This is a genomic window from Chitinophaga silvatica (assembly GCF_003419895.1).
GTDB classification, from domain to species: Bacteria; Bacteroidota; Bacteroidia; order Chitinophagales; family Chitinophagaceae; genus Chitinophaga; species Chitinophaga silvatica.
On record NZ_QPMM01000012.1, the window covers coordinates 1 to 115,343 of the forward strand.

The window sequence follows — 115,343 nt, forward strand, 5'->3', positions numbered from 1 at the left end:
TACAATAAGAGAAATGAGGTCTGGTTTTACTGACTTTTTCTGATTGGTAAATTTCTTTTACCGTTGGCTGGGCAGGGGCAAGCCCTGCCCCTACAGGGTTTCAGCGAATTACAGTTTCTATATTGTAGAATTATTTCTTTACAGAATCGAAATTAGTAGATCCACATTTAACATCAAATATATCTACCAGATGAAAATTTAGTTTCGCTGAAACCCTGTAGGGGCGGGGCTTGCCCCCGCCCAGCCTACGGTAAAGGAAATTTATTACTCACAAGAAAAACAATAAAATCAGGAACTATTTCCTTTAACATAATAACATTGTTCTTGCCCCCGCCCAGCCTACGGTAAACATAGTTTTACAAACAAATAGAAGTATAAATTTTCAGAAACAATACCTTTAACGCAGTAGAATCGGGCTTCTTTTATGAAAAACGTGTAATGCATTTTCGGAAATCTATAAAATAAAAAAGACCTGCCAGGAATACTGACAGGTCTGATTTTATCAATATAAAAACAATTAGGTAAATAAAAAGTAAGCTAATATTAAAGTGATAATCACATTAAAGGTTTGGGCAATCAGAAAGGCATAAACAGGCTTACGACTATCTACTGCTGCAAGATCTTTAAAATTGGTTTCCAAACCAATGCAGGTAAATGCAAGGGCAAACCAAAGACCCTGTAAATTCTTAAGTGGTGCTTTTACAGTTGTTCTTAATTCACTATCAATAAAGAAAGAAAATACCAGTGAAGCAATCATGAATCCGATTACAAACTTTGGAAAACGCTCCCAGATCACTTTTAAAGTTGGTTTAGTATCCGGATCATTTGCATTGGGGTTTTTAGTATAAGTCCAGTAAACAGATATTGCAAAAGCAGCTACTCCAAGCAGAACATTCTGACTAAATTTTACAATAGTACTAACTCGTAAAGCTGTTTCTCCCACCAATGATCCTGATGCCGCCACAGCTCCGGTAGTATCAATACTTCCTCCTAACCAGGCACCTGTTACCGCTTCGGGAAATTCAAAATAATTGGCAATCATCGGCATAAAAATCATCATAGGCACTGCTGTTATCAGTACCAGGGAAATCACGAGCGACAACTTCTTTGAATCGCCTTTAATCGCACCAGAAGTAGCTATTGCGGCAGATACCCCGCAAATAGATACAGCGCTCGACAACATCATCGTCAGTTCATTATCAATCTTCAGCTTTTTACAAACCCAATATGAAAAATACCAGACAGAAAATACTACCACCAGCGCCTGGATTAATCCCAGTTTTCCATCTTTCAGAATATCAGAAAAAATAACAGTGGTACCAAGAAGTACCAGTCCTATCTTCACAAAAAACTCTGAAGTAAGCGACTCTCTGAACCAGGTGGGAAGTTTAAAGGTATTTCCAACCAATAATCCGATGGCAAGGCTAAAAATAACGGCTTCCAATCCGTATTCATTCATCTTTGCATTACCTGCAATAATTAAGGCGATGGTAGTAAGTACAAAAACCAGTGGGAACACCAGTAACATATGTTTTACTGATTTGCCGGTCAACAAAGCTCCCAATACAGCCACTACTATTGAGAAACCAAGTAATACCAACATTTTAAACAAATTTGCTCCTGTCAACACCTTATCGAAAAGATCGGCAGAATTGGCCCATTTGTACTCAGGTACGGCTACTACTATTCCGGCCAGCGATAGGATAATAATGAGAAAACCGAGCGTAACGATAGCCCAGTCTTCCGGTAAATACGACTTTACTGTAGGCATAAAAAATCATTAAAGTATAACAAGTCAGAAAATGTCTTTAATCATTGCTTTGGCAGCATGATAACCACATAGGCCATGCACACCACCTCCCGGAGGTGTGGCTGATGAACAGATATAAATATTCCTGCCAGCGGTTTGGTATGGAGATAAGCTTAATGTTGGCCTGGTATAAAGTTGACGTAAATCGCTTATTCCTCCGTTAATATCTCCACCTACATAATTCGGATTATAGGCTTCCATCTGTTGGGCATTTAAAGTATGCTTAGCCAGTATCAGATCTCTAAATCCAGGTGCAAAACGTTCTATTTGTTTTTCAATTATGTCGGTCATATCTACATCACTTCCATTCGGAACATGACAATATGCCCATGCAGTATGCTTTCCATCCGGTGCTCTTTTATCTACGATGCTTTGTTGTGCCAGTAATACAAACGGAGCATCGCTATGTTTGCCACTTGCAGCCAGCTGCTCAGACAGCGCGATCTCTTCGTACGTGCCTCCCAGATGTACGGTAGCAGCACTCCTACATTCCTTTGCAGTAAAGGGTATAGGGCCATCCAATGCATAGTCTATTTTAAAAACCCCTGGTCCGTACCGGTATTGCGATAACTGCTTTCTATAGTTAGGAGAAAATTTATCTCCTGCAATTTTTAATATTTGCTTAGGTGTCAGATCAAAAGCAACAGCTTTATGCGGAGGCAATTGATCTAGAGAAGTAACGCGAAAATCTGTTTGTATTTCACCGCCTAAATGTTTGAAGTAGGCGGCCATTGCATCAGTGATAGCCTGAGATCCGCCAACGGGAACGGGCCAGCCAAAACGATGGCCTGCAGCCGATAATACCATTCCTATTGCGGCAGATGCCAGGTTGGTTAATGGTTGAATGGAATGAGCGGCCATACCAGCCCATAAGGCTTTAGCGGCCGGTGTTTTAAATCGCTTTGCTACAGCATCGGCAGACCTTAGCCCGTTTAGCCCAAAGCGAGCCATCACTAAAGGATGTTTTGGAATCGAAAACGGCCCCAAGGCATCTTCTGCAATGGCATTCCAGTTATCAGCAACCGGCTTTATCAATTTTGTATAGGAAACTCCGTCTTCTCCTAATGCGGCCGCAGTTTCTTCAACAGAACGGGCCAGAAATGCGGCAGTACCATTATCCAGTGGATGGGCAGCTTCATAGGCCGACCATACAAACTTCAACCCATAATCCTGTAAAGGGAGTTTCGACAGAAAAGGCGATCCCATCGCCATTGGATGTACCGCAGAACAGACGTCGTGATAGAAACCTGGTAAGGTAAGTTCCCTGGTGCGGGTTCCACCACCAATTGTACTTTCAGCCTCCAGAATCAATACCTTAATGCCGGCCTGCTGCAGGGTGATTCCCGCCGCCAGACCATTAGGTCCTGCTCCTACTACAATTACATCAAATTCGGTTGTTGCCATCTTTCTGTCTTACTGAAATCCTATTAGTCTACAAAACTAGTATACTATTCAGGAAATTCAAATTTATTTTTCAGAAAGATAGGTTTTTTGATTTACAAAGGTGGCATAGTAACACCAACGCGCAAGGCTTTTAATCCGGTAAGTCCCTGTAAATCCTCTAATTCAAGTTCTTCCAGCTCAGGAAGTAATACCCCGGTTTCCTGAAGATAATGGATAAATGGCAGGAAATCTTCTATATCCCTTCCATCGGAATAGATAAGTGCAATTTTACCAGGTTGGGTTAAACGTTCCTCCGTATTTCGGATATGTACTTTATCTATCCGCTTTTTAATCATCTGGTAGCGGATGTTATAGGCACCTTCCACATCAAAACGGCGCTCATCGGCCCTAAAGCTTATATCAATTGGTTGGTTATGTACAAAAATCAGTTGAGTGGTATACAATTCCCTCGGCATTTGAATAAGCAGCGAATGCGTAAGTTTGGCTATTGCTGCCATAGAAGATAATTGCCATAACCGCAGATCTTTCAGGTGAAAATGGCTAAAATCTTTTGCCGGGGTGATAGACTGACCAATATAAATATCATACTCGATACCATCAGTCCTGAATTTCTCGAAATAACATGGATAAGATTCCTGAAGTTTATGCTTATTAGCTTCAAAATAATCATTGATTGCATTATTAATCATCTGCATAGAGACTTCCAGTTCATTTTTATTCACATTGCTATCCAGATTTTCGAGGCAGTTGTTGATTAATTTTCTGGACTCAGGAATTTGCGACGCAACGTGTTGTAAATAAGCAGTAGCTTCTTCCTCCAGAAATTTATACATTTCATTTTCAACAGAGGAACTTAATTGTTCCTGCGTAATTACCTGCTGCCACTGCTGGCAATGGTAGATCATCTCCTTCAGAAGGTCGTTATGCAGAAATTCCTGTAAGCTATCTAATGTTGATGCCAACGTTTTAAGATGATTATCAATATCGGCAATGATTGCCTTATTTCTTTCGACCGTGGAGTTTCGTATGTCTATTGCCCCATATAATGGGTACACTTCTTCAAAAAGAATATTTCCCAATACCACAGGTAAATTCTTCTTGCTGTGATAAATGTAATTCCATGCAACCTCATTAAACTTCCATTGAACAGAAGGTTGTATGGATGTAAACTTTTCTTTAATTACCCTTTCTATTTCTAAATTAAAGCCATCCACGTAGATGCGTAACAGTTGCCCGATGGGTGAGATTGCCGGTTCCAGCAATGCCAGCACTTTTTCATCAAATGTATGTTCGCCCCAGGTATGCACGGCCATTACACCAACAGGTTCATGCAGGTGGAAAATTGGCATCAGCGCCAGAGATTTCACTCCCAGATGCCTGAAATGTTCAAGAAATGAGTATTCTTTTCTGGTTTCCAGAAATATATCTGAAGAAAAGAAGAACAATGGTTTAGCTGCAAATGCTGTGGCCTGCCGTCTGAACTCTTCGGCTGTTAGTCTGTGTTCTCCATATACTTCAAACAAAATACCGGTACCACCTTTCGCCATGCTAAATACAGGCACATCATTTACTTTAAGCAAAGGGAAAAGATCGAATTCTATTTCCCGATTCCGGACCAGTGATTTTAACGACTGAATTACTTTCTGATAGCTTTCTTCATCAGTTAAACCGGTACGGGTTAAACGAATTTTACGGATATTATTTACTGCCTCCTCAGCTGTCACATCAGTTACCGTCATGATGCAAATTCCTCTGAATTTAAACAGCGCCAACGGTAGCATTTCTTCCAGAATTTCAAAGCCTCCACCTTCACTTAAATGAGTATAGAGCTGCACGAAATCGATTACCGGCAAAGCAGATTTGGCACTAACATCTACAAAATCTGTATTAATGTCTACCATATAACATTGCATCAGGCCCGTTGTTTTATTTAGGCCAACATGATACTGGGCTTTCTTCACAGGAGCCTGAAAGTTATATAGCCGTTTCAATATAAAAGAATAAAGTAATTGCAACCTTTCTCTGTGGTATTCTTCAGGTGTACGTGTAACCTCGTAAGCATACCCTTCCATACGTTTAGAGAGTAATTCATACATCAGGTCGGTGCCATAAAAAGCAACTGGCAAAAATGGGAAACACAGGCCCCAGGCCAAACGGCCTTCTCCTTCACTGGCAGGCGATAAACAGGCATATACGTACTCTAACAGTGAGGCATAATTATGAATTTCCTTTATGGCAATATCTTTATCAGATAAGTTAGCTTTTGTAAATTGAGACAAAGCTTCAGCATATAAACCCGATTTAACTGTCCGTTCTTCCACCAACCTTTTCTCCAGGTATTGAATAAAAGGCTTAAAGGATATCGCTGCGTCAATGGCCAAGGGTTGCGACTTATTTCCCGAGACATCCAGAATCGTTGTTTGCATAAATTATGGGGGTATTCTTTCTATCTCAAAGGTATGCATTCCAACCTAATTGAATTAGCCAGCATAACATCTTTTAACGATTCGTTTTTATAAAAATCTTATCTTGTAAATGTCTTAAAAATTACCCCATTTTCTAACATTTCCTAAAAAACTTCTATGATGAAAAAAACACTTCTGTTACTGGCAGTTGTTGCCCTGTTTGCATCGCAAAACCTGATAGCACAGGATTCTGCTGCTATGATGAAAGCATGGACAGCCTATATGACCCCAGGACCTGAACAACAAAAACTAGCGCTTTTGGAAGGAGATTTTACTTGTGATATGACTTTTTGGGACAATCCGGATAAGCCCATGAAAAATACCGGAAACTGCACTAACAAAATGATAATGGGAGGCCGTTATCTCGAAAGCAGGTACTCAGGCAATATGATGGGTACGCAATTCGAAGGCCTCGGCACTCTCGGGTTTGATAACGCAATTAAGACTTTCATTGATACCTGGATCGATAATATGGGTACAGGCATTACGGTATTGGAAGGCCACATGATAGGTGCCGATATCCTTGAATTAAAAGGACAGGTTGTAGACCCCATGACAGGAAGAAGAAGAAATGTTCGTCAAACCCTCAAATGGGTTGATGCCAATCATCACACGCTGGAAATGTTTCATGAAATGAATGGCAAAGAAGTCAAAACAATGCAAATCAACCTTACAAGAAAATAAACTTTATAAAGGTAAAACACTGATATCATAATCAGGACATCCACCTGAATAAGTAGCAACCAGGGCACCCAGTGAATTTGCAATCTGCAAACATTCAATGGGTGCCTTTTTTAATCTATGAGCATGTAAAAATCCAGCCAGGAAAGCATCTCCACTTCCAATGGTATCAGCAACTTTTACAGAAACTCCATCTACCTTATATAACTGCTTTTCCTGAAGCAGCATTGCTCCATCTGCCCCACGTGTAAGCACAATCAAAGGAATTGAAAACCGGTTGGCCAGGTACTTTAATCCTTCCTCTGCACTATCAGCAACCCCATACCACGATTGAATCAGGCTTAATTCATCATCATTCAATTTTAGGATATCGCAATGTTGCAAAAGCCATTCGATATACTCCTGCGTATAATGCGGAGCCCTGAGATTAATATCCAGCACTCTTGTTCCCACATGAGCCAGTAACCGTTTCAATGTAGTTCTGGAAACCTGATCTCTGGTAGATAAACTTCCGAAAACCAAATATTTGTTGTCGGTTTCCAAAGAAGAAGGATATTCGATAAAATCCCAGGCTACGGGATGAACAATATCATATTTTACAGCATGCGGATCAGACATATCTGCATACACAATTCCGGTTTGATGTTCATTATCTATCTGAATTTGATCTACTGGCAAACCATAACCCGAAAGCAGGTTAATCAACTGTCGCCCTCTCTCATCATTCCCCACTCTGGATATTAATGCAACCGGGTTACCTAGCTTGTGCAGATGATAGGCAACATTCATTACTGCTCCACCAGGTAAAGCCTTACCGGGTAATATATCCCATAACATTTCTCCAAAACAGATCACAGTATTCTTAATCATCTATCAATAATTTATGTAACAAAATACAATAAACCAACTATATTTATCTACCTATTTAACTGAGATTTTATGCACAAGGAAGAACACCTGAAAAGTTCTGATTTTATCACAGATATGGTTATCGGAATGAGCGATGGCCTTACTGTACCATTTGCTTTGGCTGCAGGTTTAAGCGGAGCAGTTTCCAGTAACAGTATCATCCTTACAGCTGGTATTGCCGAAATAGTAGCCGGATGTATTGCGATGGGTCTTGGAGGTTATCTTGCCGGCAAAACTGAGATAGAACACTACGAAAGTGAGTTGAAACGAGAATATACAGAAGTAGACACTGTTCCTGAAATAGAAATGGAAGAAGTGAAGGAGGTTTTTGCTGAATATGGATTGAGTAAAGAAGCCCAGAATCTCATAGCACTGGAACTATCGAAAGATAAAACCAAATGGGTGAATTTCATGATGAAGTTTGAACTTGGCCTGGAAGCTCCGGACCCTAACAGGGCAAGAAAAAGTGCCCTCACTATTGGAGCCTCTTATTTTGTAGGTGGATTATTACCATTATCTGCCTATTTATTCACGAATACTCCGATGCAAGGACTGATTGGGTCTACAATTTTAACTGTTATTTGCCTTTTTGTTTTTGGGTATTTTAAAAGTAAGGTAACCGGACAGCCTCCACTTAAAGGAGCTTTAAAAGTTACTATGATTGGCTTGCTGGCTGCAGCAGCTGCATTTTTGATTGCCAAATTGGTATCCTAGCTTTTCAACAATTTATACGACATTTGTTACCCAAGTTTTTGATGACATGAAAGTTTGTATTGCTGAAAAACCAAGCGTAGCGAGAGATATTGCCGAAGTAATTGGCGCAAAACAGCGCAAGGATGGTTACTACGAGGGAAATGGGTTTCAGGTTACCTGGACTTTTGGCCACTTCTGTACCCTCAAGGAACCACATGATTATTATGAGCAGTGGAAGTTCTGGAGGTTGGAAGATTTGCCCATGATCCCATCCAGTTTTGGTATTAAACTCATTGAAAACAATGGGGTGCAAAAACAATTTCAGATCATAGAAACTCTGGTAAAACAATGCGAAGAAGTCATCAACTGCGGTGATGCCGGCCAGGAGGGAGAACTAATTCAGCGGTGGGTACTTTTAAAAGCAAAATGTACAGCACCCGTAAAACGCCTCTGGATTTCTTCACTAACAACAGAAGCAATTAAAGACGGATTTCAACAGCTAAAACCTGCCGAACAATATAATAACCTCTATGCTGCTGGTAGTGCCAGAGCCATTGGTGACTGGCTGCTGGGCATGAACGCAACCAGATTATTTACCAAAAAATTTGCTCAGGGAAAAGTGGTATTGTCGATCGGCCGGGTGCAAACTCCTACCCTGGCAATGATTGTACAAAGGCAGAAAGAAATCAACGCATTTGTATCAGAAGATTACTGGGAGTTAAAAACTATTTACAGGGAAACAGAATTCACTGCGGCAATAGACAGACTGAAAAATCCTGAAAAAGCTGCTAAAGGCCTGGCATATCTGAAAGAACATCCCTTTGAGATCACGTCTTTTGAGAAAAAGGACGGAAAAGAAGGAAACCCACGATTATTTGATCTGACCGGCCTACAGGTAGAAGCTAACAAGAAATTTGCCTTCACGGCAGATGATACACTGAAATATATCCAGAATCTTTACGAAAAGAAGTTAGTAACCTACCCCAGGGTAGATACAACCTATTTGTCTGAATATCTGCATCCTAAAATTGCTGGCATACTGCAGGACATGACTCCATATGCAGCACTGACAGCACCGCTACTTACCCAGCCAATTCCCAAACTGAAAACAGTATTCGATGATAAAAAAGTAACGGATCACCATGCGATAATCCCAACAGGCATGCATCCTGGCGGCTTACCCTTGGAAGAAAAACGAATCTACGATCTGGTGGCCCGCCGCTTCATTGCTGCGTTTTATCCGGAATGTAAAATCTCCAATACCACCGTATTGGGAAAAGTAGGTCAGGTGCCGTTTAAAGCCACTGGTAAACAGATTCTGGAACCTGGATGGAAGGAAGTATATGCCAATGATGTAAAAGAAAAAAAAGAAGGCGAGGAAGAAGAAAAAATATTACCGCTTTTCGAACCAGGTGAAAGTGGCCCACATACTCCAAGAATCCATCAGGGCAAAACCACTCCACCTAAAGCCTTTACAGAAGCGACCCTGTTGCGTGCAATGGAAACAGCCGGTAAACAGGTAGATGATGAAGAAATGAGGGAACTTCTGAAAGATAATGGCATCGGCAGACCATCGACCCGTGCAAACATCATTGAAACTCTCTTCAAAAGGAAGTACATCGAAAAAAGAAAAAAGAATATCTATGCCACTCAAACGGGTATGGACCTGATTGATACAATTCAATCCGAGCTGCTGAAAAGTGCCGAACTAACGGGCCAGTGGGAACGCAAGCTTCGCCTGATCGAGAAAGGGGAATATGCCTCAGATACTTTCAAAGATGAATTGATTCAGATGGTAGTAGACCTTACCAAAGAGGTAAAAACTGCCAGTTATAAAACAATTACAATCGCTCCTGAAGCGCCTCCTGCTCCGGAGAAACCAGTAAAGGAAAAAGCAAAGAAAGCCCCCAAACAGCCTGTGGTTGTTGAAGAAATACAATGTCCCAAGTGCAAGGCACATCCCCTCAAAAAAGGAAATACCGCCTGGGGATGCGGCAACTTTAATCAATGTGGCTTCAAGGTGCCCTTTATTATTGCCGGAAAAAAAATCAGCGACAAACAGCTTACCGACCTGATTACAAAAGGTAAAACAGGTAAAATAAAAGGACTGGAAATCCCTGGTTCTGCGGCCAAAGAAGGAAAGCTGGTGTTACAACCGGATTACAATATCGGGATTGAATAATCCCATTTATCCAAAATTCTCGAAATTCCTGAGCGAATCTACTATCTTGTTCAATTAATTCAATTGAATATGCATTCGCGATTCCAGTTATTGTTACTAGGTTGGCTATTGCTTTTTTCTACTGCCAATGCAGGCGAAATTTGCCGCCCAACTGCTCTCAAATGTGAGTACCTGATCACGCCGTTAGGTGTGGATGCCGCACATCCCCGTTTATCGTGGCAACAAGCCGATGAAAGAAAAAATGCGCGTCAGACTGCCTATCAGATCAGCGTGTCTGAAGATTTGGCCACTTTACAAACTAAACCATTGTGGACTACCGGAAAAATCAACGGCAGCACCAGACTTACTAATTACACAGGAAAAGCCCTGCAACCATTCACAAAATATTATTGGAGTATAGAAATCTGGGATCAGGATGGCAAGAAAACACCTGCCACCATTTCATGGTTTGAAACTGGTATGGTCAACTCAGCAAACTGGAAAGGTGCTTGGATCAGTGACAATACAGATATTGCCCTTAAACCCGCTGCACAGTTCAGAAAAACCTTTGCCGCAGAAAAGCAGATCAAATCGGCCCGGGCGTATATCGCAACAGGCGGACTTTATGAGCTTTATATCAATGGGCAAAGAGTTGGTAATCAGCGTCTCGACCCCATGTATACGCGTTTCGATCGTCGGTCGTTGTATGTAACCCATGATGTAACCAGCCTGCTGCAACAGGGCCAAAATGCCATAGGAGTAATATTGGGTAATGGATGGTATAATCACCAATCTACTGCCGTTTGGTTTTTTGATAAGGCACCATGGAGAAACAGACCCACTTTTTGTATGGACCTTCATATTACCTATACCGATGGCAGTAGCGCTATTGTTAGTAGTGGTAAAGATTGGAAAACAGCTTTAGGCCCAATTGTATTTAATAGTATCTATACAGCGGAACATTATGATGCCCGTAAGGAAATGCCAGGATGGAACACTGCAAATTTTGACGATAGCAAATGGCAATCTGTTATTTACAGGGCTGCTCCATCTATGAATATCGTATCACAACAATTACATCCGATCGAAAATGTAGAAGAAATTGCAGCTCAAAGTCTAAAGCAGTTAAACGATACCACCTGGTTATTTGATCTCGGCCGAAATATTTCAGGAGTAAGCAAACTTTCAGTACAAGGCGCACCTGGTACTGTTATCAGGCTTATTCATGCAGAGCAACTAAATAAACAGGGTTTTGCAGATCTTTCAAATATTGATGTGCATTACCGCCCAACCGATAATACTGATCCCTTTCAGACAGATATATTTACACTTAGTGGCAAAGGAACAGAAACCTTTATGCCTAAATTCAACTATAAGGGATTTCAGTATGTAGAAGTTTGCAGCAATAACCCCATAAAGCTAACAAGGGAATCGCTTGTTGGTTATTTTATGCATAGCAATGTTCCTGCTGTTGGAAATATTAATAGCTCGGATACTATTATAAACAAACTTTGGTGGGCAACTAACAATGCCTATCTCTCGAATTTATTCGGATACCCAACAGATTGTCCTCAACGTGAAAAAAATGGCTGGACAGGTGATGCTCAAATAGCTGTTGAAACCGGCTTATATAACTTTGATGGCATTACTATTTACGAAAAATGGCTGGCAGATCACAGAGATGAGCAACAGCCAAATGGGGTACTACCGAGCATTATACCAACAGGAGGCTGGGGTTATGAATGGGGTAACGGACCAGATTGGACCAGCACAATAGCTGTTATTCCCTGGAATATATACCTTTTCTATGGTGATACTGCTTTACTTGCAGCATCCTATGATCACATAAAAAAGTATGTTGATTATATAACCAGTATCAGTCCATCTGGTATAACCACCTGGGGGCTGGGTGACTGGGTACCTGTAAAATCGAAATCACCGGTTCCATTTACTTCTACAGCTTATTACTATGCAGATGCCTTGATTCTGGCTAAAACAGCGAAATTACTGGGTAAAAACAGCGATTACTTAACCTACAGTACGTTGGCTAATAAAATAAAGTCCGCTTTCAATAAAGAGTATTTAAACAGCAATACCGGCGTATATGCCGAAGGGTTACAAACAGAGCAGAGCGTTGCACTATACTGGGGTCTGGCACCTGATAATCTGAAGTCTAAAATAGCTAAAGTACTGGCGGAGAGTGTGGTAGCTAATAACTATCATTTGGATGTGGGTTTATTAGGTACCAAAAGCATTCTTAATGCCTTAAGTGAGAATGGATATCCTGAAGTGGCCTATAAATTGGCAGCACAGAAAACTTATCCATCCTGGGGTTATTGGATTGTAAGCGGGGCTACTACCCTTTTTGAAAACTGGGATATCAACCGGTCTTCAGATCTTTCCCGTAATCATATAATGTTTGGAGAGATCGGGGCATGGATGTATAAGGGAATCGGAGGAATTTATCCGGATGAATTGGCACCCGGATTTAAGAATGTCCGGTTGTCACCAAGTTTTCCGGAGGAGTTAACCCATTTCAGTGTAAGTCATGACGGCCCTTATGGCAAGATTTCTTCTTCCTGGCAAAAGGAAGGTAGCAAGATTATATATACGGTGAATATTCCGGCTAATAGTGGCGCTACCTTAAGTTTACCTGAAAAACTCCGAAGAAGTATATACGAAAATAATAAGCAGGTAATAGTACCTGCAACTGGATTACCACTCGGAGCGGGCATACATACATTAGAGATTAAAATCTAAAAAAATGAGGCCATCTCCTTGTGAGATGGCCTCGTACCGTAATTGATCCTCTATGAAAGACCGATGTCCAAAAAAACACTTTAGTTACCAGAAGGCTGAACGGCAGTAGCCGGAGTTATGTTTTACTACCGCTCTAAGGCCAATTTGGTATAGATGCCACTGAGTTGGAATTCAAGCTTGCCTTTTGATTTAACAACCCTTTTAGAGCATCCCTGTTTGAATATTTTAATTTTCAAATGCCGGAGCAGAAATAGTACCAATTGCAAGCGTACAATTCGGTTGTACAACAACTGGCACTACTGCCGGTGGGGCCACAACTACGACATCTTTCAATTCAATATTTTTATAGATATAAGCCATACTCACTAAAATGATGCAAAAACAAATCAGGAGATGGATATAGACTTTATTATTGTTTGAACCCATAAAAATTGGGAGTGATTTTTAAAGGATACCATGACAACTTTGGCGGCTTCAATGATTTTCTCAGCTTCATAGGTTAGGGTATCGGTTTCATTATCACAAAGGTAAGTATAGCTTTATCATTTATAAATAGCGGTTCCCCTGAATATGATGTAGTATTTATACTACAAAAAGCAGTGTAAATAATGTTTACCTTTGTTGTCTATTAATGAATGGAAGCCTCTATTACACAATGAATATCCTGATTGCCGACGATCATGCTATAGTTAGATATGGTCTTGCCAAAATAATCTCCGGAATTGATTTAGCAGCCAATACTATACTCGTTGATTCTTTCAATGCAGTAATACAGCATCTCGATACCCAACAAATTAAAATGTTAATACTGGACATTAATTTGCCAGGAGGGAATAGTATTCAGATGATTGATGCTATTAAGTTTAGGCAGCCGGATACACATATCCTTATTTTCTCGGCATATGATGAACGGCTATATGCACTTGATTACCTGCAGGCAGGAGCAGATGGATATCTGAGCAAAAGCGCTACAGAGGAGGAAACTAAATTAGCCATCCGGACCTTATTCAATGGTGAAAAATATATGAGTGCTGCTACCAGGCAAATGTTACTTCAAAAATTAAGTAAACATCAACCTAAAAGCAATTCGCCATTCGATACGCTCTCTGCAAGAGAAGTTGAGGTAATGAATATGCTTATCAAGGGTATTGCTTTAAATAAAATATCTGAATTATTAAACTTACAGGTATCAACTGTCAGTACCTATAAGACCCGCATTTTCCACAAATTGCAAGTAGAATCCTTAATAGGCTTATTAGATAAGATTAAATTATACGAAACAGTTATTCAATAACATCAATTGTTATTGTAACCAGAGCGCCATGTAGTCCGTTGGTGTTTACCTTCATACTTCCGTTTATTAGTGCCAGCAATTCAATTACCATTAACAAGCCTATACCAACGTGTACATCATTATACTTTTCTGAAGCGGAGGAATTAGCAATCCTATCCTGATTGATCCAGTTCATCACTGCCTGGGGCATACCTATACCAGTATCTGCAAAGATGAGAACAATCTTTTGGTTTTCCGTATAAGCTTCTAAAGTAATACTACCCGCAGGTGTATTCTTTACAGCATTATCAATAAGATTATGAATAATTATGGAAAGGAGTTGTTTGTTTACCAATACTTTAGTTCCGGGAATAGTGATATTATTGACAAGGATCTTTTTAGAGTTGGCTACTGGCCTGAAAATACTGGCTTTAAGTTCCAACTCATTATAAAGATCTACTACCTCCAACATTGAGTTATCATGCGCAAACTGTGACTTAATATATTGAATCAGGTTCTCCACCAGGTAATACATATTATGCAAACTATCATGAATAACCATTCTTTCTTCTTTTACAATAGGATAGCCTGTTGTACCAACTACCTGCATTAAATACTTCATTGGAGTTTTCAAATCATGAGAAATAGCAGCAATTATACGTTGCTGTACAAAGCTTTGTTTTCGTAGTTGTTGCTCGGATGCCTGCAGGTTCTTTAGTATTGATCTTAATTCATAAGTTCGTTCATCAACTAATAAGGATAATTGCTCATTTTTCCTTTCTATTCTTCTAACTCTTATCCGGAAGAAAACAAAAATGATAAAAGCCAGTGTTACCAGTAAAGCTATCCTGAAAATGGTAGTTTCGTAAAATGCTTTTTCAACTTTTAGTACCAGGATCAATTCCGCTTCATTATCACCCCCAAAACCATTCGGCTTTCGTATCCATAAATGATATGTACCCGAACTCATTGATGAGAATTCAATAATTCGTTCATTATTTACCGGTACCCATAATATTTCATCTTTATTACCTTCCTTTTCCAAAGAATAATAAAAATGAAGGTTATCAGGATCTCCAAAGTAGGGAGAGCTTATGCGAATCTTTGCATGATGAAAGTTGTGTGGAATGTCAATGACCTCATCCGGATTTATAACTGAAGTATCAATCTCGATCTGATCTACGAAAATACGTTTATCCGGAAGTTCAGGTATGATATTGCCGGGATTAAAATAAACAAGCCCATTTAAGGAAGGTAAGGAGATATCTCCGTTAGGAAGTTTTACAGCACATGGCTGGCATCCTCCATTAAACTCATTTGTATTGAAGCCTTGCTCTTTTCTGTAATAGAGATAATATAAATTTTTACTTTTTTTAGAAACAAAGGACAATGCATCATTTGTACTTACCTGAAATAATCCCTTATTGGTGGTGATCCAATTATATCCATTATTATCACGTATTACACAATGGGCCATTAAAAGAAACCTATGCTTATCTAATGGCAGGGCTGTTATTTCATTGTCTTTATAAATAAAAATTCCATGACTATAGGTAGTGATCCAAATTTCTCCTGTAGGAGCCGTAAATAAACTGCGAATGTATGAATCCTTTAATACATTGAACCCGCTAGTTTTTTTTGTTTTGACATCTACACTATATAAACCTGCTGCGGTGCCTACCCATAAGGTATGTTCATTAGCCTTGGTGAAATAGGTGCAATCATTAATGTCGGTACAGAATTGTTGAAGCTGAGGATGTTCTTCATCAGTTTGTATAGTATATAAGCCGGTGGTCTGAGTTCCAATCCAAAGCTTGTTTCCTCCATCAAAAAATAATTGGTTCACTTTTGAAGGGAAAACAGTATCCCACAAAATTGCTGAATAATCAGGGGTTAATTTATAAAGAACCCTCCCATCCTTATACCAATTATTCTCTTTATTATCTGTTGCTATCGAGTAATTATCCAGTCGGCCTATCTTTCTTAATAATGGTATCTCTTTCTTAGTTCCATCAGTCGTAAACATGAAACCACGGGGTACCACTAACGCATTATCACCGTGAAGTGCCTGTGCATAATAAACCTCATCATTTCCTTCTCCATCTCTTAAAACAGAAAATTGTTTGCATTTATATACAAATAATCCTTTTGTCAGACTTCCTATAAATAATCGCTGATATTTAGTGTCATAATAAATGCTTGTTATTCCTCCTTTAACCTGATCGAAATTATCGAGGAGAATAGTTGACTCTATGTTGTTATTCTTATCAATTTTTAAATAATACAGTAAATTATTGATAGACAGGAATAACTGCTGAGACCCTATATTCCAGTATACTTTATAGTTTTTGAGTTTTCCTATTGAATCGCCATGTAAGGATAAGGGGCGTGGAAATTTAGAATTAAGCTGAAAAAACTCTCCGTTATCTGTAATCTGATATAAATTCCCATTTAAGGCGAAAAGCTGTTCGGGCTTGAAGGCCGGGGCCTTCTGCAGGTAGAAATGCTGTTCATTATTTACGTACCATATACTGTCTTTGCTGGTTTTATAATAAGTAGTAGCATTAACAGGATATATAAAATAATGGCATGGAACTATATTTAAATAAAGATCAGGAAATCCTCTTACCGTGTATACATCAGAGGTATCCTCCTGGATGAAATAATTGTAAGCGGATATGTTGCTAACAGCGGCTTTGCCATTCTTTATTTCCAAAATATTTTCAACAGAAATAGCAGCCAGTCCTTCATTTGTGGATAAAAAACATAAAAAATGATTATCCTTAATTGGAAGAACAGTACTATTAAAATTTAAAAAGTGGTAGCCATCAAACCTAACTAATCCATCTTCTGTTGCCAACCATACAAAGCCATCTTTATCAGGTGTGATGTACTTGATACTATTTTGAGGTAATCCATCCTGGTCTGTAAAATGCCGAACTATGGCTGAATCAAAACGGGAATTAGCAGATACTGAATTCATTCCCATTAAGAAACATACCAGCAAAATAAGTCTCATCGAATAAACAGTCTAATATTGGCAGTTAGAAATTCGCATCAAAAGTAGCCATAAAAAAATTTATCATTGCAAATCAGCTAACAATTCATTAAAAAAATTGGTTTGCTAAATCAAACCAGATAAGGATTTCATGGAAATTCACTATCGTTCATTAATTGATCAAGTTGGATTATTTTTCGTATAGGCATCACATTTACATATATATACGAGATTATTTCAAGGGAAGATTTCATATTAGTACTATTAACATAATAATAATATTTAAAATACAAAAGCACCTCTTACAGAAGTGCTTTTGTAGAAATCGATTAGTATTATTATTAGATATTTGAGATAGTATACCTACCATTTTTTTGCGTTGCAAATACTAAAACTCCATCCTTATAATTGCTTTTCACTTGTTTTCCTGCCTGGTCTTTTACCACACAATTAGCAGGAAGATTTAATTTGCAGGTAACTCCGCTTTTTGATAAAACACTCACCTTATTCACTTGCCTGTTATTCCAGGAAAAATCAAGTTCAAAACCATTTACAGCACAAATCCCCTTAATAGAACCACTGGCAAATTGTTGATCTCCCGGTAAAGCTGGCAACAGACGGATTATGTTTTCGCTACCATGGCTTTGAAGGAACATTTCGGCGATTCCTGCAACTGCTCCAAAATTACCGTCGATCTGAAATGGTGGGTGCGCACAAAATAAATTGGAATAAGTACCTGCTCCGGAATTCATTTTTATTTCACTACCAGCAACTGCCGGTGCCCAAAGTTCTTTCAACATTTTAAAGGCATGATCTCCATCTCCGAGTCTCGACCAGAAAGCAATTTTCCAGGCCCTGGACCAACCAGTTCCGGCATCTCCCCTACGCTCCAGCGTTTTTCTGGCAGCAGCAGCCAATTCCGGTGTATCCCAGGGAGTAATCTCGTCGTAAGGATATAAACCATACAATGGAGACACATGGCGGTGGTGAGTATCTGCTTCCTTATAATCCTGTAACCATTCCTGGATACCTCCAAAAGATGGACTGATCTGATTCGGAGCCAGGCGTGCCAACACCGCTTTTAAACTGTCTGCCCAGGCCTTGTCTGCTTTCAATATTTCAGCAGCCGCAATGCCCGTACTCAGTATTTCCCTAGCAATCTGCATATCCATAGTTGGCCCCATACAGGTTTGTCCCTGCTGCCCATCCGGCAAAATATATGCATTCTCGGGAGAGTTGGAAGGAGCAGTTACCAACCAGTTATGAGCTGGTTCAGTAATTAAGATGTCTCTGAAAAAATCAGCTGATCCTTTCATTAACGGGTATACAGACTTTAAAAATGCCAGGTCATTGGTATACTGGTAATGCTTCCAGAGATGTGTACCTACCCATGCTCCACCTGTAGATGCAGAGCCCCAGTCGGCTCCTTCACCTGGTGCTGTAAAGCCCCATGGATTATAGATTACATGGGCCATCCACCCTCTTGCATTGTAATAGGTGCGTGCAGATTGCTCTCCGAATCGGGCCATTTGCTTCACCAGTGTAAATAAAGGCTGGTGACAGCTCGATAAATTAGTAACTTCTGCCGGCCAGTAATTCATTTGTATGTTAATATCCAGATGGTAGTCGCCATTCCAGGGAGTTTGATATTCTTCCGCCCATAGACCCTGCAAATTGGCCGGCATACCACCATTCCGGGAAGAACTGATCAAGAGATATCTGCCAAAGTTGAAATACAACGGAACCATGGCAGCATCTTTCTGTCCGGATTGCAAACGCTCAAGACGTTGCAGCACTGTCAGGTTTTCTACCTCTTTATAACTCTCATCATTCAACGTCAGTTTACAGCGTTGAAAGAGGGATTGAAAATCCTTTACATGTGCATTCAACATCCCTGCCCAGTTACCTGCTCCGGCTTTATTAGCATCATTAACTGTCAGTGGTAGCGGATCTGGCCCTGGTTTCTCTACATCCGGCCAGTTCATATTTGTGTGAGCTGCAATAATCAAGAGGCATTCATCTGCTCCACTAATTGTTATCTGGTTATTACTTTCTTTTTTAGTTCCGTTTTTATTGACAACCTTCAATACAGCGGCATATTTCATCCCCGGATCGTCATTCCCTCCGTTTAAGACACCTGTCATCTGAAGGGCTCCGTTCTTCAATTTTACCTCTGCTTTTTCCTTCCTGGATATTGCTGTAGTAAATGATAAAGCGCCTGGTTTACTGGCTGAAAGTCTGACTACTATTACCTGCTGAGGTGCTGATACTATTACTTCTTCTCTGAACGTAACACCATTGCGCTGCCAGGTGGTTCTGGCAATTGCGCTATCTAACTGGAGTAAACGTTGATAATTGGCAACCTGCGATGCTGTATCTGCCCATTGAATAGAAAGATCTCCCAGTGTTTGATAGCAACCGAATTTCACATTGGCACCGTTACCGTATCCTGAACCAGGCCCCTTACAAACAAAATATTGCTGCAACATTTTCTGAGCCTCAATATTTTTGCCGGCCAGTAATAATGATCTGATTTCAGGAAGATATTTTATTGCTTCCTTACTGTTTGCATCTTCCACCCCTCCGGACCATAACGAAATTTCATTCAGTACTATCCGTTCTGAATTAGGATTTCCAAAAACCATGGCCCCCATACGCCCATTGCCAACAGGGGCTGAAGCTGTAAAATGTTTTGCTGGCTCATTAAAACGGAGAGTAAGGTCTGATTGCGCTGATAACGATAAGGTGCTGGCTACCAATATCGATGGCAAAATGCTGTATTTCGTGAAATTCATGAAGGTCAAGATAGCTAAAAATGTGAATTTATGCCAATCGTTTCATTAGCTCTATACATGCCCTGGCATTATGATAGGGGCATTTCCAGAAACCAACCTTATATTCAGGCATCAAACTATAATCCTCATACACGCCCCAAAACCATTCTCCATTTCGGGAATCTATTAGATATTGCTCAATAAATCGCCAAACTCCTATTACAGCATGCCAATATTTACTATCTGGCTTTAATTGCCAGGCATTGACAAATCCTATCAGCGCTTCGGCCTGCGGCCACCAATGTTTTTCTTTCACCAGTTCATTTGTATCTGGCAGGTATTCATTCCACAATCCACCATCGGTAGCTATTCCTTCCCTAATGGTGGTATCGGCTATTAATAGCGCCAGAGAATTAAAGCGGGCAATCAGAGACATATCCCCCACTGCTTGGGCCGATTCCAATAATAGCCAGGCAGCTTCAATATCATGCCCATAAGAAATTGCGGTGCTTTTTAGATCCCAATGTTCATTAAAAAACAGATGCAGATGCCCGGTTAACGGATCTATTATGCTCTTTTCGAACCTTAACAGGAGTTTTTGTATCTGTTTTAGCAGTAACTCATCTTTCCAGCAACTATATAAATTAGTATATGCCTCAATAATATGCAGATGAGTATTCATTGTTTTCTTTTCGTTGGCATCTTTATCGCTCAACCGGAAATCGTCAGGACTTTTCCAATCTTCTGTGAATGCCTCAAAGTATCCGTCTTCTATATTATCATATCCATATTTTTCAATAACATTATATAGGTTGATGGCTGTTTCTTTTGCCAAAGAGTTGTTGGTTGCCTTATAATACTCGCTGCAGGCATATAATGCAAAGGCTATCGCATAAAGTTGTTTACGTTTATCAACCGGCTTGCCGTATTGGTTTACCGACCAATATACACCACCATAAACCGGATCAATGAACTTATTCAAGAGGTAATCCCAGGCCCGATGGGCTATATCGAGATGCGCGGAGTTAGCAGACAGATTATAAGCAGCGGAAAATGTCCATAAAATTCTTGCATTTAAAACTGCCCCTTTATCTGCTGTTGCTACTATGCTGTTGTCATTCCCAATTTCACCATAAAAGCCTCCATTCGCTTCATCTACCGTATACTTAGTCCAGTAATTAAGAATATCATTTAATGCTTTGCTGGCTTTATGATGTAGTTCCTGTTGTGTCATTTTCGTTTGGTTTGTAACTCTGCCGCAATACTATTAATTCTGGTCTCAGATAATGGATATACTCCCATTAATACAGCGGCAATAAATGCTCCTATGGCTGGCAAAAAGCTCATCATCAGAACGATTCCATTAATTGTGGCATCCGACTGCATAAGGTTGGCTTTAAACCCAAAGGCCCCCAGCAACCAGCCAGTCAATGATCCGCCTATGGTCCATCCAAACTTCTGAGACATAGAAGAAGAAGAGAAAATTAACCCGGTAGCCCTACGATCATTTTTCCACTCAGAATAATCAGCGATATCGGCATACATCGACCATAGCAATGGAAATACAATTCCGGCACATATACTGATCATAAACTGAAAAATAAAGATCAGAGCCAGTTGTTCCCTATTGAGCCAGTAAAATAAAATGCTCAATATTGTAGCGGTAAACATGGCAAGCAAATATATTTTCTTCTTCCCCAGCAGATTTCCTAAGGCAGCTGCTAATATTACACCTATGATATTTGCCAGTTGTCCGGTTACCAAATAGAGGGTAGACCAGGTGAGATGAATATTACCACATTCAATAGCTACAGATTGATGAATGAAGTATTTAAAATAGTAAAGCGTAGCGCCATCTCTAAGCGAATTGAAAACCAGGGTTGCAATTCCGGCACCCAGTAAAATCCACCAGGGCTTATTTTTCAGCAGGTCCTGCACATCACTTTTGAGGGATCCCGAAGGCTGTGCAGAGGTTTTTACTCTTTCCTTTACCCAGGCAAAACAAAGCAAAAACAGTACAGAACAAACTATTGCAATTATAGTTACAGCAACCTGCCATCCGAAGCGTGGGTTATGACCTTTACTGAAAAAATGCACCAGAGGCTCAATAGATGCCAATGCCAGCAAGCTACCAATAAATGCAAATGCCATTCTGAAAGATGCCAGGGTATTTCGCTCTTTTGCATCATCAGAGAGCACCCCCAGTAACGAAGCATAGGGAACATTAATGAGTGAATATACCATCATCATTAATGAATAGGTGATATAGGCATAGATCAAATTACCTTGTAAGGTAAATGGAGGCACTGAAAAGGTAAGTATGCCCACAATTCCGAAAGGAATAGCGGCAAATAGAATATAAGGCCTGAACTTTCCCCATTTGGAAGTGGTTCTGTCGGCCACTATACCCACCATTGGATCGAAGAAGGTATCCCAGATACGGGTGACCAGAAAAAGGGTTCCTACAGCTGCTGCCGCTAATCCGACGATTTCAGTATAAAAGAATAACAAATATGTTCCGAACAACTTCCAAAACATAGAAGATGCCATATCTCCAAAGCCATATCCAATCTTTTCTTTTAATGAAATTTTGTCGAACATAGGAGCAATAGTGATTACAATGCAATCCCTATAATAGTGATTTTTTCCATTAGTAGTATATATTCGGCTTTATTGCTCTACTGCATTATGTAATGTATACCTGGTAGCGTGAGGTAATGGTTCTATAGGTCTGTTGGTTCTGTCGCCCCATGCATAGGTAAAACAGGCTCCGAAATAGAATATTAATGAGGAGTAAAACATGAAAAGCAATAACAGCACCATAGATGCAGATGCTCCATAAATATTGTTAATACTACTGTAGGTAAGCATTAACTTAAGAACAACTTTACCTATATTAAATAGAATACTGGTTACAAAAGCTCCGGTCATATTTACCTTCCACTTTGGTCTTCCATCGGGAAGGAAACGGAAAACCAGGAAAAACCAGACAGTTACTATTACGATAGAAATAACATAGTTCAATGCACTATCATAATAATTTGCGATAGCCGGAAGATATAGGTCAACATACTGGCCCAGAAATGTTCTGATAGCTTCGGCAGCAATATCGATCAGAAACAATAATCCTGCAAAGATGATCACCAAAACCCCTCTAAGCCTTGAAATCAACAACTGTCCGAAGTTCTGTTTATTGCTGGGTCGTACTTTCCATAATTCATTCAGTGAACCCTTGATAATTTTGAATAATGTGGTGGCTACAAATAGCAGGAAAATAAATCCTCCAATTGCGATAATCCAGTTTTGGGCTATACTTCTAAATGCTTTGAGCGTATCCAGGATGGCCTCAGAGGTTTCTTCCCCAAAGTAGCTTTCCAACTGCACTGTCAGATGACGCCCCACATGATGCACTCTAAAAATGATCCTTAGCAGCTGAATAATTATTATAAGTATAGCAGGCAATGCGAAAGTGGTGAAAAAAGCGGTAGCACCTGCCATACGCAATGGGTCATTGGCCTGCAGGTTCTTAAAGGCGTCCTGAAACGACGATAACAACAACCGCCATCTTGGTGTAACTGTATGAGTTAGTTTGGTTTCCATCATTAAATCGCGCTCAAGTTACTGATTAATTTGTTTTTATCTGATGCAAACAATAAAGCAAATAAATCAGGGGAACCTAAACAGCGTTACAAAAAAATAGGGCAACAGTTGTAGCGATACTGTTGCCCATTTAATCATCCGAACCGTTCACACAAAACTCACCACTGGTGGCAGTGTATCAGATATCATGTTGTAGCGTTTTTGATACCGGAATACTTTCCACCGCAGTGAAATTCTTCTTACAGCTGAATTTTTTCTACAGGAGAAAAAATCATGTCTTCCACGCCACTAATTTTCAGTCCTATACGTGCAAAGACGTAGTTCTGAGTGGGGGTCATGGAAGGTACATCAGCTGTCAATGTAATATTATTTATATCTGCAATATCTCCACCATTGATTTCGGCGGTTTTGATATTGTTTTTCTTATCAACAAATTGTGTTTTATTCAGGTAAAGTACAACTTGATCTATCCCTCTTGCATTACCATCTTTTATGATCTGCTCCAATTTACAACTGGCAGAAACTTTACCATTAGCAAACTGTAGTTTAGGTGTTCTGATCATATAATAAGGCAATACTTCAATATCCAGTGATTGATTACCCGTAATATTCACCTGGATAGTATCTGAGTGGGTAGTTCCGTCTTCTTTGGTTTTCCATGGGCCTTGTGAAGCTGGGATGATCAATTTATACTGTGCAGGGAACAACATGGAAGAGAAGCTGCCATCCTGATTTACATTAACATTGATCGGAATTCTTTTATCCCATCCTGGTTCCCAGAGTTCGAAATATACATCCTGCTGGCTCACACCTATAGCTTCTCCATTATATACAATTCTTCCGTTAAAGGTGCAGGAGGGTGCAGGATAGTTATCCTTTTTACAAGCCCCCATTAATAAACCCAGCAAGAACAGATAATAAATTTTAAAACGCATAAAATAATTTTTTACTGGTTAGGATTTTTAACGATTAATGGGTTATTATTTCTGATATCATCTCCGATTCTGGAATAATAATTTCCAAACCTGAATTCATGCGGGTTAGTTACTTCTCCTGGTATTCTTTGTTTAAATACCCATTTACCGTTATTCGCATTTCCAGGATTATAAATTTTATAGGGGATAAGACCGAATACCCTGGTACTGGAAGCTGTAGCACTTGCAATGTTTGTTGTCAGATCGTCTGATGCTCCGTTCCAAACCTTGTGTGCAATTCTCCATCTTTTCATATCCCATAATTCGTGGCCTTCAAATGCCAGTTCCACTTTTCTTTCATGCACGATTCTGTCGAAGGTTATTTGAGCAGGCAGAAGCTGAGTGGTGAGACCTGCACGTTCTCTTACCTGGTTCATATAATTGGCAGCGGTAGGATTATCCTGCAGTTCGAATGCCGCTTCTGCAGCATTCAATAATACTTCTGCATAGCGGTAACGAATCCACCAAACTTCACTTTGAGTACCAATACGACCGGATCCGATAGCAGGGTCCTGATATTTACGTACATAAAAACCGGTTTGAGCGCTGAATTCGAGCTTATCGATCGGGCCATCGAATCCAACCACCTGCATGTCTATACCATTAACTGTGTTTCTTTTTCCGAACGCATCGCCAGAAACGATACTTCCATCAGCTAAAATTAATCCGCCCCAGATATCTACAGGCATATTTTTGAACTCACTTCCCGGAAGTATAATTGTACCGGCTAAACGAGCATCTCTGTTGGCAAAGATGTCTAATGGCGAAGTATAGTAAACATAATCGTTATTAGCCTGATTGGTAATATAAGGCTCAAAAGTATTATCAAGTTTTTCGAAAGACTGAACCAGATTCAGAGAAGGGTTTAATCTTCCACCCTGTTGCTCTTCAGCCAGAGAACGAGGTTGGTTGGAGAGTGTCCATCCTTGTACTTTTCCACTTTGCAATTTGTAATCTTTTACGAAGATGACTTCAGGATTAGAATTCTTATCGTAAAATATTGAAGCAAAGTTGTCTGAGAGATTTGGTTTCTTTTTATACAAGCTATATGCACCGCTTTTAATAATTTCTTCAGCGGCATTTAATGCAGAAGTATAATAACCATTGGCCAGGTTTGCCGGTATTCCAATTTCGCCGCCTGGCAATGAAAGTTGAGGAATAGCAGCTCCATACTTAGCTATAGAACCAGCATAGAGTGCCACACGTGCCTCCATTGCCAATGCAGCCCATTTGTTAGCTCTTGATTTAATTTCTGATTTGGCTGGAAGAATATTTTTTATTTCAGCCAATTCATTAATAATAAAGTCATAGATTTCAGACTCTTTAGATCTTGGAGTTTGCAGATATGATGGATCGCCTTTATAGTCATAAGTCATAGACTTAGTAATCAGCGGTACTCCCCCCATTCTTTTTACCATATCGAAATAGGTAGCTGCTCTGAGAAAACGCGCTTCAGAAAGAAACTGATTTCTTGAATAATCGGTTAATTTATCAGCTGCAGCACATTTTTCGATGAACAGGTTTAATTCACGCATATAACCATAGTTCCAGGAGCCCCAGTTACCATAATCATAATAACGGTCGTGATGTCTCCAATACTGCCCTGCTTCGGATGCAAAAGCCTCATCAAAGGCAGCAAAATCGCTCCAGTTTTCAATAGTCTGATAATCCGGATATCTGTCGTACAGATCTGCCAGCACTGAAATAACGATGGAAGTATCTTTCCATACCTGTTCATCCAGTAATATGTTGGTGGAATTACGGCTCAGGAAGTCGTTATCCTTGCTACAACTGGCGCCAACCAGCATCAGTAGCAATATATAGAGCAAATTCTTCTTCATAACTTTTTGCTTTTAGGACTTAAAAAGTAAGGTTGATACCCACATTCACAAATTTGTTCTGAGGATATTGCAAACCATTAGCATCAGTGATTTCAGGTTCTATACCCAGATCATGAACGTTGTCGATCGAGAACAGGTTATAGGTGTTGAGATAGAATCTTACACGCTTAATTTTAACTCTGTCTAACCATTGTTGAGGCAGCGTATAACCGAGTTCCATTGTTCTTAATCTGAGATAACGGACGTTTCTTGTCCAGAAGGAAGAAGGTTTATTATAATTGTTATGATCCCCAGTATTAAATCTGAGTGCCGGGTATTTACCAATGGTCCATGGACTATTTAAATCAAATGGATCTGCGCGGTAAGAACGTTGATCATAGAATTGTCTGAGCAGGTTACCGGTATTCTGATACGGCCATTTCATTTCCCAGTCCTGTGCATAGGTATACATAGAACCACCGGAGAAATCAGCGGCAAAGTCGATTCCGTTCCATCTTACTGCGAAGTTGATTCCATAGTTTACAGTTGGATTCTGACCTGTAGGGTAACCAATTGGGCGCATATCATACTCATTAATCACACCGTCACCGTTAACATCTTTGTAGATAAGATCTCCAGGTAACATTGTTCTGTTGCCCTGACCATCATTGTCTACTTTGTAGTTGTTGATATCGTCATACGATTTGAATTGCCCAACTACTTCATATCCCCAATAAATATCGCTCCAGCGGTTTTCTGATGAATATCTGTAATGATCCCAGGAGTTACCAAACATTGGGTTATAAGAGCTGATAAATTTCTTACGGGCATAAGAGAAATTACCACCTATAACATAATTGAGTTTTCCGGCTTTACCATTATAGGCAGCGGAAATTTCACCTCCCATTACAGCATCGCTATTCACATTCTCTTTTGGCAGGCCATACCCAATTTCATTAGGAACCAGTATATCATACTTATCACCTAATAAACCGGAACGTCTACGCTTAAAGTAATCGATGGCTCCAGTCACCTTTCCATTCAACAATGAATAATCCATTCCTATATCCAGTATTTTACTGGTAAACCAGGAAACACGGCTATTAGGAACTCCTTTATCTCTTGCTCCTTTTACAACAGTACCATCCATTATGAAAGTAGAAGTAGCATAGGTATAACCAGGAACATAATCATAGGCACCAATACCTACATCATCATCTCCCAATTCACCATAAGAACCACGAATTTTTAAGTCGCTAAGCCAATTGCTGTTACCTAACAGGTTTTTAGCAAATTGCTCTTCTGTAATTCTCCAGCCACCGGAAATTGAAGGAAAGAAGCCCCATCTTTTTCCAGGTGCAAATTTCCATGAACCGTCGTAACGGCCGGCCATTTCGAGGTAGTATTTATTTGCATAGTTATAGTTGATCCTTCCGATATAGCCCAAACGAGCCTCAATCCAATCAGCATCGTTATAAGTATCCATATCTGCAAACTGGATCAATGGTAGTACATTCGTTTTAGGAACAGCGTGTACCCAAACATCCAGTTCTCTTCTGCTGATTCTTTCGGTTACAAAGTTGGCACCAATCGTATGTTTACCAAAGGTGTTATTATAATTGACCTGCCCCTGAATCACATTTTCCAACACCTTATGTGTACCTCTTTCGCGCCATGGATTGGAACTGCCACCAGTACGTTCATAAATGCTATCGGCTGCTTTGAAGGTATAAGTATCATAAGTGTATTCGTGACCGTTCATCAACTTATCTGCATAATAATAGGAGTACCTGCCTTGCAGTGTAAGTCCTTTTATTGGTGTGGTATACTCACCGGTAAAGTTGGTTTGTAATACTCTCCAATCTTCTGTCCAGTAACCTGAAAGAGCCTTTGTTTGCAACGCCCAGTTCTCGGTATTGTGACCAATATCATTAGGATACGCCGGGTTATCATTGGCATAAGGACGTTCTGTAGGACGGTTACGGAATAAGGCAAAACGAGGCTCCCAGTAATCATCACTTCCCGGAACCCCCGGATTATCTCTTTCTTCAATACGTCCATTAATTTGTACTCCTACTTTAAGGCGCTTGGTTACTTTAGCATCTACGTTACTTTGAATATTAGTACGGTTGAAGGTAAACTCCCGGCCCAATACAGATGTCTGATCAAGATGTGTAACTGAGAGATAGTAATTAATATTTTCAGATCCACCACTTGCGCTGATATTGGCAGAAGTTTGCGGAGCATTTTTCTTAATAATGAAGTCATACCAGTCGAAGCTCTGATAACCTTTTTCTGTACCAGCTTTCCATTTGTCCAGTTCGGCCTGCGTAATTTCTATTTTAGGGTTTAAAGCATTCATGTCTGCTTCTGCTTTACCGCGCATCCATTCATAAGCATTTACAGTTTTAGGGAACCGGGTCCAGTTCTGCCATCCCGTGTACGCATCTACGTTAATAGTATTCGGGCTTCCCAGTTTACCTCTTTTTGTAGTTACTACTACTACCCCATTGGCGGCACGTACTCCGTAAATAGCGGCAGAAGCATCTTTCAACACGGTTATTGATTCAATATCATTAGGAGAGATATTATTGAATTGTCCCGCATCTTTTTGCACACCATCAATTACGTACAATGGATTACCGAGGTTACGGATCTGGATATTGGCACTGGCACCCGGGCGGCCATCAGGCATTCTGAAAGAAACGCCAGGTAATTTACCTGCCAGTGTAGCACTCACCGTAGAACCATGTACTCTTTCCAGATCTTTGGAAGTAACTCCGGAAATGGCACCGGTTACAGATTCTTTCTTCTGGGTGCCGTAACCAACTACGATTACTTCACCAAGTCCTTTACTGTCTTCACTGAGCTGCGGACTAACAGTTCTCTTATTGCCTACTTTCAATTCTTGTTTCGAATAACCTACAAACGTAAATACCAATACGGCATTTTCATCCTGCACAGCTAAGGAATAAGCACCTTTTGCATCAGTGGTAGTTCCTTTGCTTGTTCCTTTTATAGCCACTGTTACCCCTACCAGTGGTTCATTTTTTTCGTCTGTTACCTTTCCGGTAACAGTAAAGCCTCCGGTTGTTTGCGCCATGGTAACGCCTGGAAGCAACAGTATCAGTAATAGCAGGCAATAGAATGCCCCTATCACGCTCCGTATTGAATTACGGACACGTAAACGTGTTTTCATAACTGAATTTTATTAGTAAATAAATCCTAAGTACTACATCGATTTTTGCTTGGTCTGATCTTTAATCTCTCTAACGCTGAACATAGCCAGGTCTATAGTGCGGAATTGTTGATTTTGATTGCATTGATTCCGGCGGGATAAACCCGCCGGAATTGAAAAGACTCGATTCATAGGTGACGCATGTTACGCACCTTTTCTTATGGCTTCACGGTTACCAATGCAGGGTTATATAATTTGGTACTTACTTCTTTTAGTTTTTCAACTGCTACCTTTTGCACTTTTCTGTCATAAGTCATCAAACCATTTACTTCTACTTCAACATCGGTAGTTTGAGTGTAAACAGCTGCAGACAGGCCTAATTTGATTAAACCTTCCAGTCGATCCGTAAATTGGCTGTAACGTTTAAATAAATCGTTCTCATTTTTAAAGCTCTGATAACCCCAGTTATCTTTTTGTTGCCAGGAGTGATCGTTGATTGGCAAACCTAATCCGCCATATTCACCTAATACGATAGCACGTTTATCGCCATAGATTGCAGGATCTGGCATTGCCGGCTCAGGGTAATTGTGAAGGTCAATGATTTGTCCTACCGGATAGAAGTTACCGCCACTGGCAGTATTTACTAAACGGGAAGGATCTTTCTTCATTGTCCATTCTGCAATTTCAACGGTCTTAAACTGTCCCCATGCTTCGTTGAACGGTGTCCATACCACAATAGAAGGATAGTTATGAAGATGCTCAATAATAGCATTCCATTCTTTTCTGTAGTAACCTTCAGATTCAGGAGTACGGTTTTTATCGGTAGCTCTGTCGATTATCCCCGGGCGCATTTCCCAGCCATTACCCAGGTCACCACTTGGCATATCCTGCCATACCAGCATTCCTAACAAATCGCAATAGTAATACCATCTTGCTGGTTCCACTTTAATATGTTTTCTGATCATATTAAAGCCCATTGCTTTGGTTTGTACGATATCGAATTTCAATGCCTCATCGGTAGGAGCAGTGTATAATCCGTCGGGCCACCAACCTTGATCTAAAGGACCAAACTGGAACAGGAATTTATTATTAAGCAACATACGTTGTACACCATTGACATCTTTACCAATGGAAGATTTACGCATTGCGAAGTAGCTTTTCACCTCGTCGATCACCTTTCCTTTACGGGTAACTGTAAGCTTCAGATCATACAGGAACGGCGCATCGGGTGACCATAATTTTGGAGAAGGGATTTTCAGATCAACGCTGCCACCGGAAACCTGAGTTTCAGCTACTTTATTGCTACCATCAAATGCAGCAACCGTAACTACATCGCCTGGTTGCAGATTTTCTACCTGTGGAGCTACGTTTAGTGTTTCCTGATCAATATCCGGAGTTTGTTTGGTACCTGCGATATAAGTGTTACCTACAGCTTCAGCCCAAACGGTTTGCCAGATACCGGTAACTGGAGTATACCAGATACCTTCCGGTTTATTGACCTGCTTACCTCTTGGTTGTGGGCCTTCGTCTGTTGGATCCCAAACTTTAACAACAATATCCTGAGCTCCTTTTTTCACAAATGGAGTAATATCGATAGTAAACGGATCGAAACCACCTTCATGGGTGCCAGCTTCTTTACCATTCACGTAAACGGTAGTACGCCAGTCGGATGCCCCAAAGTGCAATAAAATTTTCTTACCCTGCATAGAGGAAGGAATGCTCCAGGTAGTATTATACCAAAGCTCATTGTCTTTCCCTACACTTTTGCCTACTCCTGACAATGCAGATTCTACTGCAAATGGAACCAGGATTTTGCCATCCCAACTAGTGGGTTGTTGTTGATTTTTAGGTCTGATGGCATAGTTCCAGAGGCCATTCAGATTTTTCCAGTTACCACGAACCAATTGTGGACGTGGGTATTCAGGTAAGGTTGCAGTTGGCTTAACTTGCTCACTCCAGGTAGAGGTAATCTTACCCGGAACAATCTTCCATTCTTGCTGTTGTGCTGTTGCATTTAAAAACAATGCAAACGACAATGCAGAAATCAGGTAGGCTTTTTTCATATATATACTTGTCATTTTTCTATTCTCCTGATGGTTTTAATTGGTAAATTAATATCCGACGGTTCACCAAAATACGGCAAACCTTTTGGCGGCCGGGATATTTTCATCATCCAGGGATCTGGTCCGGTGTTGAGCAGGGGATTTTTGAATACGCTAGCTGTATCCGACACCTGTGCATAGGTAAGCGACGGATAAATAAGTATTAATAATAGCAGACGTACGTGAAACATACCGCTGTTCATAACATGGATTTAAGTGTAAAAAGAACGCTTAAATAATTTCTCCAAAGAAAAGATTTCCTGGGGTTAAATGTTTGTCTAATTATCTCATTCTTTCATCTTTTTGTATCATTGTCTCATTGTCATTGAAAACATTTAGATTTAAGGTTTTGATAATCAAGCCATTCATGAGAAAATTGGGCCTTGCCATACTTTCTTTTCTATTGTTGCTTACCCATAAACTTTATAGCCAGTCAGAGAATGTTGTTCATTATCAGGTAGAAAATGGGCTTTCTCATAATGCGGTAATTTGTGCATTACAGGATAGGCAGGGGTTTATGTGGTTCGGAACCCTCCATGGTCTTAACCGGTTTGACGGATATACGTTTCACGCCTATCTGAGATCCGACCATCCCGACAGCCTGGGCAACAATAATATTATATGCTTATTTGAAGGCAAAAATGGCCTGATTTACGTAGGAACTGAGGCAGGGGCTTATATTTATACCACTGTAACCGAGAAATTCAAGCTATTGAGCCCCATCATCAAAGGGGATGTTCACTCTTTTACAGAAGACAAAAAAGGGAATATCTGGCTTACTTCCTCAGGTGAGATTTTTAGATATAATCCAGCTACCGATCAGGTGGTAAAAATAAAAGGATTTTCCAATGCAGTATCCCTTTGCCTGGGCGGTGATGATAATATCTGGGTAATTTCCAATGATGGCTATATTGCAGTATATAATGCCTCTACTCAATCATTCACTCAATACTCCCTATTCAGCCATTCCAAACCTGCCAGCGCGCACTGGGTTCAGAAAATTGTACCCCAGGGTAAAGACTCATTATGGATCTGCACTCCCAAACAAGGTATCAAACTGTTTAATATTCGCGCCCGCAAATACCAGGACTACTTCTCAAACGACCAGGATGGTAATGAAATTTATGCCCGCGATATACTCAGGAAAAGTGATGGGGAATATTGGATAGCAACAGAATCAGGCATTTACCTGCTTGATATTAATAATAACACAATCATCAACCTAAAAAAGAAATATCATACCCCCTACTCCATCTCAGATAATGCCGTGTATTGCCTGCTAAGGGATAAGGAAGGTGGAATATGGGCCGGTACTTATTTTGGAGGTGTCAATTACTTCCCCGTAGAATATATTTCGTTTGAGAAGTTCTTTCCTCAATCAGGCATTCCCTCTCTCAGTGGAAACGCAGTAAGGGAAATACATCCCGATCAATACGGTAATTTATGGATTGGAACAGAAGACGGAGGTATTAACAGTTACACTCCCAAGACCGGCATCTTTAAAAATATTCAACCTGGTAGCGGTCTGTCTCATACGAATATTCATGGTGTTTTAGTAAGTGGAGATTCTTTATGGATTGGCACATTTGAGCATGGACTTGATGTCATGAATATTCGCACAGGTAAATTTGTTAAACATTATGAGGGAGGAGCGGGAGAACATCAACTTAAAAGCAATTTCATTTATTATATTCTTCAAACTAAAAATAAAGACATCTATTGCTGTACAAGTTTTGGAGCCTATAAATATAATCGGGAAGCAGATAATTTCGATCCTGTTGCCGGCTTGCCTATAAATCAGTTTTATGTTGCTGCAACAGAAGATAGTAAAGGCAATCTTTGGTTTGGCACTTCAAAGGAAGGTGTCTTTTATTTAAATCCAAAGACCAGCGATAGGAAAGTTTTCTCACATAGTTCTACAGACAACACCAGTTTAGCAAACAATCGGGTAAATCATATATTTGAAGATAGTCAGCACCGGATCTGGCTGGGAACTGAAGATGGATTATGCCTGTTTCACCCTGCCACCAACAATTTCACACGCTACGGATCGCAGCAAGGCTTTAACAGTACCATGATCTTCAGGATTGAAGAAGATAACAATCAGCAACTCTGGATTTCCACAGCCAAAGGGCTGGCTTGTTTTAACCCGGCTATTGGCACAGCAACAGTATTTACTAAGGATAACGGATTATTGAACGATCAATTCAATTACAGTTCATCCTATCGCGATAGTAGTAATATTTATTTCGGGAGCGTAAAAGGAATGATACGATTTAATCCTTCCCTGTTCAAAGAAAATAATTTCCGTCCGCCTGTTTATATAACAGGATTACAGATTTATGGGAAAGAAGCTGGCATTGGAGAAATCCTTCAAAAATCGATTTCAGTAACAGATAGTATTATACTTGCACATGATCAGTCGTCTTTTAGTATTGATTTTGCAGCACTGAGCTATACCTCACCGGAAATGACAGCCTATGCATATAAGATGCAGGGGCTTGATGCAGAGTGGACATACTTATCTACCAACCGAAAAGCCTATTTCACTAAACTGGCGCCGGGAGTTTATCATTTTATGGTGAAGGCAGCCAATAGCAGTGGCAAATGGAGCGAAACTCCGAGGGTGCTATACATTAAAATACTTCCGCCTTTTTATTTAAGCTATCCGGCATATGCATTGTACCTGCTACTTCTGACAGCCCTTATTTATAGTATTGTAAGATGGTACCATCAACGCGCCATCTTACGCCAGAAAAGAGAAATGGAAAGATTGGCACATGAAAAAGAGAAAGAGGTTTATCAGGCCAAAATAGAATTCTTTACACATATAGCACATGAAATCCGTACTCCGCTAACCCTTATCAAAGGACCAATGGAAAAGGTGATCAAAAGAGTTGAGGAAGTACCCCAAATTCAGAAAAATCTGAGGATTATGGAAAGAAATACAGACAGGTTATTGGATCTTACCACTCAGCTACTAGATTTTCGGAGAACAGAAACACATGGATTCAGCCTATCATTTACACATACAAATATTACAGAACTCTTAAGAGAAATATTTTTACGTTTTACACCGGCAGCAGAACAAAAAAATATCGACTTCCAGATTCAACTACCGGATGCTGATTTTTATGCAAATGTAGATGCAGAAGCGATGAACAAGATTATTGGCAACTTATTGAACAATGCTATCAAATATGCATCTACACAGGCCTCGCTGCATCTGTTGCAGATAAGGGAAAGAGATACTACCTTTGAAGTTTTAGTTAAGAATGATGGGTATCTCCTACCTGGAGAAGTTGCAGAAAAAATATTTGAGCCGTTCTTCCGCCTGAAAGCTACTGCCTCAGAATCAGGAGCTGGCATTGGGTTATCACTATCCAAAACACTGACGGAGCTACATAATGGTAAATTAGTTTTAGTTACACCGGTTGAAACGTTAAATGTATTTTCACTTACTTTACCGATCAATCCTGATACCGCAGATAATTCAAATAAATGGACAACAAACCACTGATATTACTGGTAGATGATAATGAGGAAATACTTTCTTTCATTGAAGAAGACCTGGAAGATAAATACCGGGTTATAACAGCGCGTGAAGGAAAAACCGCAATATCCCTGATCAGGGAACATCCTGTACAACTGGTAATCAGTGATATTATGATGCCGGAAATGGATGGATTTGAATTATGCAGCAGTATCAAATCCGATTTTGAAACAAGTCATATTCCTGTAATTTTATTAACAGCCCGTAATACACTGCAATCCAAAATTGAAGGATTGGAACTCGGAGCAGATGCCTATATCGAGAAACCATTTTCACCAGCCTATCTGCAGGTACAGATAGCTAATCTGCTGAGTAACAGAAATAAACTTAAATCGTACTATGTAAGCTCTCCGTTGGTGCATCTGAAGAGTATGGCCTATACCAGTGCTGATGAGCAGTTTCTTGAAAAGCTAAATGATAAGATACAGGAACATCTTGATAGTACGGAGCTGGATGTGGAGCAGCTGGCCGATTTTATGAATATGAGCCGACCGACTTTTTACCGAAAAATAAAAGCGATTTCAGATCTTACTCCCCATGAACTGATTAACATAGCCCGTCTGAAAAAGGCTGCCAGCCTGCTGGCTACGGGTTCGTATAAAATAAATGAAGTAGCGGAGTTGTGTGGATTTGCCTCACTAACCAACTTTGGTAAAAATTTTCAAAAGCAATTCGGTATACTACCATCGAGATATCTTGCTCAAATGCAGGCAGATAAAGGAAATTAAAATTTTGTCTTGATAGGCCGCGAGAAAAATAATATATTAGCGGACATCCATCAAATTCCCTTCGTTTGGCATCCGTAACATTTGTACGGTTGTTTGTTGCTGCCATAAACCTTAAACCGAATTTTAGTACAGTATGCATTTACCACAATTGATTATTGACTTGGCGTTGATCTTAGGAGCGGCAGGAGTTATTACTTTATTATTTAAGCGGCTAAAGCAGCCTATGGTATTGGGATATATCATAGCAGGCTTTATGGTCGGACCGAATTTTCATCTTTTTCCTACCATCGCCGACAGCGAAGGAATAAAAACCTGGTCTGAAATCGGTGTAATATTTCTATTGTTTTCATTAGGGCTTGAATTTAGTTTTAAGAAGCTAATGCGTGTGGGAGGCACCGCTGCTATTACGGCATTTGTAGAAATTGCCTGCATTACCGTCGCAGGATATTATGTAGGTCAGCTTATGGGCTGGGGAACGATGGACAGCTTATTCCTGGGTGGTTTGTTGGCCAGTTCATCTACCACTATTATTATCAGGGCCTTTGAGGAATTGGGTATCAAGAAAAAGCCTTTTACTAAAATTGTATTTGGAGTATTGGTAATTGAAGATATAGTGGTAATCCTGATGATGGTGTTACTGTCTACAATGGCTGTAAGCCGTCAGTTTCAGGGTACAGAGATGATCTTCACCATTCTGAAACTTTCTTTCTTCCTGGCCATCTGGTTCCTTGCGGGCATCTTCCTGTTACCTACCTTTTTAAAGAAAATGGAAAAGTATATCAACAGCGAAACGCTGTTGATTATCAGTATTGCGCTTTGTTTAGGAATGGTAATCCTGGCTACTCAGGTAGGGTTCTCTGCTGAATTGGGAGCATTTATTATGGGTTCTATTATTGCAGAAACAACAGTTTCTGAAAAAGTGGAGCATCTGATACAGCCGGTAAAGGATTTATTCGGAGCTATTTTCTTTGTATCTGTAGGGATGCTCATTGATCCTAAAATGATTGGAGAATATTGGGGTCCTGTATTATGGGTAACGCTCCTGACAATAGTTGGTAAGTTCCTGAGCACCTCGGTTGGAGCCTTATTATCTGGCCAGACGCTCAGGCAATCGGTGCAGGTAGGTATGAGTATGGCGCAGGTGGGTGAGTTTGCCTTTATCATTGCCACACTAGGTTTATCGTTGGGTGTAACCAGCGACTTCCTCTTCCCGGTTGCAGTTGGAGTGTCGGCAATTACCACCTTCACCACCCCTTACATGATTAAATATTCTGTGCCATTGTATGAGTGGCTGGAGCGGGTATTACCGGCAAAATGGATTGATAATCTGAACAGATATAGCGCCAGTTCTCAAACCTTGCAGGCAGATAGTGACTGGAAGATAGTACTGCGTAGTTACATTAAGGTGATTATATTAAACACCGTAATTATGCTGGCTATCATTTTACTCAATGTATATTATATCGGGCCGTTTGTTATGAAGTATATTCAGAATGAATGGCTGGCAAGAATACTGTCTGTAGTGATAGGCATTGCGATGATGTCGCCCTTCATCTGGGCATTGATGATCCAGAAAATTTCAAGTACTGCTTATAAAGCGCTGTGGTTGGATTCTAAATATAATCATGGTCCGCTTGTGGTGGTGGAAGTAGTTCGTAACGTGGTAGCAGTGCTGCTTGTAGGATTTCTTGTAAATCAGTATTTCCCATTCTGGCAGGCATTGCTGGGAACAGGAATTGTATTGGCCTGTGTGTTGATTGTATTGAGATCACAGCTTCAGAAATATTACAGTCGTATAGAGCGGCGTTTTCTGGCAAATCTTAATGCCAGGGAAACAGCAGATGCAGCGGCAGCAGCAAGTAAAGCACCGCGTCATGATTTGCTGCCATGGGATGCACAGGTTTCCGAAATTGAGGTGAATCCATGGTCTACATTAATAGATAAGCCACTGATGTCGCTGGAACTTCGTGAAAAGTATGGAATTAATATTGGGGCCATTAAACGTGGAGATGTTACCATTTATGCACCAACTCGTGATGAAAAAATATTTCCGCACGATATACTTACGGTTATTGGAACAGAACAGCAACTCGAGGAATTTGGCCGTGTAATCGATACGTTGAATGTAATTCCGAATAATGCGGTAACGGACGACAATGTTGGGTTAACGAGTATACTTGTTGACGAGTATACAGGATTAAAAGGCCAGACAATGCGTAATTCTGGTATCCGTGAGAATACTAAAGCGTTGGTGGTGGGGATTGCCAGAGGGCATGATAAAATACTTAATCCGGCATCTGACACTGTGTTTGAATGGGGAGATGTTATTTGGCTGGTAGGTGATCGTAAACGAATAAAAGAGTTTAGGGCACCAGTAAAATAAATTGTTTTAAACTAACAAAAAGTAAATCGAATAGAGTTGAATTTTATCAATTCTATTCGATTTTTTATTTTATGAAAATCTAATTAAAACCCGCGTCAACATTAATATATTTTAATGAAAAAAGTTGTTCAGGACTCAAGGTTAAATAAACAGGAAACAATAATTTTACATTTAGTTAGTAAACCTAATAATAAACTTTATGAAAAACGTATACTTATTTGCAAACTTTACAGTATTAGTATTCCTGGCATTCTTGACAACCCCAATTTTCAAACTGATAGTATAGCTGAGGCAGGAGGAGGAATGTTGCTGGTAAATATATTATAATAATTGTTAACCTTTAAATCTGTAAAATGTCTACAAATCAATTTAATACCATAATGGTAAGCATCCAGGAGCTAACAACTAAAGTCAATTCATTTGAATACAGATTTGATAAAATTGAAGTGTCATTAGCTGATGTAAAAGGAGAATTAAATGATGTAAAAGGAGAATTAAATGAAGTAAAAGGAGAATTGAATGAAGTAAAAGGAGAATTGAGAGATGTTAAAGGTGGATTAAAAAGAATTGAAAGCTGGACACCTTATAATGCCAATCAAGATATTCAGGATAAACTGGAAGCTATCAAAGGACATAAGTAAATACTTTCACCTTCTCAGTAGTAAGAGCTTATAGCATAAATAAATACTATAAGCTCTTTTTGAAACTAATGAATTAAATGTATAATTTTCCAGCGACCAAATTGAGGGTTATTTTTCATTCCTGTAACCTCAACTCATTTACGCTTTCTTTAAAAACTCCCTAAGCACATACTGTAAAATACCTCCGTTCAGATAATACTCAATTTCAATTTCACTATTCAGTTTACATTTTACATCAAACTCAATCGGAGTACCAGCAGCAGGACTAGCCTTTACTTTCAGAATTTTACCCGGAGTAAAACCACCTTCAATACCTGTGATATCATATACTTCAGTACCAGTTAACTTTAGTGATTCAGCGTTTTCTCCTTCCATATACTGTAACGGTAAAACACCCATACCCACCAGATTACTACGGTGAATTCGTTCATAACTCTCTGCTATAATTGCTTTTACTCCTAACAGGTTAGTACCTTTTGCCGCCCAATCACGGGATGACCCACTACCATACTCCTTCCCAGCCAGGATAATAAGAGGAGTCTGGCTTTCAGCATATTTCATTGCCGCATCATAAACCGATAATACTGTACCCGAAGGCATCAACGTAGTAAAGCCACCTTCTTTAGGCGATAGTTCATTTTTCAGCCTCACATTCGCAAATGTACCACGCACCATCACTTCATGGTTCCCTCTACGCGAGCCATATGAATTAAACATTCTGGAATCGATACCATGATCCAGCAGGTACTTACCTGCCGGAGTATCCGCTTTGAAAGAACCAGCCGGAGAAATATGATCTGTAGTAACCGAATCCCCTAATTTCAAAAGTACTCTGGCAGCAATAATATCATGGGGGTCGGTCAACTTATTGGAGATTCCGTTAAAGAAAGGAGCTTCACGAATATAGGTAGAATCGTTGCTCCAATGATAGTTTTCACCGGTAGGTGCCAATAATCCTTTCCATTGTTCATCGCCATCAAAGATCACGCTGTAGGCATTTTCAAAATCCTCCTGCTTTACAGCTTTGAGAATAGTTGCATTAATTTCTTCCTGGGTAGGCCAGATATCGCGCAGGAATACGGGTTCACCATTCGGATCGTAGCCTAGTGGAGAAGTAAGCAAATCGATATCTACACGTCCTACAATGGCATAAGCTACCACCAGCATTGGAGAAGCAAGGAAATTCATTTTTACCTGAGGATGTACTCTGGCTTCAAAGTTTCTGTTACCTGATAATACCGCTGCTACCACCAGGTTACCTTTATCTACAGCTTCTGAAACCGCAGGAGGAAGAGGACCACTGTTTCCGATACACGAAGTACAACCATAACCAACAACATGGAAGCGTAATGCAGCCAGTTCCTCCAGCAGCCCGGCTCTTTGCAGATAATCGGTTACTACCCTGGAGCCCGGGGCCAAACTTGTTTTTACCCAGGGTTTAACATTTAGTCCTCTGCTAATTGCTTTTCTGGCTACAAGTCCGGCCCCTATCATTACACTCGGATTGGAGGTATTGGTGCAACTGGTAATGGCAGCTATGGCAATAGAGCCATCGCTCAGCACATATTCTTCATTCTTTAATTTTATACGAACAGATTTGAGGTAGTCTACTTCTATAGCTACATCTTCCAGTGGTTTCTGAATCTCATAAGTGAATGTAGTACCCGAACCTCCTTCTGAAAGCCATGCAGTATCGCGGCGTTTTCCTTCCGGTGTATACATTCTTTTGAATTCTTTTCCCAGCAGTGTTTCGAATTCATTGTTCAGGTCTTTCACCAGGATTCTGTCCTGTGGCCGTTTTGGTCCGGCTACTGCAGCCTGTACTTTGTTGAGATCTAACTCCAGAATATCTGAATAGGTAATTTGTTCTTTACCGGTACGCCATAGCATATTCTCACGGCAATAGGATTCGACCAGCGATATTAACTCGGCAGGCCGGTTTGTTCGCCGCATGTATTGCAATGTTTGATCATCTATTGGGAAATAAGTGACCGTACAGCCAAATTCGGGCGACATATTCGATATAGTAGCTCTGTCTGGAACGGTCAGATGATCGAGTCCATCTCCAAAGACTTCCACAAATTTATCCACCACGCCGTATTTTCTAAGTAGCTCGGTGATAGCCAGTACCATGTCGGTGGCAGTAACCCCTTCCGTGAGCCGGCCCGTGAGTTTAAGACCGATGACTTGCGGACAGGTAAAATAAATAGGTTGCCCCAGGATTGCTGCTTCCGCTTCAATACCACCAACGCCCCAACCCAGAACACCTATACCGTTTACCATTGGTGTGTGGGAATCTGTTCCCACCAATGTATCGGGAAAAAGCCAGCCATCCCGGCTGATTACTCCCTGGGCCAGGTATTCGAGGTTGACCTGGTGACATATACCCATTCCCGGTGGCACTACAGTAAAGTTCCCAAATGCCTGCTGTGCCCATTTTAGCAGTTGGTATCGTTCTTTGTTACGCTCATATTCGTAAGCAACATTTTTTTTGTAGGAGTAGTCGGTACCAAAGAAATCGACCTGTACGGAGTGGTCTACAACCAGATCTACCGGAATAGCCGGGTTGATGGCTGCTCCATTTTTTCCTTTGCGCACAACTTCAGCTCTGATAGAAGCAAGGTCCACTACGGCGGGTACACCTGTAAAATCCTGCATTAATACTCTTGCCGGTTTAAACGGAATTTCTTTGTCGGTGCCTTCAGGCAACCAGTTGACAAGTGTTTCGACGTGTTCTTCGGTGATAGCGAAGTTGTCTTTGTTTCGAAGCACATTTTCCAAAAGAATTCTGATGGAGAATGGTAAGCGAGAAATTTGCTTTCCTTCTTGTTCTAATTTGCTTAATAAAGCGATTTTTGGCTGCATAATATCGGAGTTGAAGACATTAAAAAAACACTGCCAGTGGCATTTTGTTTATTGAGGCTGCTAGTTCTCAGCACCCCTATATCCTAGCTTTATAGCAAAGCATTATAAAATGATCCCAAAACTCAAAGTACGTGCCACCAGCCGGCTTGTATTAGAAGCAGCATTACCATTATACAACACTGCATTACAACAACAGTATATTGATGCAATAGATTTTAGTGAAACCAGCCGACTGTTGTATGAACTGAAATTACACTATCCACCGTTTATTGAGATTATTAAGTTAAGAAAGTTAGGAATACGACACTTACTGAATGAGGCATTATCTCTGCATCCAATTCAACAAATTGTGATCCTGGGGTCGGGGTTAGACCCATTATCACTCTATTTATTGGAAAATTATCCACAGTTGAGAAATATTATAGAAGTTGATAATGGATATATCGCGGAAAAACGGGCTATCTATGATACAATTCTTCCCGAACAAAACCTTATTCATTTTGCACCTTGCGATATTACGGATACATCACTGCTTTGGAGTTCACTTATAAACAATGGATATGACCCAACATCACCTGTAATAATAGTATTTGAAGGTATAATTCACTATATCAGTTCAGAGGCTTTTTCAAAAGTTATGCAACTGTTTCAAAGCCCCCGGCACATGAATCTGGTGATGCTGGATTATACACTTTCTGTTGAAGAAGTACCGAAGGCACAACAGGCAATCCATGAAGGCGTGTTAAATATGCTTGCATCAAATTTACCTGAACCACTTAAAGTATTTAGCAGGCATCAAATGAATGCAATACTAAAGTCGCTGCATGCAACCTCCATCAATAGAGCTTCCATTCACCTACTGGAAAAATTGTATAGCCAGTCAACCCATTTTCCGGTGGATGGAGAAGGAGGCCTTGAATTAATAAGCTTTTATCTTTAGATCCTCCACCAGGCATCCTGTGGATAATTGGAACCTACTATTACGGGTTGTCCTATTTTGGGAGTAGTAACCAGTAAATGTTTTTCAGCTGCAGCTCTGGTAACCCGTTCCGGCGATTCGTTCCAGGGATGGACAGACAATGCAAATTTACCCCAGTGAACGGGTAGTAGTGCTTTTGCTTGTAGGTCGATCGCCGCTTCCACAGTTTCTTCAGGCATCATGTGTATATATGGCCAATATTCATTGTATTGCCCGTTTTCCAGGATAACCAGGTCGAATGGCCCGTATTTATTCCCAATCTCTTTAAAATGAGAGTCGTAGCCCGAATCTCCTCCCAGGAAGAGATTATAGCCAAAAATCCTGAGTACAAAGGAAGCCCAGAGGCTACCACCACGTTTTAATCCCCGACCCGAGAAATGCCTTGCCGGTGTGGCGGTGATATTAATCTCATCCTGTACCTGATTACTTTCCCACCAATCCATTTCTGTAATTATGTCTGCGCTGAAAGCATCGATTAAATCTTTAGCAACGCCTAAAGGAGTGTAAACAGATTTTACCTTTCCTGAAAGCTGGGCCAACGTTTTTTTATCGAGATGATCATAATGATTATGTGTAATAATCAGCATATCAATTTCCGGCATATCAGAAGCCCGGTAGGTGTTGGTGCCAGGAAATGCCTTGATCATGAAGCTAAAGGGGGCTGCACTACCGCTAAACACGGGGTCTACAAGGATTGTGAAATCATGTACTTTAATAAAGTAGGAAGAATGGCCAAACCATACAATGGTTGGAGCATCCGCTTTTAGTGTATGCAAGTCGGTTTTTACAACTGGTAAGGGGAAACCAGGTTTTACATCAGAAGGTCTGTTTAAGCTCCTTTTGAGCATGTCTATATATGTAACATTCTCTGGCTTCATTGGGGTTACAGACAAATTTCTAAATGCCCCGTTTTGGAAGTGCAGAGAGTGTTTTATTCTATCAGAAGTTGACTTTTGATCCATATTTTAAAGTTAAGAAGTCTTTTGCTGATAGAGAGGACGAATAGATAGCTGAAATATTTTAATAGGTTACTTGAAATTAATATTTATTAATTTTGTGGCCCTCATATCTAACCGCATGTTAGCAGATATTCACAACGAAGCGGCTGCCAGGGAATACCGTATCGCTACTTCTGTTTTTTTCTTTATTTCGGGATTGGGCTATTCGTCATGGGCCTCCCGGATTCCATCCATTCAACATCAGTTGCATCTTAATGATGCGCAATTAGGCGGAATACTGTTTGCGCTACCAATTGGTTTAATGCTGACCATGCCCGTTACGGGCCTGTTGTTAGGTAACTACAGCAGCCGCAAGATTATGATCCTGGGTGCCATGGCTTTTAATGTGGTGCTAAGTTTACCCGGATTTACAACCAGTGCCTGGCAATTGGCGCTCATCTTATTTTGCTTTGGATCAACACGTAACCTGCTGAATTTATCTGCCAATGCGCAGGCGGTGCAGGTACAGCGTTTATTTCCACGGTCTATCATGACCACCTTTCATGGTATCTGGAGCATAGCCGGATGTACGGGAGCTGCTATCGGGTATTTGATGGTATCGATGAATGTTGCACCCTCCTGGCATTTATTCACCGTTAGTTTATTGCTTCTGGTATTTACTATTTACTATTATCCTAAAACATATCCTGATGAGCCTGTAAAACAACTTGTAAAAAAGCCTGCTTTTTCATTGCCCGATAAATCGCTGCTTCGTTACAGTCTGATTTGTTTTGCTTGCATGGCTACCGAAAATGTAATGTATGATTGGAGTAGCTTATATTTTGAGAAGATAGTAGGAAGCGGTAAAGCGGTATCAGTGGCGGCATTTGCCATATATATGGCAGCCATGACCACCGGACGGTTCGCAGGTGATAAATTGGTTAAGCGGTGGGGAATCCAACCTATATTACTATACAGTGGCTGGCTTATTTTAATAGGTTTATTATTATCGGCAGCATTACCATATGCGGTTACTGCAGGTATCGGATTTATTTTTACAGGATTAGGCGTTGCCTGTGTGGTACCGCTAATATTCAGTCTGGCAGGTAAATCAAAAAATACAAACAGTGGTCAAACACTTGCGGCTATTTCCACGATTGGCTACCTTGGATTTCTGCTTGTACCTCCATTTATTGGGTTTATTGCGCAAGCAACCAGTCTGAGAGTTGCATTTACCTTAATGGCAATTTGCGGAGCAATGATAGTACTGATGGCTCCGGGCCTGAAAAAAGTTGAAAAATCATCAACCTAAAAAAATCATCAACCTAAAAAATTAATAAGCGAAGATCAGGAATGACCTTCGCTTATTTTATTAGAATCTATGCTTGATTTTTAACACTACTCAGTTACAATTTTACGTACACAGTTATTGTTTTTATCAATAACATATGCCACACCGTTTTTATCTACAGTTACGCCAGTAGGGCTGCTAAAGGCTGCTGCCTCTCCAATACCCTCCGTATAACCTGCCGTATTACTACCTGCCAGCGTCTTCACCAGCCAGGTATTAGCCTCGATATAACGAATACTCTGATCAGGGCTATACAGACTTCCATCCCAGGTTCCATTACCTGCAACATAAAGATTTCCATCGTTATCGACAGCCAGCCCCCATGGATTTGCAAATTTAGCCTGGGTTCCAGGGCCATTTGCATAACCAGCTACCCCTTGTTGACCCGCAATAATCGAATTATCATATGTATCTGCCTGCAGCTTTCTGATTACGTGATCTCCATTACAGGAAACAAACAGGTTACCGCTATTATCACAGGCAATACCAGCAGGATATGATAAGTTACCAGCTACCTCCGTATTTCCTTTGGTAAGATTAAAAACCTTTCCGGATTCACAGGCAGTATAGTACAGATCTCCATTCCTTAAATCGGCTGTAATACCCCAGGGACTTCCATTGCCCCAACCTATAGTTGTTGCCTGCCCTTCAGGTGTAACTTTTCGTATATCCCAATTACCCGGATCAGTAACATAAATATTACCATCCTTACCCATTGCTAACCCGTATGGTAAACTAAACAAGGCAGAAGCTCCACTCCCTTCCTGATATCCGGAAGTTCCGGGATTTCCAGCAAGTACGGTTACCATCCCTGTATTATCAATCCTTCTGATACAGTGATTTCCGGGATCTGCTATATAAATATTGCCTTTATCATCAGTTACAATACCTAAACTCCGATACCAGTATTGTCCGCTAAAATCAAACATCGCGTCTTTACCTGCTCCATTGGCAAATCCTGCCTTACCGTTACCGGCAATGGTTGTAACCCTGCTCGTATATATGTAGGTATAATCTGTACTGCTAACAACACTGTCTTTACCAATTGTTACCACCACCTTTCCTGATCCGCATCTCTTAGGTATTATGGCCATGATCTGCTTTGTATTGGAATTTACAATCGTGCAGCGTTTACCATTGACAGTAACCGAAATCTGAGAAGTATCGGAAGAAAAATTATTCCCGGTAATAAGTATTTCGGTGCCCCAACCACCAACCGCCGGAAGATATTCACTTATACTCATTGGCTCTCCGGCAGCATGTGCCAGATCCTTATCTTTTCCGCAACCGGTGAAAAGCGCAACTGCCAATACACCAGTTATGATATATGAATTAAATAATCTGATCATCGTAGAAATTTGATTATACATTGAAAAAATTACCAACCAGGATTCTGAACCAATGAACGGTCTCTTTCTATATCCTGCTGTTGAATTGGGAACAGGTACATTCTGTCGTTCCAGAAACGTTTCTGGAATACTGTTCTCTTATAAAAATCTGCATATCCGAAACCAACACCATTATCGTTACTATAAACATTCATCCCGTAAATGGTTTGGTTTTCAGGTTTACCCAATTCCTGGCGGCGGATCAATGTATAAAATCTGTCGCCTTCAAAACACATTTCTACCTGGCGCTCCCGTATAATTTGCGCTCTCATTTTATCCTTGTTTCCTACAGCATCAGGATACACTGTTTCAATACCAGGTAAGCCACCACGTTGACGAATCATATTGAGGTAGGTAACGATATCAGGATTTCCGGGATCGTATTCGTTCAATGCTTCTACATAGTTGAGAATTATTTCAGCATACCGTATCAGAATGTATGGACAACGATATGAACCAGCACCCATAGCTCTGAGGTTATCATCCGGACTTATATACTTAGCAGGTAAATAACCTGTCAGGTCTTTATTGTTCATAGTTTTCTGACCAGATTTTCCTGTGAAGTAAAACTCCTGACGTCCATGGCCATCAATATTTCCATCTGAAGAATAATAATTCTTATCATCTAAGGTTACAGCCGGAATAACTGGTCGACCATTGTAACAGATATTAGAATAAAAGCGAGGCTCACGATTTGCATACATGCTCCAGTCGCCCTTTTGCTGTTCCCAGTAATTAGCGCCATTCTGAGAAACGAATCCTGTTTCCTGGTAATTGGAAGTAGCATCACTAATCTCTTTACCATCTTTCATTCTGAATGCATCTACCAGATTTTGTGTAGCATTGTACATATTGTAACCAGCCGGGCCGGGAGAAGAGCAGATTACCCAACTCCACCAATTCCAATTCATAGACCCCATTATGATTTCATTATTCCAGGAGGTAAGAAACAGATCCCGAACAGATAAGTACGGATCAAATGAAGTTCCTCCGTTATCAAGGTTTGTAAAAAGTTTGTAGTGACCTGAATCAATGATTGCTTTAGATCTTTCTGCTGCAATCTTCCATTTATTCTGATCATAGGTTGCAGGTGCTAAAGCTGTACCGTCCGGATTTTTGAAGTTGGCAAATCTTGAGTTACCATTCCATAAAGGGTTTGCAGCCCAAAAAGCTACTAAGGCTTTTACTGCATAACAGGCACCCCTTGTAACACGTCCGTTATTGTTTGATGAGCTCCAGACATATGGGAGTCCAGGTGCCGCCTTGTCCATAATCTCATTGATGTAGGCAACGCAATCATCGAACGGAATACGCGGATATTTATGATAATCATCGTCCTGACTTAAAACACCTGTTACTTTAACGAACGGACCGTATTGTCTGAGTAACATCCAATAGAAGTAGCCTCTTAAAAAGATAGCTTCTGATTTATATTGTTGCTTCAGCTCATCGCTCAGTTGCTCGGAAGGCACTTTATCTATATTCTGCTCAAAAATATAAGACTTACGAATACCTGCATAATAGCCACCCCAGTTGTAGTAGATCCAGTCATTGGCACTCCAATTGCCCCCCACCATGTTACGCACCGGAACACCCGGGAAACCACAGGAAATCTCATCCGATGCCCCTATATTGGCATAGTCACCACCTGCCTGGCGATAGGAATAAACATTGGCTAAATAGCCTTCAGCATTCGCTCTGGTCAACCATAGCTGATCATCGCCCAACAAGTTATCCGGTTTCTTGTCTAAATACTTAGTACAAGCCCCCAAACCAACAATAGTCAGAAAGCTGAAAATATAAAGTAGTTGATGATATCTGAACATAAGTAAATTCATTTAAACATTAAAACTGTGCTCTCAAGCCTAACGTTACTGTTTTAGTAAAAGGATACTTGGCAGCATTATTACCTAACTCCGGATCCCACAATTTAAACCTGGAGAAGGTAAGCATATTGGTTGCACCGGTATAAACCTGCAAACTGCTGATACCCTTACGTTTCATGGCAGCAGTAATAATTGAATAACTTAAAGTTGCCTGTCTTAATCTGAGGAAACTACCATCACGCAACCACCAATCGCTATTCACATAGTTGTTGTCGCTCCCATTGGTAATTGTGATACGTGGATAATGTACATTCTGACTTGGATTTTCAGGAGTCCAGCGATTCAATACGTCACTGATTATAGCTGCAGGATATTGGCCCATACCTGTGAAAGGAACAACTCCAACACCTGGTGTTCCATAATCTTCGAAACTGATATCCTGTCCATTCGCCATAATCGCAACATCTGCAACACCTGCAAAAACAGCCGACAATTCAAATCTTTTATATCCCAGATTAAATCCAAAACCATAAGACCATTTAGGAAAAGTAGATTTACCCAGATAGGTTTTGTCGCTGCCATCTACTCTGCCATCGCCGTTTAAGTCTGCATACTTAATATCACCAGGATATAAAACATCTCTGAACTGTTTAGGATTATTTTGCACATCATCCTTATTCACAAATAGCCCCAAACTTTTATATCCTTCTAATTCACCATACATATATCCGGATGTTGGATAATAGGAATAGAGCGATTTAGGCCGGTCTGCATTTACAATTTTATTCTTAGCATAGGTAACATTACCGAATACACGAAGCGAAACATCTTTACCTAACTGTTCGGTATACTCAATACTACCATCCATACCTCTGTTATCCATTTCCCCGATATTTCCATAGATCGTTAAATCTGAATAACCACCAATTGGAGAAATAGAATTACGAAGTACCAGAATGGAAGATCTTTGATCTCTGAATGCATCTACTACCAGGTTGAATTTGTTGAACAAGCCAACTTCCAGACCGAAGTTTGTTTTAGCAGATTTTTCCCAGGTAAGGTTTTCTGTACCGATTACTTTTGTGGCAATTCCTCCTGTAAAAACCGGAGATCCGGTGCTTCCAAATGACTGGCCGGAAGCTCCATCATAATAAGTCAGGTAGCCAAACCTGTCGTTATTTCCAATCTGATCATTACCTGTCATACCGTAAGAAGCCCTTACTTTCAACAGGCTGATAGTTTTCGAAACAGCATCGAAGAAGGGTTCTTTAGAGATAACATACCCTACTGAAGCAGCAGGAAAGTATCCCCAACGTTTGCCGGGAGCAAAGTTTTCAGAACCTGTAGCTCCCATATTTACTTCCGCCAGGTATTTATCCATAAAGGAATAAGTAACCCTTGCAGCCGCACTCTGATTGCGGAAAGGAATAGATAATTTCAGATTACCTGCAGAACCAATCAATCTGTTTCTGATGCTTCCTACTACCAAACCACCTATATTATGTTTGCCAAAGCTTCTGTCGTAATTCAGATTCCCTTCGAGGTACATCATCCTTTCTCCGGAAGAGGACGAACTATATGGCAGGTAGTTGACACCTTGTCTTACCAGCGAATAAATAAGCGAGCCATCAGGATTACGGCCAGATGCATTATAAAGATCATTCGGACCTTTTCTACTGTTATCAAACTCACTGTACGTATCAAAAGAAAAACGTGCAGTTGCACTAAGTCCTTCAGTGATAGCATCCAGTTTTTGATTCAGGGATAATACTGATTGTATTGTAGGTCTGAATTCGGTGCTGTAACCAGAATTCTGAACCATATTAAATGGATTATTACCACCATTATTGGTAGGGCCAGAATTTCTATCAGGATATTTTACAGGAAGCATTATTGGATTAGCAGCATAGGTAGAATACCAGATACCTTTGGCCGGGAAGCCAGGATAACGGGTATTTACCAACATGGAAGAAAGGTTAAGCGATAATAAGGTTGTTTTGGTTAAATTGAGGTCTACATTGCTCCTGAAATCATAGCGTTTAAAATTCAGGTTGGGATTATATCCATTTATTTTAGTTACATTATATTGTCCATCCTGGTTATAGAACGACATGGATACATAGTATCTCATTGCCTCTCCACCTCCACTGACATTCACATTTGTATTGGCCATTGAAGCCCATTTCTTATAAACTGTATTAACCCAGTCAACATTCGGATAGAGATACGGATCCAGTCCACTCTCCGTTTTCCTGATAGTTTCTTCTGTATAAACCGGCGAATTATTATCATTAACTCTGGCTTCATTATAGAGTTTCATATAGTTAACACCATCCAGCATTTTAGGTAGCACTGCAAAGCCACTTAAGCCGGTTTCTGCTTTGGCAGATACTTTTGGTTTGCCTGCAATCCCTTTCTTGGTAGTGATGATCAACACTCCATTTGCGCCTTTAGCACCGTATACAGCTGTCGCAGATGCATCTTTCAGTAAAGAGATACTTTGAATATCTTCAGGATCAATATTATTAAAAGCACCACCATAGGTACTGTTTACATCTTCACGTTGCACTCCATCTACAATGATTAACGGAGATTTATTACCCATAAAAGTTCCGATACCACGAATAGTAAAAGTAGGGGCATCATAACCAGGTTCGCCTCCATTTGTTTGCATGGAGATAACACCTGCAACTCTTCCTACCAATGCATTGGTTAATGAAGGTACCGGCGATTTCATATCGGCCATATTTACAGAGGATACAGCACCGGTAACGGTTACTTTCTTCTGGTTACCGAAACCAACAACTACTACTTCATTGAGTTTGTCGACTTTCGCTGTCAGAGTAACTTTCAAGGTTTTTTGGCTGCTGATTTTCACTTCTTCAGCGTTCATTCCAATCATTCCTATTTTCAGTACATCCTCTTTATTTGCTTTAATGGAGAATACCCCCATAACATCGGTAACGGTTCCCTGTGAGGTTCCTGTAATAGCTATGGTAGCACCGGGAAGCGGATTTCCATCGGGGTCCATTACAATACCACGCACTAACCAGGCCTCCTGAGTTGTCTCCTGCGGTTGAGTTGTGGCGGAAGGAGATGCAGGTAATAGTTCTTTTTTGTCGAGCACAATCCTGTTACGTTGCAGTACGTAATTAATGTTTTTGTTTTTGAAGATGAAGCTCAGTACATCATTCAGTTTGGCTTGTTGAAAATTCAGAGAGATTTTTTCTCCATCGTTCAGTAGCTGGTTACTGTAAACCAGAGTGAGGCCAGTTTGTTTCTTAATGGCCCTGAATACTTGTACTAAAGGAACTTCATTACCAGTAATAGTAACAATAGACTGCAGGGAAGGCGTATTGGTTTGTGCAGCAGATGGCCATGTGACCAGCAAGCTACATAACAATAGCAACATCGCTATCCCTGGTTGATAGCGCATAGTTTTTCTCATTCGGGAATTATTACAAGTTAAAGTGGCATGCGGGTCGATAACCGATGCTTTTCGAAATAACTACTTGTATTTATATAAAACGGGTGACAGTGATTCAAAAAAAAAATTACAAGCGAATCAGAATTTCTTTATCCTTTACTGTAAAATCAATACTGGCAGTAGTTTTAAGATCTGAAAGAAAGTCCTCTAATCTGTTTCTATCCATTAAACCGGTAATATAGCGATCTATTGGCTCTTTAGATTCTATCCTGAATTTTACGCCGTAGAAACGGCTGGCTTCATCCAGTAAATTGGCCAATGGCATTTTATGATAATAATAAATTCCATTTCTCCAGCTCAGTACTTCTTCCTCATCAAATTTCCCTGTAGTGAATCCGTTACTCTGGCTATATTCGGCCATCATACCGGGCTTCAGATCTTCCTCAGTACCATTTCGATTATTGGTTTTCACACGGCCATCCACCAACGCCGTTTTTACTTTGCCGGCATTATAGGTATTAACATTAAAAGATGTTCCTAACACCTGGATGGTAGTTAACGGAGTATTGACAATAAAAGGTTTTCCGGCATCTGTTGCTACTTTAAAAAAAGCTTCTCCTTCTATTGAAACTGTACGTTTGCCCACAAAGCTAAATGGAAAACGTAGTTTACTACCAGCATTTAGCCATACCTCAGTACCATCGGAGAGTTTGATCATATACGTTTGTCCGTCGGGTACAGAGAGTGTATTTATTGCCGTATCAGTAGAAGCATATTGCAAACTACCGTTACCAGTTGTAAGGGTAGTATTTTTTAAAGCTATGGTTTGTTGAACGCTATCTTTTTTTAATTCGATGACCCCTTCCTGACTTATTAATTTTATTGTTTCTTTTTTCGGGAGATCAAGAGAAGTTATTGATTTTGATGTTTTGGGGTTTTCGAATACCCAATAGGCTGCTACGGATAGTAGCAGGAGGAATGAAGCAGCGGCAAGAAATTTATATTTTGAATTCGATTTTTTCCTGTTGAATTTTATAGATTGAAGAGCATAATCGGAGTTAATACTTTCCAGGTATGAGGAAGCATTCATTTGTTTTCCTTCTTCTTCCAACTGTTCCCATTGGCGACGAAAATCTTCGTCGTTCTGTCGCCACTGCTCTACCTGCCGGGCTTCCTCAGGTGATAAGGTGCCAGACAAATATTGTATATATAGTTCTAAAATTCTTGAGTATTCCATCTTCATTAATTAATAACCCTTACTTACAAAAGTCAGTCTTAATACCTTTAATCCTCTTTTCAGATGAGTTTTAAAGGAATTGATACTGATCCCCATCTCATCGGCAGCTTCCTGGTATCGTTTACCCTGAATATACACCATTTGCAGCGCTGATTTTTTCTGAGTAGCCATATCGTCAATTGCCGCCAGCACTTGTTTGTAATAATCGGGCGACCGCTCATCTAATCCGGGTAAGCAGGCATCATCCTGTAATTGGGTGAAAGCATTTTTATTTTCCTGTTCCGTTTTGCGTTTTTTCAGGAAAGTAAGGCAACGGTTACGGACCGACTGGAAAAGATATCCTTTTATCTCCCCGTTGAAGTGGAGATAAAGTTTTTTATCCCAGATATCCAGGAAGAAGGTTTGCACCAGGTCACTGGCTTCAGCTTCATCTTTAAGTAGCCAGAAGGCGTTCAGGCATAGTGGCTTGTGATATTTAAGGAATAGTTCATCATACGCGTTGACATCACCTTCCTTTAGACGTTGTACCAGTAGAGTATCTGAATAGTCCATGTAACAAGAAAAGCCTTATTATAAAATAATTGTCTTAAGTAATTCCATCCGGGAATAGTCAGCATGGTTGAAGATCCTTGCTTCTTCCATTGTTCACATTCATTAAATTAGCTTAGTTCTAAGCAGTTGACTTTGGTCGTAAATCTGTTAGTAAAGTAAAAAGAATTTTAAAGAAAATCCAAAAAAAATGGAAAAGCCCTGGTAAATAGTACCAGAGCTTTTGTTTTCAAGGGGTTTCAGTAGATAGTTATAACTTAAAGAAGATCTTGCGTTTATAGAGCCAGTAACACAATCCCCATTCCAGCAGCAGTACTGTGAATGCAGATATGACATCTCCGATTTCCATTGGAATACTTACCAGGTTAGTGAATCCAGTCACAAAAATGGCAACAGTATCATTAACCCATCGGTGGCCAACTGTTTCAAAAAACAGGTAGATGAAAATAGCATTCATTCCTATTACGGTAGCTATCCAGGCGTACTTCTGGTATTTTCGTACGTCTATCAGCCAGTACAGGATTGCCAGTACAATCATCACGTATCCGCCGGAGGCTAATACAAATGAAGCGGTGGCAATACGTTTTATTATAGGAGTGATCCCTGCATAATCGAGGGTATATCCTGCTATTAATCCAATAACACCTGCTATAAGTAAAGTAGAGATTTTCTTTGCAGCAGAAGCGTTGCTGATCAGCAACTTACCTGCTAACACGCCCCAGATAGTATGGGCGGCAGTTGGCACAAAATTAATGGTTACCCACCCATGTGCATTGATTTTCCCCATCAGGATCATATCCATCCATGCTCCGAAATTATGCCCCTCAGTAAACAACTCCTCGTACCCCGGCATCAAAATGAAACGATAGGCAAGATCTGTGGCCAGCAATAATAATAAGCTAATCATTAACTGAAAAGCATATGAACGGCGTATGATCAGATAAGCAATGAGAGTAGTAACAGACAGTTGCGTCAATACATTCCATAACTCCCAAACTAACCGACCGGCATATACGCAATGCAAAGCCGTGCCAAATATAAACAACTTTAGACAACGTAAAGCAATATGTTTAAAGTTTTGTGACCAGGTAATGCCTTTTTCTGTTTTATAATAATAAGAAATATACATGGCAGATCCGGCCATAGTCATAAATGCGGGTTGGATGCAATCCCATGCTCTCAACCCATTCCAGGGATGATGAAAAAATTGCTCCAATACTTTAGCAGCAAAACCTGTAGGTTGCAAATCGTCAAACGACGCATAAACACGCGCACTTTCAGCGGCAAGGAAGATCATGATAAGACCACGCATTACATCGAGCGATGTTAAACGGGTGTTGGCATTGGTTGATAAACTCATGGTTTATATTATAAGCTTAAAGTAATTTTTTTCTTTCATATCTGCAAGGGGTTTCTCGCAAAGCGGCAAAGATTAATATTAAGAAGCAAAGGACTTTTTTAAGATTTTTAAGGATCGAAGCGAATATTATTAAGAACTACTGACTGGTTATTATTATTATTGAAACCAATTGGAAGTCTTTATAATATTCTTCATCCCTTAAAAGCTTAAAAAAGTCCTTTGCTTCTTAATATTAATCTTTGCGCCTTTGCGAGAAATCATATTACTGTGGTGCATGTACACTTACCCACCAACGACGCTCCGGTAAGTTACCCATAGTAAGTTCCAATACCCCTCCATCCATCAATTGCTGGTGGGTGAAGAACGGGGAACTCAGATCCTCCCCATTTAACCTGGCCCGCTGAATATATTTATTAGTTGCGGAACTATTCTTTGCCAGAATAGTAAAATTCTTACCATTGGGTAACTGAATATTCACTTTACTGAAAACCGGACTACCAATAGTATAGATAGGAATACCGGGTGTTACCGGATAAAAGCCCATAGAAGAAAAAACAACAAAAGCACTCATTCCTCCCCCATCTTCATCTCCCGGAATTCCAAATACATTATCCTTAAACCATAGGTCTAATAGTTGTCTAATTCTCTTTTGAGTTTTCCAGGCAGCACCTACATAATTATACAGGTAAGGAATATGAAACCCTGGTTCATTACCCATAGAATACTGGCCTACAAGGCCTGTAGCATCCGGAAACATATGCCAGAACTCATACTTTGATGTACCCAATCCTGTTCGGAATAGTTCGTCCAGCCTGGCTTCAAATGCCTTTTCTCCACCCATCAGCTTTATAAGAGCCGGTATATCCTGCTGCACCTGCCATAGGTACGTCCACCCATTATTCTCATCATAATATGCTCTGCCTCCCGGACCTCCATCCAATGCCGGGTTAATATCAATCCATTCTCCTTTTGCATCTTTAGGTAAGAAGAACTTATTTTCATTGTTCCAAAGATTCCTGTAATTGGTGCTACGGCCTGCAAAAAGCGCGGCATCATCACTTTTCTTCAGTGCTACTGCTAATTGCGACAAAGCCCAATCGTCGTAACTATGACCTAACGTAACAGCTACAGACTGTCGTTTTTCAAACACATCTACTTCGGATACAGTTTCCGGCTGGTCTGGTCTTAATGCCGGGAAATATCCATTTTTATAATAAAAGCTATCCAGGCTGCATGCCGGCCCATTACGCCAGGGCAGCATAGTAGCTGCAACCGCATTTTTTCTGAGCCCTTCATACACCTCTTCCAGCGAATCTATCTTTAGTCCTTTTTTATAGGCATCCAGAAAAATAATTGTACTGTGGAATCCATTCATACAAGGATGATCCCCGAATATTCTTGGAAATGTTGGCATCCATCCACTTTGCCTGTACATCTGCAGGTATGAAGAGAGCATTTCTTCTTCAAGTTTTGGATTCAATATCATTCTGAGCGGATGCAAGGCCTGATAGGTATCCCAGGCTGCATCATCTACATAAAAAGATGTATGCGTTACATTTACTTTCTTGTTATAACCACTATAGTATAATGTATCTTCAGCTATATCCACCATTCTTTCGTTGCAGCGATACAAGGCGGTGTAAAATGATCTTCTTTGTGCATCTGTGCCTCCTTCTACTGAAATCTGGTTTGTAATATTCTTCCATTGCAGACGGCCACTTTCACAAATCGATTCAAAACTTTTACCATTAATTTCTTTTTCAAACAGGTGTTTTGCATTTTCGAGGCTTACATAGGAGATAGCATATTGTAAGGTTACAATATTTTTATCTTCCGGAAATTTCAGGTATTGAAGAGTATCCGCAATTAGTCCTGAAGTAGCTTTTACATTGAATTTTCCATATAAAAAAACCGGTACATCATTGTGAAATGTAGTGTAGGCGGTAATCTGATCATCTTTGACCTGATAGCCGTTAGCTGCCATAATAAGTTGATGTGGCATCTTCCCGGGATAAGTAAATTTATACATGCCTGTTTTAGCACCCGGACTAAATTCTACTGTCACATTTTCTTCTATCAAAGTTGTCTTATAGTACCAGGGATGAATAATTTCCAGGTCATGATCATAGGTTAGATTTCTTGTCCACTCAGCGGGCTTCAAACAGGCAACGGAGGGTTTTACAATAAATACCGGCCCCTGATTATGCCCTGTAACCTGTAATGGGAACCCAGAGATCTGATCGTCAGTATAGTCTTTGCGTAGTGGAAAGGTACGGATCATCTGATTAGGCAGATGGATGATCGGCCTGGTTGGCTGCAGAATAGGAGCAATATTACCAATTGTTGGGTCGATATAGTTTTCTGCTTCTGTGGTGGAATTATTTGAACAGGCACAGAAGAAGAGCAATCCTGTTAGCAGGATAGGATAAAAAGGAAGATGCATAGGTGCCCTATAATAAAACGGGCCTGCAATTGCAGGCCCGAAAGAGTAATTAAATTAATTATTTCTTACTCCATGTAATGGTTGCCATTACAGGGAAGTGATCAGAAGGTTCTCTTGCAACATACTTAGAGAGCGAAACTTCTTTAGGGAAATTAGCAGAATTCTCCTTAGTACCTTCTTCCCTTTTGCTGCGATAAGTATCTGTTAGAATACCATAACGGGTTACAGAGAATTTATTGGAAAGGAAGATATGATCTATGCGGCTATCTGTTTTACTATCTGTTTTGAAAGCATTAAATGTTCCATTCAGAGCATAACGAATAGGGCTAAGTTCATATGAATCCCGCAATACTCCTGATTTTTCAAGAACAGCGTAAGAATCGCTGGTTTGATCTACGTTAAAGTCGCCAGTTAGTATAACAGGTTGACCACCTGTCATTTCTTTAATTTTAGCGAGAATTAGTTTGGAGCTTTCCGAACGGGCTTGTACTCCAATGTGATCCATATGCAGATTAAAGAAATAGAAGGTCAGACCAGATTTAAGATCACGAAACTGTCCCCAGGAGCAAATTCTTGGTAATGCAGCATCCCATCCTTTATTAGGTTTATCTGTAGTTGTAGACAACCAGAAATCACCTTTCTTCAACAATTTAAAACGATTAGTTTTAAAGAAGATAGCGGAGTATTCACCGGCTTGCTGACCATCGTCACGGCCAATACCAATGTAATCATAATTTGGCAGGCTGTTTTTCAGATCTTCCAATTGATGGTGAAGACCTTCCTGCGTTCCGAAAATATCGAAATCATGGAATTGGATCAGCGAAGCAATTACCGGAAATCTTTGTTTCCAGCCATTACCCTCACGTGCATCTTCCGTATTACTATCGTTACGTAAGTTGTAAGTCGCCACATTCATCTGTTGCGCAATCAGGCATTGAACACTGCATACAAAGGCTAATGCCAGTAGAAGGAACTGTTTCTTCATCTTTTATAATATTGATTATTTAGTGTCCCAAATTGGATTTTGATCCAGTTGTGTATTCAACAACAACTCTGTATAAGGAATTGGATACAGATATTTATAATCCTGCCAATCTTTCTTGATATTATCCAACCAACGAACTTCTCCGTAGGTATCATGAGATAATCTCTGTGGATTGTCTTTATCCCCTAGTTTAGCAGCTACATTTATATATGTAACACCGGCGATAGGATTTGCAGGAGCTGTTTTATAGAAGCAAACATCAGGAATACCATCTCCGGTCAGATCCATTGGTTCATCCAGTGCACGAACATAAATACCATTCCAGGATTGCATCATCAGTTCACCATGTTTCCATCTGATCAGATCTGAGAATCGGAAACCTTCCAATACCAGTTCTATTCCTCTTTCTCTTCTGATTTCCATTAATGAAGCATCCTTAACATCCCCAAAATAATTATTTGCCATGTATTGGTCAAGAACAATTGGCTTAGCGGCAATTCCGCCGGTAATACCGGCACGGGCGCGTAATGCACCTACAGTAGCACTCCAGTCGGCATCTGTCAACTCATTGAGCTCTGCTCTTGCTTCCGCATAGTTAAGCAAAATTTCAGCATATCTCATCACACAGATAGAGTTGTTATTGGTACCACCACCATCATAAACAACGTCATCCAGTGTCCATTTAATTGGCATATAACCATTATATGAGTAGGTGAAAGTAGAAGATGGTGCAACTACTTTACCATTGCTGATACGGGTATAACCAGGAGTACGAATGGTTTGTTTCAGACGCAAATCACGGTTCTGCGTTTCTTTGATAAATGGTAAAGTATCATATCTGTCGATGTTGGTAAATGGAGTTCCATCAACATTCAGATAGGTATTTACAAAAGTTCTGGAAAGACTTAATCTTAAACCATAAGTTGTACTGGTATACCACCAATTCGCATCATTCATAACGCTCAGGGCAGGATCAGCCACAACAGACAACATTACTTCGGCGTTAACCGGTTTAGGGCTGATAAACAACTGACGGTAGGAAGATGAAGTACCACCACTCTGGTTCAAAGAAAATGCTTTGCTATCCATAACCACCTTAGCTGCATCAGCTGCTTTCCTCAACAGGCTGTCGGCTCCTGGTTTATCATTTTTCTGATATCTCCTCCAGGTTCCTTCAAACAGGCAAACTCTGGAAAGAAGACCATAAGCAACGTTTTTGGTAATCTGGCTGGCACTACCATCTGCTGTCAGTTGCAGGTTAGCAGTGGCATAGTTCAGATCTGCAATGATAGAATCTACCACTAAAGCACGAGGACTCTGTTTAACATATAATTCCTGATCATTAATCCCCAGCGGTTTTCCGACCCAAGGTACATTACCATAACGTTTTACTTTTTCAAAGTAGAAATATGCTCTGAAGAAGCGGGCCAATGCCTGATAATTATTACGGGTAGCCTCAGGAACTTTTGGATTGTTGTTATTGGCGATGAAATAGTTGATATTTCTTAATTGTTTCCAATCCCAACCAGTAGCGGTTCTTGGGGTATAGGCATTTTCTCGTATAAAATCATTTACAGCATTGATTACGGAGTAATCTGCCAATCCGTCTGTTCTGAATGGATCACCAATTCCTGGCAAACCATCATAGAATGAAAAGCTATATAATTTTAGACCATCTACTGTTCCGAAGATAGCGTCTTTAGTAGCGGTAGCCTGAGGACCTTGTTCCAGGTTCTTTGCACAACCAGTAAAAACTACTGATGCTAAGGCTATCCCTGCCACCCAGTTCCGGGAAATGTATTGTTGTAATTTAGATACTTTCATGACTAATATGATTTATCAGAGGGTGATATTCAATCCAATGTTCCAGCTTTTCAGAATCGGATAGTTGTTACCGTTACCGGAGTTACCCTTATCTGTGATCACGTCTGATCTGCGAATACTCTCAGGATCAAGATCTCTGGTAATACGATACATAGGAGACCAGGACCAGATGTTATCTGCCGATACAAATACTCTTGCAGCACTGATTTTAGCTCTTGAAATCAGGGATTTCGGAATATTATATCCTACCTGTATGTTCTTTAATCTGATATAACCTGCATTTTGCAGATATTTAGACTGAGGTACATTCAGCTCACCAGATCCGTTTTGAGCAACGTATCCGCGATATCTTGGGAAGTAAGCATCCGGATTTTCTTCAGACCAGATTTTACCAACCTGAGATTGTGGCATTTGGTTATATGGTCTGTTGTACTGACCCCAGAATACATCTGCTTCGCTACCAGGCCACCAGTCTTGCTTCATCACACCCTGAAAGAATGCGCCAACGAAGAAGTTGTTCCAGTCGGCAGCGAGTGAAATACCGAAGGTATAGTGCTGAGCACTGTCACCGATAATAACCATGTCGCCATGATCTGCTAATGTACCAGCTCCGTTATTAATTACTCCGTTGCCATCCATATCCTTGAATCTGATATCACCAGGGAGCCATTGCCCGCTGTTGGATGCTTTAAACAAAGCCTGTGCTTTGGCAGCTTGTCCAACATTCTCTTTAGTCCAATATCCATCATTCACATAACCCCAGATTTCACCATATTTTTTACCAGCATACCAGTCAGACAGTTTGTTGTTGGTATTATTATATTTAGTAATAGTGGTGCGTGAATCGGCAGCAGAAAGTGTTACACTATAGTTTAAAGGTTTGGAAGAAACATTCAGCTGATCTTTCCAACCCAGGGAGATTTCCCAACCATTGGTTTTCAGATCGGCATAGTTACCTTTTGGTACATCAGTTCCGAAAATTGCCGGCAAAGTCTGACCCACGGTAAACATATTAGTAGTAACGCGGTTGTAGTAATCACCGGTAAAAGTGATATGATCTTTAAAGGCAGATAAATCAAGACCCAAATCCGCAGTAGTGGCAGTTTCCCAGGTTAGTCCATCAGGTAATACTACAGGCTGGCTGGTTTGTTGGTTCTTGATACCATTGATAACACGGCCGCTTTGGGTAATAGATAATTTCTCCTGGTAAGCATAGGACGCAATATTTCCGTTTCCTAATGAACCGTAAGAACCACGAACTTTCAGATCAGAAATCACATTAGGATTTAATTTCCAGAAAGATTCATTATTTACTCTCCATCCTGCAGAAACAGAAGGGAAGAAAGCATAACGCTGGTTAGAAGGGAATTTGGAAGAACCATCATAACGGCCATTCACCTCTAACAAATAACGATCTTTATATGAGTAGTTGAAACGGAAAAACTCTCCCATTACTGCCCATCTGTCGTATCCACCTTCGGTAGTTACGTTAGAACCTAAAGCCAGGTTAAGATCTTTTGCATCCGGGTATACCAAACCGTTACGGGTTGTAGCACCACCTTTCCAGGTCGATTGTTCATAGTTATAACCTGCCAGGATTCTGAAAGTATGTGCATTGGCTACACGGGTTTCATACTCAGCATATACGTTCGCTGCAGAGTATAAAGTATTGTAGGAAGAAAACTGGATATCGTTGGTACCTGAACCTACATAATTGATAGCACCAGGTGAAGAACTATAAGGAACCGGTACACGAATACGGCGACTTTCGTCATTAGTGCTCTGCACTGTGAGGTCACCCTTTAATTTAACTTTATCCTTATAGATATTGGCAACAAAACCAGTTGTATTTCTGAAGATACGCTTGGTGAAGTCAATCCCATTTTTACCATAAACCATGTCACCTACTGTATAGGCAGCAGTTTGAGTAAGCGTTCCATCCGGGTTGAACATCATAGAAGAAGGATGGCCTTCATCCGCAATGTTTCTCCAGATACCACCACCTTCACCTACGTTGAGTGGATTGTGGTAATCGCGGTTCGAGATATCTGTATTATTATATACCTGTAAGAATGGAAACAGTTGAATGCTTCCTTTTGCACGCAGGTTATACATTCTGTAATCATCGGAATTGTAGCGGAACAAACCACCCTGACCATAATATCTACCAGTTACGTAGTAGCTGGCTTTGCCGCTGCTTCCTGAAATAGATAGATTCTGGTCGGTAGCCGAAGTATGTTTTTTATATAACTGATCATACCAGTTAGTATTGCCATAATATGCATAATTACCGTTAACTACTTCAGTTTTAGGCAGGGAAGGATCTTCGTTATGCGCTTTCAGTGCATTCAGATAATCCAGGCTAAAAGGCTGGGTTTTATTGATCCCGGTTGGATTTTGAGAATAATCGTTCCAGGCTGTCCATGCTTCGTAGAAATTCTTGGCATATTCATAACCGTTACTTACCACATTGGGTACAGTGGTTGGTGATTTGGAAGAATAGCTGGAAGAATAGGTAATAGTAGTTTTGTCTTTTGCCGGGGTCTTTGTAGTGATTAATACCACACCGAAAGCAGCCCTTGCACCATAGATGGCAGCAGAAGATGCATCTTTCAGAACGCTGATGTTGGCAATATCAGAAGGGTTGATCATAGAAGGATCACCTTCTACCCCATCAATCAATACAAGTGCATTACCACCCTGACCGATTGAAGTGACACCTCTTACGTTAAAAGCAGGTGATTGGATAGGTTTACCATCTCCCATTACCAGGTTCAGGTTTGGAACCATACCTTGTAATCCCTGGCTAATGTTTGTCATTGGTCTGTTTTCCAACTGTTTGCTGGAAACCTGGGCAACAGCACCTGTCAGATTTACTTTCTTCTGGGTACCATAACCAACCACAACCAAATCGTTCAGGCTGGTAATGTTATCCTTAAGGGTTACCTGAACGGCAGAACGATTTCCAACTGGTACAGTATCGCTTTTAAAACCAACGAAACTGAAAATTAACCAGTCATTTGGCCCTGCATTTAAAGTAAAGTTTCCTTTTAAATCTGTGTTGGCCCCGGAAGATGTTCCCCGGATTTTAACCGAAACACCAGGCAAAGGCTGCCCGTGTTCGTCGCTAACCCTTCCGTTAACGGAATGCGACTGCGCTGACCCTTGCAATGCAAGACCCACCAGCAGTAAGGTGTGTAGCCATCTTTTCATGACGATTTTCTTTTTGGTAGATAAGAATTGATTTAACTGCTGGCAAATAACTAAAGCCGGGTTAACAGGCCGGTTAATTGGGGATTAACTGCCTTGCTTAACAGAAAAAAAATATTAGAGGACTGTGTTCATTATTTCTTAAAATAAAGATAACTTTATAAGAACCAAGATTAAATCGTTTAGAGTGTAATTTGCCACGTTGTTAAAAGCCGGAATACCCGCCTTACGTTGAACAATAGAAAAATAATTCGGATAAGAGGAGAACTATGCTAAGACATGCCGTATTGCTATTAACATTATTGTTACTGTCTGTCAACCATTGTAAAGCCCAGGAAGTATATGGACTTGAATTTGCCAGTAAGGATATCTCGCAGGAGGACAGGACTTCCCTTGACCTCTTCCCAAATAAACCCTTATCAGTTAAAGACGCTTATAGCCTCTCTTTCGACCTATCTTTCCAACCTTTCTTTAAATCTAACTTTGGATACATAGTCAGAATAATAGATGAAACAGATCAAAATATTGATCTCATTTATAATATGCATAAACAGGCATTTGACCTGGTTACCGGTAATACCTTCTCAGGAATTTCATTCAAACGACCTAAAGACTCCCTGTTCCATCATTGGAATAATATTACACTGGACTTTGATATTCAAACACATAGTATAGCCCTACGGATTAATAAGCAATTAATTGGCCGTATTAATAGTCAAATAGTCAAAGGAACAGCAATTTCAATCAGTTTCGGAGCCAGTTATCGAAGGAATTTTAAGTCATTTGATTTACCTCCAATGCGGATCAAAGACATTAGAATACGAAAAAATGGTACTTTAAAATATCATTGGCCGCTGAATGAATTACAGGGAACTATAGCTTATGACAAAATTGCGCGACAAGCGGCTGCAGTGAAAAACCCAATGTGGATGAAAGCTGCATCAAATAACTGGGAACTAACCGATTCTATGAAGATTAATGGCTACGCAGCCATAGCAATGGACCCACAAACTGAAACTATATATATTACCAGCCCAGATTCTATCTACCAATTTACTCCGCATAAACGTACAATTTACTCACAAACGTTACAAACACCACAGTATACTCCTGCAGGCGCCAGAGCAGTTTTCGATCCTATAAAACAACAACTGGTGCATGTATTTCTCCAGAATAAACATCAAACCAGTAATTACGACAGCAGCACTAAAAGCTGGAACAAACCATTCGAAAACAATGCCGTTACTACCTATTGGCATTCAAGTATCTTTTTCTCGCCGTTCGACAGTGCCATTTATACATTCGGTGGATATGGCGATTTCAACTATAAGAATGAAGTGCATCGCTTCGTTCCCAATTCCGATCAGTGGGAAAAACTGAAAACCAGCGGCGATACTTTCATACCTCGTTATCTCTCTGCTGCCGGACTAAACAAAGCCGGCGATTCGGCCTATTTGCTTGGTGGTTATGGAAGTATCACCGGTGATCAACTTCTTAATCCACATCCCCTGTACGATCTGATGGTCTATGACTTAAAACGTAGAACATTTAAAACCATATACAAAATTACTCCCCCGGAAGAACCATTTGTATTTGCAAATAACCTTGTTGTAAATACCGATAAACAGGAATATTATGCATTAAGCTTTCCTAATGATAGAATGCGTTCCTCTTTACAGTTAGTCAGAGGCTCATTAAAGGAACCAATATTTACAACAATTGCGGCTCCTCTACCATACAAATACTATGATATAAAATCCTCAGCCTATCTTTTTTATTGTCCGCAAAACGATAAACTGATTTGCGTTACCACCTACTGTCCTGATGAGAAATCAACTATCATTAAAGTTCATTCAATTTTATTTTCACCATACGGTTTAGCCGTACCAATGGAAGATCCGCTATTCCCCAATTATGTGATCAGATTATTCTGGGCACTTGCTATTGGATTCGGAATATTCCTACTACTTACAGCTATTTCTGTAATCCATAAGAAACGTGCTAAGGCGGTGGTTACCCCTATCCATATTCCGATTTCTATTACTGATAAAGAACCAATAAGGCCACCGGTTAAAATTGATATCCTACCCGGAACGCAGGTAAACTGCAGGTTATTTGGTTCATTCAATGTAACAGATCAGGAGAAAAATGATATCACTAAATCATTTACCCCATTATTAAAAGAGCTTTTTCTTTTGCTTTACTTACATACAGAAATTGGAAATACAGGCATCTCCTCTGAAAAGATTAATGAAATATTATGGCCAGGCAGAGCCGCCAAAGACGCGAAAAATAACAGAAGCGTCAATATTGTAAAGCTAAGAAGCTTGTTGGATAAAATTGGCAGTTACAATTTATGCAAAGAAAATGAACGCTGGTTCCTTCACCTGGAAAGCATTACCACCGATCTTAAAGAATATCAACAATTCATTAACAACAAAAGCAATTTCATGTCACTGGCCCTGTTGCTAAATAAAGGAGGATTCCTTCCTGAAATAGAGTATCAGTGGCTCGACAAATTCAAAGCTACTGTTGCCAGCGATTCTATCAATGAATTGTTTTCTCACCTTCAGGACCCTGGGCTATCGCCGGAAGAAGCTATTATAATTTGTGACGGTATTTTGCAGTCAGATACATTGTACGAAGAAGCTATTTATCACAAATGCAAAGCACTGATTTCAATGCGACAACATGCTTCAGCTAAAAAGGTATATACCGATTTTACAAAAGCATATGAACAATTATATGGTGAAACATTTGAAAAACCATATAGTGAAGTAATTGATCAGAGTATTGCAGCACCGTGATTTTTTTGGTTGATGTTAATTACCATAAGCTGAGGAAGTTCCAGGGTTATTATGGTATTCCATGATTTATTGATCTTTTATAGGAGTGAAAAGATTAAATCCCGAATTTTATTGTCTTTAATGTGATTGATAAATTTCCTTGACCGTAGACTGGGCAGGGGTAAACCCAATGCTATTAAGTTAAGAGGAAATAGGTCTTGATTTTATTGTCTTTAAATGATTGATAAATTTCCTTGACCGTAGACTGGGCAGGGGTAAACCCAATGCTATTAAGTTAAGAGGAAATAGGTCTTGATTTTATTGTCTTTAAATGATTGATAAATTTCCTTGACCGTAGACTGGGCAGGGGTAAACCCAATGCTATTAAGTTAAGAGGAAATAGGTCTTGATTTTATTGTCTTTAAATGATTGATAAATTTCCTTGACCGTAGACTGGGCAGGGGTAAACCCTGCCCCTACAGGGTTTCATCGAATTTCAGTTTCTATATTGTAGAATTATTTCTTTACAGAATTGAAATTAGTAGATCGATATTTGACATGAAATTTTACTACCAGATGAAAATATGATATTGATGAAGTCCTGTAGGGGCAGGGTTTACCCCTGCCCAGTCTACGGTCAAGGAAACCAGTCATTTAAATTGAATTCAATATTTAATCAACATCCTTCCTCTTTACTTAATAGCATTGGGTTTACCCCTGCCCTACCTACGGTCAAGGAAACCAGTCATTTAAACTAAATTCAATATTTAATCAACATCCTTCCTCTTTACTTAATAGCATTGGGTTTACCCCTGCCCTACCTACGGTCAAGAAAACCAGTCATTTAAATTGAATTCAATATTTAATCAACATCCTTCCTCCTTACTTAATAGCATTGGGTTTACTCCTGCCCTATCTACGGTACAAGAAACTCATCAATAATTCAAAAAATATTGAACTATTTCTCTTAACTAAAAAACACTTCGTCTTCAGAAGTTTACCAAACGGATATCAATCGAATTTTCAATTTATCATTAAACTTGTTTTACAACTCCTCTCTGATCACCTTCACCGCCTCCCCTCTTACCAGTTCATTATGTTCCTGCCACTGATCCTGTTGTTGCGACAACAACAAATTTGCCTGTGCCAATAAGAACTTTTCCTTTAATCTTTCAAGGCATAACTTTTTGTTCTGCCATTGAGATCTGCTATCAGAGGCTACTACCTGTAAACCCGTTGGCCGATGAACTCCACGTACTGCTGTTTCAGTTTTATTGACGTGTTGTCCGCCTGGCCCGGAAGATCTGCATGTTTCAAAAGTTACATCTCTCTCCTCCCACTGTTGTGTAGACTGAACATTTGAAATACTAATTCCGGCAAACCAGTTTTTACGTTTATGGAATTTCCTGTATGGGCTTTGAGCAATCCATTGTACAGTTCCTTCCCATTCTTTAGTTAATACATTTACCTTATCGCCTTCAGCCAATAAAACGGTTGAAGATAATGTACCATTGAGATCTCCGCGGGTAGCAGATAATACCTTAATATTTATTTTTAGTGCTTTTGCCTGTTTTATAATTTTTTCCTGCAATCGGGCTACGACCCTGCAACATTCTGCAGGGCCACGGCCTGATGTTATTTGTATAATAATCTGTTCCATAAATTATTCTTTATACATTCTTACAATTTTCGGTAAGAATTGACCTTCAACCTGCACCAGTTCGCGCTGTGCAGTCATAACGGTTTCTATGTCTTTGTATGCAAATGGGTTTTCTTCAACACTTCCACCTATCAGTGTTACACCTGCATCGGCTACTATCTTTTTAAGTGCCGATACTGTCATGTGTTCTCTGGCACGTTTGCGGCTCATACTTCTTCCGGCTCCATGGGCGGCAGAATAAAGAGAGCGTTCTATGCCCGTGCCGCTTACCAGATAAGCCGGAGTGGTCATGCTACCGGGAATAATTCCCAACTCACCTTTATGTGCAGGCGTTGCACCTTTACGGTGAATTATAACCTCCTGTCCATCTGCCAGCGTATCCTTCCAGGCGAAGTTGTGATGATTCTCCACTTTAGTAATAGCCTTCAGACCCAGGGCTTTCAATAAGTTAGCATGGATTCGGTCGTGACATGCTTTTGCATAGTCACCTGCCAGATTCATTGATAACCAGTATTCCTGTCCGGCTTCGGAATTAAGATCGAGCCAGGCGAGGTGCTGTGCCGACTTTGGCAGCTTGCAGCTATTCATGGCAATTTGCGTGTAGTGTTGAGCGATATTTGCACCTAATCCACGACTCCCGGAATGCGAGAGTAATGCCAGGTATTCTTTGGCTGGTAAGCCAAGAATATTGTCTTCTGCCAAAGTGATTAGTCCGAATTCAACGAAGTGGTTACCGGTACCAGAACTGCCGAGTTGAATAACAGCTTTTCCATGCAGTTGCCTGAGAAGTAATGTAGCTTTAAATGCATCACTATCCAGTACTTCATGTTCCTGCTGAATTCCAATACTACCGCTGATACCGAAATGGGTAAACTCCTTCAATGCAAGTTTTGTCTGATAAGCATACCTTTTCAGGAAACTTTCACCTTCATCAATAATCGACAATGCCATCCTACAGCCAATGTCAACCCCCACAGCATAAGGGATGACTGCATTGTTGGTAGCTAAAACGCCTCCTATCGGTAATCCGTATCCACTGTGAGCATCCGGCATCAATGCACCTTGTACTGTAATGGGCAGCGACATAGCTGTTTCCATTTGTTGCTTGGCCGAATGTTCGATTGTTTTGCCGCCGAAGATGCTAAGTTGACCGGTAGTTTCCAGCAAACTAAAAGATTGAAAATTGCATTCAACCGGTTCGTCTATAAATGTTTTAGCAATTGGGGCAATAACTTCATCGTGCAAATAAGCCTGAGGATCTGATTTAATGTTTTGTAATAGTTGAATTATTTCAGTTTTCTCTGTATGCTTGAAATGTTTTGCTACGATATTAATAACCAGACTTCTGGTTTGATTATTTGTATAACCTATTTTACTAAGTTCTTTTGTTTTTATCTGAGCCATAAATTTGGGCGATAAAACCCTGAGTACAGGGCATGGTAATAGTATATCGATCAGGTTTGATCGAAAAAATATAGCGCAAAGAGAGTGGAACGGCCAACTAGCCGGTTATGCAGGGATTAGCTGATAAAAAAGGGCTGTTGCCGTATTAGGCCATGAGCGCAAGGGGCGATATGTGAAGTTGTTCTGTCATGATTCCTCAGTATTTAAAAGATTAGAAAAAAGGAATGCGGCGCAAAGGTATAACTATCTTTCTAAATATCAATTTTTTTTCACGTAAAGATTTCTATCCATAAATTATCGAGCTTATTTTTTTAACATTTTGACTTAGGTTGATTTACATTTTATCCCTAAGGTTGATGTACCTTTGATTACCCACTAAGTGTAACCCATTTACAACAAATAAAATTTACTCCATGGATAAACAACTGATCCGCAATGCCTACAAAACTTATTGGCTGGAAAACGGTCAGGCACCCGTTTCTGTTTATGCACTCTGCAAAATTCTGGATATTCCTGAAAGCAGTTTTTATGAAGAATATGCTTCTTTAGAAGCTGTTGAAAAAGATATCTGGCTCGCGATTTTTGAACAAACACTGGCTCAATTAAGTGCAGATGAAATATATCATCAATATAATTCTCAGGAAAAATTACTAGCCTTCTATTTCCTTTGGGTTCAGCAATTGAAGAATGATAGAAGTTATCTTCTCTTACAAAGAAAACATTTCAAATTACCGGATTTATACCGCAGCAAATTAGAAACGTTTCATCATGCCTTCAATGATTATGTAAGCGGTCTGGTTAAAGAAGGTTATACCAGCAACGAGATTAAAGAAAGAAAGTATATCTCTGATCAGTATGTACATGGCTTCTGGATACAGGCCCTGTTTGTACTAAAATACTGGCTAGACGATACCAGCGCTGGTTTTGAAATGACCGATGCTGCTATCGAAAAAGCTGTAAATCTTAGCTTCCAGCTTATTAAATCCAATACACTGGATAGCCTGATCGATTTTGGAAAATTCATCTTTACCAGGAAATAAAGTGTATGAAAGAGCAAAGCAATATTCCTACTACAAAAGTAGAAAGAGCGGGTAAATTCGTAAGCACCGGATTAAAAGTAGGAACCAATTATATAAAGCATTATACCCGTAAACTGATAGATCCTTCAACCACCAAGGATGCTTTGCATCAGGATAATGCTGCTGATATATACGATACGCTGAGCAACCTGAAAGGCAGCGCCCTCAAAGTAGCGCAGATGTTGAGTATGGATAAGGGTATGCTTCCTAAAGCCTATACCGAGAAGTTTGCCATGTCGCAATACAGCGCTCCGCCCCTCAGTGGCCCGCTGGTAGTGAATACCTTCATGAAAACGCTGGGTAAGAGCCCCTCTCAGCTCTATGATACTTTTGATATGAAAGCGTCTAATGCTGCTTCAATCGGACAAGTACATAAAGCCAGTAAAGATGGTCGGCAACTTGCAGTAAAAATTCAATATCCGGGTGTTGCCAACAGCGTAAAATCAGACCTGCGGATTGTGAAACCATTTGCCATTCGAATTGTAGGGATGAATGAGGTGGATATGGATAAATATTTTGAAGAAATTGAAAGTAAACTGCTGGAAGAAACAGATTACCACCTCGAACTACGTAGGTCCATGGATCTCTCTGCGGCCTCCTCACATATCCCTAACCTTGTATTTCCGGTCTATTATCCCGAACTATCTTCCGACCGCATTATTACGATGGACTGGCTGGAAGGCGCTCACCTGAAAGAATTTCTGGAAACCAATCCTTCTCAGGAAATAAAAAATAAAATAGGCCAGGCTTTATGGGATTTCTATCAGTTTCAGGTGCATTCCCTGAAGCAGGTGCATGCAGATCCTCACCCTGGTAATTTCCTGATGAGGGCCGATGGAACTATCGGAATTTTTGACTTTGGTTGTGTAAAAGAAATCCCTAACGACTTCTATGTCAATTATTTTTTATTGATTGATAAAGAGGTTTTGAAGGATGAAAAACGCAGACATGAAATATATACCAACCTGGAAATGATCCATCCGACGGACTCTCCCAAAGAAATTGAATTCTTCTCAGGGTTGTTTCAGCATATGATAGATCTGCTTACTTTGCCTTTTACAGTTCCATCTTTTGACTTCGGAAATGAAGAATATTTTAATGAGATCTATGCTTACATGGATGAACTGTATAATATGAAGGAGATCAGGGAATCCAAAGTAGCAAGAGGATCCAGACATAGCCTGTATATAAATCGTACCTATTTCGGGTTATACTCTATTCTGAGTGATTTAAAGGCCAATATCATTACCGATCCCGCAAGAATAGCGCAATTACAGGGTTAATTTAGTCGCCATTTTAATCCTTTTGGTCGCAAGTTTCATATCCAACGGTCGCAAAGGCTTACTTTTGCGACCATGAAAAATGAATGGTACCAGCAACGATGGGCAGTTTTTGCCAGGCATGCATTGGCCTGGCTGATATTTTTTTCCTTGCCTTACCTTTTGAGGCCCTCCATTGATCATGGCAACCAGGACAAAATGCAGGACAAACAAGCTTGGGAGTATTATGCTTATTTTACCTATCTGGTTCTGATTACCTTCTTTTATCTGAATTCCTGGTTACTTATCCCGAAATATGTATATAAAAAGAAAGTAACTACCTACCTGGTATATATACTTGGTTTCTTTGCATTTATATGTGTTGCACGTTATTCATTTGAGAAATTTGCATTGAAACCACATGAGATAGATATTAAACCAATTATCTTATTCCAATTATTCATTTTCATCTTCATATTATCTGTTAGTACTGCCTATAAAACAATAGTAGACAAAATGGTATTGGAAAGGCAGAACAGTGCAAAAGAAAATGAAAACCTCAAAACAGAACTAACATTATTACGCTCACAGGTAAGTCCGCACTTTATGTTTAATGTTTTAAACAACATGGTGTCGCTGGCCCGTAAACGTTCTGATCTGCTAGAACCTTCTCTGATCAAGCTTTCCTCACTCATGCGATATATGCTTTACGAAGCCGACGAGGAAACAGTACCTTTGCATCGGGAAATTGAATATCTTCAAAGCTATATCGATCTGCAACAACAACGATTCAGTAAAAATGTAACCATTAATGTTTCAATGGATGTGGGGAATGAAAATTTTGAGATAGAACCTATGCTACTGATTCCTTTTGTAGAAAATGCCTTCAAACACGGAACAGGAATGATACAGGATGCAACTATCGATATAGAATTAAAGACCAGGGAAAAAATGCTTTTCTTTTACGTGAGAAATAAATTCGACGAAACCTCTTCCGAAATAAAAGATAAAACAAGCGGTATTGGCCTCACAAATGTGAAACGCCGGCTAAACCTGCTGTATGGCCATGATCAGCTCCTATACATTACTCAGAAAAATGGATGGTTTATTATTTCATTACAATTAAACCTGCACTAATCATATGAAATGTATAGCCATCGATGATGAACCGTTAGCACTTGATTTACTGGAAGATAATATTAGCATGGTGCCTTATCTGACATTAGTCGGAAAATGTAGCAATGCTTTTGAAGCTATAGAGATTTTACAAAGGCAACAGGTTGATTTAATCTTCCTTGATATTCAGATGCCAGGCTTAACAGGCTTGCAATTACTGCAATCGTTGGCCCATAAACCTATAGTAATCCTCATTACCGCATATGAGAAATATGCGCTCGAAGGATTTAACCTCGATGTTACAGATTATCTGGTAAAACCCGTTTCTATTGAGCGTTTTGTAAAAGCCTGCAATAAGGCCCATGAATTATGGCAGCTCAAAAACGGTAATAAACAGTCGACCACCCATTCTGATTTCTTTTTCGTCAACGTAGATTACAGTTTACAGAAAATTGTATTTGCTGATATTTTATGGATTGAAGGATTGAAAGATTATGTGCGTATTCATTTGCGTAATAATCCAAAACCGGTAGTTACCCGCATCAGTTTCAAAAACCTGGAAGAACAGTTGCCTGGTAAACATTTTATAAGAATTCATAAATCGTACATTGCTGCTGTTGCAGCCATTACTGCCATCAGAAAAAACAGCATCTTTTTAGACTCCATCGAATTACCGGTAGGCGACACTTATAGGGATAGTGTTTTTGCCATCGCGGGTAAAACAAATTCATAATACGATCTTTCGTAGCAACTTTTTTAATTCTTATCTCATTTCTTATACAATTTCCATTTTGTCGATCTATTTTTGCGCGTCTGAATTTTATCTACCATGCAAAAAATCGCACTATTTATTACCCTGTTCCTGCTTACCCTCAGTGCAGGCGCTCAACCCCCTGCCGGTGCAGGTGGCCGTATGCCAATGGGAATGTCAGGACATCTTTATGGGAAAGTCGTTGACCCTGATGGTAAACCTGTTAGTTATGCTTCTGTAATAGTACTCCAAAACCGGATGGACAGTGCCACTAAAAAAATGAAGGAAAAATTAGTGAAAGGCGCTCTTACAAAAGGTAATGGAGAATTTAGCCTCGACGACATCCCCGCTCGCGGTCCGTTAAAGCTTAGAATTACAGCTACCGGATACAAAACTTATGAGCAGGCTGTTAGCTTTCCGCCGTTCGACAAAGATCTGGGCAACCTGAAACTGACTGTTAGCACCACCCAGCTGCAAGGGGTAACTGTAACCAGTACCAAACCTGTCATGCAAATGGATGTCGACAAAAAAGTCTTCAATGTCGAAAAAAACATCGTTAGCGCAGGTGGTACAGCCCTCGATGTAATGAAAAACGTACCTTCCGTGAATGTAGATATTGATGGTAATGTTACCCTCCGTAACAGCTCTCCTCAATTGTACATCGACGGTAGACCAACCACTCTGACCCTGGAACAAATTCCGGCTGATGCCATCGAAAACGTGGAAGTAATTACCAATCCTTCCGCTAAATATGATGCTTCCGGCGGAAGTGCAGGTATCCTCAACATTGTACTTAAAAAGAACCGTAAAACCGGTTACAATGGTAATCTCCGCGCAGGGGTCGACAAACGTGGTGCCGTTAATGGAGGCGCCGATTTCAACGTTCGTCAGGGTAAACTGAACATCAGCGCCAGCGCAATGGGCAACCAGATGAAAGGTAGAACCAACGGTACTACCGAAAGAAGTAACTTTGCCGATACACCGCCAACCTTCATCAATCAGCTCAACAGCAACAGAACCGATGGTGGATTTGTATTCGGTAAACTCGGCGTAGACTGGTTTGCTACAAACAGAACTACACTATCCATCGCCGGTATTAAAGTGCATGGCGATATGAACCCAGGCGAAACTATCGATATCAATACCGATACACTGGGTAAAGCTTCTCCGATTCATACCTTCAGCCAGCGTAATTCAAACATGAAGAACTCCTTCAATGCAAATGGACTCGTACTGGGTATGAAACATCTCTTCCCTAAAGAAGGAGAAGAATGGACCGCCGATTTCAACTACTTTGGTGGTAAGAGCAATAATAACTCTAACTACCGGACAGACAGATACGGCACCGGTTCTGAAATTATCGGAAATGATTTACAGAAAATATTGGGTGGTGGTTCTATGAGCTTCATGACCCTCCAAACCGATTATGTAAAACCAATTTCTGGTAAACTCAAACTCGAAACTGGTTTAAGAGCTTCCATTCGTACTACCAAAAGTGTTTTCGATAACTACACCTTCGACCACGAGAAAAACGATTATGTATTGCAACCTGCTGCATCCAACAATTATAAAAACAATGACAATGTGTATGCAGCCTATGTAAGCGTTTCAAATACTATTAAGAACTTTGGTTATAAGGTTGGAGTACGTGCCGAAAGCTCCGATTATTCAGGAGATATGCTCAATACAGGTCAGCATTTCAAAAATAACTACCCTGTAAGCTTATTCCCTTCAATTTTCCTGAGCCAGAAGCTTAAACATGAGCAGGAATTGCAGGTTAGCGTAACCCGTCGTATCAATCGCCCTAACTTCTTCCAGTTAATTCCGTTTACCGATTCTACAGATAAACTGAATATCACTAAAGGTAATCCGGGCCTGATACCAGAGTTTACACAAGCTGCAGAACTCTCTTACCTGAAAACCTTTAAAGGTAACAATACCTTTTTGGCTACAGTATATTACAGACATACCAATAACCTGATCACCCGTTACCTGAGTAAGGAGATCAATCCGGTACATAACGATGAGATGCTGGTAAATACGTATATCAACGCCAACTCGAGCTATTCGGCCGGTGCGGAGTTAACTGCCATGAATTCTATCACCAAATGGTGGAGCCTTTCATCGAACGTGAATATTTATAACTCTAAAATCAATACCGATAATGTAAGCCAATCTCAGGATGCATTATGGAGCTGGTTTGGAAAAATCAGTAACACTTTTAAACTGCCATCGAGCTTTGAAGTGCAGCTATCAGGTCTTTATCAATCTAAAACCAACTTACCAATCAATGATAATAAAGGCAGGATGGATGGCCCTCCTATGCAGCAGTCTCAAAATGCTTCACAGGGATATATTGCCTCCTTCTATGGTGTAGATGCTGCTATCAAGAAAAGCTTCCTGAAAAACAATGCTGCTTCAGTAACATTGAGTATCAACGATATTTTCAGAAGCCGCAGATCTGACCAGTATTCACAAAGTGCTTACTTCACTCAATACTATAGCCGTTTACGCGATCCACAAATGATTCGTCTGAACTTTGCATATCGCTTCGGTAAAATAGATGCTACTCTCTTCAAGCGTAAAAACATGGGAGCGGGTATGCAGGGTATGCAGGAAGTTATTCAATAAGAGGTTTAAATCCTAAAAAGGCCGGAATGCATAATTCCGGCCTTTTTATTTGTATAATATTGATGAAGTTATCTATCTGATCTTACGTATTCCTTCCTTTTTCGTCCGGATAAAACGATTGTACTACATCACTTTGCCAGATCTCCTTTGTTACAACGTTAATCGCTGATATTTTACCCTTAAAGGCTGCACCGGTATCTACGTTATGTACGTTAACTGCCGTCATTGGTTTTGTTTCACCATAATTGGTGCTGGGTGTATGGCCAATATAAATTTCCTTAAAGAGGGCTAATCTTCGGGGATAGCGGAGAGAATCGATAGGGATACTGGTATCCATGGCCAGGGCAAGTTCCCACAGGCTACGATCCCAATATAACATAGGCTCAAATCTTTCCTTGGTCGGGCCATGTGTTGAAGTGAAACCTGCATGTACAAATAATCTATCCAGGTCGTCTATATAGTACAAACGCATTGCATTGAAGAAGGCGGTATGTTCTAGTCGTTGTGCTGGCGATAGCTTATTAAAACTGGCTATAGTAGCCATTCCCCCATTTCTAGTCCAGGATTCTTCCGGCATTATGCCCATGAGCCACGATTCGCACCAGGCATCATGATTCCCTTTAATAAAGTAACAATTATACTGTTCCTCTAACTCCATCAGGTAGGAAATCACCTCGGCCGATTCAGACCACCCATCGACATAATCTCCCAGAAAAATCAACGTATCTTCCGGCTCAGGTGCGATTCGTTCTATTAATTGCTTCAGCGCCTTTAACGCTCCGTGTATATCCCCAATTACGTATGTCGCGGGCATTTTATACTTGTTGTTTATACATGATATCCGTTCTGATCACATATTTAACTCCTTCTGTAAGCATTGCTCCTTCATGTCTTAACGGATGATAAAACATCAGGGCCATACCTGTAGATGGGCGTATCACTTCCCCGGTCGCAAAGATAGTTTCCCCTCCCGTATATCCATCATTTAAATATATCAAAAAAGTATATTGACTGGCTTCATGAACATTTCTGACGTATGCATTATCCGGATGCATTCTGAAACGCTGACCAGGTTTGTATCTGTAGAAGCGGAATAATTCGTTTAATCCTATTGGTTGACAATTACCATGTCCTTTGGGAGCAAATGGGAGCACTCTCTCAGCCAGGTCTTGCGCTAATTGCAGGTCTGTGCTAAAAACCCTTTCGTTATTACGAACAGATTTTACCAGTCGCTGTGTTCCATCACCCATTTGTATTTTGGCTTCTTCATAACCAACTGCCTCACTTTTTTCAATGAGGGTGGCGCATTCTTCCCGGGTCAGGAAATTGTTGATAATAAATATCTCCGGGCTAACTGTTGTTAATGTTGCATTATTCATCTTCGGGGGTATTGATATGAAAACTATTTTTCTTTAGTTGTTTATTGAAGCGATATAGTTCGGGATGTCTGTTTTTCAGTCCTTCCCGTTTGGTACCGGTGTTTATAATGTAGGCAGCATCAAGGATTTTTCTGCGAAAATTCCGCCTGTCAAGTTTTGTTTCGAGTATACATTCGTATAGTTCATGTAGCTCTGTGATGGTAAACAGCTCGTCCAGGAGTTCGAATCCAACGGGATAGTATAGAATTTTGGAGCGTAGCCTTTGCAGGGCCACCTGGAAAATATGTTTGTGATCGAACCCTAATGCCGGCAGATGTTTTACATTAAACCACTTTACATCGTTGGCCATGGTACCGGCAACAATCTGAAATTTAGAAGGATTGATAAGGGCATAATGCCCTACGGCAATAACACGGCCCCTGGGGTCGCGTTCCGGTTCATCAAATGTATAGAGCTGTTCCAGGAATACTTTATTCATCCCCAGCTTAGTATATAAAATGCGCTCACAAGTATCCCTCAGGGTTTCTTCCATTTGTAGGAATCCTCCCGGTAAAGTCCATTGATCCTTGTAGGGTTCATCCTTCCTGTTGAGCAGGAGTACTGATAAGGTATTGTTGTGGTATCCGAAAACTACCAGGTCAACCGCCAAAGAGGGATTTTTGTACTCATGAAAAGCTTTCATATATTAGCGTCACTTTAACGCTAAGTAACATAAAAAATACTGCAAAAACAACAGTGGTACGGGAAGTTGACGATTTAACGTACAGAATTTCAATACTATGGATGAAATAAATAGTTGCTGCTTGTAGTGTTTTAGTATATTTGAATTAAGCTATAGTCATGACAGAGTAATGCCATCACCAAAAAAAGCACAACGAAATTGGAAAGTTCGTCGACTAGCCAATAATGAAGCCTCAGAAAGTTTGCCCAATAAAATAGACACAACAAATGGCAATACTCCCAAAATGGCTCCTGAAATAACGGAAACGGACGAACGTTACGAACAGCTTTCCTTTCTACCTATAGAAAGCGGCTGCTCCCTGATTTCTATTGCTGTACAGGCCCGGAAAACTATCGCTTACCGCCTGACGGAAGAGGAAAACAATGGCTATTTATATTTTACTCATGCAATCCTTCAACAGGAAGGAGATCAAACTTTCGAGATAAGTTGTTGCTTTAATGATAATTTCTGCCCGGAAATAGCTCTGAATCCAAACGACATCGCCAGGTTTATTGTATTTCGTTTTACTACCGACTGGATAAATAAGAATACAGATCTTTCCATGATGCATGCAAATAGTGCATTAAGAAAAATTGTAAATAAAGATTCAGATAAAATAACGCTTGCTTCAGATCAACTTCAATTCCAATATCTGAGCAACTTATACGAACTACTGGATCATGTTGCCACCGTTCCTTTATTTGAGCTACAGTTAAAGAATGCTGTAAATCCATTAATCAGCCAGGCAATACAACTATTATCACAAAAAGAACAAACATTACTTTCGCCACCCATTAGTTATAGGGATAATATCAACAGGATAGTCAGGTACCTCGATACCCACTTACAGGATGGATTTCCTGGCCTCACATTCCTTGCGAGTATTGGGCATATGAGCACCGCTACAATGCGCCGGCAATTCCCACTGCATACAGGGTTCTCTGCTTTCGAATACTACCGGCATCAACAACTGAATTATGCTTTTAATAAGCTTCAGGAACCAGGTGATGTAAAAGATATTTCAATGGAATTGGGATTCAGAAATCCTTCTAATTTCACAAGATTGTTCAGAGAACATTTTGGTTTATCTCCATCTGCCTTCCGGAAAAAGTTAAATGAAAATGAGGATTAATCTTCAAAAGAATTCAGAAAAGTCTTAAAATAAAGCCGTCATTTAGAATTAATCCCATTTTTTTATAACTTTGGTGCAATGAAAAAATTGCTCGCAATAACTTTTCTTACCATTTATATGATTTCAACCACTGAGCTTTCTCAGCTGTTGAAATTTCCTGTATTGGTAGAACATTATTTTGAGCATAAGGAAATAAATCCTGAAATGTCGATTACTGACTTTCTGGCTCTTCATTACGAAGGAAACCATCTCGAAAACCATCCTCATAATTATGATTACGAGCAGGATAAGAAACTGCCGTTCATGACACATAACCATGTATTAGCCTGTTCTTTTGTAGTATCACAGCCGGTACATTTTGAAATGAAAACCAAATTTGTTGCACATCAAAAAGAGAAGATAATTGCAGCAGATGACTTTCTATTAAACAACGATTTCCACTCATCAATCTGGCAGCCTCCCAAATTCTGTTAATCTTTCACTGACCATATTTCAAACTTTTACTTTGTTATAACCGTTTTGATTCATTCAAAACTGGAATAATCGTATATTATATTTCCAGTTTTGACATGACTTCGTAAATGGCGGTATATCTTATTATTTTTTAGGATTAACAGGATCATTAATTATGCTTACGAAAATCATTGAGTTTTCCGTAAAGAATAAGCTCATTGTTGCATTACTGATTTTGGGGCTTATCAGCATTGGAAGTTACCAGGTTACAAAACTGCCGATAGACGCAGTTCCCGATATTACCAACAATCAGGTACAGGTAATTACAGTTGCCCCTTCCTTCGGAGCAACTGATATAGAACGCCTGGTTACATTTCCAATTGAACAGGCAAACAGTAATATTTCAGGATTAAAAGAAATCCGGAGCTTCTCCAGATTCGGCCTTTCCCTTGTTACTATTGTTTTTGAGGATGATATTGATATTTATTGGGCACGCCAGCAAGTAGCCGAACGGCTGGTGAAAGTGCAGCAAGACATCCCACAAGGTATTGGAAGTCCTGAGCTGGGCCCCATTTCCACTGGTTTGGGCGAAATCTATCAGTATGTTGTACGTCCGAAAAAAGGATATGAACATAAATACAATGTAACAGACCTTAGAACCATTCAGGACTGGATTGTAAGACGACAATTACTCAGCGTTAAAGGGGTAGCAGAAGTCAGCAGTTTTGGAGGGAAACTAAAACAGTACGAAATCGCTGTAAATCCTGATAAACTGAATGCTTACGGAATTACCATCAATGATGTATTTGATGCGCTGAACGCAAATAATCAGAATACCGGAGGAGCATATATTGAAAAAGGACCAACAGTTCTGTATATCCGCAGTGAAGGATTAGTTGGAAGTATAGAAGACATCCAAAATATCTCCATAAACAGTAAAGACAATGCAGTACCTCTTTTCATCCGTAATATAGCCGATGTAAAAATTGGGTTTGCAACCCGCTACGGGGCGATGACCTACAACGATAATGGAGAAGTTTCAGGTGCCGTTGTTATGATGCTGAAAGGTGCCAATAGCAGCCAGGTTATTAAAGATGTAAAAGAAAAAGTTGCCGGCATTCAGAAAACACTTCCCGAAGGCGTAATAATAGAGCCCTTCCTCGATCGGACCAAAATGGTGAAACACGCTATCAGTACTGTTAAAACCAACCTGATGGAAGGGGCCCTGATTGTCGTTTTTGTTCTCGTATTATTCTTAGGAAATATCAGAGCAGGGCTTTTGGTGGCATCCGTAATCCCACTGGCCATGCTTTTTGCCATCTGTATGATGAACCTGTTTGGTGTTAGTGGAAATCTAATGAGCCTGGGAGCCCTGGACTTCGGACTGATTATCGATGGAGCAGTTATTATTGTTGAATCGGTGATGCATCAATTGATGCTTAATAAGCGCTTTAAAACGCTTATTAAAATCCCTTCAGAAGAAATGGATACAGTGGTAGTTGAATCTGCCGGCAGAATGATGAACAGTGCTGTATTTGGTCAGATCATCATACTTATCGTTTATCTGCCAATTCTTTCATTACAGGGAATTGAAGGTAAGATGTTCAAACCAATGGCAGAAACAGTTGCTTTTGCACTACTTGGAGCATTCCTGCTTTCATTGACCTACATCCCAATGATGAGCGCAATTCTACTTAAGAAAAGGAGCCTTAAAGTTTCCTATTCCGACAGGATGATGAAAAAAGTAGAGAAGCTTTATCTCAACACCCTGCTTAAAGTAATACGAATTCCGAAAATCATATTCAGCGCAGTCATTATTTTATTTGTGATAGCACTCATTATTCTCAGCAGACTGGGAGGCGAATTTATCCCCTCACTTGAAGAAGGAGATTTTGCTGTCGACACCCGGGTATTGCCAGGAAGTAATCTTACTACTACCATAGAAAGTACTCAAAAAGCCGCACATATTCTATTAACCAAATTCCCGGAAGTACAAAAAGTAGTTACAAAGATTGGAAGTGGGGAAATCCCAACAGACCCAATGCCAATGGATGCTTCAGATATGATGGTGATCCTGAAGGATAAAAAAGAATGGACTTCTGCCGCAACATTCCCTGAACTGGCAGACAAAATGACCTTAGCACTGGAAGATGTACCAGGAATCACTGTTGGCTTCCAATATCCGGTGCAAATGCGATTCAATGAACTGATGACAGGAGCCCGGCAAGATGTGGTGCTAAAAATATTTGGTGAAAATCTCGACACCCTTGCTAATAATGCGCAAAAGATCGGTAAGATCATAGAAACAGTGAGTGGCACACAGAACCTTTATGTAGAGCCCATCTTAGGCTTGCCGCAGGTGGTTATTCAATATAACAGAGCATTAATTGCACAATACCGACTTTCCGTTGCCGACGTTAACAAAGTAATCAATACCGCTTTTGCAGGGCAAAGTACAGGACTGGTATTTGAAGGTGAGAAAAGATTTGATATGGTTGTACGTCTCAATTCCAATGCCCGTAAAAACCTTACTGATATCCGAAACCTGCTGGTTCCAACCCCTTCAGGAAACCAGATTCCTTTATCACAGCTTGCAGCTGTAGATATTATTCTGGGGCCCAACCAGATTCAGCGCGAAAATGCGCAGAGAAGGATCATTGTAGGGTTCAATATTAAAGACAGAGATGTACAAAGTATTGTGGAAGAGTTACAGTCCAAAGTGGAAAAAGAAATTAAACTACCACCCGGATATTCTATTAAATACGGAGGCTCATTTGAAAATCTGAATAATGCGAAAGCCCGACTGATGATTGCTGTTCCAATAGCATTAGCACTGATCTTTACATTACTATTCCTTGCCTTTAATTCTATTAAGGAAAGTCTGCTGATTTATACTGCAATACCCCTTTCCATAATTGGTGGCGTTTTTCTGCTTGCATTACGCGGCATGCCATTCAGTATAAGCGCCGGCGTTGGATTCATTGCCTTGTTTGGAGTAGCTGTACTAAACGGTATTGTATTAATTTCAGAATTCAACCGCCTTCATAAAAGCGGGATTCGCAATATTGTCAGAATTGTTGTAGATGGTGGAGAAAGTCGCTTGAGGCCAGTTCTTATGACAGCCAGCGTAGCCTCATTGGGCTTTATTCCAATGGCGCTAAGCAACGGAGCGGGAGCCGAAGTACAACGTCCTTTGGCCACCGTTGTAATTGGAGGTTTGATGATTGCTACCCTGCTCACACTATTTGTGCTTCCGCTTTTGTATATAACTATAGAAAAAGGATTTAAAATGAAAAAGATAAAACCAAAAAACATAGCACCAATATTGGTTTTACTGATAGTTCTTACTGGTGGTAATTTAAAAGCACAAACTCCTGTTACGCTCGAAGAAGCCATGAACCTGGCCATACAGAACAACAGAAACCTGAAAAATGAAAAACTTCGTTCCGATTATTCAAAAGCATTGATCAGAACTTCTGCAGATATTCCGCAAACAGCTATTTCGGCCGATTACGGCCAGATCAACAGTGCGTATAATGATTCGAAATTCGGAGCATTACAGAGCATCGCTTTTCCAACCGTCTATAAAAGACAAAAAAATCTCTATACCGAAGAGTGGAAAAAAAGTCTGCTCACTGTTTCGCTTAAAGAGTTTGAGTTGAAAAAAGCGGTAAGTCTCACCTATTACAATATGCTTTACTGGCAGGAGAAAATGAAACTGTTGAACGAAGCACTTTCGGTATATTCCAGTTTCCTGGAAAAAGCTACCCTCCGCCAAAAAGCCGGAGAAAGCAATATTCTTGAAAAAACTACTGCTGATAACCAGAAAACAGCCATCAGTATTCAATTACAACAAGTACAACAGGAACTAAAAACACTTCAGATTCAATTTCAATGGTTGTTAAATTCAGAAACTGAATATCTTCCATCAGACCATCAGAAAGCTCTTTTCGTTGCTGATGAAACCAATATTCATCCAGCCCTAAAAGTTCTGGAACAACAAAAAGTAGTAGCTGAACAACAAACTTCATTGGAGAAATCGAAAATGCTTCCGGGGTTGCAGTTGGGTTATAACCTCAACAGCTTTAAAGGTACAGGAGCTGATAACAAAACCTACGACGCCACTCCTCGATTTTCATCTGTTCAGGTAGGTGTTTCTGTTCCACTCTTTACAACCGGACAAAAAGCAAGAATTTCAGCATCTAAAGTTGCTGCCAGTGTTGCAGAAAATGATTTTCAGAATGCCCAGTTCACTTTAAAAAAACAATATGAGCAGCTTTTGCAGGCTTATAAAAGCAATCTGGACATTGTAAACAAATATGAAACAACAGAATTAAAAAACGCTGAAATCATTACTGAAACAGCGCAAAAACAATTTATAAACGGAGAAATTAATTACCTGGAATTTGCAATTCTTATAAATCAGACAATTGCCCTGAAAAGCAATTATGCTGATGCGCTTTGGAAATTAAATGAGAATGCAATTCAACTTCAATACATCACGATAAATCAATAAAAAATGAAATTCGCAAAATCCAAATATATCCCGTTTGTTTTAGTGTTGTTCGCAATGCTTGCTTCAATTCAGTGTAAAAGGAAAGTTGCACCCACAGAAAATACTGTGCCGCCCAAAGATGAAAATATAGTTACGCTAACAGATGCACAGTTACGAAATGCTCCTGTAGAAACCATTGAACTTTCGATGCAGAATATATCAACGCTTCTGAAACTGAATGGTAAAATTGATGTTCCACCTAAGAATATGGTTTCAGTGAGCACACCATTAGGAGGGTATCTGAAAAGTACTGATCTGATTCCTGGAATGAAAGTAACGAAAGGACAGGTAATTGGAGTAATTGAAAATCCACAGTTCGTACAGTTGCAGCAGGATTATCTTACAGCCAAATCCAAGTTCCATTTTGCACAACTGGACTTCAACCGTCAGAAAGAACTTAATCAAAGTAAGGCGAGCAGCGACAAAGTGATGCAACAAGCACAATCTGAGATGAACAATCAGCAGATTTTAATGAATGCACTGGCCCAGCAACTTCAACTTATTAACATAAATCCAGCAACCGTAAATCCTGAAAACATACACAAAACAGTTCCAGTATACAGTACAATAAACGGATATGTAAGTAAGGTAAATGTTAATATCGGTAAATATGTAAATCCAACTGATATCCTCTTCGAGCTTATCAACCCAAATGATATTCACCTTAATCTTAAAGTTTATGAGAAAGATTTAAAACTACTGAAAGCCGGTCAGGAGCTGATAGCTTACACCAATACTAATCCTGATAAAAAATTCAATGGCGAAATTCACCTGGTAAGTAAAGATGTGGATGCAAATGGAATGGCTGATGTACATTGCCATTTAGACAAATACGATCCTAATCTGATACCAGGCGTGTATATGAATGCCGAAATAGAGTTAGCTTCATCTTTTTCAAATGTTTTACCGGAAGAAAGTATTTTGGATTTTGAAGGAAGTACCTATGTTTTTGTTGAAGAGAAGAAACAAACCTACAGACTAACACCTGTTACTGTTGGGGAGCAGGAAAAGGGGATTGTTCAGGTGCTGAATTTCCAGGATTTTAAAGGAAAGAAGATCGTTACCCGGAACGCATATACACTGCTGATGAAATTGAAAAATACAGACAATGACGAAGAGTAAACGCTTAAAATAAATCTGATGAAATTCTTTATGAATTTATTATTGATGATGTACTGTTCTGTTTCAATTTTTGGACAGAACAGTACTCTGTCAGATAGTAGTAATATCTCCGGCAACAATGCTTATCAGTTCAGTTATAAAAAACTGATTATTCCTGCCGCCTTTATTGGGTATGGTGTACTGAGTCTGACTACCAGAGATCTGAAAGAACTTAATAATTCTACTCAATACGAAATTAAAGAGCATCAGCCCGTACACACGAAATTGGATAATTATACCCAATATGCTCCTGCTGCAATGGTATACGGACTAAACGCCTTTGGTATTAAAGGAAAGCACAACTTTAAAGACAGAACTATTATTCTGGGAACCTCAATGTTGTTTACCAGTGCCCTCGTTCTTCCGGCAAAGCATCTTATCCAGGAAGAAAGACCCGATGGTTCAAATAAGCTATCCTTTCCTTCAGGCCATTCTGCTACTGCATTTGCTACAGCTCAGTTTATGTTTAGGGAGTATAAAGATGATAACTTCTGGCTTAGCCTGGCAGGTTACCCATTGGCAGCATTTACTGGTGTTTACAGAATTATTAACGACAAACACTGGGTAGGCGATGTAGTTGCAGGAGCAGGGGTTGGCATCTTGTCTACCGAAATGGCTTATTGGGTATATCCCAGAGTTTCTAAATGGTTAACATTTAAAGACAACCAGCATACCCTAATAATGCCACAATATCAATCGAAACAATTGGGATTGTGTTATTTTAAAATATTTTAGATTGATTGGGCGGCTTTCGCGATGTCAGGAACCTCTAAAATATGCTTGGGATACCCGTTCTTAGTAACATTAATCATAGCCAATCCGATTTCAGAAAGGGTAATTACATAATTGGGAGTAACACGTTTAAAGAAAGGATACATCCAGCTAATGAACTTATAAAAGCCATGTGTATTTTTCAGATCCTTTCCCGGATTAATAAAACCCGGGCGGAACATATATGCGGCTTTAAAAGGCATATTCAATAACGCATTCTCCGTACGCCCCTTTACTCTGGCCCACATACTTCTACCCTGCTCAGTACTATCCGTGCCGGCACCAGATACGTAACAAAAAGTCATCTCCGGATTCAGGGTTTGTAAAGTTTTGGCTACTTCCATCGTAAGATCGTAAGTAAATCTGGTATATTCCGGCTCTTTCATTCCAATTGAGGAAACCCCCAAACAAAAATAGCAGGCATTATAATCATGTAGTTGTGCTGCGATAGGCAACATATCAAAGAAATCCTTATGAATTATTTCCTTTAGTTTAGGATGGGTTACACCACAAGGTTTTCTGTTGATCACTAAAACTGCCGTAACATCCGGATGTTGCAAACATTCATGCAATACACCTTCTCCGACCATTCCAGTACTACCTGTAATAATAGCTTTGATTTCCATTGGATAGAATTAATGTTTCTACAAAATAATAAAGTTTAATCAGCCTTCAAAAGATTATGCCAACACTGTTTTAGCTGTGGTATTTAATAAATCTGTACAGAAGTTATTTATAATATGGTTGGTAGATAAATTACTTTCAGCAAATCTTCTGGCCCTCTTTGCTATCTCAGTATCCGGATACTGCAAAGCCTCAAGAATTACCTTATGCAGGCTTGTAACACTACCAGCATCCGCCAGCATTCCTATAGAATGATTACTAATCATTGTATGTAACTCCGACCCTTCGGTGGCAGTAACAACAGCCAGCCCACCTACCGCCAGAATTGCTGTAAGTTTTGAGGGTAATACAAGATGGTTCATTTCTTCACGTTGTAATACCAGGTGAAGGTCTGCCATATTCAATAATTCATTAAAGGTATTTAAGGGTTGGATTGGCAGGAAAAACATATTATCGGAAGCTCCAGCTTTAAGCCGGTTGAGTTGAGTGCCCGCACCACAGATTACAAACCTGATATATTTATAGCACTCCATCTGTTTGGCGACCGAAAGCAATATATCAATTCCCTGTTTTTCGGCAATAGCCCCTGCATAAAGAACTATTTTATCGCCGGTATTAAAACCAAAATTGGTTTTCAGTTTTTCTTTATCTGCAATGGGAAAGAATATTGAAGTATTTACCCAGTTAGGGAAATAATAAATTTCTTTAGATGTTTTTGTTTTTATTTTATTGATCATACCAGGGGAAATGCTGCTAATATGATCTGATTGCTTGATGATAAATTTCTCTACTGCCCACAAGAGGTTCAATAACTTGTGGGAGCGTATTAATTGGAAGGTTTTAGCAATTTCAATTTGCAGATCCTGAATATGATAGATGGCAGTTGTTTTTTTACACCATTTGTAAAATACCGCTAACAGTCCGGTATGAAATGGAGGAGCAATTGTTATTACATAAGTAAATCGTCTGCCAGGCAGTAATTGTAACAGTTGAATAAACGCCGTAAACAAAAAAGTTAATTCCTGAAAAATCCTTTTAATGGCAGTAGAATGTTTAGGTACATATTGAGGGCAGCGGTAAATGATAGCAGAAGAAAATGATTCTTTTGAAAACCAGTAACGTTTAGCATTGTACGAAATGAAGTCGTTCTGTTCAGGATAGTATGGATAGGTAGTAATAACGGAGCATTCGAACCCTTTCTCAGCAAGGGCCGCTATCAATTCCCCATTAAATTTCCCAATGCCTGTGGCTTCGGGAGAAAAATTCGGACTTATCAACAAAATACGTTTGTTCATTGTCTGTAAGAATTCGCTTCAGGTGTGCATTGTATTCCAACAACTTAGCCCGGTATTATGTTTCGGTGCCAGCCAATTATCTTACATTGATTTAAATTATCTTTGGTAGTAAATGAGGTTTATAATATGAAAATTCAGCTTTTCCTTGCAAACGAAAGAGGCCTGAAAGACATTGGCTGGTTAAAAAGTAATTTTATCTTCAGTTTCAGCGATTATGCCAATCCGATGCGTAGCGCTTTTGGCACTATCCAGGCATTTAATGACGATTATGTAGAGCCAGGAAAAGGCTTTGGAATTCACCCCCATGTAAATATGGAAATCATCTCAATTCTCCTGCAGGGTACGATGAACCATAAAGATACAATGGGGTATAGCACCGAAATAACAGCACCTGCCGTTCAGATTATGAGTGCCGGAAGTGGGCTCCGTCATGAAGAATATAATATTGGAAGTGATGATGTAAATTTTTTACAGATCTGGATTTCTCCAAAATTGCAAAATATAGCTCCTCGTTACCAGCAACGTAGCTTTCCTAAGGAAGCCAGAAAAAATAAACTGGTAACGGTGGTATCTAATGAAGAAGGAATGCAACATTGCTGGATTAATCAAAATACCAAAATCTCCCTCGGGTATTACGAGCGACCTGAAAAACTCACGTATAGTTTTCAATCCCAGAATAAATGTTTATTAATTTTTCTGATTTCCGGCAGTCTGCGAGTTCAGGAACAGGGATTACAACCCAGAGATGCAATAGGTATTTGGGCCACCAATGAAGTTACCCTGACTTGTGCCGATAAAACTGAATTTGTAATTATTGAAACTCCGATTAATCAGAAATAATTTATTCGGGTAGGTTGTAAGGAATTCCGCCGAGAATCATTAAATTTAGTTTAGCTCGTAACGGATAATTTACCTCTATAATGAGTAACGCCACAAAACAGCATTACTTAGGGTTCGATGTTCTCTTTAATATGGCTACTATAGGCATTATAGTAGCAGATATTGACGATAACATCCTGATGGTTAATCCACACCTCCTGGGGCAAAGCGGCTACCAGGAGCAGGAAGTGGTAGGCAGTACTATTAATAGCTTAATGGTCTGCCAGGGAAATGAGAAGGCAATACTGCGAAAAGACGGCACCCAATTCCCTGTAGAAATAACAATAGGAGAACATATTACCCCTGATGGCCCCATAAAAATTATTCATATCACCGATATTTCAGACAGAAAAGCAACTGAATTTACACTTCGGGAGCTTGAGAAACAAAAAGCTGAAATAGTACTGAAAGAAGGCTCGCTCCAACGCATGAACAGCGTATTCACCAATTTATGGAGCAATGCAGGAGCCATGATCATTGTAACCAATGAAGATGGGTATATCAAATGGTTTAACCCCGCTGCAGAACGTATCTTAGGGTATAAAGCCAGCGAGGTAGTAGACATTTGTACTCCAATGATCCTTCATGATAAGGAAGAAATAGCATTGAGAGCAGAGGAGTTTTCCAAACAATTAAATCAGGAAATCCCGGTTGGGCTGGAAACTTTATTGATAAAAGCCCGGCTAAATCTGCGAAATGAATATGAATGGCTCTACGTAAAAAAAGATGGCAGTACCTTACCCGTTTCGCTGGCTGTGTCGGCATTGCGTAACGGAAGTGAAATAAGCGGATATATGGGAATTGCCATAGATCTGACACGTATAAAGCAAGCCGAATCAGAATTAAGGGTTGCACTGGAAAAGGAAAGAGATCTGAATGAATTAAAATCCAGGTTCGTTTCTTTGGCATCACATGAATTCCGTACACCACTCAGTGCCATTTTATCATCTATCTACCTTGTTTCTAAATATGAAGCCATAGAAGATGTTAACAAGCGCACCAAACATATTCAGAGAATTATTTCAAGTGTAAACTCATTAACCGATATATTAAACGACTTTTTATCTGTAGGTAAAATAGAAGAAGGTAAAATACAAGTACATATCAGCAATTTCGACCCAGGTAAGCATATTAGTAATGTCTTACACGAAATGGATGGCCTCAAAAAACCTCAGCAACAAATTTATTATGCACATCATGGGCCCGCATCTGCAACGTTAGACCCAACCTTGCTCAAACATATTGTGATGAACCTTGTCTCAAATGCCATTAAATTTTCTCCTGAAGGAGCAGTTATCTCTGTTCGTAGTGCAAGTACGGATAACTCCTTCCAACTATCAGTAAAAGATAAAGGTATCGGCATTTCTGCTACCGACAAGCAACATCTCTTCGAACGTTTTTTTAGAAGCGAGCAGGTGGCTAATATTCAGGGTACCGGACTGGGGCTGCATATAGTTGCCAAATATACGGAGCTTTTAAATGGTACTATAACTTGTAAAAGCGCGCTGGATCTGGGTACTGAGTTCCTTATTACTGTTCCCTTCCCAAAAAACTAGTACATTATGCAAAAGATTTTACTGATAGAGGATAATTCACTCATCTGTGAAAATGTCGCCGAAATATTAGAGCTCGCAAATTACGATGTCATTACTGCTGCTAATGGAAAAGAAGGCGTGGCGATGGCACTCGAACATCACCCAGATCTTATCGTTTGCGATATCATGATGCCCGTATTAGATGGTTATGGTGTCTTGCATACCCTTCATAAAAATCAGGCGTTGCAAACCACTCCTTTTATTTTTCTTACCGCTAAAACAGAAAGAAACGATGTTAGAAAAGGTATGGAAATGGGAGCCGATGATTATATCACAAAACCATTCGATGGCTCTGAGCTCCTGAATGCTATAGAAAGCAGATTAAAACGTTGTGCTGAAATCCGGAAAGAATCAGTGTCGGGCCTCCATGGGCTTAATGTACTGCTCTCTGCCGGGAGTGGTGGTAATCAACTGGATTTGTTAAAGGAAGACAGGAACATTATAGCCTATAAAAAGAAGCAAACCATCTATAATGCCGGTAGCAGGCCAGAATATTTATTTTATCTGTTACAAGGGAAAGTAAAAACCTATATGCGCAATGATGATGGGAAAGAATTAATTATAGGCTTATATAATAAGGGAGATTTTTTCGGCTACAATGCATTGCTGGAAGGAGGAAATTATCAGGATCATGCAGAAGCAATGGAGGAATGCAGAGTGGCGATGATCCCACAACAGGATTTTGAACAGTTGATTAGCAGTAACCCGGAAGTGATGGGAAGATTTATTCAGATTCTTTCCAGAGAAATGGCTGAAAAAGAGCAGCAACTAATTAGTCTGGCTTATAACTCTTTACGCAAAAAAGTGGCAGAAGCCTTGTTGCTGCTCGAAAGAAAATACAATGCAACAGGTAATAAAAATTTCACAATAGATATAAGTAGAGAAAACCTTGCTGCTGTTGCCGGTGTGGCAAAAGAATCGCTGATCCGTACACTGGGCGATTTCCGCGACGAACAACTTATCACCCTTAAAGAAGGGCAGATAGCTTCACTGGCTGTCAAAAAATTGGCGGGCATGATCAACTAACTCCGGTTACAAATACTAAAAAGGATGATTTCATCTTTTCATAGTCTGCAACCATGTCTTCAACTTCTTTTTTCATCACCAGATGATCATGCGGCGCCATCTCAGTTACCGAATCTTCAAGCCAACCTAATTGTTCCTTAATCTCATGTCTTAGTAACACTATTGCTGTTTCTCTACTCAACATGCCAATCTGAAAGGCTTCTGCTTCCTCAATAAATGCACGATCCACTGACTTGCTCACAGCATCGGCCAAACGTCTTATCAATAAATCATTATCTGCCCTCAATGTTTGTAATATCCTAATCCACGCACTGCACTCTACAACCTGATCTTCCTTGCGGAGATCAGATCGTTTGTCTGAAAATAGGTTGCTCATAGCCTTTAGTTATAATAGGTTTGCAGGGTATGCAATTTCTTTGCATCCTCCCACTCTTTTAGTAACAAACAAATTTTTTGTTGAACGCTATATAAATTTTTAACATCATTAAGTAATTGTGAAAGCTGCTCATTGCCATAAGCATTCGGAACCTGCGACAAATAATCGTCGAGGATATTGGCCATATTACGGGTTTGAGCCAAACACTCCTTCAGCAGTTTATAGACTTTCATGATATGATCATACTGGTGCGTAAGGTAGCTCGAATCATCTTTCTGCTGCTTTAACAATAACTTCAGCTCATCATTCAGATTCCGCAGTACTACGTTATTGCAAACCGTTAACTCCTGATAATAATGTACGATCAGGTCTGAAACATCAGATGGATTTTGTTGTATAAGTGAATAAAAACCCTCCATTCTGGTAAGGATTTTCTTTGCCTGTGGCATTGCCTGCTCTTCAATACATTCGCTTAAGGAAGCGGCATAACTAACATGATAATCCAGTGCTGGCATTTTCATATCCAGTAAGTTTTTAATTTTAGCATTCTTACTGTACTGCCTGTAGATAAATCCTCCGTACTTTTTCAACTGCCTTATCGGAAAGAATAAAAAGCCTTCGCAAAATTTTCGTTGTCTCGAAGTTGTATTATTTTGAAACATGACACCCGTTTTAAGAGGAAGAATAGGTATCATCGCTGTCCAAACGATGATACCTCCAAACGCACCTGTTCATTGAGTCTTGCTGCAGCTATCCATTGGACCACTGTTGCTGATGTAAAGTTAACTCAGGTGCTATCACTCAAACAATGATAAGCATTATACCAACCGATGATATTGGTCAACATTTCAGATGACCGCCGTCATTATTTTGGGAAAGAATATAAGGAAATCAATTAGTTAAGGCAGACAGAACCTTTTGTTTCCTGATTGGATACCTTACTTTTACGCCCCAAATTATGCGACATAGAATAACGTGTAGCCAGATACGTGGTATATCGCGAAACAATGATAGATAAAACTAATATCTTCTTGTCTTTCATCGTGGCTTTTACAGGCATTGCAGTAGTACATTCTTTTACTGGTAGCTGTTATTGTGAATAACCTTACTTCTATCAGAGAATATCCGGTTAAGGGAAAGTGTTGGTAACTAATGCGGTGGATTATAATCGTAACATCTGAATACCAAAAACTTACGTACAACGCGCCCCTGCTGCTTCACTACAATTGGTGGCAGGGCTTCTATATGACTGAAAAAAGGATCCAACTCCTCTATAAACTCTTCTTCATCCATATCATCATTCACATCGGTCAGTGAATTAATAAATAATGCATTCTTCCCTGCCAGTTTTTGAAGGTCTGTTCCGATATAATCAAACTGCAGGGCGCTTTCATTAATCACATTCTTCGAATACACCATCTTTCCCAGATACAAATTCAACATTGCACTGGTTTTATAATCATCTGCCGAAAAAATAAAATCATCCGGAAATTGCTGTTGCAGTTTCTCCACTCCTTTCGCCAACCCGTTCCATCCGATCATCGTATCGTCTGAATGAATAGGAACCGGATAAAAAAGGATTTCAATTGCTAAAGCTATATGCACAACCAATGAACAGATCCACTGCCAGCGTAGATACCTGAAGGTTAGCCAGGTGCTAACCCATATAGTACCTGTAATGTAGGCGGCCATCATCCAGTTTATCTTTACCCAGTATATGGGTGATATCAACATAAAAAGAAAAAAAACAGGAGCAAAGAAGCAAAGAAGAAATAACTGTTTGTCGGGTATATCGGTAATTTTCCACTTATATTTTCTGATAGCTTTATATAAATAGAACAACAATCCAAAGAATAATACAGGTAATAAAATGGCTGCCTGATGTCCTATAACCCCAAAGAAATCTAGCGGCCTGAATGAAATACCAGCAGCCCGGTCCGACGACTGAAATCGAATGGATGCCCAATCATTCTCTGCATTCCAGATAATTACAGGCGATATCGTTACCAGAAAACCTAGAATACTCACTAATAACCAGGGCGATAACAACAACTTTCTATGTTTCGGGGAAAGCAATAAAAACAATATAGCTCCTGCCGGTAGAAAAATACCTGTGTATTTACTATCAAAAGCCAATCCCATCAATATTCCGGCCCATAGCCAGTACCATTTCCTTTGCTCAAAAACTGCTTTATACACTGCAATCAGCGACAACGCCCAGAATGCCATTAAAGGTACATCAGGAGTAGAAACCAGCGACAAAATCGTGATCATAAGGGTGGCTGTCATGAACAACAAACTGTTCCAGGCCCGATATTTCGATAGAAACAAGGTACTTAACCTGTAAAAAGCCCATAAGGTCACTCCGGTGACCACGGAATCTGCCAGTTTAATCACCCAAACATGCGCCCCTAAAACGCTTGTAAAAGCTCTTAACAGCCAGGCTAAAACAGGAGGATGATCGAAATAGGATAAGGCCAGATGCTGCCCGTAAAAATAATAATAGGCGTCCTGAGGCATCGGCCCCATAACGCCTATAAAAACTATTCTTAACAGTACTATGAAAGCAATGGACGAAAACATCCATTGACTGGTTCGCAAATACTTTACTACCCGAAATGATTCATTCATGTAGCCCGACAGTTATAAGGTGATAGTATTATCAAATATACCAATCTTTATGCCGTATGGATCGGTACGATAAAACTATCACCTATAACAACAAGGCTCAATTAAAAGTTGAGGAACTACTCGCTCTTCAAACTGTTTGCAGGATTTACATTTGAAGCCTTAATTGCTTGCCAGCCAATGGTCAGACCTGCCATCAGAATTACTCCTAATGCTGCCACGGCGAAAATTAACCAACTTACATTAACTCTATATGCAAAATCTTTTAACCAATATTCGACCAGATACCAGGCTATCGGTGACGCAAGTACGATGGCAATAATCACCAATCTGAGGAAATCTTTTGACAATAACAGTACTACATTTCCAACACTGGCTCCCATAACTTTTCGGATACTGATTTCCTTTAATCGCTGATTGGTTACAAATACCGTAAGGGCCAGCAATCCCATTAATGCTATAATAACTGATATTGCCGTAAAGATCTGTACCAAATATTGTACCCGGATATAATCTGTAAAGAGTCGCTGAAAATTATCGTCCAAAAATGAATAACGCAACGGAATCTCCGGTTCAATCGTTCCCCATGCTGCTGTTATTCCTGCCATTGTTTTATCCAACCCTCCGGATTTGATTTTTAACAATAAAGAATTCCCCGACTGATACCTTCCGCAATGCGCATTGGAAACACTGTAAAAAGTTGGACGTACATAGCTATCAAAGCCCTGGGTCTGAAAATCCTTTACAACCCCTACGATCTTATATGGCACACTATCACAGTCTTTGTACCGGATGTTACTACCAATTATTCCCTCGCCTCCCAACAACTTCGCAGCAGATTCATTTATAATAGCTGTGTTATCCAAATCTTCCGGATGTTCGTCATCGAACCACCTGCCATCTTTTACCGGTATGCTTAATGTCTTAAAAATATCAGTACTCACCCTTACGGAAGTAAGAGATACGACTCTCCCATTATGGGTAAACGATGTATAGGTAGTATCTATATAGCCACCAGGAACAGCTGTAGTTTTTGAAACATTTGTAACTCCCGGAACTTCCAGCAACTTCGTTCTTACATTGGAAAAATTATTATCCCAGGTCTGTTGTCTTACCTGGATCTGTACTACCTGCTCGGGAGTAAATCCAATATCCCTGTTTTTCATGTAACTCATTTGCTGTAACATTATCAATGCTGCAACAATAAAGAACATCGATACTGAAAACTGAACTACCAACAATGAATTACTAAACTGTAATCCTTTTCCGGTTATTTTCAGTTTTTGTTTTAATACGCTCATGGCAGTCTGGCGGGCAAACATCCAGGCCGGATAAATACCAGATATCATAATAATTACCAGCACGGCACCTAAAACCTGAGCTATAAGGGTAACGATAAAAGGCGCATGGATAATAGATAATGAGAGCCCGAATGCTTTATTGAACCAGGGAAGAACCAGGATCAATAGGAGCCCGGCCAATACCAGGCTTATGAGTGTATGTACTCCCGTTTCTAAAAGAAATTGCTTTACAATCTGCAATTTGTTTGCTCCCAATACTTTTCGAACACCAATTTCTCTGCCTCTGCGCATGGCTTTTACCAAAGAAAGATTACCGGCATTTAAAGCGCCGCTGATCAGCAATAATACAGCCAGTACAAAGAGAATAAGGGTTGTTTTAAAGGAGCTCTTATCCAAACGGGGGAAGTTATGGATATCTTTAACTTCTTCGGCAAACAACCCCGGAGCATGCCCGGAGTTTACTACTGCTTCATAGGTTTTATTATCCTGTTTGAGATGATGATCATAGTAAACACGATTGATCTGATCTTCCAGTTTTGCTATGCCTGTAGGATGAGAAAGCCGCACATATGTCATGTAAGAAATATTGCCCCAGGAATTTCGCATATTGTAAGGAGCAGGATCCATCAAAATAGCGGTAGCACGAATATGTGAAGGAGTTGAAAGCGGTGCTAATACGCCCGTTACCGTAAAAGGTAACTGATTGTATAGTTTAAACACTTTACCAACAGGGTCTTGCTTCCCGAAAAGTTTTTCACTCAGTTCTGGAGTAATTAATGCGGAACCTGGATTCTTAAAAGCAGTATGTGGATCACCTGCCAGCAATTGATATGGAAATACATCTAACAACCCTGAATCGGCCATTACAACTTCCTTCTGATAGATCTTGGTAGTTTCGGTACCAAAGAGTAATTCAAAATCTCCGGTTTGTTGTAGATGTGTATATGCTGTAATGCCCGGGATATGCTCTTGCAGGAATGAAGCTAAAGCAGCAGGTGCCGGGTTATCTGTATGATTTGCGGATGTTTGCTCCGATACCCGGTAAACATTTTTTAATGTCGGATGCCACTGATCATAACTTAACTCATTGTTCAGATATAATAGAATAATCAAAAAACTGGTTAAACTAACAGCCAGTCCACCGATCTTCACAAGGTTGATAAATTTATGTTGTTTCAGTCCTCTGAAAACGATTAGAAAATAGTTCTTGAGCATTAATTAAACTTTGAATATCAGGAAGATAAAAAAAATGCCAGAAAAGAAGAAGTATGACTATCAATTGTTTAGCCATATAGTTGACTAGTCTGCCTGTTCGCTTTCATAATAGATTTGTCCGCTTTCGAACAAATAAAATTTAATTAATCAGATTTTTAGATATGTTGATTAATTAAAAGTTGCTGATTGTTGATATTCATATTGTTTTGAAGAGAAAGGGGAAAAATGTTGTAAATTTAAACAGATCAAAGAAAACCCTTCATGGCAGCAAAGATCAATCTACCTGAGCAGATCAAAGGATTGGATAAATCAGAAGTTGTTGCTTCCAGGGAAAAGTATGGAGCCAATACACCTCCTCAGCCGCCTAAAAATCCATTTCTGAATTTAGTAAAGGAAATATTGGGAGAACCAATGTTAGTGCTGCTTATTGCTGTAACTATTATCTATTTTATTACGGGGGAATATGGAGAAGCTTATTTCATGCTGCTGGCCATAGGAATTGTTTCAGGCATCTCATTTTATCAGGATAACAGAAGCAGAAAAGCTTTGCAGGCACTGGAAAAACTAAATGAACCATTAAGTAAAGTTGTCAGAGAAGGAAAGCTGATAAGTCTGCCCACCAGTGAAATTGTATGTGGCGACATGCTACTTGTGTCTGAGGGAAATACCATCAATGCAGACGGACGCATAGTTTATAGTAATGATTTTACAGTTAACGAATCTGCTCTTACCGGAGAAGCATATGCCGTCTCTAAACAGACAGACAGCGAAGATAATAAGGTGTTCAGTGGCACCCTGGTAGTTTCAGGTATGGCTATCTGTGAAGTAAGTAAAGTAGGAGCAAACACTAAAATTGGTGAGTTAGGGCAAGCGGTATTAACTATTAAGGAAGAGCCCACATTACTGCAACAACAGATTACCCAATTCGTAAAATGGATGGCAGTTGCGGGTGTTATAGTATTTCTGGCCGTTTGGTTTTACAATTATTTTCTGAGCAAAAACCTTACAGATAGCTTATTAAAAGGATTAACCCTTGCAATGTCTATACTTCCCGAAGAAATACCTGTAGCCTTCACAACGTTTATGGCACTGGGTTCGCGGCGGCTGATGCAAATGGGGATTATCGTAAAGAAAATAAAAACGGTAGAAGCATTAGGTAGTGCAACAGTAATCTGTACTGATAAAACAGGTACTATCACCGAAAATAAAATGCAGCTACAGGAGGTATATTCATTTGCCACACATCATACTTATGATGCAGAACATTTTCCCGCAGATGTAGTTACCATGGCAATGTGGGCAAGTGAACCAGTACCATTCGATCCAATGGAAAAAACCCTGCACGATATTTATGAATATCTGACAAAGAAAGACCTACGTCCTAATTACCACATGGTTCATGAATACCCTTTGGAAGGCAAGCCTCCAATGATGACGCATGTGCATGAAACGGTATCCGGTGAAAGGATTATAGCCACCAAAGGCGCTCCGGAAGCTATTCTACAGATCTGTAACCTTTCGGAAAAAGACAAGCAGGAAATTCAATCACAGGTTAATCAAATGGCCGAAAAAGGCTTCAGAATATTAGGGGTCGCCTCCTCAGACTTTAAGGGTAATGATTATCCGGAAAAGCAACAGGATTTACCCTTTACTTTTATTGGACTTGTAGCATTCTATGATCCACCTAAAACAAATATCAAATCTGTATTCGATCAATTCTATAAGGCAGGCATCAAAATAAAAATCATTACCGGCGACAATAGTATTACCACCAGGGCAATAGCCAGGCAGGCAGGTTTGAGAAATGCAGATAAGGCAGTAGATGGAGGTGTTCTGGTGAAAATGAGTGAGGAAGATATGAACCGAACTTTGGAAGAGGTGAATGTTTTTACCCGTATGTTTCCTGAAGCTAAGCTTACCGCTGTAAATGCCTTGAAAGCTGATAATGAAATTGTGGCAATGACAGGCGACGGAGTAAATGATGCCCCTGCATTAAAAGCAGCGCATATTGGAATTGCTATGGGCAAAAAAGGTACAGAAATAGCCAAGCAGGCTGCCTCCCTTATTCTGGTAAATGACGACTTTGCAGGCATGGTAGATGCTGTTGCCATGGGAAGAAGAATCTATACAAACATCAAGAAAGCAGTTCAGTATATTATTTCAATCCATATACCCATCATTCTCACCGTATCATTACCATTGTTTCTGGGTTGGATTTATCCGAACATCTTTACTCCCGTACACGTCATTTTCCTGGAAGTAATTATGGGTCCTACCTGCTCTATAGTTTATGAAAATGAGCCAATGGAATCCAATGCCATGTTACAACCTCCAAGGCCTATTACTCAAACTTTCCTGTCGTTAAAGGAAATGAATATCAGTATTATTCAGGGATTGATAATTGCAGCCGGAGTATTGTTCTCTTATCAATGGAGCGTTCATAGAGGCTATTCCGAAGTTGATACCAGGAGCATGACCTTTTCTACCCTGGTGCTGGCCAATGTATTTCTGACATTGGTAAATCGTTCATTTTATTATTCTCTCATTCATAGCATGCGCAATCATAATAAACTTATGGTTGCCGTAATTCTGATTACACTGTTGCTGCTGGCAATTATGCTCTATTTTCCACCGGTGACTAAATTTTTCAGCCTGGCCCCCCTGGATCATATAGAACTTATAGTTTGCGGCACAGTTGCTGCTGTATCTGTGCTATGGTTTGAAGTATTTAAAGCTATCAGAAGAAACAGAAATAAAGTAAAAACTAATTAATATGAAAGTATTCGCCACAAGAGTAATTCCGGCTGCCGGCCTGGAGTTGTTAGAGAAAGCAGGACATACCGTTATACAATGGGCAGAACCAAGGGAACTCACGACAGATGAACGAATTAACTTTTGTAAAGAAAGTGATGCATTGCTTTTTGCTGGTGGTAATAAAATCGACCGCCCATTACTTGAGCATTGCAGGCACATGAAAGTAATCGGCCTTCTTTCTGTAGGGTACGATAATGTAGATCTTAAAGCTGCTACCGAATTAGGCATACAAATTACTAATACGCCCGGAGTGCTGAGCAATGCTACTGCCGATACAGCCTTCTTACTAATGCTGTCTGTTGCCCGCAAAGCATTTTATCAACATAAAAGAATACTTAAGGGAGAATGGGGATTCTCTACACCTACCGCCAACCTGGGAATAGATGTAGAAGGTAAAACCCTTGGAATCTGGGGTCTTGGCAATATAGGCTATGTAATGGCTCAACGTTGTAAAGCTGCTTTTGGAATGAACATCATTTATCATAACAGAAACAGGAATGAAGATGCTGAAATTAATCTTCAGGCCCGTTATGTTTCTTTCGAAGAATTGTTACAACAAAGCGATGTATTAAGTGTACATGCCAGCCTGACCCACGAAACCACGAATAAATTTAATATGGAAGTATTCAGGCAGATGAAACCAACTGCTATATTTATTAATGCAGCAAGAGGAGGAATTCATAATGAAACTGATTTGATTGCTGCAATTGAAGATGGTGTAATCTGGGGTGCCGGCCTCGATGTTACAAATCCTGAGCCTATGCAGCCAGATAATCCGTTATTGCAAATGCCTACAGTAGCAGTGTTACCACATATTGGCTCGGCTACTCTTGAAACCAGAAATGCAATGGCCAGAGTAGCCGCCGAAAATATTATTGCTGCTTTAGCCGGCAGGCCGGTTTTAAATCCTGTAAATCATCTCTACGCTTTATAACTATTCGTTTCTCAGGTTTTTGACCGGATTAGCCAATGCTGCATTGATAGATTTAACACTGATTGTAATGATCACTAAGGCAAATGTTAATAACACCGGCCAGAAGAAGTTATAAGGCCCTATATGCAGCCTGTAGGCAAAATCCGTCAGCCACTTATCCATGAAGTACCAGCTAAGTGGTATTGCAATAGCAGATGCAATCAATAATAAACGAACAAATTCTTTAACAAAAATCCAAACAATATTATCAACACCTGCTCCTAATACTTTTCTGATACCTATCTCCTTCTTCTTGCGTATTGCCATAAAGGATACTAATCCAAATACGCCTATACAACCTAACAAAATCACAAGGAAAGTAAACACCTGGTTGAACTTCAACAAGGTAATATCAGTTTCATAAAGCTGTTTGATATCTTCATCCAAAAAGCTGTAAGAATATATTTTTTCAGGATAAACCTCCTTCCAGGTAGCTTCTATAAGTGGCAATACTTTGGTTAACTGAGCAGGATCTATACTTACAGCACAGGAATAATAATAATTCATTTTGCTGTATAAATAGGAAGGAACTATTTCACTATGAAAGGTGCCTACATGGAAATCCTTTACTACACCTACAATTGGAGTAGGCTTACTATTCAGCTTTATTGTTTTGCCTAATATTTGTTCTGGAGATGTTACATTCACTTTCTTCAGAAAAGCTTCATTTACTATAATACTATTGATAGAATCGCCGGCATAAAGATTTCGCCCTGCTATCAATTTCAGATCAAAAGTAGATAGGTATCCAGTATCCACCGCCTTTATATTCGCTTCGAAAGAAGCTTCCGGCGGTCGATTATCGTAAACCACATCACTTGTATTATTGTTGACCGACATTGGGGAAGCATAACAGGCACTTACCGATTTCACCCCGCTTAAACCACTCAGGCGGTTCCTTAATGCTGTAATTGTATTCGATTTATCTCTTTCACCCGGAATATCCAGTAATACAATTCCCGATTGTTTAAACCCAAGATTTCCCTGAATAGCCGATTTCAACTGATTGGAAATAATTGCAGTGCAGCTGACCATAAATAAGACAATGGCAAACTGGCTTACAATTAAAATTTTTCTTAAAGAAAAACCACTCGTTTTTTGTTGAAAATAGCCTCTCATTATTTCCACGGGTTTAAGTTTTACCAACATTCTTCCCGGGAAATAGCCTACCAATAATGATATAATTAATACCATTCCCAACACAAATAATACAAATGGATATTGATATAAAGCTTCCGGGCTAACTGAGGTTTTACAAAAGTCATTAAAGGAAGGGAAAAGCAATATTACCAGTATCAGCGATAATACAAGAGAGAAAAGAGATAATAATAAAGCTTCAATAAAAAACTGTACACGGATCTGGATATTTGAACTTCCCAGAGCTTTTCGTACTCCGGTTTCTTTTGTACGGAAAAATATTTGAGCAGTAGATAGATTAATAAAATTAATTGAGGCTGTTAATAGCAGAAAGATTCCAATTACGGCTAATCCCCATAGTTGCTTCTTTTCAATGTCGCCATCATAGTTCAGATTGAAATGAATATCTTTTAATGGTTGTAATGATAATTTAAGAGAGGTATTCTTATCAGGATGATATTGCTTTAGGAACTGTGGTAAAGCATTGTCAACTGCCGAAGCATTCACTCCTTTATTCAGCAGCACAAAACATTGCACTCCTCCTGAAATAGCAATCCAACTGCTATCACTGGCCATCCAGGGCTGAACTATTTTATAATCTTCATAGGAAATAAATAGTTGTCTTTGATTTACTGTATTGGGAGGTAAATCTTTCAAAATACCTGCGATTGTTAATAGCCGGCCATTTACCAATACAGATTTACCAAAAGCATCGCCTGCAGGGAATAGTCTGTTAGCTTCCTTTTGGGTTATCACCATATTTCCTGCCACACCAAGCACACTGGCATCGCCCTTTATAAACGGATAATTAAAAATTGAAAAGTAAGATGGCTGGGTATAAGCACTACTTATCTGAAATAATTTTTTATCCTCTCCTTCTCCAACTGTTACTAATGAATAGCCATTATCAGACCGCATAGCTACTTGTTCGGCATACGGATACGCATTTTTGAAAGCTTTCCCTACCGGCTGCGGAACACCCTGGTAGCGACTAATAGTTCCGTTATTAGTTTCAGAAACGATCCGGTAGATACGGTCTTTATTCGGATGAAAATCATCAAAGCTTAAATGATAGTGAAGTAAACAAAATAAAAACATCGCCCCGCTAAATCCGACTGTCAACCCACCTACATTAATTATCGTAGAAGAAATATTTCTGCGGATATTTCTAAAAGCTGTCTTAAACCAGTTTAGTTGTATCATAAGGCAAAAGGTATAAAATGGAATCTGATCTTTAAAAATAATGCCAGAGAGAAGGTTAGCAGCTATATTGACTGTCTTCTCCGGAACCTGTCCGTAAACGGACAATCGGCATTCGCAAATGAACACATTATTTATTAACTTTAGTAAAAGCACCACTCTATGAAAAAAGTAGCTATCCTCGGTGGAAAACGCATCCCTTTTGTTAAGTCATTCAAGGAATATAATCATTTGAGTAATCAGGAATTAATAACCCCTTGCCTGAATGCATTAATTGAGACTTTTAATCTGAAGGGTAAACGTATTGGTGAGGTAGCCTTCGGGGCTTTGCTGAACCGATCTACCGACTGGAACTTTTCAAGAGAATGTGTGCTTGGTACATCGTTAGACCCACATACTCCTGCCTACAATCTTCAAAGAGCCTGCGGCACAAGTCTGGATTCTACTATTCAGCTGGGATTGCGGATAGCAGCCGGGCAGATAGATACAGCCATCGCCGGGGGAAGCGATACAAACAGTGATATACCACTGCAATTACAACGACAATTAAGTTGGAAACTGGCAGATTTAAAACATGCTAAATCCTTCGGAGAAAAATTACGGCTCATTTCTTCCATCAATTTTAAAGACCTCACCCCCGTTTACCCTTCAATCGTAGAACCAAGAACCGGCCTTTCAATGGGGCAGCACACCGAAAAAATGGTGAAGGAATGGGGGATCAGCAGAACAGAGCAGGACGAACTGGCTTATAAAAGTCATATGAATGCCGCCAAAGCTTATGCAGAAGGATTTTTTGATGACCTGGTTATTGAATTTAAAGGATTGAAAAAAGATACTATCATCCGTGCCGACACAACATTGGCAAAATTAGCGTCTTTAAAACCAGCTTTTGACTTTAGTGGTCAGGGTACGCTTACTGCCGGTAACAGCACTATATATACGGATGGGGCTTCTGTTCTGATGCTGGCTTCTGAAGAATTTGCACAACAACAAAACTGGCCGGTAAAAGCATACCTGATAGATGGAGAAACAGCAGCTGTAGATTATGTAAATGGAGAAGGATTATTAATGGCTCCAACTTATGCTGTTGCTCGTTTATTAAAAAGGCAAAATCTGCAATTACAGGATTTTGATTTTTATGAAATTCACGAAGCATTCAGTGGCCAGGTACTCTGCACCCTAAAAGCCTGGGAGGATGCCGATTATTGCAAGAAATTAGGCTGGGATAAACCCCTGGGAAGTATAGACAGAAATAAACTCAATATAAAGGGAGGAAGCGTGGCTATTGGACATCCTTTTGCTGCCACCGGAGCCAGGATTGTTGCCCAGGCTGCCAAAATGCTCGAAGAAAAAGGCTCCGGCCGCGCACTTATTTCTATTTGCACAGCCGGAGGCATGGGAGTGGTAGCTATTTTAGAAAGATAATTATTTCAGTTCCGATAAGTAAGTCACTAAATCAACCAGTTCCTGCTGTGGCATTGCGGTAGCTAACCCTGTTGGCATCAAAGAATGTTCATAAGCCTTCTTTGAAACTATATTGGTCTTCTGCACTTTTACACCTTGCCCTCCTGCAGTTCGTACATCTACTTCTGTATTTGTTGTTCCCGCAACATAGCCCAGAATTTTAGTACCATCTTTTAAGGTAAATAAGTAACCTTCATAACCAAAGCTAATACCAGCATCAGGATTAATTATTGCATCATAAATTGCACTTTTTGTAAGCTTTCCTCCAATTTCAGATAAGCCAGGGCCAAAATCAACTCCTTGCCCTTTGGCGGTATGACAGGTCGCACAATAGGAAGTAAATACCTTCTTACCATTTTCCGCTTTTCCGGAGAGTTTTATCAAGTCGGCTACCGGTGCAAGTTTATGTCCTTCTGCTGCTGGTTCATAATATGCAATCGCTTTTGCTTTAATATCCTGCCTCCATGCTTTTGTGAGTACCACACGAGCAACAGTATCTAAATCTTTAGGGAGGATTTTCTTTTCAACCAACTCCCATAATGCTTCATATCCATCCCATCCTTTGCCCAGATTACGGGTAGCACGTTGCCTTAATGGTAATCCTAATGCTTTATTCTTCAGGATAGAGGACAGGAGCTGTCGACTTTCCCTATCCTGCACCTTCCCTATTGCATCGGTAATATTTAATGCCGTAGCAGTATCGCTTTGTTGAATTGTTTTTAAGACCAGTGAGCTGCCGTTACTTTGTAATAAGGCTTTCATGGCATAGCCTTTTAACTCAGTTGCCGATGAATCCGTCACTAACTTTAGTAATGGATTGTTCTGGTCTTTAATCTGATACTTTATCACCAGATCTACAAATTCCATTTTACCTTCAAAAGCATGCAAACTTTTGGTCAACAACCCTTTCAGGTCTGGCGACTGTTTAATGGCAGAAGCCGGGAGTTGAAGGAAAGCTAATCCATTTATAGCTTCCTGCTGCGGATGATGTCCTTTTAACAAGGACAAGAGTATTGGAGTAGATTCAGATTCGGGGTAGAAATCAAAAGCTCTGAAATATCTTTTATTTGTTTCGGGAGATGCGGTACTGTCTAAAATCAGGTTTGCCAATAGTGGCAAAGCCTCTTTTGTTCTGGCTCTCCATATGATATCACTTGCAGCTTTAGTCATAGGTTTCCCCTCTGTTAATAATCGCCATGCTGCAAAGCAGGTATACCAGTTTTTGTCGGCAGCAATACCCAGTGCTTCGAGATACCAGCGATCCTTGCCATCGTATTGGGTGGCCATGGCAGCCCATATTGGTGTCATAATCGGATTATTGCTATGATACATGGCCAATAGTGCCTGCCTGCGTACGGCGGAGGATGGATCATTCACAAATAAATCGCCGTAATCTACGCCCTGTTCTCCTGCCAACCGTATGGCAGTAATTCTGATATCTTCATTTGTGTCTCTTAGTGCTTTATTGATATAGTCATGTCCGTTAGGCAGCAATCCTAATAACCAAAGTGCTCTTGCACGATACCTCGGATTATTGCTGGTATACATCTTTTTAAGATCGGCTTCTGCAGCTATACCTAGTTCGTGTAGTTTTGTCCAGGCCAGGTAACGGGTGCTCAGATTTGGGTTCTTTAATGCTTCAGCAGCATCAGCGGCGGTTTTAAGATTTAGTGGATTGATTTTGTATTTACTACCAGGCGGGGCTACACGAAATACTCTACCTCTGTTTAGGTCGCCAACCTGATGACCACCAACTCCGGGATCATACCAGTCTGCAACGAATATGGAGCCATCGGGAGCAACAGCCACATCGGAAGGTCTAAACCATTGGTCTTGTTTCCCTTCCAATATATTTTCAATAGTTGCGGTGTAACCGGCGCCATTTTTCTTTACCGGGTAAGATCTCACCACATTATGTCCGGGTTCGGCATGGATCATTTGTTGCTGAAATACGGAAGGCAGCAGGGTTCCTTCATAAATAACCATACCGGTAGGAGATCCCGAACCTGTTTGCAGTAGGTTAGGTACCACACCCGGATCATTTAAATGCCAATGCCTGTATGGAATTGAATCTTCCATGTTCATCCGGCGGGCTTGCCAGCCGGCGCCGGTCATTTCATCGGTATACCCATAATTTCCATGCTCTAAAATATAGTTGATCCGTACGCCTCTGTTTCCATCATCGTCATTATCGCTTTGCCACATATTTCCAAAAGCATCAACAGCCACTTCATAATTATTTCTGAAGTTATGCGCCATTACTTCCAATTGGCTTCCATCGAGATTACAGCGGAAGATCATTCCCTGCCTGTATGGCTTTCCTTTGTTGGCAATTACATTTCCATCTATATCTTTAATAACATTTCCGTTTTTATCAAGAATGCTATCACCTGCATTTCCGAAGTTGAAATACAGTTTGCCATCTGGCCCGAATGTAAAGGCATGGATAGCGTGATCGTGCTGTACACCACCTATTCCGCTGAATAATAATTCCTTTTTGTCGGCCTTATCATCACCATCGGTATCTGTGAAGATGAATACATTAGGGCTACAGGATACAATTACTTTATTGCCTAACACACATATTCCCAAAGCAGCATTAATACTGGTATCCTGATAAAATACCTTAGCGGTATCGGCTTTTCCATCGCCATCCCAATCTTCCAGGATCATAATTCTGTCGCCCTGTTTTTTGTACGGGTGGGTAGGATTTAGCTCATTCCTATAATTATATGCCTCGGTAATCCATATTCTGCCTTTTTCATCGATATCCATATTTGTAGGATTCATAATGGCAGGTTCGCTGGCAAAGAGAGTGGTTTCCAAGCCGTTAGTAGTGGTAAGGCCTTTTACTGCATTTTCCGGTAATCGTTGCTCTGCCTCAGTAAGTGGTTCTGAAGAGTTTACAACTTGTTTTGAATGACATGCAGCCAATATTACTATCCCTGTTAGTATCGGGTATAAGTGTTTCATACGTGGAAATAATTAAATGTCAGTTAAACACCTATGAAAGTAATAAATTATACCACAAAAAGAAAACCCGTTCCGGGAAACCGGAACGGGTGGTCATTTGTCATCCATTTCACCGAATAAAATATTCGTATAGGCGTAGACGCCAATACCATGCCGGAAATGGAATATGAATATTATTTTTAGTGGATCACTTTTTCCAACATTTCTTCCAAAGCATTACCCCGGAGATTAACTGCGATAATTTTGCCGTCAGGATTTAATAAGAAATTCTGAGGTATTGAGTTAATCATATAAAGTTTTGCAATATCACTACTCCAGAATTTCAGGTCACTTACATGATGCCAGGTTAGGCCATCTTTTTGAATGGCTTCTGTCCACTTATCTGCTGCTCCTGGTTTATCGAGTGATACACCTAGAATATCGAAGTTTTTATCATGGAAACGTTGGTATGCTTTTACAACATGGGGATTCTCTGCTCTGCAAGGGCCGCACCAGCTTGCCCAGAAATCGAGCAATACATATTTTCCCCGTAGATCTGAAAGCTTCATCGTTTGTCCTTCAGGGGTAGCTGCACTAAAATCAGGAGCTACCTGATTGATTCCCAGTAATGCCGATGCTTTCAGTAATTCGGCGGCTTCCTGGCCCAGAGAAGACTGGCGGATGGCAGCGGGAAACTTATCAAATATTGCCTGAGTTCCTGGTACATCCATTACTCTTCTGCCCATCCCTTCTCTCAGGATCATCAGGCTAACATAATAATCAGTATGTTCGAGCATAAACTTATTGGTAAGTTCTTTCTGCTCCTGCATAAGTTCATTATAACGGCTATACAGGGCAAAGTAGCCAGTAGTATCAGTTATCTCTGATTTATTCATCATTTTTTGAATAGACTTCCTGATAGAATCGCCTTGTTGATTGATAGGTTTCAGAATTTTCTGTAGTGCATCAAACTGTGCTGTCAGCTTTGAACCGCTAACAGTGGAGTTCTGAAATAAATTGAATTCTCCAGCTTTGTTTACTGTTAGCTTCATTTTATCAGAAGGCGTCAGCACTACAATCCGATAACCGGATTTAGCTTTATTATTTTCCAATACTCTGACACTCACCATTCCCTGTGTGGTATCAGTTATTGAATAATTCAGCAGGAAAGCTCCATTGGTAATTTGGGCAGAATCTAAAATCTTTGAAAAGCTTCCGCTTCCTTCATACAGGTAAACTTTCTGATTATTGAGAGCGGCAGGTACTTTACCAGTAATGCTGGCCTTCTTTTGTGCAAATGCAGGCAAAAGGGCTACAGTTGCAATGCAACTGAAAAATAATCTTCTCATACTTTTTAATAGTTGGTTGGTTGGTAGAACCGAAAGTATAAAAAGCAAGGCAGAAGAAAACAGAAATATTGACAAACGGTGTTATAGCATGTGCAATTGAAAATACCCCAGATGCAACTCGTCGGTTCCCGGATCGCTTACAGGTTCAATTTCAATCTGATACTTCCCTTTTAAATGTAATGGCAGAATATCATTTACTACATAAATATCATCTACATCTACTCCATATTTGTCATCAACATGAGAAGTAGCCTCTCCGAAAGTTGTATGTTTGAAAAAAGTAGTTTGCTTAGCATCTCGAATAGCTTCTCCAATATCATTATTCACACTCAGTATTTTATAATGAAATTCCTCCATTTCATTAGGCTTATAACCACCAAGGTTCAGGAAAAATAATTGTGGGCCAGATTTAGGTGTATCAGATTTTTCAACAATTCTGATTTGATATTGACCAACAAAATTCACTTCTCTAAAACCATCCAAATGCAACTTATCTGCGGCTTCGGGCCAGAAGGCCTGAAAATCAGGAACCAGGTCTTTCAACTCCTTTCCTATTCCAAAAAACACATCATGTTGTTCTGTATGCCTTCCTGCTGGTTTACATCCCAGTAACGTCATATATAATTTCAACATACCTCAATTTTATCACTCAAGATACTATTTCCCTTCTTTTAAAAAAGTCAATGCACGTTTTTCAGACCAGTAATATTTATTTCCAAAATTTACAAAACCAACATGACCTCCTTTTTCAGGAGTTTGTAAATATAAATAGGAATGATCTTTGGCAATCGCGAAAGGATAACATTCTTTTCCCAGGAAAGGATCATCAAGCGCGTTGATCAATAAAGTCGGAACTTTGATATCGGGAAGATAAAATCTGGAGCTGCATTGTTTCCAGTAATTGTCTGCATTTCCAAATCCATGTATTGGAGCTGTATATCTGTTATCGAATTGTCGGAAGGTTTTAATTTGATCATACTCCTTCAAATCAATTTCACCGGGATACTTTTTTGCCTTTAGCATAAGTTTTTCTCCCAAACTTTTGATAAAGCGATGCATATACACTTTGTTATGGCTTTTCTCGAGTTCTATAGCTCCGCTTGCGAGATCGCAGGGAACGGATACTGCCACTGCCGATTTAATATAAGTTGCAGCCTCTGAGTTATGCTCCCCCAGGTACTTTAGGGTTACATTACCTCCCAGAGAAAAACCAACCAGGTGAATTGCATTGTATTTTTGCTTTGATACCAGATAATTGATCAGGTAATGCAGATCGCCGGTTTCCCCACTATGATAGAATCTTAGATTTTTATTAGGTTCTCCGCTGCAGCCTCTGAAGTTGAGTGACACGGTATCAAATCCGGCCTCATTAAAAATATGTACCATTCCTAATACATATTTACGGGTAGAATCGCCTTCCAGGCCATGTAATATAACTACAATCTTATCGCTTCCTGTTTCGCAAAAATCGAGGTCAATAAAGTCCTGATCGGGAGTAGTCAGGCGCTCTCTGCGATAATTTACATTTTCAACTTTTCTGAAAAGCGTTGGATAAACCGTCAGTAAATGGCGGTTTTTCATAAAAAATGGTGCCTGGTAATCAGCATGTTGTAATATTGGCATGCTGCAAATTTACGAAATATCAAAAACTGATATTTCAACGGATCAGTGAAAATATTCTGCGCCAGCGAATTTTCCCCTCTCCTGTGCTAAACCAGATAATCCATGCTTTACCCATGATATGGTCTTCTGGTACAAAGCCCCAGTACCTCGAGTCCTGGGAATCATTTCTATTATCCCCCATCATCCAGTAATAATTCATTTTGAAGGTATAGTTAGATGTTTCCTTTTCGTTTATAAAAATCTTCCCATCATTGACTGTTAATTTATTTCCTTCATAGGTTTCAATAATTCTTCTGTAAAAAGGCAGATTGCAGGTATCTATCTCAATTGTAGCATTCTTTTTAGGAATATAAATAGGGCCAAAATTGTCGACAGTCCAGGGATATTTACCAACATCAAACGGGAAGATCAGAAAACTTCCACCCTTGAGATCTGAAACACGAAGATCAACGGTTGCTCCGATCTTTCTTAGTGAGTCGGCTTGCGGAAAGGTTAGGAAATAAATATAAGTTACAGAATCCTTGACTGCATCATATTGTGGGTTGATATTATACTTTTGAGCTGTTGGAATATCCATTGGTTTCAGATCAGGCATTTTTACAAAAAACTTTGATTGCCTTTCTGGTGGTGCATAGGCTAGTTTACTATTGATATACAATCTTCCATCAATGTAGGTTACGGTATCACCCGCCAATCCAACACAACGTTTGATCAGGGTTTCCCGTTTATCTACAGGCCTGTAGAGCGGGGGAGGAAATTTTGCTCTCATTGAATCGTAGCCATGAGGAAACTTAGCCCACCTGTAATAATTCTCATCAACGAATTTTTTATTGAATATGACGCTATCCCCCATTGGGTAATTGAAAACAATTACATCATTCCTTTCAATTTTCGAAAATCCAGGCAACCTCTTGTACGGCCATTGTACAATGGTACTGAAAGGTTGTACTGTGTGAGTAAACGGTAAAGTATGATTGGTAAAAGGTACTGCTACCGGTGTAATTGGGATTCGCGGACCATAACTCAACTTACTGACATATATAAAATCACCGACTAAAAGTGTGCGCTCCATAGAACCACTTGGGATAACAAATGCTTCAAAGATAAAAGTACGGATTAAAGTACCTACAACTATGGCGAATATTACAGCTTCCGTCCATTCCCGAATCCAGGACTTTTTTTTCTTTACTGATTCTGTGCGTTCATTTACTCCTGGTTTGGCATTGAATAATAAGCTCATGTAAAATACTATTTTAGTCAATACTGTTCTAAACTCTAATATTAACATATTAAGCTGCTATCATGACGCAGTACATTTCGTATATACATTTACGTTATATATTATACTTTTAAAACTCTTTTTGCAAAAAAGTATCAAACAGATACACTGGATAAAATCCTTTACTAAATTGAGGCCGTTACTTATTACCCACGTTACAATTTTTTTACATGCAAAATTCCAGACGTAAATTCCTCCGTCAATCCGGCTTAATGGCAGCCGCCATCATGCTTTCCGACAGATTGACCACCTTAGCCGCTAACCCAGCTTTACCAAAAAAAATTGGATTACAATTATTTACGCTTCGTGAACAATTAGCAAAAGATCCGGCCGCCACCCTGGCAAAAGTTGCCGGCATTGGCTATCAGGAAGTTGAGACCTTTTATGATTGGAGTGCCGACAAAGGCAAATTCTGGGGTCTTACTCCCAAAGCATTAAATGCCCTGTTGCAACAACATCACTTGTCTACCCCCAGTGGCCACTATCAGCTAAACGATTACCTCACCAAAGGAAACGGGAAGGCCGATGCATTGCAACCACAGATTGATCTGGCTGCTGCCCTGGGCCAGCAATATTTCATAGTTCCGGTACTACCATTGGGATTATGGGATAAAAAACTAACATCCGCCGATTATGGATTTATGGCTTCCCAACTCAATAAAGCAGGCGAGCTTTGTAAAAAAGCTAACCTCAAAATCGGATACCATAACCATTACTGGGAATTCAAACAACTTAGCGATGTTAAAAAAACAGGCTACGATGTATTACTGAAAGAAACTGATCCATCTTTGGTAAGTTTTGAGCTCGACCTATTCTGGGCTGTAAAATCAGGAAAAGATCCTGTGACGCTGTTTAAGGAAGCCCCTGGTCGTTTTGTTGCCTGGCATGTAAAGGATATGGATAAGAAAAATACCGCCAGCCTTACCGCTCCGGAAAATGCCAACAAAACATCCATGCAGCTTCTTTCAGGTGTTAGCTTTGCAGAAGTAGGCACCGGAAGCATCGACTTTCACAAGATCTTTGCAGAAGCTAAACTGGCCGGTGTAAAACACCTCTTTGTAGAGCAGGACAAAATCACCATCGACCCATATACCAGCATCACAAAGAGCTATCAATACGTCAAAAATGTATTGTTGAAATAATTCAATTTTTCTCGCAGAGAAGCAGAGTATTTTTTAAGAGACATAAGGATTGAAGCGGATCTTATTAAAGGCTTCAGATAGGTTTCCGATAAATAGAAACAAGTCTGCAATTCCTAATAATAATTACTTCAATCCTTATGTCTCTTAAAAAATACTCTGCGTCTCTGCGAGAAATACTAGCTTTGTACAAAAGTTATTTAGTCATGTCAATGTACGAAGCAGAATCACTGGTTGAGCTATCAGTATATGCCTTAGATAAAAGTGAAGATGCAGAACTGGATCGCAGAAGCCTCATCTATAATTTATACCAACTTCAACAACAATTCGATACTGGTTTCACCCATTTCAGAGTAATGGATATTTTAATCAAATACCATTACGTATACACTTTTCCTATCACTTCACATCCTGAGTATGCTAAGCATAAACCCTGGTTCGACCGCCTGGCTGCTGAGAAAAAATTCAGCTTCATCTTTCTATCACCTCTTGAAGCATACGATACCGATAATAACCCAGTTGCAGGATATGCCAATTACGACCATACTACCCAACAATATATTCTTTACTGCGATGCTGGTTCAATCCTCTGGGAACAGATGGTTGCCAATGGAACTATAACCGGCAACGATGCTATAGCGCCTGAAGAAATGAACATTTTTTCAGTAGCCCATGAAATAGCAGAATTGGCCGGCGAGCAAAAAGATATCACGCTGTTAGGCAACTGGTACCAGCTTCTCCCATATATTGTAATGATGGAGGATCAGGAAGGCAATCCTATTAACTATAAAGCATTGGAAGCTATACTGGATATAATAGTGGCGAATGATGCCATTAATGCCGAAACCTTGCCTCCTGCAGATGAATTGCCGGTAGGTGGAGAATTAGGTAAATTTTGCCAATGGTGGTATGCTGCCGCGGGCGATAAAATGAAGCCTACAGCCGAAGAAGAAAAAGAAGAAGAAATAGACCTGGAAACAATTCCATTTACAGAGCAAGTGGAAAAAAGTACAGCATGGTACGAACAACAGGTCATTCATTTTCTTCAGACCGCCAATAACGAAATAGCTGAACTTGAGGAAAAAGGTGGCGATGAAAATGCTCAGGCAAGGATATACGATTTATTGCAGCAAGGATTAACATTTGCTCAAAAAGGCCTGGAACTTTCTCCGAATGAACCCAATCTGCTGATGAACCAGGGCTCTCTTTACATGCTTGCCGGCCTACTGGATAAAGCTTTGGCATCGTATGATGCTGCGCTTGCCGTGGCTCCCGATAACCCCAATATTCATCTCAACAGGGCAATCCTGTTTTGGCAAAACGATCAGCTACCTGAAGCCATTAAGTCTTTTGAAAAGGTAACAGAGTTAGATCCAACCAATGAATTTGCATTGCAGTGGCTCGAAATGGCACGCAAAGGATAATTAACCGGCAGAGAAGCAACCCAAAAATTCTTTGCTTCTCTGCCAGAAATCCTGTATCTTTTAGGGTAGCAAAATGCCTTCAATCATACTGCCCGAAAAAGCTAGTTTCCTACCAGGTACAGGACACCCCAGATTCTTTCAGGGCAGCATATATAAAGGCAATCCTTGCTCAGGAGCAGTCGAACATACTGAAACTTAAATAGAGTCGGTTTTACCATCATTTAATCTTTTACAAAAAATGGAAACTACAGGCATCATTATTCTTGCTGCCGGAGCCTCTAAAAGACTAGGTACGCCCAAGCAGCAACTTACTTTTCAAAATAAAAGTCTCTTATTAAACGCAGTACATACAGCCTCTCTGTCGGGCTCCAAACATATAGTAGTGGTTTTAGGAGCTTTTGCTACTCAAATCAAACAGGCAATAGCCTCGGAAAAAATACATACCATCGTAAACCCTAACTGGCCTTCCGGCATGGGTACCTCTATTCAGACCGGCATGCAACACCTGCTTAAAGTTGCACCGGATATTCACAATGTATTTCTATTGGTTTGTGATCAACCCTTTGTTACTCCCAACCTGCTCCAGGAACTACATGAATTAAAACAGTCTTCCGGCAAGCGATTGGCTGCCTGCTCCTATGGCGATACCTTCGGAACCCCGGCACTATTTGATAAATCATATTTTCCTTCATTACTTGGGCTTACAGGACAGGATGGCGCCAGGAAAATTCTCAGACAAAATCCGGAGCATACAATTACACTCAATTTCCCTCAGGGAGGAATAGATATTGATACCAATTCTGATTATGAACTGTTAATCAAACAATAAACCTTTCCGGAATTTTTTTTTGTAATTTAATTTTGATGTTCTATATTTGTCCACAAGAATGGTAGACTAATAAA

At 40.0% G+C, this 115,343-nt stretch carries 77 protein-coding genes; 32 read left to right on the forward strand and 45 right to left on the reverse strand.

Going from position 1 to position 115,343, the window contains the following annotated elements:
* Nucleotides 1-517: 517 nt before the first annotated feature.
* The 3 genes from DVR12_RS21165 to DVR12_RS21175 all read right to left on the reverse strand — a co-directional run bounded on the left by DVR12_RS21165 (nt 518) and on the right by DVR12_RS21175 (nt 5,640).
* Nucleotides 518-1,771 (reverse strand): YeiH family protein, encoded by a 1,254-nt coding sequence (locus tag DVR12_RS21165; RefSeq protein ID WP_116977804.1) that lies wholly within the window; start codon nt 1,769-1,771, stop codon nt 518-520.
* A 24-nt stretch (nt 1,772-1,795) separates the two neighbouring features.
* Nucleotides 1,796-3,214 (reverse strand): phytoene desaturase family protein, encoded by a 1,419-nt coding sequence (locus DVR12_RS21170; protein ID WP_116977805.1) that lies wholly within the window; start codon nt 3,212-3,214, stop codon nt 1,796-1,798.
* A 92-nt stretch (nt 3,215-3,306) separates the two neighbouring features.
* Nucleotides 3,307-5,640, reverse strand: a complete 2,334-nt coding sequence (locus DVR12_RS21175; RefSeq protein WP_116977806.1) for a GAF domain-containing protein — start codon at nt 5,638-5,640, stop codon at nt 3,307-3,309.
* 159 nt (nt 5,641-5,799) lie between these two features.
* On the opposite strand from DVR12_RS21175, the gene DVR12_RS21180 reads away from it, so the two are divergent.
* Nucleotides 5,800-6,363: a DUF1579 domain-containing protein gene (locus tag DVR12_RS21180; protein WP_158563329.1), complete on the forward strand. Its 564-nt coding sequence runs from the start codon at nt 5,800-5,802 to the stop codon at nt 6,361-6,363.
* Nucleotides 6,364-6,366: 3 nt separating this feature from the next.
* Here DVR12_RS21180 and DVR12_RS21185 read toward each other — a convergent pair whose 3' ends face one another.
* The gene (locus DVR12_RS21185) at nt 6,367-7,230 is read right to left on the reverse strand and encodes a carbohydrate kinase family protein (protein WP_116977808.1); all 864 of its coding nucleotides are present in this window, start codon (nt 7,228-7,230) and stop codon (nt 6,367-6,369) included.
* A gap of 69 nt (nt 7,231-7,299) precedes the next feature.
* Between DVR12_RS21185 and DVR12_RS21190 the strand changes: the two genes are divergently transcribed.
* The 3 genes from DVR12_RS21190 to DVR12_RS21200 all read left to right on the forward strand — a co-directional run bounded on the left by DVR12_RS21190 (nt 7,300) and on the right by DVR12_RS21200 (nt 12,883).
* Complete coding sequence (locus DVR12_RS21190; RefSeq protein WP_116977809.1) at nt 7,300-7,983, forward strand: VIT1/CCC1 transporter family protein; 684 nt, start codon at nt 7,300-7,302, stop codon at nt 7,981-7,983.
* A 46-nt stretch (nt 7,984-8,029) separates the two neighbouring features.
* Nucleotides 8,030-10,144 carry a type IA DNA topoisomerase gene (locus DVR12_RS21195; protein WP_116977810.1) on the forward strand — a complete coding sequence of 705 codons (2,115 nt, stop codon included), beginning with the start codon at nt 8,030-8,032 and terminating at the stop codon, nt 10,142-10,144.
* A 69-nt stretch (nt 10,145-10,213) separates the two neighbouring features.
* Nucleotides 10,214-12,883, forward strand: coding sequence for an alpha-L-rhamnosidase (locus tag DVR12_RS21200; protein ID WP_116977811.1), 2,670 nt, complete (start codon nt 10,214-10,216; stop codon nt 12,881-12,883).
* A 225-nt stretch (nt 12,884-13,108) separates the two neighbouring features.
* Here DVR12_RS21200 and DVR12_RS28030 read toward each other — a convergent pair whose 3' ends face one another.
* Nucleotides 13,109-13,243, reverse strand: a complete 135-nt coding sequence (locus DVR12_RS28030) for a hypothetical protein (RefSeq protein ID WP_262511927.1) — start codon at nt 13,241-13,243, stop codon at nt 13,109-13,111.
* A gap of 295 nt (nt 13,244-13,538) precedes the next feature.
* Between DVR12_RS28030 and DVR12_RS21210 the strand changes: the two genes are divergently transcribed.
* Nucleotides 13,539-14,177 carry a response regulator gene (locus tag DVR12_RS21210; RefSeq protein ID WP_158563330.1) on the forward strand — a complete coding sequence of 213 codons (639 nt, stop codon included), beginning with the start codon at nt 13,539-13,541 and terminating at the stop codon, nt 14,175-14,177.
* Here DVR12_RS21210 and DVR12_RS21215 read toward each other — a convergent pair.
* The 11 genes from DVR12_RS21215 to DVR12_RS21260 form a co-directional block, all read right to left on the reverse strand.
* Complete coding sequence (locus DVR12_RS21215; protein ID WP_116977814.1) at nt 14,167-17,175, reverse strand: ligand-binding sensor domain-containing protein; 3,009 nt, start codon at nt 17,173-17,175, stop codon at nt 14,167-14,169. The two genes, DVR12_RS21210 and DVR12_RS21215, sit on opposite strands and share 11 nt — an antisense overlap.
* A 320-nt stretch (nt 17,176-17,495) precedes the next feature.
* On the reverse strand, nt 17,496-19,949 hold the full coding sequence (locus DVR12_RS21220) for a glycoside hydrolase family 95 protein (protein ID WP_116977815.1): 2,454 nt from the start codon (nt 19,947-19,949) through the stop codon (nt 17,496-17,498).
* Between the two features lie 28 nt (nt 19,950-19,977).
* Entirely contained in the window at nt 19,978-21,162 is a 1,185-nt protein-coding gene (locus DVR12_RS21225) for an AGE family epimerase/isomerase (RefSeq protein WP_116977816.1), read from the reverse strand.
* Entirely contained in the window at nt 21,159-22,529 is a 1,371-nt protein-coding gene (locus DVR12_RS21230) for an MFS transporter (RefSeq protein ID WP_116977817.1), read from the reverse strand. Before DVR12_RS21230 ends, DVR12_RS21225 begins: the two co-directional genes overlap by 4 nt.
* A gap of 69 nt (nt 22,530-22,598) precedes the next feature.
* Complete coding sequence (locus DVR12_RS21235; RefSeq protein WP_116977818.1) at nt 22,599-23,531, reverse strand: YihY/virulence factor BrkB family protein; 933 nt, start codon at nt 23,529-23,531, stop codon at nt 22,599-22,601.
* Nucleotides 23,532-23,767: 236 nt separating this feature from the next.
* Nucleotides 23,768-24,463 carry a DUF3823 domain-containing protein gene (locus DVR12_RS21240; RefSeq protein WP_116977819.1) on the reverse strand — a complete coding sequence of 232 codons (696 nt, stop codon included), beginning with the start codon at nt 24,461-24,463 and terminating at the stop codon, nt 23,768-23,770.
* Nucleotides 24,464-24,474: 11 nt separating this feature from the next.
* On the reverse strand, nt 24,475-26,343 hold the full coding sequence (locus DVR12_RS21245) for a RagB/SusD family nutrient uptake outer membrane protein (RefSeq protein ID WP_116977820.1): 1,869 nt from the start codon (nt 26,341-26,343) through the stop codon (nt 24,475-24,477).
* A 19-nt stretch (nt 26,344-26,362) separates the two neighbouring features.
* The gene (locus DVR12_RS21250; protein WP_116977821.1) at nt 26,363-29,521 is read right to left on the reverse strand and encodes a SusC/RagA family TonB-linked outer membrane protein; all 3,159 of its coding nucleotides are present in this window, start codon (nt 29,519-29,521) and stop codon (nt 26,363-26,365) included.
* A 33-nt stretch (nt 29,522-29,554) separates the two neighbouring features.
* A complete protein-coding gene (locus DVR12_RS27645; RefSeq protein WP_158563331.1) occupies nt 29,555-29,692 on the reverse strand; it encodes a hypothetical protein in 138 nt (45 codons plus the stop codon).
* A 26-nt stretch (nt 29,693-29,718) separates the two neighbouring features.
* Nucleotides 29,719-31,563 (reverse strand): glycoside hydrolase family 2 protein, encoded by a 1,845-nt coding sequence (locus DVR12_RS21255; protein ID WP_116978046.1) that lies wholly within the window; start codon nt 31,561-31,563, stop codon nt 29,719-29,721.
* An 11-nt stretch (nt 31,564-31,574) separates the two neighbouring features.
* Nucleotides 31,575-31,805 carry a hypothetical protein gene (locus DVR12_RS21260; protein WP_116977822.1) on the reverse strand — a complete coding sequence of 77 codons (231 nt, stop codon included), beginning with the start codon at nt 31,803-31,805 and terminating at the stop codon, nt 31,575-31,577.
* 164 nt (nt 31,806-31,969) lie between these two features.
* Between DVR12_RS21260 and DVR12_RS21265 the strand changes: the two genes are divergently transcribed.
* The 5 genes from DVR12_RS21265 (at nt 31,970) to DVR12_RS21285 (ending at nt 38,907) form a co-directional block, all read left to right on the forward strand.
* Nucleotides 31,970-35,122, forward strand: coding sequence for a ligand-binding sensor domain-containing protein (locus DVR12_RS21265; RefSeq protein ID WP_116977823.1), 3,153 nt, complete (start codon nt 31,970-31,972; stop codon nt 35,120-35,122).
* Nucleotides 35,104-35,883, forward strand: a complete 780-nt coding sequence (locus DVR12_RS21270; RefSeq protein WP_116977824.1) for a response regulator transcription factor — start codon at nt 35,104-35,106, stop codon at nt 35,881-35,883. Before DVR12_RS21265 ends, DVR12_RS21270 begins: the two co-directional genes overlap by 19 nt.
* Before the next feature lie 133 nt (nt 35,884-36,016).
* Nucleotides 36,017-38,266 (forward strand): cation:proton antiporter domain-containing protein, encoded by a 2,250-nt coding sequence (locus DVR12_RS21275; protein WP_116977825.1) that lies wholly within the window; start codon nt 36,017-36,019, stop codon nt 38,264-38,266.
* Between the two features lie 114 nt (nt 38,267-38,380).
* Nucleotides 38,381-38,593: a hypothetical protein gene (locus tag DVR12_RS21280; protein ID WP_116977826.1), complete on the forward strand. Its 213-nt coding sequence runs from the start codon at nt 38,381-38,383 to the stop codon at nt 38,591-38,593.
* Nucleotides 38,594-38,619: 26 nt separating this feature from the next.
* Complete coding sequence (locus tag DVR12_RS21285) at nt 38,620-38,907, forward strand: hypothetical protein (RefSeq protein ID WP_116977827.1); 288 nt, start codon at nt 38,620-38,622, stop codon at nt 38,905-38,907.
* 138 nt (nt 38,908-39,045) lie between these two features.
* On the opposite strand, the gene acnA is transcribed toward DVR12_RS21285, so the two are convergent.
* Nucleotides 39,046-41,772 (reverse strand): aconitate hydratase AcnA, encoded by a 2,727-nt coding sequence (gene acnA, locus DVR12_RS21290; RefSeq protein ID WP_199417168.1) that lies wholly within the window; start codon nt 41,770-41,772, stop codon nt 39,046-39,048.
* A 109-nt stretch (nt 41,773-41,881) separates the two neighbouring features.
* On the opposite strand from acnA, the gene DVR12_RS21295 reads away from it, so the two are divergent.
* Nucleotides 41,882-42,712: a class I SAM-dependent methyltransferase gene (locus DVR12_RS21295; protein WP_116977829.1), complete on the forward strand. Its 831-nt coding sequence runs from the start codon at nt 41,882-41,884 to the stop codon at nt 42,710-42,712.
* On the opposite strand, the gene DVR12_RS21300 is transcribed toward DVR12_RS21295, so the two are convergent.
* On the reverse strand, nt 42,709-43,713 hold the full coding sequence (locus tag DVR12_RS21300; RefSeq protein WP_116977830.1) for an MBL fold metallo-hydrolase: 1,005 nt from the start codon (nt 43,711-43,713) through the stop codon (nt 42,709-42,711). The genes DVR12_RS21295 and DVR12_RS21300 overlap by 4 nt on opposite strands.
* A gap of 115 nt (nt 43,714-43,828) precedes the next feature.
* Here DVR12_RS21300 and DVR12_RS21305 point away from each other — a divergent pair, with 115 nt between their 5' ends.
* Entirely contained in the window at nt 43,829-45,001 is a 1,173-nt protein-coding gene (locus tag DVR12_RS21305; RefSeq protein ID WP_116977831.1) for an MFS transporter, read from the forward strand.
* Between the two features lie 86 nt (nt 45,002-45,087).
* Here DVR12_RS21305 and DVR12_RS21310 read toward each other — a convergent pair whose 3' ends face one another.
* From DVR12_RS21310 to DVR12_RS21355, 10 genes are all read right to left on the reverse strand, one after another.
* Nucleotides 45,088-46,389, reverse strand: coding sequence for an IPT/TIG domain-containing protein (locus tag DVR12_RS21310; RefSeq protein WP_116977832.1), 1,302 nt, complete (start codon nt 46,387-46,389; stop codon nt 45,088-45,090).
* A gap of 29 nt (nt 46,390-46,418) precedes the next feature.
* Nucleotides 46,419-48,254, reverse strand: coding sequence for a RagB/SusD family nutrient uptake outer membrane protein (locus tag DVR12_RS21315; protein ID WP_116977833.1), 1,836 nt, complete (start codon nt 48,252-48,254; stop codon nt 46,419-46,421).
* A gap of 19 nt (nt 48,255-48,273) precedes the next feature.
* Complete coding sequence (locus tag DVR12_RS21320; protein WP_116977834.1) at nt 48,274-51,702, reverse strand: TonB-dependent receptor; 3,429 nt, start codon at nt 51,700-51,702, stop codon at nt 48,274-48,276.
* Between the two features lie 106 nt (nt 51,703-51,808).
* On the reverse strand, nt 51,809-52,918 hold the full coding sequence (locus tag DVR12_RS21325) for a FecR domain-containing protein (RefSeq protein ID WP_158563332.1): 1,110 nt from the start codon (nt 52,916-52,918) through the stop codon (nt 51,809-51,811).
* Between the two features lie 9 nt (nt 52,919-52,927).
* The gene (locus tag DVR12_RS21330; protein ID WP_116977836.1) at nt 52,928-53,470 is read right to left on the reverse strand and encodes an RNA polymerase sigma factor; all 543 of its coding nucleotides are present in this window, start codon (nt 53,468-53,470) and stop codon (nt 52,928-52,930) included.
* Nucleotides 53,471-53,717: 247 nt separating this feature from the next.
* A complete protein-coding gene (locus DVR12_RS21335; protein ID WP_116977837.1) occupies nt 53,718-54,827 on the reverse strand; it encodes an acyltransferase family protein in 1,110 nt (369 codons plus the stop codon).
* A gap of 262 nt (nt 54,828-55,089) precedes the next feature.
* Complete coding sequence (locus DVR12_RS21340; protein ID WP_116977838.1) at nt 55,090-57,270, reverse strand: GH92 family glycosyl hydrolase; 2,181 nt, start codon at nt 57,268-57,270, stop codon at nt 55,090-55,092.
* Nucleotides 57,271-57,328: 58 nt separating this feature from the next.
* The gene (locus DVR12_RS21345; RefSeq protein ID WP_116977839.1) at nt 57,329-58,255 is read right to left on the reverse strand and encodes an endonuclease/exonuclease/phosphatase family protein; all 927 of its coding nucleotides are present in this window, start codon (nt 58,253-58,255) and stop codon (nt 57,329-57,331) included.
* A gap of 15 nt (nt 58,256-58,270) precedes the next feature.
* The gene (locus DVR12_RS21350) at nt 58,271-60,079 is read right to left on the reverse strand and encodes a RagB/SusD family nutrient uptake outer membrane protein (protein WP_116977840.1); all 1,809 of its coding nucleotides are present in this window, start codon (nt 60,077-60,079) and stop codon (nt 58,271-58,273) included.
* 15 nt (nt 60,080-60,094) lie between these two features.
* Nucleotides 60,095-63,292, reverse strand: coding sequence for a SusC/RagA family TonB-linked outer membrane protein (locus DVR12_RS21355; RefSeq protein ID WP_116977841.1), 3,198 nt, complete (start codon nt 63,290-63,292; stop codon nt 60,095-60,097).
* 266 nt (nt 63,293-63,558) lie between these two features.
* On the opposite strand from DVR12_RS21355, the gene DVR12_RS21360 reads away from it, so the two are divergent.
* On the forward strand, nt 63,559-66,096 hold the full coding sequence (locus DVR12_RS21360) for a hypothetical protein (protein WP_116977842.1): 2,538 nt from the start codon (nt 63,559-63,561) through the stop codon (nt 66,094-66,096).
* Nucleotides 66,097-67,120: 1,024 nt separating this feature from the next.
* Here DVR12_RS21360 and prfH read toward each other — a convergent pair.
* Nucleotides 67,121-67,735 (reverse strand): peptide chain release factor H, encoded by a 615-nt coding sequence (gene prfH, locus DVR12_RS21365; RefSeq protein WP_116977843.1) that lies wholly within the window; start codon nt 67,733-67,735, stop codon nt 67,121-67,123.
* A 3-nt stretch (nt 67,736-67,738) separates the two neighbouring features.
* On the reverse strand, nt 67,739-69,139 hold the full coding sequence (locus tag DVR12_RS21370; protein WP_116977844.1) for an RtcB family protein: 1,401 nt from the start codon (nt 69,137-69,139) through the stop codon (nt 67,739-67,741).
* A gap of 413 nt (nt 69,140-69,552) precedes the next feature.
* Between DVR12_RS21370 and DVR12_RS21375 the strand changes: the two genes are divergently transcribed.
* The 5 genes from DVR12_RS21375 to DVR12_RS21395 all read left to right on the forward strand — a co-directional run bounded on the left by DVR12_RS21375 (nt 69,553) and on the right by DVR12_RS21395 (nt 75,975).
* Nucleotides 69,553-70,179 (forward strand): TetR/AcrR family transcriptional regulator, encoded by a 627-nt coding sequence (locus DVR12_RS21375; RefSeq protein WP_116977845.1) that lies wholly within the window; start codon nt 69,553-69,555, stop codon nt 70,177-70,179.
* Between the two features lie 5 nt (nt 70,180-70,184).
* On the forward strand, nt 70,185-71,501 hold the full coding sequence (locus tag DVR12_RS21380) for an ABC1 kinase family protein (RefSeq protein WP_116977846.1): 1,317 nt from the start codon (nt 70,185-70,187) through the stop codon (nt 71,499-71,501).
* A gap of 72 nt (nt 71,502-71,573) precedes the next feature.
* Nucleotides 71,574-72,614 carry a sensor histidine kinase gene (locus DVR12_RS21385; protein WP_116977847.1) on the forward strand — a complete coding sequence of 347 codons (1,041 nt, stop codon included), beginning with the start codon at nt 71,574-71,576 and terminating at the stop codon, nt 72,612-72,614.
* 4 nt (nt 72,615-72,618) lie between these two features.
* Nucleotides 72,619-73,326 carry a LytR/AlgR family response regulator transcription factor gene (locus tag DVR12_RS21390; RefSeq protein ID WP_116977848.1) on the forward strand — a complete coding sequence of 236 codons (708 nt, stop codon included), beginning with the start codon at nt 72,619-72,621 and terminating at the stop codon, nt 73,324-73,326.
* Between the two features lie 96 nt (nt 73,327-73,422).
* Entirely contained in the window at nt 73,423-75,975 is a 2,553-nt protein-coding gene (locus tag DVR12_RS21395) for an outer membrane beta-barrel protein (protein ID WP_116977849.1), read from the forward strand.
* Nucleotides 75,976-76,057: 82 nt separating this feature from the next.
* On the opposite strand, the gene DVR12_RS21400 is transcribed toward DVR12_RS21395, so the two are convergent.
* The 3 genes from DVR12_RS21400 to DVR12_RS21410 are packed head-to-tail and all read right to left on the reverse strand — an operon-like array spanning nt 76,058 to nt 78,036.
* On the reverse strand, nt 76,058-76,789 hold the full coding sequence (locus tag DVR12_RS21400) for a metallophosphoesterase family protein (protein WP_116977850.1): 732 nt from the start codon (nt 76,787-76,789) through the stop codon (nt 76,058-76,060).
* Between the two features lies 1 nt (nt 76,790).
* Nucleotides 76,791-77,354, reverse strand: coding sequence for a 2OG-Fe(II) oxygenase (locus DVR12_RS21405; RefSeq protein WP_116977851.1), 564 nt, complete (start codon nt 77,352-77,354; stop codon nt 76,791-76,793).
* Nucleotides 77,347-78,036, reverse strand: a complete 690-nt coding sequence (locus DVR12_RS21410; protein ID WP_116977852.1) for an NUDIX hydrolase — start codon at nt 78,034-78,036, stop codon at nt 77,347-77,349. Before DVR12_RS21410 ends, DVR12_RS21405 begins: the two co-directional genes overlap by 8 nt.
* A gap of 169 nt (nt 78,037-78,205) precedes the next feature.
* On the opposite strand from DVR12_RS21410, the gene DVR12_RS21415 reads away from it, so the two are divergent.
* The 5 genes from DVR12_RS21415 to DVR12_RS21435 all read left to right on the forward strand — a co-directional run bounded on the left by DVR12_RS21415 (nt 78,206) and on the right by DVR12_RS21435 (nt 86,111).
* Nucleotides 78,206-79,207 (forward strand): helix-turn-helix domain-containing protein, encoded by a 1,002-nt coding sequence (locus DVR12_RS21415; RefSeq protein WP_116977853.1) that lies wholly within the window; start codon nt 78,206-78,208, stop codon nt 79,205-79,207.
* 78 nt (nt 79,208-79,285) lie between these two features.
* The gene (locus DVR12_RS21420; protein WP_116977854.1) at nt 79,286-79,681 is read left to right on the forward strand and encodes a hypothetical protein; all 396 of its coding nucleotides are present in this window, start codon (nt 79,286-79,288) and stop codon (nt 79,679-79,681) included.
* A gap of 154 nt (nt 79,682-79,835) precedes the next feature.
* Nucleotides 79,836-84,176 carry a CusA/CzcA family heavy metal efflux RND transporter gene (locus tag DVR12_RS21425; RefSeq protein ID WP_116977855.1) on the forward strand — a complete coding sequence of 1,447 codons (4,341 nt, stop codon included), beginning with the start codon at nt 79,836-79,838 and terminating at the stop codon, nt 84,174-84,176.
* 3 nt (nt 84,177-84,179) lie between these two features.
* The gene (locus DVR12_RS21430) at nt 84,180-85,337 is read left to right on the forward strand and encodes an efflux RND transporter periplasmic adaptor subunit (protein WP_116977856.1); all 1,158 of its coding nucleotides are present in this window, start codon (nt 84,180-84,182) and stop codon (nt 85,335-85,337) included.
* Nucleotides 85,338-85,367: 30 nt separating this feature from the next.
* Nucleotides 85,368-86,111, forward strand: coding sequence for a phosphatase PAP2 family protein (locus DVR12_RS21435; RefSeq protein WP_199417169.1), 744 nt, complete (start codon nt 85,368-85,370; stop codon nt 86,109-86,111).
* Here the strand turns inward: DVR12_RS21435 and DVR12_RS21440 are convergent.
* Together DVR12_RS21440 and DVR12_RS21445 are read right to left on the reverse strand one after the other, a co-directional pair.
* Nucleotides 86,108-86,773, reverse strand: coding sequence for a Rossmann-fold NAD(P)-binding domain-containing protein (locus DVR12_RS21440; protein ID WP_116977858.1), 666 nt, complete (start codon nt 86,771-86,773; stop codon nt 86,108-86,110). The two genes, DVR12_RS21435 and DVR12_RS21440, sit on opposite strands and share 4 nt — an antisense overlap.
* 54 nt (nt 86,774-86,827) lie before the next feature.
* Nucleotides 86,828-88,066, reverse strand: coding sequence for a WcaI family glycosyltransferase (locus DVR12_RS21445; protein WP_116977859.1), 1,239 nt, complete (start codon nt 88,064-88,066; stop codon nt 86,828-86,830).
* 126 nt (nt 88,067-88,192) lie between these two features.
* Here DVR12_RS21445 and DVR12_RS21450 point away from each other — a divergent pair, with 126 nt between their 5' ends.
* The 3 genes from DVR12_RS21450 (at nt 88,193) to DVR12_RS21460 (ending at nt 91,566) form a co-directional block, all read left to right on the forward strand.
* Nucleotides 88,193-88,906, forward strand: a complete 714-nt coding sequence (locus DVR12_RS21450) for a pirin family protein (RefSeq protein ID WP_116977860.1) — start codon at nt 88,193-88,195, stop codon at nt 88,904-88,906.
* Nucleotides 88,907-88,986: 80 nt separating this feature from the next.
* Nucleotides 88,987-90,501 carry a sensor histidine kinase gene (locus DVR12_RS21455; RefSeq protein ID WP_116977861.1) on the forward strand — a complete coding sequence of 505 codons (1,515 nt, stop codon included), beginning with the start codon at nt 88,987-88,989 and terminating at the stop codon, nt 90,499-90,501.
* 6 nt (nt 90,502-90,507) lie between these two features.
* The gene (locus DVR12_RS21460) at nt 90,508-91,566 is read left to right on the forward strand and encodes a response regulator (RefSeq protein WP_116977862.1); all 1,059 of its coding nucleotides are present in this window, start codon (nt 90,508-90,510) and stop codon (nt 91,564-91,566) included.
* Here the strand turns inward: DVR12_RS21460 and DVR12_RS21465 are convergent.
* From DVR12_RS21465 to DVR12_RS21480, 4 genes are all read right to left on the reverse strand, one after another.
* Nucleotides 91,559-91,942: a hypothetical protein gene (locus DVR12_RS21465; RefSeq protein ID WP_116977863.1), complete on the reverse strand. Its 384-nt coding sequence runs from the start codon at nt 91,940-91,942 to the stop codon at nt 91,559-91,561. The genes DVR12_RS21460 and DVR12_RS21465 overlap by 8 nt on opposite strands.
* 5 nt (nt 91,943-91,947) lie before the next feature.
* Nucleotides 91,948-92,463, reverse strand: coding sequence for a hypothetical protein (locus DVR12_RS21470; protein WP_147323508.1), 516 nt, complete (start codon nt 92,461-92,463; stop codon nt 91,948-91,950).
* Nucleotides 92,464-93,091: 628 nt separating this feature from the next.
* Nucleotides 93,092-94,573: a glycosyltransferase family 39 protein gene (locus tag DVR12_RS21475; protein ID WP_116977865.1), complete on the reverse strand. Its 1,482-nt coding sequence runs from the start codon at nt 94,571-94,573 to the stop codon at nt 93,092-93,094.
* A 116-nt stretch (nt 94,574-94,689) separates the two neighbouring features.
* The gene (locus tag DVR12_RS21480) at nt 94,690-97,086 is read right to left on the reverse strand and encodes an ABC transporter permease (protein ID WP_116977866.1); all 2,397 of its coding nucleotides are present in this window, start codon (nt 97,084-97,086) and stop codon (nt 94,690-94,692) included.
* A 261-nt stretch (nt 97,087-97,347) separates the two neighbouring features.
* Here DVR12_RS21480 and DVR12_RS21485 point away from each other — a divergent pair, with 261 nt between their 5' ends.
* Nucleotides 97,348-99,858 carry a cation-translocating P-type ATPase gene (locus DVR12_RS21485; protein ID WP_116977867.1) on the forward strand — a complete coding sequence of 837 codons (2,511 nt, stop codon included), beginning with the start codon at nt 97,348-97,350 and terminating at the stop codon, nt 99,856-99,858.
* A 1-nt stretch (nt 99,859) separates the two neighbouring features.
* On the forward strand, nt 99,860-100,834 hold the full coding sequence (locus tag DVR12_RS21490) for a 2-hydroxyacid dehydrogenase (RefSeq protein ID WP_116977868.1): 975 nt from the start codon (nt 99,860-99,862) through the stop codon (nt 100,832-100,834).
* On the opposite strand, the gene DVR12_RS21495 is transcribed toward DVR12_RS21490, so the two are convergent.
* Nucleotides 100,835-103,213 (reverse strand): ABC transporter permease, encoded by a 2,379-nt coding sequence (locus DVR12_RS21495; RefSeq protein WP_147323509.1) that lies wholly within the window; start codon nt 103,211-103,213, stop codon nt 100,835-100,837.
* Between the two features lie 159 nt (nt 103,214-103,372).
* Here DVR12_RS21495 and DVR12_RS21500 point away from each other — a divergent pair, with 159 nt between their 5' ends.
* Nucleotides 103,373-104,635: an acetyl-CoA C-acetyltransferase gene (locus DVR12_RS21500; protein WP_116977870.1), complete on the forward strand. Its 1,263-nt coding sequence runs from the start codon at nt 103,373-103,375 to the stop codon at nt 104,633-104,635.
* On the opposite strand, the gene DVR12_RS21505 is transcribed toward DVR12_RS21500, so the two are convergent.
* The 5 genes from DVR12_RS21505 to lepB all read right to left on the reverse strand — a co-directional run bounded on the left by DVR12_RS21505 (nt 104,636) and on the right by lepB (nt 111,838).
* Nucleotides 104,636-107,647: a PVC-type heme-binding CxxCH protein gene (locus tag DVR12_RS21505; protein WP_116977871.1), complete on the reverse strand. Its 3,012-nt coding sequence runs from the start codon at nt 107,645-107,647 to the stop codon at nt 104,636-104,638.
* 179 nt (nt 107,648-107,826) lie between these two features.
* Entirely contained in the window at nt 107,827-108,975 is a 1,149-nt protein-coding gene (locus tag DVR12_RS21510) for an AhpC/TSA family protein (RefSeq protein WP_116977872.1), read from the reverse strand.
* An 81-nt stretch (nt 108,976-109,056) separates the two neighbouring features.
* The gene (locus DVR12_RS21515; RefSeq protein ID WP_199417170.1) at nt 109,057-109,608 is read right to left on the reverse strand and encodes a DUF1543 domain-containing protein; all 552 of its coding nucleotides are present in this window, start codon (nt 109,606-109,608) and stop codon (nt 109,057-109,059) included.
* 24 nt (nt 109,609-109,632) lie between these two features.
* Nucleotides 109,633-110,598, reverse strand: a complete 966-nt coding sequence (locus DVR12_RS21520) for a YheT family hydrolase (protein ID WP_116977873.1) — start codon at nt 110,596-110,598, stop codon at nt 109,633-109,635.
* Nucleotides 110,599-110,632: 34 nt separating this feature from the next.
* Nucleotides 110,633-111,838 (reverse strand): signal peptidase I, encoded by a 1,206-nt coding sequence (gene lepB / locus DVR12_RS21525; RefSeq protein WP_116977874.1) that lies wholly within the window; start codon nt 111,836-111,838, stop codon nt 110,633-110,635.
* A 209-nt stretch (nt 111,839-112,047) separates the two neighbouring features.
* Between lepB and DVR12_RS21530 the strand changes: the two genes are divergently transcribed.
* The 3 genes from DVR12_RS21530 to DVR12_RS21540 all read left to right on the forward strand — a co-directional run bounded on the left by DVR12_RS21530 (nt 112,048) and on the right by DVR12_RS21540 (nt 115,269).
* Nucleotides 112,048-113,019: a sugar phosphate isomerase/epimerase family protein gene (locus DVR12_RS21530; protein ID WP_116977875.1), complete on the forward strand. Its 972-nt coding sequence runs from the start codon at nt 112,048-112,050 to the stop codon at nt 113,017-113,019.
* Nucleotides 113,020-113,222: 203 nt separating this feature from the next.
* Nucleotides 113,223-114,440 (forward strand): tetratricopeptide repeat protein, encoded by a 1,218-nt coding sequence (locus DVR12_RS21535; protein ID WP_158563333.1) that lies wholly within the window; start codon nt 113,223-113,225, stop codon nt 114,438-114,440.
* A 238-nt stretch (nt 114,441-114,678) separates the two neighbouring features.
* On the forward strand, nt 114,679-115,269 hold the full coding sequence (locus DVR12_RS21540) for a nucleotidyltransferase family protein (RefSeq protein WP_116977877.1): 591 nt from the start codon (nt 114,679-114,681) through the stop codon (nt 115,267-115,269).
* Nucleotides 115,270-115,343: the final 74 nt, after the last annotated feature.

Coding starts and splice junctions, on each gene's coding strand:
- DVR12_RS21165 (WP_116977804.1), bottom strand. CDS start 1,771: ATGCCTACAGTAAAGTCGTATTTACCGGAAGACTGGGCTATCGTTACG.
- DVR12_RS21170 (WP_116977805.1), bottom strand. CDS start 3,214: ATGGCAACAACCGAATTTGATGTAATTGTAGTAGGAGCAGGACCTAAT.
- DVR12_RS21175 (WP_116977806.1), bottom strand. CDS start 5,640: ATGCAAACAACGATTCTGGATGTCTCGGGAAATAAGTCGCAACCCTTG.
- DVR12_RS21180 (WP_158563329.1), top strand. CDS start 5,800: ATGAAAAAAACACTTCTGTTACTGGCAGTTGTTGCCCTGTTTGCATCG.
- DVR12_RS21185 (WP_116977808.1), bottom strand. CDS start 7,230: ATGATTAAGAATACTGTGATCTGTTTTGGAGAAATGTTATGGGATATA.
- DVR12_RS21190 (WP_116977809.1), top strand. CDS start 7,300: ATGCACAAGGAAGAACACCTGAAAAGTTCTGATTTTATCACAGATATG.
- DVR12_RS21195 (WP_116977810.1), top strand. CDS start 8,030: ATGAAAGTTTGTATTGCTGAAAAACCAAGCGTAGCGAGAGATATTGCC.
- DVR12_RS21200 (WP_116977811.1), top strand. CDS start 10,214: ATGCATTCGCGATTCCAGTTATTGTTACTAGGTTGGCTATTGCTTTTT.
- DVR12_RS28030 (WP_262511927.1), bottom strand. CDS start 13,243: ATGGCTTATATCTATAAAAATATTGAATTGAAAGATGTCGTAGTTGTG.
- DVR12_RS21210 (WP_158563330.1), top strand. CDS start 13,539: ATGAATATCCTGATTGCCGACGATCATGCTATAGTTAGATATGGTCTT.
- DVR12_RS21215 (WP_116977814.1), bottom strand. CDS start 17,175: ATGAGACTTATTTTGCTGGTATGTTTCTTAATGGGAATGAATTCAGTA.
- DVR12_RS21220 (WP_116977815.1), bottom strand. CDS start 19,949: ATGAATTTCACGAAATACAGCATTTTGCCATCGATATTGGTAGCCAGC.
- DVR12_RS21225 (WP_116977816.1), bottom strand. CDS start 21,162: ATGACACAACAGGAACTACATCATAAAGCCAGCAAAGCATTAAATGAT.
- DVR12_RS21230 (WP_116977817.1), bottom strand. CDS start 22,529: ATGTTCGACAAAATTTCATTAAAAGAAAAGATTGGATATGGCTTTGGA.
- DVR12_RS21235 (WP_116977818.1), bottom strand. CDS start 23,531: ATGATGGAAACCAAACTAACTCATACAGTTACACCAAGATGGCGGTTG.
- DVR12_RS21240 (WP_116977819.1), bottom strand. CDS start 24,463: ATGCGTTTTAAAATTTATTATCTGTTCTTGCTGGGTTTATTAATGGGG.
- DVR12_RS21245 (WP_116977820.1), bottom strand. CDS start 26,343: ATGAAGAAGAATTTGCTCTATATATTGCTACTGATGCTGGTTGGCGCC.
- DVR12_RS21250 (WP_116977821.1), bottom strand. CDS start 29,521: ATGAAAACACGTTTACGTGTCCGTAATTCAATACGGAGCGTGATAGGG.
- DVR12_RS27645 (WP_158563331.1), bottom strand. CDS start 29,692: ATGAATCGAGTCTTTTCAATTCCGGCGGGTTTATCCCGCCGGAATCAA.
- DVR12_RS21255 (WP_116978046.1), bottom strand. CDS start 31,563: ATGAAAAAAGCCTACCTGATTTCTGCATTGTCGTTTGCATTGTTTTTA.
- DVR12_RS21260 (WP_116977822.1), bottom strand. CDS start 31,805: ATGAACAGCGGTATGTTTCACGTACGTCTGCTATTATTAATACTTATT.
- DVR12_RS21265 (WP_116977823.1), top strand. CDS start 31,970: ATGAGAAAATTGGGCCTTGCCATACTTTCTTTTCTATTGTTGCTTACC.
- DVR12_RS21270 (WP_116977824.1), top strand. CDS start 35,104: ATGGACAACAAACCACTGATATTACTGGTAGATGATAATGAGGAAATA.
- DVR12_RS21275 (WP_116977825.1), top strand. CDS start 36,017: ATGCATTTACCACAATTGATTATTGACTTGGCGTTGATCTTAGGAGCG.
- DVR12_RS21280 (WP_116977826.1), top strand. CDS start 38,381: ATGAAAAAAGTTGTTCAGGACTCAAGGTTAAATAAACAGGAAACAATA.
- DVR12_RS21285 (WP_116977827.1), top strand. CDS start 38,620: ATGTCTACAAATCAATTTAATACCATAATGGTAAGCATCCAGGAGCTA.
- acnA (WP_199417168.1), bottom strand. CDS start 41,772: ATGCAGCCAAAAATCGCTTTATTAAGCAAATTAGAACAAGAAGGAAAG.
- DVR12_RS21295 (WP_116977829.1), top strand. CDS start 41,882: ATGATCCCAAAACTCAAAGTACGTGCCACCAGCCGGCTTGTATTAGAA.
- DVR12_RS21300 (WP_116977830.1), bottom strand. CDS start 43,713: ATGGATCAAAAGTCAACTTCTGATAGAATAAAACACTCTCTGCACTTC.
- DVR12_RS21305 (WP_116977831.1), top strand. CDS start 43,829: ATGTTAGCAGATATTCACAACGAAGCGGCTGCCAGGGAATACCGTATC.
- DVR12_RS21310 (WP_116977832.1), bottom strand. CDS start 46,389: ATGATCAGATTATTTAATTCATATATCATAACTGGTGTATTGGCAGTT.
- DVR12_RS21315 (WP_116977833.1), bottom strand. CDS start 48,254: ATGTTCAGATATCATCAACTACTTTATATTTTCAGCTTTCTGACTATT.
- DVR12_RS21320 (WP_116977834.1), bottom strand. CDS start 51,702: ATGAGAAAAACTATGCGCTATCAACCAGGGATAGCGATGTTGCTATTG.
- DVR12_RS21325 (WP_158563332.1), bottom strand. CDS start 52,918: ATGGAATACTCAAGAATTTTAGAACTATATATACAATATTTGTCTGGC.
- DVR12_RS21330 (WP_116977836.1), bottom strand. CDS start 53,470: ATGGACTATTCAGATACTCTACTGGTACAACGTCTAAAGGAAGGTGAT.
- DVR12_RS21335 (WP_116977837.1), bottom strand. CDS start 54,827: ATGAGTTTATCAACCAATGCCAACACCCGTTTAACATCGCTCGATGTA.
- DVR12_RS21340 (WP_116977838.1), bottom strand. CDS start 57,270: ATGCATCTTCCTTTTTATCCTATCCTGCTAACAGGATTGCTCTTCTTC.
- DVR12_RS21345 (WP_116977839.1), bottom strand. CDS start 58,255: ATGAAGAAACAGTTCCTTCTACTGGCATTAGCCTTTGTATGCAGTGTT.
- DVR12_RS21350 (WP_116977840.1), bottom strand. CDS start 60,079: ATGAAAGTATCTAAATTACAACAATACATTTCCCGGAACTGGGTGGCA.
- DVR12_RS21355 (WP_116977841.1), bottom strand. CDS start 63,292: ATGAAAAGATGGCTACACACCTTACTGCTGGTGGGTCTTGCATTGCAA.
- DVR12_RS21360 (WP_116977842.1), top strand. CDS start 63,559: ATGCTAAGACATGCCGTATTGCTATTAACATTATTGTTACTGTCTGTC.
- prfH (WP_116977843.1), bottom strand. CDS start 67,735: ATGGAACAGATTATTATACAAATAACATCAGGCCGTGGCCCTGCAGAA.
- DVR12_RS21370 (WP_116977844.1), bottom strand. CDS start 69,139: ATGGCTCAGATAAAAACAAAAGAACTTAGTAAAATAGGTTATACAAAT.
- DVR12_RS21375 (WP_116977845.1), top strand. CDS start 69,553: ATGGATAAACAACTGATCCGCAATGCCTACAAAACTTATTGGCTGGAA.
- DVR12_RS21380 (WP_116977846.1), top strand. CDS start 70,185: ATGAAAGAGCAAAGCAATATTCCTACTACAAAAGTAGAAAGAGCGGGT.
- DVR12_RS21385 (WP_116977847.1), top strand. CDS start 71,574: ATGAAAAATGAATGGTACCAGCAACGATGGGCAGTTTTTGCCAGGCAT.
- DVR12_RS21390 (WP_116977848.1), top strand. CDS start 72,619: ATGAAATGTATAGCCATCGATGATGAACCGTTAGCACTTGATTTACTG.
- DVR12_RS21395 (WP_116977849.1), top strand. CDS start 73,423: ATGCAAAAAATCGCACTATTTATTACCCTGTTCCTGCTTACCCTCAGT.
- DVR12_RS21400 (WP_116977850.1), bottom strand. CDS start 76,789: ATGCCCGCGACATACGTAATTGGGGATATACACGGAGCGTTAAAGGCG.
- DVR12_RS21405 (WP_116977851.1), bottom strand. CDS start 77,354: ATGAATAATGCAACATTAACAACAGTTAGCCCGGAGATATTTATTATC.
- DVR12_RS21410 (WP_116977852.1), bottom strand. CDS start 78,036: ATGAAAGCTTTTCATGAGTACAAAAATCCCTCTTTGGCGGTTGACCTG.
- DVR12_RS21415 (WP_116977853.1), top strand. CDS start 78,206: ATGCCATCACCAAAAAAAGCACAACGAAATTGGAAAGTTCGTCGACTA.
- DVR12_RS21420 (WP_116977854.1), top strand. CDS start 79,286: ATGAAAAAATTGCTCGCAATAACTTTTCTTACCATTTATATGATTTCA.
- DVR12_RS21425 (WP_116977855.1), top strand. CDS start 79,836: ATGCTTACGAAAATCATTGAGTTTTCCGTAAAGAATAAGCTCATTGTT.
- DVR12_RS21430 (WP_116977856.1), top strand. CDS start 84,180: ATGAAATTCGCAAAATCCAAATATATCCCGTTTGTTTTAGTGTTGTTC.
- DVR12_RS21435 (WP_199417169.1), top strand. CDS start 85,368: ATGAATTTATTATTGATGATGTACTGTTCTGTTTCAATTTTTGGACAG.
- DVR12_RS21440 (WP_116977858.1), bottom strand. CDS start 86,773: ATGGAAATCAAAGCTATTATTACAGGTAGTACTGGAATGGTCGGAGAA.
- DVR12_RS21445 (WP_116977859.1), bottom strand. CDS start 88,066: ATGAACAAACGTATTTTGTTGATAAGTCCGAATTTTTCTCCCGAAGCC.
- DVR12_RS21450 (WP_116977860.1), top strand. CDS start 88,193: ATGAAAATTCAGCTTTTCCTTGCAAACGAAAGAGGCCTGAAAGACATT.
- DVR12_RS21455 (WP_116977861.1), top strand. CDS start 88,987: ATGAGTAACGCCACAAAACAGCATTACTTAGGGTTCGATGTTCTCTTT.
- DVR12_RS21460 (WP_116977862.1), top strand. CDS start 90,508: ATGCAAAAGATTTTACTGATAGAGGATAATTCACTCATCTGTGAAAAT.
- DVR12_RS21465 (WP_116977863.1), bottom strand. CDS start 91,942: ATGAGCAACCTATTTTCAGACAAACGATCTGATCTCCGCAAGGAAGAT.
- DVR12_RS21470 (WP_147323508.1), bottom strand. CDS start 92,463: ATGAAAATGCCAGCACTGGATTATCATGTTAGTTATGCCGCTTCCTTA.
- DVR12_RS21475 (WP_116977865.1), bottom strand. CDS start 94,573: ATGAATGAATCATTTCGGGTAGTAAAGTATTTGCGAACCAGTCAATGG.
- DVR12_RS21480 (WP_116977866.1), bottom strand. CDS start 97,086: ATGCTCAAGAACTATTTTCTAATCGTTTTCAGAGGACTGAAACAACAT.
- DVR12_RS21485 (WP_116977867.1), top strand. CDS start 97,348: ATGGCAGCAAAGATCAATCTACCTGAGCAGATCAAAGGATTGGATAAA.
- DVR12_RS21490 (WP_116977868.1), top strand. CDS start 99,860: ATGAAAGTATTCGCCACAAGAGTAATTCCGGCTGCCGGCCTGGAGTTG.
- DVR12_RS21495 (WP_147323509.1), bottom strand. CDS start 103,213: ATGATACAACTAAACTGGTTTAAGACAGCTTTTAGAAATATCCGCAGA.
- DVR12_RS21500 (WP_116977870.1), top strand. CDS start 103,373: ATGAAAAAAGTAGCTATCCTCGGTGGAAAACGCATCCCTTTTGTTAAG.
- DVR12_RS21505 (WP_116977871.1), bottom strand. CDS start 107,647: ATGAAACACTTATACCCGATACTAACAGGGATAGTAATATTGGCTGCA.
- DVR12_RS21510 (WP_116977872.1), bottom strand. CDS start 108,975: ATGAGAAGATTATTTTTCAGTTGCATTGCAACTGTAGCCCTTTTGCCT.
- DVR12_RS21515 (WP_199417170.1), bottom strand. CDS start 109,608: ATGTTGAAATTATATATGACGTTACTGGGATGTAAACCAGCAGGAAGG.
- DVR12_RS21520 (WP_116977873.1), bottom strand. CDS start 110,598: ATGCCAATATTACAACATGCTGATTACCAGGCACCATTTTTTATGAAA.
- lepB (WP_116977874.1), bottom strand. CDS start 111,838: ATGAGCTTATTATTCAATGCCAAACCAGGAGTAAATGAACGCACAGAA.
- DVR12_RS21530 (WP_116977875.1), top strand. CDS start 112,048: ATGCAAAATTCCAGACGTAAATTCCTCCGTCAATCCGGCTTAATGGCA.
- DVR12_RS21535 (WP_158563333.1), top strand. CDS start 113,223: ATGTCAATGTACGAAGCAGAATCACTGGTTGAGCTATCAGTATATGCC.
- DVR12_RS21540 (WP_116977877.1), top strand. CDS start 114,679: ATGGAAACTACAGGCATCATTATTCTTGCTGCCGGAGCCTCTAAAAGA.